The sequence below is a fragment of the Paenibacillus massiliensis 2301065 = DSM 16942 genome, from assembly GCF_000377505.1.
Taxonomy (GTDB): Bacteria; Bacillota; Bacilli; order Paenibacillales; family Paenibacillaceae; genus Paenibacillus; species Paenibacillus massiliensis.
This window is the reverse complement of sequence record NZ_KB898199.1, coordinates 1-115343: the sequence shown is the minus strand read 5'-3', so window position 1 is coordinate 115343 and position 115343 is coordinate 1. Positions and strand designations below refer to the sequence as shown.

General features: G+C 49.4%; 103 protein-coding genes, 3 tRNA genes and 3 pseudogenes. 22 read left to right on the top strand and 87 right to left on the bottom strand.

Annotated features, from left to right (window positions below):
* Positions 1–137: 137 nt before the first annotated feature.
* A complete protein-coding gene (locus D328_RS0123890; protein ID WP_018887577.1) occupies positions 138–515 on the top strand; it encodes a DUF2188 domain-containing protein in 378 nt (125 codons plus the stop codon).
* A gap of 233 nt (positions 516–748) precedes the next feature.
* Here the strand turns inward: D328_RS0123890 and D328_RS0123880 are convergent, their stop codons facing one another.
* Positions 749–1426: a YitT family protein gene (locus tag D328_RS0123880; RefSeq protein ID WP_018887575.1), complete on the bottom strand. Its 678-nt coding sequence runs from the start codon at positions 1424–1426 to the stop codon at positions 749–751.
* 799 nt (positions 1427–2225) lie between these two features.
* Between D328_RS0123880 and D328_RS0123875 the strand changes: the two genes are divergently transcribed.
* Entirely contained in the window at positions 2226–2765 is a 540-nt protein-coding gene (locus D328_RS0123875; RefSeq protein ID WP_018887574.1) for a hypothetical protein, read from the top strand.
* Between the two features lie 267 nt (positions 2766–3032).
* Here the strand turns inward: D328_RS0123875 and D328_RS0123870 are convergent, their stop codons facing one another.
* Positions 3033–4034, bottom strand: a complete 1002-nt coding sequence (locus D328_RS0123870; protein ID WP_018887573.1) for a DMT family transporter — start codon at positions 4032–4034, stop codon at positions 3033–3035.
* Positions 4035–4260: 226 nt separating this feature from the next.
* On the opposite strand from D328_RS0123870, the gene D328_RS0123865 reads away from it, so the two are divergent.
* On the top strand, positions 4261–4641 hold the full coding sequence (locus D328_RS0123865) for a hypothetical protein (RefSeq protein ID WP_018887572.1): 381 nt from the start codon (positions 4261–4263) through the stop codon (positions 4639–4641).
* A 104-nt stretch (positions 4642–4745) separates the two neighbouring features.
* On the opposite strand, the gene D328_RS0123860 is transcribed toward D328_RS0123865, so the two are convergent.
* The 4 genes from D328_RS0123860 to D328_RS0123845 form a co-directional block, all read right to left on the bottom strand.
* The gene (locus tag D328_RS0123860; RefSeq protein WP_018887571.1) at positions 4746–6062 is read right to left on the bottom strand and encodes an amidohydrolase; all 1317 of its coding nucleotides are present in this window, start codon (positions 6060–6062) and stop codon (positions 4746–4748) included.
* 90 nt (positions 6063–6152) lie between these two features.
* Complete coding sequence (locus D328_RS29690; RefSeq protein WP_018887570.1) at positions 6153–7373, bottom strand: MerR family transcriptional regulator; 1221 nt, start codon at positions 7371–7373, stop codon at positions 6153–6155.
* 108 nt (positions 7374–7481) lie between these two features.
* Positions 7482–7820, bottom strand: a complete 339-nt coding sequence (locus D328_RS29685; protein WP_018887569.1) for a YolD-like family protein — start codon at positions 7818–7820, stop codon at positions 7482–7484.
* The gene (locus D328_RS0123845) at positions 7817–9085 is read right to left on the bottom strand and encodes a DNA polymerase IV (RefSeq protein WP_018887568.1); all 1269 of its coding nucleotides are present in this window, start codon (positions 9083–9085) and stop codon (positions 7817–7819) included. The genes D328_RS29685 and D328_RS0123845 overlap by 4 nt, the downstream gene beginning before the upstream one ends.
* Before the next feature lie 172 nt (positions 9086–9257).
* On the opposite strand from D328_RS0123845, the gene D328_RS0123840 reads away from it, so the two are divergent.
* The 3 genes from D328_RS0123840 to D328_RS0123830 all read left to right on the top strand — a co-directional run bounded on the left by D328_RS0123840 (position 9258) and on the right by D328_RS0123830 (position 11539).
* The gene (locus tag D328_RS0123840; RefSeq protein WP_018887567.1) at positions 9258–9584 is read left to right on the top strand and encodes an ArsR/SmtB family transcription factor; all 327 of its coding nucleotides are present in this window, start codon (positions 9258–9260) and stop codon (positions 9582–9584) included.
* Between the two features lie 63 nt (positions 9585–9647).
* On the top strand, positions 9648–10067 hold the full coding sequence (gene arsC, locus D328_RS0123835) for an arsenate reductase (thioredoxin) (RefSeq protein WP_018887566.1): 420 nt from the start codon (positions 9648–9650) through the stop codon (positions 10065–10067).
* A gap of 176 nt (positions 10068–10243) precedes the next feature.
* The gene (locus D328_RS0123830; protein WP_018887565.1) at positions 10244–11539 is read left to right on the top strand and encodes an arsenic transporter; all 1296 of its coding nucleotides are present in this window, start codon (positions 10244–10246) and stop codon (positions 11537–11539) included.
* 189 nt (positions 11540–11728) lie between these two features.
* Here the strand turns inward: D328_RS0123830 and D328_RS0123825 are convergent, their stop codons facing one another.
* From D328_RS0123825 to D328_RS0123810, 4 genes are all read right to left on the bottom strand, one after another.
* Positions 11729–12016: a stage VI sporulation protein F gene (locus D328_RS0123825; RefSeq protein WP_018887564.1), complete on the bottom strand. Its 288-nt coding sequence runs from the start codon at positions 12014–12016 to the stop codon at positions 11729–11731.
* Positions 12017–12081: 65 nt separating this feature from the next.
* Positions 12082–14130: an ATP-dependent DNA helicase RecG gene (gene recG, locus D328_RS0123820; RefSeq protein ID WP_018887563.1), complete on the bottom strand. Its 2049-nt coding sequence runs from the start codon at positions 14128–14130 to the stop codon at positions 12082–12084.
* 3 nt (positions 14131–14133) lie between these two features.
* Complete coding sequence (locus tag D328_RS0123815; RefSeq protein WP_018887562.1) at positions 14134–15000, bottom strand: DegV family protein; 867 nt, start codon at positions 14998–15000, stop codon at positions 14134–14136.
* A gap of 32 nt (positions 15001–15032) precedes the next feature.
* Positions 15033–16832, bottom strand: a complete 1800-nt coding sequence (locus D328_RS0123810; protein WP_018887561.1) for a DAK2 domain-containing protein — start codon at positions 16830–16832, stop codon at positions 15033–15035.
* 394 nt (positions 16833–17226) lie between these two features.
* Between D328_RS0123810 and rpmB the strand changes: the two genes are divergently transcribed.
* Entirely contained in the window at positions 17227–17415 is a 189-nt protein-coding gene (gene rpmB, locus D328_RS0123805) for a 50S ribosomal protein L28 (protein WP_018887560.1), read from the top strand.
* Between the two features lie 300 nt (positions 17416–17715).
* Here the strand turns inward: rpmB and spoVM are convergent, their stop codons facing one another.
* The 20 genes from spoVM to D328_RS0123705 all read right to left on the bottom strand — a co-directional run bounded on the left by spoVM (position 17716) and on the right by D328_RS0123705 (position 41022).
* Positions 17716–17796, bottom strand: coding sequence for a stage V sporulation protein SpoVM (gene spoVM, locus D328_RS29680; protein ID WP_010345573.1), 81 nt, complete (start codon positions 17794–17796; stop codon positions 17716–17718).
* A 167-nt stretch (positions 17797–17963) separates the two neighbouring features.
* Positions 17964–18362 (bottom strand): RidA family protein, encoded by a 399-nt coding sequence (locus D328_RS0123795; RefSeq protein WP_018887559.1) that lies wholly within the window; start codon positions 18360–18362, stop codon positions 17964–17966.
* Between the two features lie 309 nt (positions 18363–18671).
* A complete protein-coding gene (gene rpe / locus D328_RS0123790) occupies positions 18672–19340 on the bottom strand; it encodes a ribulose-phosphate 3-epimerase (RefSeq protein WP_018887558.1) in 669 nt (222 codons plus the stop codon).
* A gap of 3 nt (positions 19341–19343) precedes the next feature.
* Positions 19344–20261 carry a ribosome small subunit-dependent GTPase A gene (gene rsgA / locus D328_RS0123785; protein ID WP_018887557.1) on the bottom strand — a complete coding sequence of 306 codons (918 nt, stop codon included), beginning with the start codon at positions 20259–20261 and terminating at the stop codon, positions 19344–19346.
* A 123-nt stretch (positions 20262–20384) separates the two neighbouring features.
* The gene (gene pknB, locus D328_RS0123780; protein ID WP_018887556.1) at positions 20385–22607 is read right to left on the bottom strand and encodes a Stk1 family PASTA domain-containing Ser/Thr kinase; all 2223 of its coding nucleotides are present in this window, start codon (positions 22605–22607) and stop codon (positions 20385–20387) included.
* Positions 22607–23380, bottom strand: coding sequence for a Stp1/IreP family PP2C-type Ser/Thr phosphatase (locus D328_RS0123775; protein WP_018887555.1), 774 nt, complete (start codon positions 23378–23380; stop codon positions 22607–22609). Before D328_RS0123775 ends, pknB begins: the two co-directional genes overlap by 1 nt.
* A gap of 7 nt (positions 23381–23387) precedes the next feature.
* Positions 23388–24431 (bottom strand): 23S rRNA (adenine(2503)-C(2))-methyltransferase RlmN, encoded by a 1044-nt coding sequence (gene rlmN / locus D328_RS0123770; RefSeq protein WP_018887554.1) that lies wholly within the window; start codon positions 24429–24431, stop codon positions 23388–23390.
* Positions 24432–24881: 450 nt separating this feature from the next.
* Positions 24882–26339 carry a 16S rRNA (cytosine(967)-C(5))-methyltransferase RsmB gene (rsmB, locus tag D328_RS0123765; RefSeq protein ID WP_018887553.1) on the bottom strand — a complete coding sequence of 486 codons (1458 nt, stop codon included), beginning with the start codon at positions 26337–26339 and terminating at the stop codon, positions 24882–24884.
* On the bottom strand, positions 26336–27322 hold the full coding sequence (gene fmt / locus D328_RS0123760; RefSeq protein WP_018887552.1) for a methionyl-tRNA formyltransferase: 987 nt from the start codon (positions 27320–27322) through the stop codon (positions 26336–26338). Before fmt ends, rsmB begins: the two co-directional genes overlap by 4 nt.
* 11 nt (positions 27323–27333) lie before the next feature.
* Entirely contained in the window at positions 27334–27825 is a 492-nt protein-coding gene (gene def / locus D328_RS0123755) for a peptide deformylase (protein WP_018887551.1), read from the bottom strand.
* Between the two features lie 81 nt (positions 27826–27906).
* Positions 27907–30441 (bottom strand): primosomal protein N', encoded by a 2535-nt coding sequence (priA, locus tag D328_RS0123750; protein ID WP_018887550.1) that lies wholly within the window; start codon positions 30439–30441, stop codon positions 27907–27909.
* 5 nt (positions 30442–30446) lie between these two features.
* Entirely contained in the window at positions 30447–31667 is a 1221-nt protein-coding gene (gene coaBC / locus D328_RS0123745; protein ID WP_018887549.1) for a bifunctional phosphopantothenoylcysteine decarboxylase/phosphopantothenate--cysteine ligase CoaBC, read from the bottom strand.
* 93 nt (positions 31668–31760) lie between these two features.
* Entirely contained in the window at positions 31761–31961 is a 201-nt protein-coding gene (gene rpoZ / locus D328_RS0123740; protein WP_018887548.1) for a DNA-directed RNA polymerase subunit omega, read from the bottom strand.
* A gap of 61 nt (positions 31962–32022) precedes the next feature.
* The gene (gmk, locus tag D328_RS0123735) at positions 32023–32595 is read right to left on the bottom strand and encodes a guanylate kinase (protein WP_018887547.1); all 573 of its coding nucleotides are present in this window, start codon (positions 32593–32595) and stop codon (positions 32023–32025) included.
* A 13-nt stretch (positions 32596–32608) separates the two neighbouring features.
* Positions 32609–32869 (bottom strand): extracellular matrix/biofilm regulator RemA, encoded by a 261-nt coding sequence (gene remA, locus D328_RS0123730; protein WP_005548256.1) that lies wholly within the window; start codon positions 32867–32869, stop codon positions 32609–32611.
* Between the two features lie 53 nt (positions 32870–32922).
* Complete coding sequence (locus D328_RS0123725; protein WP_018887546.1) at positions 32923–33813, bottom strand: YicC/YloC family endoribonuclease; 891 nt, start codon at positions 33811–33813, stop codon at positions 32923–32925.
* Between the two features lie 35 nt (positions 33814–33848).
* Positions 33849–35747 carry a bifunctional homocysteine S-methyltransferase/methylenetetrahydrofolate reductase gene (locus tag D328_RS0123720; RefSeq protein WP_018887545.1) on the bottom strand — a complete coding sequence of 633 codons (1899 nt, stop codon included), beginning with the start codon at positions 35745–35747 and terminating at the stop codon, positions 33849–33851.
* Positions 35748–35931: 184 nt separating this feature from the next.
* The gene (locus D328_RS0123715) at positions 35932–36960 is read right to left on the bottom strand and encodes a hypothetical protein (RefSeq protein ID WP_018887544.1); all 1029 of its coding nucleotides are present in this window, start codon (positions 36958–36960) and stop codon (positions 35932–35934) included.
* A 175-nt stretch (positions 36961–37135) separates the two neighbouring features.
* Complete coding sequence (gene dapF / locus D328_RS0123710) at positions 37136–37966, bottom strand: diaminopimelate epimerase (protein WP_018887543.1); 831 nt, start codon at positions 37964–37966, stop codon at positions 37136–37138.
* Positions 37967–38223: 257 nt separating this feature from the next.
* Entirely contained in the window at positions 38224–41022 is a 2799-nt protein-coding gene (locus tag D328_RS0123705) for a calcium-translocating P-type ATPase, SERCA-type (protein WP_018887542.1), read from the bottom strand.
* Positions 41023–41574: 552 nt separating this feature from the next.
* Here D328_RS0123705 and D328_RS0123700 point away from each other — a divergent pair.
* A complete protein-coding gene (locus D328_RS0123700) occupies positions 41575–43419 on the top strand; it encodes an Rqc2 family fibronectin-binding protein (protein WP_018887541.1) in 1845 nt (614 codons plus the stop codon).
* A 111-nt stretch (positions 43420–43530) separates the two neighbouring features.
* On the opposite strand, the gene D328_RS0123695 is transcribed toward D328_RS0123700, so the two are convergent.
* The 10 genes from D328_RS0123695 to D328_RS0123650 all read right to left on the bottom strand — a co-directional run bounded on the left by D328_RS0123695 (position 43531) and on the right by D328_RS0123650 (position 53305).
* On the bottom strand, positions 43531–44427 hold the full coding sequence (locus D328_RS0123695; protein WP_018887540.1) for a PHP domain-containing protein: 897 nt from the start codon (positions 44425–44427) through the stop codon (positions 43531–43533).
* A complete protein-coding gene (locus D328_RS29675; RefSeq protein ID WP_018887539.1) occupies positions 44417–45364 on the bottom strand; it encodes a selenium metabolism-associated LysR family transcriptional regulator in 948 nt (315 codons plus the stop codon). Before D328_RS29675 ends, D328_RS0123695 begins: the two co-directional genes overlap by 11 nt.
* 185 nt (positions 45365–45549) lie before the next feature.
* Complete coding sequence (locus D328_RS0123685) at positions 45550–45987, bottom strand: hypothetical protein (RefSeq protein ID WP_025678487.1); 438 nt, start codon at positions 45985–45987, stop codon at positions 45550–45552.
* Positions 45988–46307: 320 nt separating this feature from the next.
* Complete coding sequence (tnpA, locus tag D328_RS0123680) at positions 46308–46781, bottom strand: IS200/IS605 family transposase (RefSeq protein ID WP_018887537.1); 474 nt, start codon at positions 46779–46781, stop codon at positions 46308–46310.
* Positions 46782–46964: 183 nt separating this feature from the next.
* Complete coding sequence (locus D328_RS0123675) at positions 46965–47225, bottom strand: YlbG family protein (protein ID WP_018887536.1); 261 nt, start codon at positions 47223–47225, stop codon at positions 46965–46967.
* A 53-nt stretch (positions 47226–47278) separates the two neighbouring features.
* Entirely contained in the window at positions 47279–47719 is a 441-nt protein-coding gene (locus D328_RS0123670; protein ID WP_018887535.1) for a YlbF family regulator, read from the bottom strand.
* Between the two features lie 98 nt (positions 47720–47817).
* Positions 47818–49785 (bottom strand): helicase-associated domain-containing protein, encoded by a 1968-nt coding sequence (locus D328_RS29670; RefSeq protein ID WP_018887534.1) that lies wholly within the window; start codon positions 49783–49785, stop codon positions 47818–47820.
* Positions 49786–49787: 2 nt separating this feature from the next.
* Positions 49788–51479, bottom strand: a complete 1692-nt coding sequence (locus D328_RS0123660; RefSeq protein WP_018887533.1) for a DNA repair helicase XPB — start codon at positions 51477–51479, stop codon at positions 49788–49790.
* Positions 51480–51637: 158 nt separating this feature from the next.
* A complete protein-coding gene (locus D328_RS0123655; protein ID WP_018887532.1) occupies positions 51638–52069 on the bottom strand; it encodes a CBS domain-containing protein in 432 nt (143 codons plus the stop codon).
* A gap of 48 nt (positions 52070–52117) precedes the next feature.
* Complete coding sequence (locus D328_RS0123650; RefSeq protein ID WP_018887531.1) at positions 52118–53305, bottom strand: M20 metallopeptidase family protein; 1188 nt, start codon at positions 53303–53305, stop codon at positions 52118–52120.
* 254 nt (positions 53306–53559) lie between these two features.
* Here D328_RS0123650 and ftsW point away from each other — a divergent pair, with 254 nt between their 5' ends.
* A complete protein-coding gene (ftsW, locus tag D328_RS0123645) occupies positions 53560–54813 on the top strand; it encodes a putative lipid II flippase FtsW (RefSeq protein WP_018887530.1) in 1254 nt (417 codons plus the stop codon).
* 173 nt (positions 54814–54986) lie between these two features.
* Here ftsW and D328_RS0123640 read toward each other — a convergent pair whose 3' ends face one another.
* Positions 54987–55352 (bottom strand): Asp23/Gls24 family envelope stress response protein, encoded by a 366-nt coding sequence (locus D328_RS0123640; protein WP_018887529.1) that lies wholly within the window; start codon positions 55350–55352, stop codon positions 54987–54989.
* Positions 55353–55579: 227 nt separating this feature from the next.
* Between D328_RS0123640 and cax the strand changes: the two genes are divergently transcribed.
* Entirely contained in the window at positions 55580–56650 is a 1071-nt protein-coding gene (gene cax, locus D328_RS0123635; protein ID WP_018887528.1) for a calcium/proton exchanger, read from the top strand.
* Between the two features lie 202 nt (positions 56651–56852).
* On the opposite strand, the gene D328_RS0123630 is transcribed toward cax, so the two are convergent.
* The 5 genes from D328_RS0123630 to D328_RS0123610 form a co-directional block, all read right to left on the bottom strand.
* Complete coding sequence (locus tag D328_RS0123630; protein ID WP_018887527.1) at positions 56853–57143, bottom strand: YlaN family protein; 291 nt, start codon at positions 57141–57143, stop codon at positions 56853–56855.
* Positions 57144–57397: 254 nt separating this feature from the next.
* Positions 57398–57643 carry an HPr family phosphocarrier protein gene (locus tag D328_RS0123625; RefSeq protein WP_018887526.1) on the bottom strand — a complete coding sequence of 82 codons (246 nt, stop codon included), beginning with the start codon at positions 57641–57643 and terminating at the stop codon, positions 57398–57400.
* A gap of 99 nt (positions 57644–57742) precedes the next feature.
* Positions 57743–58858, bottom strand: a complete 1116-nt coding sequence (locus tag D328_RS0123620; protein WP_018887525.1) for an aminopeptidase — start codon at positions 58856–58858, stop codon at positions 57743–57745.
* Between the two features lie 157 nt (positions 58859–59015).
* The gene (locus D328_RS0123615; RefSeq protein ID WP_018887524.1) at positions 59016–59870 is read right to left on the bottom strand and encodes a hypothetical protein; all 855 of its coding nucleotides are present in this window, start codon (positions 59868–59870) and stop codon (positions 59016–59018) included.
* Between the two features lie 247 nt (positions 59871–60117).
* Entirely contained in the window at positions 60118–62118 is a 2001-nt protein-coding gene (locus D328_RS0123610) for a sensor domain-containing diguanylate cyclase (RefSeq protein WP_018887523.1), read from the bottom strand.
* A 492-nt stretch (positions 62119–62610) separates the two neighbouring features.
* Between D328_RS0123610 and rpsD the strand changes: the two genes are divergently transcribed.
* Complete coding sequence (gene rpsD, locus D328_RS0123605) at positions 62611–63210, top strand: 30S ribosomal protein S4 (RefSeq protein ID WP_018887522.1); 600 nt, start codon at positions 62611–62613, stop codon at positions 63208–63210.
* A 243-nt stretch (positions 63211–63453) separates the two neighbouring features.
* A complete protein-coding gene (locus tag D328_RS0123600; protein ID WP_018887521.1) occupies positions 63454–66477 on the top strand; it encodes a transglycosylase domain-containing protein in 3024 nt (1007 codons plus the stop codon).
* 125 nt (positions 66478–66602) lie between these two features.
* Here D328_RS0123600 and acsA read toward each other — a convergent pair whose 3' ends face one another.
* Positions 66603–68318: an acetate--CoA ligase gene (gene acsA / locus D328_RS0123595; protein WP_018887520.1), complete on the bottom strand. Its 1716-nt coding sequence runs from the start codon at positions 68316–68318 to the stop codon at positions 66603–66605.
* Between the two features lie 205 nt (positions 68319–68523).
* On the opposite strand from acsA, the gene D328_RS0123590 reads away from it, so the two are divergent.
* On the top strand, positions 68524–69156 hold the full coding sequence (locus D328_RS0123590; protein ID WP_018887519.1) for a GNAT family N-acetyltransferase: 633 nt from the start codon (positions 68524–68526) through the stop codon (positions 69154–69156).
* Positions 69157–69298: 142 nt separating this feature from the next.
* On the opposite strand, the gene D328_RS0123585 is transcribed toward D328_RS0123590, so the two are convergent.
* From D328_RS0123585 to D328_RS0123570, 4 genes are all read right to left on the bottom strand, one after another.
* On the bottom strand, positions 69299–70003 hold the full coding sequence (locus D328_RS0123585) for a 5'-methylthioadenosine/adenosylhomocysteine nucleosidase (RefSeq protein WP_018887518.1): 705 nt from the start codon (positions 70001–70003) through the stop codon (positions 69299–69301).
* A gap of 149 nt (positions 70004–70152) precedes the next feature.
* Positions 70153–71160, bottom strand: coding sequence for a catabolite control protein A (ccpA, locus tag D328_RS0123580; protein ID WP_018887517.1), 1008 nt, complete (start codon positions 71158–71160; stop codon positions 70153–70155).
* Between the two features lie 230 nt (positions 71161–71390).
* Positions 71391–71735, bottom strand: a complete 345-nt coding sequence (ytxJ, locus tag D328_RS0123575; RefSeq protein ID WP_018887516.1) for a bacillithiol system redox-active protein YtxJ — start codon at positions 71733–71735, stop codon at positions 71391–71393.
* 96 nt (positions 71736–71831) lie between these two features.
* Positions 71832–72272: a hypothetical protein gene (locus tag D328_RS0123570; RefSeq protein WP_025681181.1), complete on the bottom strand. Its 441-nt coding sequence runs from the start codon at positions 72270–72272 to the stop codon at positions 71832–71834.
* Positions 72273–72490: 218 nt separating this feature from the next.
* Here D328_RS0123570 and D328_RS0123565 point away from each other — a divergent pair, with 218 nt between their 5' ends.
* The gene (locus D328_RS0123565) at positions 72491–73018 is read left to right on the top strand and encodes a type 1 glutamine amidotransferase domain-containing protein (protein ID WP_018887514.1); all 528 of its coding nucleotides are present in this window, start codon (positions 72491–72493) and stop codon (positions 73016–73018) included.
* Between the two features lie 625 nt (positions 73019–73643).
* On the opposite strand, the gene ptsP is transcribed toward D328_RS0123565, so the two are convergent.
* The 4 genes from ptsP to aroA form a co-directional block, all read right to left on the bottom strand.
* Complete coding sequence (gene ptsP, locus D328_RS0123555) at positions 73644–75386, bottom strand: phosphoenolpyruvate--protein phosphotransferase (protein WP_018887512.1); 1743 nt, start codon at positions 75384–75386, stop codon at positions 73644–73646.
* Positions 75383–77266, bottom strand: coding sequence for a glucose PTS transporter subunit IIA (locus D328_RS0123550; protein WP_018887511.1), 1884 nt, complete (start codon positions 77264–77266; stop codon positions 75383–75385). The genes ptsP and D328_RS0123550 overlap by 4 nt, the downstream gene beginning before the upstream one ends.
* A gap of 139 nt (positions 77267–77405) precedes the next feature.
* Positions 77406–77837 carry a CoA-binding protein gene (locus D328_RS0123545; protein WP_018887510.1) on the bottom strand — a complete coding sequence of 144 codons (432 nt, stop codon included), beginning with the start codon at positions 77835–77837 and terminating at the stop codon, positions 77406–77408.
* Between the two features lie 121 nt (positions 77838–77958).
* The gene (gene aroA / locus D328_RS0123540) at positions 77959–79251 is read right to left on the bottom strand and encodes a 3-phosphoshikimate 1-carboxyvinyltransferase (RefSeq protein ID WP_018887509.1); all 1293 of its coding nucleotides are present in this window, start codon (positions 79249–79251) and stop codon (positions 77959–77961) included.
* A gap of 174 nt (positions 79252–79425) precedes the next feature.
* On the opposite strand from aroA, the gene D328_RS0123535 reads away from it, so the two are divergent.
* Positions 79426–79731, top strand: coding sequence for a rhodanese-like domain-containing protein (locus D328_RS0123535; RefSeq protein WP_018887508.1), 306 nt, complete (start codon positions 79426–79428; stop codon positions 79729–79731).
* A gap of 91 nt (positions 79732–79822) precedes the next feature.
* Here D328_RS0123535 and D328_RS0123530 read toward each other — a convergent pair whose 3' ends face one another.
* From D328_RS0123530 to D328_RS0123520, 3 genes are all read right to left on the bottom strand, one after another.
* Complete coding sequence (locus tag D328_RS0123530; RefSeq protein ID WP_018887507.1) at positions 79823–80341, bottom strand: shikimate kinase; 519 nt, start codon at positions 80339–80341, stop codon at positions 79823–79825.
* Positions 80342–80531: 190 nt separating this feature from the next.
* Positions 80532–81938 (bottom strand): NADP-dependent phosphogluconate dehydrogenase, encoded by a 1407-nt coding sequence (gene gndA / locus D328_RS0123525; protein WP_018887506.1) that lies wholly within the window; start codon positions 81936–81938, stop codon positions 80532–80534.
* A 329-nt stretch (positions 81939–82267) separates the two neighbouring features.
* Positions 82268–82867: a hypothetical protein gene (locus D328_RS0123520; protein WP_018887505.1), complete on the bottom strand. Its 600-nt coding sequence runs from the start codon at positions 82865–82867 to the stop codon at positions 82268–82270.
* Between the two features lie 375 nt (positions 82868–83242).
* On the opposite strand from D328_RS0123520, the gene D328_RS0123515 reads away from it, so the two are divergent.
* Positions 83243–83893, top strand: coding sequence for a YktB family protein (locus D328_RS0123515; RefSeq protein WP_018887504.1), 651 nt, complete (start codon positions 83243–83245; stop codon positions 83891–83893).
* Between the two features lie 190 nt (positions 83894–84083).
* Here the strand turns inward: D328_RS0123515 and D328_RS0123510 are convergent, their stop codons facing one another.
* The gene (locus D328_RS0123510; protein WP_018887503.1) at positions 84084–85346 is read right to left on the bottom strand and encodes an MFS transporter; all 1263 of its coding nucleotides are present in this window, start codon (positions 85344–85346) and stop codon (positions 84084–84086) included.
* A 189-nt stretch (positions 85347–85535) separates the two neighbouring features.
* Here D328_RS0123510 and D328_RS0123505 point away from each other — a divergent pair, with 189 nt between their 5' ends.
* Positions 85536–87011, top strand: a complete 1476-nt coding sequence (locus D328_RS0123505) for an aminotransferase class I/II-fold pyridoxal phosphate-dependent enzyme (protein WP_018887502.1) — start codon at positions 85536–85538, stop codon at positions 87009–87011.
* A 207-nt stretch (positions 87012–87218) separates the two neighbouring features.
* Here the strand turns inward: D328_RS0123505 and D328_RS0123500 are convergent, their stop codons facing one another.
* Complete coding sequence (locus D328_RS0123500; protein ID WP_018887501.1) at positions 87219–87530, bottom strand: DUF1292 domain-containing protein; 312 nt, start codon at positions 87528–87530, stop codon at positions 87219–87221.
* An 81-nt stretch (positions 87531–87611) separates the two neighbouring features.
* Positions 87612–88169, bottom strand: a complete 558-nt coding sequence (locus D328_RS0123495; RefSeq protein WP_018887500.1) for a copper amine oxidase — start codon at positions 88167–88169, stop codon at positions 87612–87614.
* A 265-nt stretch (positions 88170–88434) separates the two neighbouring features.
* Here D328_RS0123495 and D328_RS0123490 point away from each other — a divergent pair, with 265 nt between their 5' ends.
* Positions 88435–89181 carry an MBL fold metallo-hydrolase gene (locus D328_RS0123490; protein ID WP_018887499.1) on the top strand — a complete coding sequence of 249 codons (747 nt, stop codon included), beginning with the start codon at positions 88435–88437 and terminating at the stop codon, positions 89179–89181.
* 188 nt (positions 89182–89369) lie between these two features.
* Here D328_RS0123490 and D328_RS0123485 read toward each other — a convergent pair whose 3' ends face one another.
* The 5 genes from D328_RS0123485 to D328_RS0123465 form a co-directional block, all read right to left on the bottom strand.
* Positions 89370–89813: a GNAT family N-acetyltransferase gene (locus D328_RS0123485; protein ID WP_018887498.1), complete on the bottom strand. Its 444-nt coding sequence runs from the start codon at positions 89811–89813 to the stop codon at positions 89370–89372.
* A 170-nt stretch (positions 89814–89983) separates the two neighbouring features.
* A complete protein-coding gene (locus tag D328_RS0123480; RefSeq protein WP_018887497.1) occupies positions 89984–92044 on the bottom strand; it encodes a glycosyl hydrolase 115 family protein in 2061 nt (686 codons plus the stop codon).
* 245 nt (positions 92045–92289) lie between these two features.
* Entirely contained in the window at positions 92290–92934 is a 645-nt protein-coding gene (locus D328_RS0123475) for a class D sortase (protein ID WP_018887496.1), read from the bottom strand.
* Positions 92935–93125: 191 nt separating this feature from the next.
* Positions 93126–97052 carry an LPXTG cell wall anchor domain-containing protein gene (locus D328_RS29665; RefSeq protein WP_169445817.1) on the bottom strand — a complete coding sequence of 1309 codons (3927 nt, stop codon included), beginning with the start codon at positions 97050–97052 and terminating at the stop codon, positions 93126–93128.
* A 200-nt stretch (positions 97053–97252) separates the two neighbouring features.
* Positions 97253–98416, bottom strand: coding sequence for a response regulator (locus tag D328_RS0123465; protein ID WP_018887494.1), 1164 nt, complete (start codon positions 98414–98416; stop codon positions 97253–97255).
* Between the two features lie 147 nt (positions 98417–98563).
* Here D328_RS0123465 and D328_RS0123460 point away from each other — a divergent pair, with 147 nt between their 5' ends.
* Complete coding sequence (locus D328_RS0123460; RefSeq protein ID WP_018887493.1) at positions 98564–101767, top strand: hybrid sensor histidine kinase/response regulator; 3204 nt, start codon at positions 98564–98566, stop codon at positions 101765–101767.
* A gap of 224 nt (positions 101768–101991) precedes the next feature.
* On the opposite strand, the gene D328_RS0123455 is transcribed toward D328_RS0123460, so the two are convergent.
* The 5 genes from D328_RS0123455 to D328_RS0123435 form a co-directional block, all read right to left on the bottom strand.
* Positions 101992–102408: a cupredoxin domain-containing protein gene (locus tag D328_RS0123455; protein ID WP_018887492.1), complete on the bottom strand. Its 417-nt coding sequence runs from the start codon at positions 102406–102408 to the stop codon at positions 101992–101994.
* Positions 102409–102519: 111 nt separating this feature from the next.
* A complete protein-coding gene (locus tag D328_RS0123450; protein ID WP_018887491.1) occupies positions 102520–102762 on the bottom strand; it encodes a hypothetical protein in 243 nt (80 codons plus the stop codon).
* A gap of 50 nt (positions 102763–102812) precedes the next feature.
* On the bottom strand, positions 102813–102956 hold the full coding sequence (locus tag D328_RS31300; RefSeq protein WP_018887490.1) for a hypothetical protein: 144 nt from the start codon (positions 102954–102956) through the stop codon (positions 102813–102815).
* Between the two features lie 29 nt (positions 102957–102985).
* Positions 102986–103363 carry a hypothetical protein gene (locus D328_RS0123440; protein WP_018887489.1) on the bottom strand — a complete coding sequence of 126 codons (378 nt, stop codon included), beginning with the start codon at positions 103361–103363 and terminating at the stop codon, positions 102986–102988.
* 276 nt (positions 103364–103639) lie between these two features.
* Entirely contained in the window at positions 103640–104053 is a 414-nt protein-coding gene (locus D328_RS0123435) for a phage lytic cycle repressor MrpR family protein (RefSeq protein WP_407667812.1), read from the bottom strand.
* Positions 104054–104430: 377 nt separating this feature from the next.
* On the opposite strand from D328_RS0123435, the pseudogene D328_RS31670 reads away from it, so the two are divergent.
* A pseudogene (locus tag D328_RS31670) lies at positions 104431–105452 on the top strand (IS3 family transposase); the annotation flags it as partial.
* On the opposite strand, the gene D328_RS31930 reads toward D328_RS31670, so the two are convergent.
* The 11 genes and pseudogenes from D328_RS31930 to D328_RS0123360 all read right to left on the bottom strand — a co-directional run bounded on the left by D328_RS31930 (position 105409) and on the right by D328_RS0123360 (position 110322).
* Positions 105409–105603, bottom strand: a complete 195-nt coding sequence (locus D328_RS31930) for a hypothetical protein (RefSeq protein ID WP_018887486.1) — start codon at positions 105601–105603, stop codon at positions 105409–105411. The pseudogene D328_RS31670 and the gene D328_RS31930 overlap by 44 nt on opposite strands.
* Before the next feature lie 15 nt (positions 105604–105618).
* Positions 105619–106023, bottom strand: a complete 405-nt coding sequence (locus D328_RS31665) for a terminase large subunit (RefSeq protein ID WP_233426239.1) — start codon at positions 106021–106023, stop codon at positions 105619–105621.
* Positions 106004–106843 (bottom strand): annotated as a pseudogene (locus D328_RS30455) (PBSX family phage terminase large subunit). Before D328_RS30455 ends, D328_RS31665 begins: the two are co-directional and overlap by 20 nt.
* On the bottom strand, positions 106840–107343 hold the full coding sequence (locus D328_RS0123400; protein ID WP_018887485.1) for a terminase small subunit: 504 nt from the start codon (positions 107341–107343) through the stop codon (positions 106840–106842). Before D328_RS0123400 ends, D328_RS30455 begins: the two are co-directional and overlap by 4 nt.
* Positions 107344–107435: 92 nt before the next feature.
* Positions 107436–107693: a hypothetical protein gene (locus tag D328_RS0123395; protein ID WP_018887484.1), complete on the bottom strand. Its 258-nt coding sequence runs from the start codon at positions 107691–107693 to the stop codon at positions 107436–107438.
* A gap of 101 nt (positions 107694–107794) precedes the next feature.
* Positions 107795–107870, bottom strand: a tRNA-Pro gene (locus D328_RS0123390).
* Positions 107871–107922: 52 nt separating this feature from the next.
* Positions 107923–108408, bottom strand: coding sequence for a hypothetical protein (locus D328_RS30450; RefSeq protein ID WP_018887483.1), 486 nt, complete (start codon positions 108406–108408; stop codon positions 107923–107925).
* Positions 108409–108791: 383 nt separating this feature from the next.
* Entirely contained in the window at positions 108792–109424 is a 633-nt protein-coding gene (locus D328_RS0123375) for a copper amine oxidase N-terminal domain-containing protein (RefSeq protein ID WP_018887482.1), read from the bottom strand.
* A gap of 113 nt (positions 109425–109537) precedes the next feature.
* A tRNA-OTHER gene (locus D328_RS0123370) sits at positions 109538–109619 on the bottom strand.
* 162 nt (positions 109620–109781) lie between these two features.
* Positions 109782–110054: an antiterminator Q family protein gene (locus D328_RS29645; RefSeq protein ID WP_018887481.1), complete on the bottom strand. Its 273-nt coding sequence runs from the start codon at positions 110052–110054 to the stop codon at positions 109782–109784.
* 195 nt (positions 110055–110249) lie between these two features.
* Positions 110250–110322 (bottom strand) — tRNA-Val (locus tag D328_RS0123360).
* A 264-nt stretch (positions 110323–110586) separates the two neighbouring features.
* Between D328_RS0123360 and D328_RS0123355 the strand changes: the two genes are divergently transcribed.
* On the top strand, positions 110587–111489 hold the full coding sequence (locus D328_RS0123355) for a dihydrodipicolinate synthase family protein (protein ID WP_018887480.1): 903 nt from the start codon (positions 110587–110589) through the stop codon (positions 111487–111489).
* A gap of 157 nt (positions 111490–111646) precedes the next feature.
* On the opposite strand, the gene D328_RS0123350 is transcribed toward D328_RS0123355, so the two are convergent.
* From D328_RS0123350 to D328_RS0123340, 3 genes are all read right to left on the bottom strand, one after another.
* Entirely contained in the window at positions 111647–111922 is a 276-nt protein-coding gene (locus D328_RS0123350; protein ID WP_018887479.1) for an HPr family phosphocarrier protein, read from the bottom strand.
* A 189-nt stretch (positions 111923–112111) separates the two neighbouring features.
* Positions 112112–113311: an MFS transporter gene (locus D328_RS0123345; RefSeq protein ID WP_051091200.1), complete on the bottom strand. Its 1200-nt coding sequence runs from the start codon at positions 113309–113311 to the stop codon at positions 112112–112114.
* 73 nt (positions 113312–113384) lie between these two features.
* A complete protein-coding gene (locus D328_RS0123340) occupies positions 113385–114419 on the bottom strand; it encodes an ROK family protein (RefSeq protein WP_018887477.1) in 1035 nt (344 codons plus the stop codon).
* A 133-nt stretch (positions 114420–114552) separates the two neighbouring features.
* Here D328_RS0123340 and D328_RS31125 point away from each other — a divergent pair, with 133 nt between their 5' ends.
* Positions 114553–114771, top strand: coding sequence for a hypothetical protein (locus D328_RS31125; protein WP_154659301.1), 219 nt, complete (start codon positions 114553–114555; stop codon positions 114769–114771).
* Positions 114772–114803: 32 nt separating this feature from the next.
* Here the strand turns inward: D328_RS31125 and D328_RS31375 are convergent, their stop codons facing one another.
* Positions 114804–114911: a hypothetical protein gene (locus tag D328_RS31375; protein ID WP_018887476.1), complete on the bottom strand. Its 108-nt coding sequence runs from the start codon at positions 114909–114911 to the stop codon at positions 114804–114806.
* Between the two features lie 312 nt (positions 114912–115223).
* Positions 115224–115343 (bottom strand): annotated as a pseudogene (locus tag D328_RS29640) (IS200/IS605 family transposase); the annotation flags it as partial.

Sequence of the window (115343 nt, the reverse complement as noted above, 5' to 3'; positions counted from 1 at the left end):
GATACAATTACGGCGATCCGCGTTTGCCCACGAATGGGAAGGGTAATATATATCTAAGCTCCATATCTACCGTCCCTTAGGGGCATTGATTCAATCTCATTTTTCGTAATCTGAAGGAAGAGACAGGAGGAATGATTATGCCGTGGAACAAGCAGGATTACCCCCCATCCATGAAAAATCTGGAGGAACGTGTGCGCAACAAGGCGATCGAGATCGCCAATGCCCTCCTATCGAACGGCTATGAGGAAGGGAGAGCAATTGCGATTGCAACGGCTCAGGCTGAGGAATGGAATCGCAACCATCCCGCACACGAGACGGATGAGCCCATTCATGTCGTTCCCCACGAGGAAGGCTGGGCGATTAAGGAGCAGGGACGAGATCATCCCTCTTCTGTGCACCATACCAAGACGGAGGCCGTTCAAGCAGCCAAGTGCTGGTCTGCAGACCAGAGCATACGGGTGATTATTCATGATCAGCATGGTCGCATTCAGGAGTCACGCCATTTCAGTAAATGATGTATACACATACAAATAGAGGTGCTCCTGATCCATGGTCATGGCATCAAGAACACCTCTATGCTTGATCTGCTCTATTATTCGTTCATGTTTATCGTCTGTCTGCGTACCCTTCTCATTCTCATCAGTCCAGAGCATTCGCCTGAAGTCCCAAACAATGCTCTTCGGAACATAGGGCACTGCTGTTACTATGCGGTTAATTCGAACCGCGTATAGCTCCCCACAATCCACGCCTAGCTGTGCGCTTGCTGCTTCAGAGTTACTTTAGGAGCAACAGTTGGCTTCGGTAGACGGAAGGTGACGGTGATGGTGATAATCTTTCCTGCCACCCATACTGCAAGAATCGTATACAGTGTCTCCTTCATCGGTAAATATAACAGAGAGAGAAGAAGTACGATACAGTCACTGGCAAAAAATACATTCCCCAGCTTCCAGCCTCTCCACTGACTAATGAGGAGGGATAAAATATCATCGCCCCCAGTAGCACCGCCAAATCGCATAACCAGACCCGCACCAACGCCTGTCAGTAAGCCTGATAACAAGGCAGCTACCGCCAGATTGCCTGCCAGATCGATATGCAGAGGCGAGTATAATTCAAAGGCAGCATAGAATCCAGAGAACATCAAAGCTCCGACCAATGCTGAGGCCATGAACTTCCAGCCCTTCCACAGCCAAGCGACAAGCAGCACCGGAATGTCCAGCAACAATGCCGTCCAGGCAGGTGACCAACCGAAGGCGTATTTGCCCAAAAGAGCCAGGCCAACGAAGCCTCCTTCAGTTAAGTGATTCGCAAAATTAATATGATAGTACGCAAATGCAAGAATAAGCGTGCCCAGCATCATAGCCAGCATACGTCGAGCTAGCGGGGCGAGTTGACTAACAGTAATTGAACTTTGGTAGGGTATCCTCATACAGGCTTCCTCGGTTTCTCGTAAGTTTGGTGTAACTACCGCTCTTACGGAAGCCGAAATGGATGCTTAGCCTGGAGGACTTGGTCCTTCGCATTTCACAATCCCCTCTTCCGTAAAGTCGGTCAGAATGGCTGACGTCATCCACGAGAAGAAGCTAAGTATAAGAGAGATCATACCGTTTCCAGATCGTCCTTTGGGGAAGTATCCTTCGGGGACACATGGTATCCTGATCCTTTCTGCATGTTATTTCGTCACAACTGGTCGGTTAGCCGAACCAGTCCCTGTAACAATTCTACCACAGACGAGCACCTGTGAAACAGCCCTGTTATGTCAAACCTACGTAAAATGGACGATATGCATAGTCGACGATATACATATCCATGGTGACGAATGTTGCAGAGCCCTTAGACGTCAGAACATTCTACACCACCACAAAATCCACACGAAGTAAGACTGAAATCCGCTGGCATTAACAATATATGATTAAAAGCTTTGGTTATGCGTCTGGCAGCAGATGCACGGAAAATATGCAACAATTCCGAAGATGCGGAAGATACAATGCAGAATATAAATACTGTTATGCAAAACTGGACTTAGGTTGGGAATACAACTGGACTAGGGCACGTTCTTCCTCAACTTCACTTTTGTTAAAATTCTGGATATCTAGCATGTATCACACGCTTCAAACCATATAGCACGAGCTTATATAACATATAGGGAAGGATGTGTGGAATCAATTAGCGGAGACAATAGATTGCTCTCTTAGGAGCAGATATTTCACAGAGAAGGAGCGATAATAATGATCAAAAATAAGAAGCAGTTGGTACTAACCTGTGCTACCTTAACCCTGATGACGATCCTGAGCGCTTGTAGCACCCAGGCGGCTCAGGAGTCCGGAGATAGTAATAATACTGTATCTAACGGTAGCAACGTGCCCGCTGCAGAGAGCATAGCAGATACGAGCAAGGCCTCCACATCTGCAGCGAAGCCTGCGGAGGCAGAAGTGAACCAGAATAAGCAGCTGCCTGAAAATATGCCTGCTGACTTTCCCTTACCGGCTGATGCCAAGATTGAATTAGCTCAGTCCGGCGAACAAGGAGGCAAGAAGTCAGTGATGATTATCTTTACAACCCCTGAAGATCTGAAGGCCGTCTCCGATATGTACAAAGATTATTTTGCCACCAAAGCCATGACAGATGCTGTGGAGACCATCGATGAAAAAAATATCATCATTCAAGGAACCGATACAGAAGCCCATGAAAAATGGTCCTTAATTGGAGGAGTAATGGCCAGCAAGGACGGATCTGTAGAACTGACAATGACCTGGAGTGAAATCTGATCCCTACCCACCCTGAGTTCGACAATCCATGTCTCATCGCCCCGTTGGCACTGCCTCCTCTCTGATTTCGGTTAGGAGTGAAAGATGAGATAGATAGCAGTTCCTCGATATATACGTATGTATTTCAATAGTGTAGCATCTGAAGCGTAGAATCGGACGAGTAAAATGATGGCGGGTAACGCTCGAAGCGCACCCGCCTTATTCTGTATATCAGTTTGTGAAATTCGACTAATGCATCATAACGATTAGTGTCTGTCCTCCGTTATTCTATGCTCGATAAGAGCTACCTTCTGTCTCGTTGGCTTTTTTCTTTCTTCTCTGCTCCATATGAACCGTCGTTTGCTTTGCTCGATCAAGCCCTTCCTTTGCCCTTCTGCCTGATGAACCTACACTTCCCCGACGATTAGCGATGAAGACTCCACCGAGGATCAGCACCAGTCCACCCAGCAGATTCCAACCGATATGCTCACCTAACAAGGCATAGCCCCATACCATCGCTGTGGCAGGCACCAGATACGTTACGGAGGTCGCGAACTCTGGGCTACCCTTCATCAGCATGTAATTAAACAGGATGTACGCTACACCCGAGCCAAGGACGCCGAGTCCCAATAGCGAAACCATGACCTGAGGTGACCCTAGCGATGCTAATGAAGCTATTGACGGGCTCTCCAGCACCAGCGCAGCCAGCGTACTGCTGATCCACGCGCCTGCCAGAGTAGCCACCGAAATCTGGTACATATCCATACCTCCCAGAAGCTTGCGCGCAAGCTGGGAGCCGATAGCGTAACACAATGTCGCCAAGAGCATCACCGCAAAGCCTATTGGATCTGCGGCAATGATCGTATCCGAATTAATGCCGAGCAGTACTAGGATGCCTGCAAATGCAATGCCCATCCCCAGCCATTGCTTTCTGCCGAACACCGCTCCAAAGAACACCAGACCTACAAGCATCGTCCAGATCGGAGTCGTCGCATTCAGCACAGAAGCCATACTGCTCGTGAGTCTCGTCTCGCTGAAAGCAATGAGTGCCCAAGGCAACGCCATATTGATAATTCCCACCAGCAGAGACCCGCCCCAGTTCAGCTTTTTCAAATCAAATGGCCTACGTAGCAGCACCATCATCAGCACGATGAACAGCATGCCCAGCAAGGAGCGGAGGCTGGCTATCGTCCACGGGCCCATCTGATGTGCCAATAGCACCTTGATGAGCATGAAGGACGCTCCCCACACAAGACTTAGCAAAATAAGCGCAGTATACAGCCGGCGCATCTGATCATTCCTTCTTTCGTTAACAATTGTGAACTCCAATAGACATGACCAACCATACCTTATTTTGCTGTCCATGGGAAGCATGTGCCTTCAAGTGTCTGTGTGCACTGCATTTTCCATGAATTCCTCGTTGCTGGAATGTATGAACTCCATTATGATGGTTATATTAAGAACATACGTTCTCATACATCTAAGATAGTACCCCATGAAGGAAGTGAACGATGTTATGAAGCCATCATCAGCACCTCCCATCCCTACACATGAGGATGACCGTCTGGTGAAATTCTATGTCTTGTATACCTTGATGCTCGATATGCTGGCAAAGGATATTGCCGTCTTGAAGCATTCCTCCTCTACACTGTACCTCTCTGATCTCTACACTCGCGGACTGGATCGCCTGCAGCAGCATATCACCCATGAGCTGACCTCTACCCGACGGGATATGCGGGCAAGAGGGATTAAGGTTCTGGAGGAGCAGCGAGGTCCTGATGGCATTGAAGTGCATTACCTGTGCCGGGGATATCGGAGATTCTTCTCCATGCTCCCCCGCTTCGCCAGAAGTGAGGTACGACGCGAGCTAAGTCGCCTGTTCCAGATTGTACATTAATCGAACCTTTGCAGATGCAAGGGCTAGGTGGGTACGCTCTGCTCGACTCTCTAGACAATCCCTCTAGTCCAGCCCCTCAAGCCGAGTGCCAGTGCATCATCCGCTCATAACCCGGCTGTGATTCGTTTCGCACGGACAGCTGCCTGTTGCAGCAGCTCTGGCTCGTCTATCGTCAACAGCTGGCGTTCTCTCATCAGCACACGACCATTTACAATAGTGGTGTGCACATCCGAACCACAGGCCGCATAGGCCAGTAGGGAGAATGGATCATGAAGGGGCTGCAGGTGCGGCTGCTGCAAGTCCAGCAGGATGATGTCAGCCAGTCTCCCAGGCTCCAACTGACCTCCCCTTGTTCCAAGCCTGAGCAATTCTGCTCCTTCGGTTGTAGCCATGGCTAGTGCTTGTCTGGCACGGAATCGGGCGGGGTCTCCACTAGCCAGCTTCTGCAGCCATGCCCCCGCACGTACCTCGGCAAACATATCGAGCGTTGTAGCACTGCCTGCTCCGTCTGTCCCTAGACCGACGCTAACCCCTTGCTCTAGCAGCTCGGTTATAGGGGCAATTCCGCAAGCCAGCTTCAGATTGCTCACCGGATTATGAGCTATTCCACCACCACGAATAGAGCGAAGCAGGTGGATATCCTCCTGCTGCAGATGCACTCCATGGGCCAGCAAAATATGATCATGATCCAGTAGACCACAATCGTGCAAATACTGTGTTGGTGTACAATGATACCGCTCCTGAATGATCGCGCTCTCCTCCAGAGTCTCAGCTAGATGAATATGGATCGGTACGCGCTTGGATTCAGCAAGCTTCAATACCTCCTTCAGCATATCCGGAGGGCAAGTATAGGGCGCATGGGGTCCCATCATGGTCGTGATTCGTCCCTCTGCTTTGCCGGACCAGCGATCGATCAGATCAATCGCCTCATGTATTCTGCGGCCCCCGTCGTCCTCCAGACCAATTACTCCCCTGGTAAGCGATGCACGGATACCACTCTCCTGTACAGCCTCGGCAATTTCATTCATATGAATGTACATATCAGCAAAAGCTGTCGTACCCGACTTGATCATTTCAGCAATCGCCAGCTTGGCTCCCCAATAGATATCCTCAGGCGTCATCCGCGCCTCGGCTGGCAGCATCTTGCGATCAAGCCAGTCCATCAGCTTCAGATCATCGGAGAAGCCCCGCAGCAGGCTCATCGGTGAATGCTGATGGGCATTGATCAGCCCTGGCATAGCGATCATGCCACGTGCATGAATGCACTCCCCCGGCTGCTTCGAAAGCTCTGGCCCCATCGCCTCTATTCGCGTGCCCTTGATTGCAATATCTCCTTCATATGGCTCTTCTCCAGGTACCATGCTCACAATGAGAGCACCCTTGATCATGATCGTATCGCTTGCCTCTGTCATCATTTTCATTTTCTTCATCCTCCTGGCTTATCACATGAGTACTACTTCACCAGAAGACTACAAGTTTCCCTTACGTCAAGGTCAAGAGACTTTCACTCATCAGGAGAAAAGAGCTCCGCTGCGCGCCTGACCATAATGAACAGGAACGGCATATACCATGTAGACAGGACCAGCGACACGCCGGGTAATCGTTACATATCCATGCTGCTCAAGCCATTCTGTCAGAAACGAAGGCGTCACATAGTAGGCTGGCTGCTTGTCCAGATGATTCGCCAGTGGATCTGACATAGAGCTAGACAGAGGATCTGTCATAAAATTGGGCTGAAGGCTTGGCTGAGGGTTGGGCCAATCATTCGATAGATAATCCACCGGACGATCCTCCAGACGCCCTGCTTGATCAGCGACTACGATATCATCTGAAAGCGCTGCGCTCACCCAACGTTCTGGCTCCTGCATCACATCTGCAATGCAGATGCGGCCATGCGGCTGGAGCACACGGCATATTTCCCCTAAAGCAATGTATTTCTGTTCATCAGCCAGATGATGCATAGCATAACTGCTCACCGCAAAATCAAAGCTCCCGTCTACGAACGGGATCCGCATCAGATTCCCCGGACGGACATCAATATGTGGAAATTTACGACGACACTGCTTCAGCATCTCTGTAGACTGGTCAATACCGGCCATCATTGCCCCTTCTGCTGCAAAAAGCCCGGCCAGATTGCCGGTCCCCGTCCCCATATCAATTCCCTTTTCCCCGGGCTGTGGCTGAACGCGCTCCACCATGAACCGCAGGGTATCCGAGTAAGCCGGATGACCGCCACTCTGCAGCTCCTCTTGCTTCACCAGTTCATCATGTATGGCTGCGCGGCTATCAAAATCCCAATTGTCCTGCCATGAATTCCTCAGCTGGCGTTGTCGCTTCAAGCCACCAGCCTTCGCGAACCAGCTTCCCCACTCAGGGTCTTCGCCCGTCCGCAGGCAATCAATCATATAATCAGCGGCCTCCAGCTGCTGCTTGCTCTCCATCCAGCTATCGAACATCGCTGAACGCTGAAGCTCCAGTGTATGCAGCGCCTCCTCCCGCCGCCCTTGCTCTAGGCTGCCCAGCAGCTGCTTGACCTGCTCCACCGACATCCCAAATTCGCGAAGCGAGATAATCATCCTTAGCCGGGTCACATCACGCTCACCAAACACCCGATAGCCGTTATCCGGGTCCTTCTCAGGAGTGATCAGCCCCTTCTCCTCGTAGAACCGGATCGTTCGTGTAGATACGTGCAGCTCTGAGGCCAGCTCCTTGATTTTCCATCTCTGACTCATTCCTACGCTCCTTTCGCCAGACTGCCCTGTCCTTAGTTCTCAAGCACAAGGCTCTCTATCCAGCGTCTGTCCTGAGTCTCATTATAGAACATTAACGCTACGTAAAGGCTATAACAGGCGAGCTGTCATCAGCTCGGCAAAATCAATCCACTCAAAGCCATCCTGCGTATCGACTCTGAATTTTCGCTGATGCTGGCTAATGGCTGTAACCGTGCCTTCTGCGCGATGAGCAGGACCACGTTCGGTGAATAGCTCAATCTGTATCGGCAGCCCATCATGCTCCGAGATCAGGATATAGCGAAGCATCTCCTCCAGTTCATCCTCATGCAGAAGTGGACGAGACCTCTTGTCTGCCCTCCCTGCCTCCTCCAGAATACGCGCCCGATGCTCAGGCAGCATCATCCGGCTAGATTCCCATAGCCCGTTATTTTGCAGCTTTTTGCTCATTTGTAATGCCCCCCAATCTTCAGCGATCTTTCCAATGCCTGACCCGCATAGGTCAGAGAGGATGCCCGAACGATAGCAGCACTGCCATACCGCTCCTTGATGCGATCGGTCGCTTCCTCAAGGGAGCGCACCCGCTCCTGATCCTCGAAGAAGGAGATCTGATAGACCCCATCCTCGACGAGATCACTCAGGCTGACACCCAGACGACGTACAGGCATATGATCCCAGAACTTATAGAACAGCTCCTTCACGGACGCAAATACTTTATTAGTGCTATTCGTCGGATCAAGCAGCTTCCTTTGCCGGGAAAATCCCGTAGGTGCCTCATAAGGGCTGCACATGCAGCTGACATTCACCACCTGCCCCATATAGCCTTTACGCCGACTGTCCCGGCATACTTCCTCCGTCAGCTCCAGCAGAATGGTCTCAATTTCCTTCGGCTCCAGATAATCCTTGGGCAATGTCATCATATGACCGATGGACTTCTGAGGGGTACGAAATGTGTACGGGGCGACTGGACTGTCATCCAGCCCATGAGCACTCCGCCACAGCACCTCTGCCTGAATGTCTGACTGCTTGCCAAAATGAGCCCGTAAGCGGGACTTCAGCACAGGAAGCGGCGTACGGGCGATATCTCCAATCGTATGCATACCCAGTCTGGCCAGATGCTTCGTCATGCGCGAGCCAATACCGAACATCTTCTGCACGGGCTGAGGCCACAGCAGCATCTCAAGCCCCGACTTCGGTAAGCGATACAAGCCGCTCTCGTTCTTCTTCGCCCATATATCCGTGGCCATTTTAGCCAGAATCTTGTTGGAGCCCATTCCGATCCGTACCCACACTCCCGTCTTCAGAAGTACCCTCTGCTGAATCTCTCGGGCAATCTCTAACGGATCACCGAACAATCCAAGGCTTCCGGTCACATCTAGGAACTGCTCGTCTATACTGAACACCTCTACCAGATCTGTATACTGCCTATAGATATCAGAGATGGCCAAGGACACATCAATGTAATACTGCATCCGCGGTCGAACAACGACGAGCTCCGGGCATTTCTTCAGCGCTTCCCCAAGACGTTCTGCCGTTGTCACGCCAAAGCTCTTGGCTATCGGGCAGGCAGCAAGAATAATTCCAGATCTTCGGGCAGGATCACCTGCCACCGCAAGCGGCTTATGCTCGCAATCCAGACGTGAGGCTTTTTCTACGCTAGCGTAAAAAGACTGACAGTCTGCCAGAAAAATGATTCGTTCATTTTTTTTAGGCATGATTATGCACCCCTCTATAAAATCACAGCAATGAGAACATACATTCTTATCTAATTATAATCAGAACATCCGTTCTGTATACATTATAATTTCTGGAAGCACTTATGTATTGAGTTCACTCTTCCCATCAACTATTATATAAGCAGTCACTTATGTATGAAGGAGGGATCAGGTGAAGACCATTCAAGAGGTCGCTGAACAACTAAAGCTGTTAGCTGATAAGACACGTTTGACGATGCTAGCGCTGATGAAAGAACGAGAATGGTGTGTTTGCGAATTTGTTGATATTTTAGAGATATCTCAGCCAGGAGTTAGCCAGCATTTGCGTAAGCTCAAGGCCCAAGGAATCGTCAAGGAGGATAAACGTGGGCAATGGGTATATTATTCGTTAAATGTAGAAGACAAGCCTTATATTCAAGACGTGTTGAAGTATATGCCTGACAACAAAATGATACTTGCTGCCTTAAATAAAGAATGTGTTACATCCGTTTGTAAATAGCGGCTCCCCCTCGCCTCAAATATAAGCATATACTTATATACTAATCAAAAGGAGATATCCATTATGAAACAAAAGACAATCTACTTCTTGTGCACAGGCAACTCATGTCGTAGCCAGATGGCTGAAGGATGGGCTAAAAAATACTTGGGAGACTACTGGAATGTATATAGCGCTGGGATTGAAGCTCATGGACTTAATCCAAACGCTATTAAGGCTATGAAGGAGGTCGGTATTGATATATCTACTCAAACATCGGATATTATTGATTCCCATCTGCTGAACAGTGCTGATCTGGTTGTAACCTTGTGTGGGGACGCGGCAGATAAGTGTCCAATCACTCCTCCACAGGTAAGACGTGAGCATTGGGGTTTCGATGACCCAGCCAAGGCACAGGGAACGAATGAAGAAAAATGGGTTGTATTCCAAAGGGTTCGCGATCAGATTGGCGAGCGCATCCAAAGATTTGCTGCTACAGGCGAATAGGAATAAGCGCATACCAGTGTTATACCAGTGTATGACTACTAGGACGGCTTTTGCTCCGGGAATATTCGGTTAGGACTTATTTTCAATTGTACTTCTATTCATAGAGTTATATATTAAGATGAGCATTTAGTAGATTTGAGGTTTTCGTTGTTCGTTGAACATCTAGGAGGGTACTTGTGGTTGGTATTGTTTTGTCATGCATAATATTTCTGATTACTCTGGTGCTGGTGATCTGGCAGCCCAAAAATCTCTCGATCGGATGGTCTGCCTGTGGAGGAGCACTGCTCGCCCTTCTGGTTGGCGTCGTCGATCTACAGGACGTCTGGGATGTAACCCAGATGGTCTGGAATGCCACGCTGGCCTTCGTCGCCATTATCCTGATTTCATTGATTCTGGATAGAATCGGGTTCTTTGAATGGGCCGCCTTGCATATGGCCAGCGCAGCGAAAGGGCATGGGGTACGAATGTTCGTGTATATCTCGGTGCTAGGCGCTGTGGTAGCGGCCTTTTTTGCCAATGACGGAGCCGCTCTCATTCTGACGCCGATCGTGCTTGCCATGGTGCGAGCGCTGCGACTGGATGAGCGACAGGTGTTCCCCTTCATCATTGCCGGGGGCTTCATTGCTGATACGACATCACTGCCTCTGGTCGTCAGCAATCTCGTCAATATCGTATCAGCTGATTATTTCGGGATTACGTTCATGGAATATGCCGGGCGGATGATCGTCCCCAATCTGTTTTCGCTCGGAGCCAGCATTCTTGTGCTGTACCTGCTCTTCCGCAAGGCCATACCAAGACAATATGACCTTGCTCATCTCAAGCCGCCAAGGGAAGCGATCCAGGACATAAAGCTATTCCGAATCTCCTGGTTCGTGCTGGCAGCGCTGCTCATTGGCTATCTTGTCAGCGAATGGCTACGCATACCCGTCTCACTCATCGCTGGAGCGATTGCACTACTGTTCCTGCTCATCGCTGGCCGAAGCAAAGCTGTACCGGCACCAGAGGTGATTCGGGGAGCGCCATGGGCGATCGTATTTTTCTCCATTGGGATGTATGTTGTCGTGTACGGGCTGCGTAACGCGGGATTAACCGATGCTCTGGCGCATATGATCCAAATCGCCGCCCAGGAGGGATTGCTAGCAGCTACCATGAGCATGGGGATGATTGCTGCCGTCCTCTCCTCCGTGATGAATAATCTGCCGACGGTGCTAATTAATGCGCTTGCCATTGATAGTGCATCCGTCACCGGAACAGTCAAGGAAGCACTCATCTATGCCAATGTCATCGGTTCGGATCTGGGCCCCAAAATGACTCCGATCGGCTCCTTGGCCACGCTGCTCTGGCTCCATGTGCTCTCCTCCAAGGGCATCCGCATTTCGTGGGGTACCTATTTCAGGACAGGTATCGTACTGACGGTGCCGACCTTGTTACTGACACTACTGGGACTATATCTCTGGCTGGCATTTTTGTAAAATCAGCAATTACAATGCAAGGATTGACATGCTGCCAAGCCATGAAGGTACAAAAAGAATCAGATATGAGAATGGCTATAATCCCAAGAGAATCATGCATTCTTGGTACAAAAAAAAGATACTCTAGCAGGCTTGATTGCCTTAGAGTATCTTTTTTTGTGGGCGATTCATTAGCGCTTACCATTACACTTATCGAAACATCCCCCACAGCTTAATCAGATGAAAGGTGTTGTTCGGATCAATCCGCTGCCCAATGACAAAAGAGACAAGCTGCTCCTCTTGGGCTGGTGTCAGCTTCTCATGCAGAATGACTGCAGAGCTCTTCACCAGTCGATGTACTGTGGGTCGATTCTGGAGATCGGCCTTCGTGACCCCGTCCATCAGCTTCTTGATCCGTTCCTTCACGGCTGAATTCTTCATCTTCGTCTTCACCCGCTCTACCAGCTGCGGGCTGATGCCATATTGTTGATAGCTCACTCTGTCCACGCCTCCCGTCAAAATTCAATCATCCTCAATATATGACGGGAAGAACGTGAATTTGCCTAATCCATAACATCTCCCTGAAAAATCTGCTCCTGCTGCAAATAATCCCGCAAGGGAGCATAGGAGGAGGAGGTCCAGAAATCCTTGTCCTCTATCAATTGAACTGCATCCTCACGTGCACCCTCCAGGATCTCGAAATCAGCTACCATATCCGCTATACGAAATTCTGGCAGACCGCTCTGCTTGGTCCCGAAGAAATCTCCAGGCCCACGCAGCTCCAGATCCCGCCGGGCCACCTCAAAGCCGTCATCCGTCTCGGTCATCACCTTCATCCGTTCCTGACCTACCTCCGACTTGGGATCGGCAATGAGCACACAATAGGAGCTATGCGCTCCACGCCCGACACGTCCACGCAGCTGATGCAGCTGAGAGAGCCCAAAGCGCTCCGCATCCATAATGATCATCAGGGTCGCATTAGGCACATCCACGCCTACCTCAACTACGGTGGTAGATACGAGTAGCTGGATTTCATTCGCGTAAAAGGCCCGCATGACCTCTTCCTTCTCCGCAGCGCTCATCCGTCCATGCAGCAAGCCTACACGATAGGATGGGAAGGCCTGCTGCATCTGAATATGCAGGTCGATAGCATTTTGAACATCCAGCTTATCCGATTCCTCAATTAATGGGCAAATGAAATAAGCCTGTCGCCCTTGATCAATCTCACGCGAGATGAAGCCAAGGACCCGATCCATCATATTGTGCTTCACCCAGTAGGTGGAGATTGGAATCCGTCCCTTGGGCCGCTCGGAAATCGTCGATACATCCATATCCCCGAAGGCCGTAATAGCCAGCGTACGCGGAATCGGTGTGGCCGTCATGGTGAGCACATCCGGATTGTAGCCCTTGCGGCGTAATATACTGCGCTGATTCACACCAAAGCGATGCTGCTCATCCGTGACCACAAGACCAAGCTGGCGGAAGTAGACGTCCTCCTGAATCAGCGCATGCGTACCGACGATAATGTCCGTAAGACCCATTTGCAGGGAACCCAGCAGGTCCTTGCGCTTACGCCCATTCACACTGCCTGTCAGCAATGCTACGGTTACTCCGAACGGCTCGTACATCTTCTGTAGTGAGCGCATATGCTGCTCAGCCAAAATTTCCGTCGGCACCATCAGTGCACCCTGAAAGCCGGAACGAACGGAGGCATACAGCGCAATCGCTGCGATAACTGTCTTCCCTGAGCCAACATCCCCCTGCAGCAACCGGTTCATGCTGTAGGGCGAGCGCAGATCCGCCAGAATCTCCAGCTCTACCCGCTTCTGCGCATCCGTCAGCTCAAAGGGCAGACTGCGTACGAAGCTGCGAATCGTCGCATTATCCGCCGTATGTACCACACCGTCTGCACGGCCACGATTGAGCGCCCGGAAGGCCTGCATCTTCATCTGGAAGAGAAATAGCTCCTCATACACCATCCGGCGCCGCGCATCCTGCCCTTCCTGGTTATCCTGAGGGCGATGAATGGACGCAATAGCCTGCTTGCGTGGCATGAGCGCATACTTCGTCATGAGCTGCTGTGGCAAAATTTCAGGGATCATCTCTCCGTACTGCTCCAAAGCCTGATTCATCATCTTTCGCATCCAGGATTGAGTAATCTTGCCCCCTACCGAATAAACAGGCTGAAGCGTGCCTGAACGAGACGTGCCTTGATCAGGGAATTCAGAGTCTGATACCGTGAGCTGCATTCGCTTCATATCCCACTTTCCGGTTACAACAATCTCCCGCCCCGCCGTCAGCTGCTCCTTCAGAAAATGGCGGTTGAACCAGGTAGCACTGAACATCCAGTCCTCTGCCATCAGCTTGCATGTGAGACGGGATTTGCGTCCATAGCGCTGCAACACAGGAATCCCTATAATCTTGGCCTGTACCGTGACTTTCTCCTGATCCTTGGCCTCGGTTAATGAACCTAACCGATAGTCATCATATCGGTAAGGATAATATTCCAGCAGCTCCTTGATATTGGAGATGCCAAAGGCGTGAAGCTCCTCTTCCTTAAGAGCACTCACGCCGTGGATTTGTTTCGTACGTATTTGATCCAGATTCAGCATACCTCAGACCTCATCTCCTGCAGGCCACGCGTAGACAGCAAGTGTACCAGGACCCACATGGGTGCCAATGACAGCACCAATCTCACTGTACTGCACCTCTTCCACAGCAAAACGCTCACGCAATAGCTGAAGCAGGGTATCGGTAGAGGCTTGATTCGCGGTATGGCCTACAGCCACATTAATTTTTTGTCCCTGCAAATCAGCTTCTAGCATCTCGACAATACGCAACATCGCTTTTCTCTGTCCTCTCGCCTTCTCCATCGAGTAGATGATCCCTTCCTGGTCGATGGACAGAATGGGCTTGATGTTCAACAATGTGCCGATCATAGCAGCGGCTTTGCCGATCCGGCCGCCCTTCTGGAGATACTGCAGCGTATCTACGAGGAAAAACAAACGTCTTTGCTCTCCCATCCGCTCCAGCTCACGCAGAATAGCATCTTTGTCCGCTCCATTTGAAGCCAGCTTGGCTGCCTGGACAACCAAGGCACCATAGCCGAAGGAAGCGGATTTGGAGTCTACCGTAGTTACAGCTTCTTCACGTTCCAACATGGTAACGGCCAGCCTCGCGGATTGGTACGTGCCACTCACCCCGGAAGATAGGTGAATAGACACAATATGAGCATCAGGGTGCTGCTCCAGAATTTCGCTATAGACCTTGAGAAACTCCGCAGGAGATGGCTGGGATGTCGTAGGCAGCTCTGCCGCTTGAACGAGTCGTTCATAGAACTGTCCGGCAGACATCTCCACTCCATCGAGATAGGCTTGGTCACCGAACATGACTGTGAGCGGCACTACATGAATTCCCCACTGCTTAACCAGGTCTGCAGGTATATCAGCCGTGCTGTCCGTTACGATAAATGTCCGGCTCATCCGTCCGTCCCCTCTCTGCAATCAGATTGATATCAGGATTCTACCGAGAACAGGTATGAGTAGATCGGCTGACCTCCATCATGTACTTCAATGTCGATCCCCGGATACTCTTGCTCAATCCAGGATACGAGCTCCTCGGTCTCGGCTGGGTCGCTATCCGAGCCTGTCAGCATCATCACAAGCACCGCTTCATCCACACTGCCGAGCATCTTGGACAACAGCTCACGGCAGGTAGGAATCAATTGCTCCTCGGTAGCTACAATCTTGGAATTGTGAATCCCGATATAATGTCCGGCCTTGATCTCCATCTCATCAAGTACCGTGTCACGCACTGCATATGTCACCTGCCCGGATTGCACCCGGGTAACTGCCTCTGCCATATTTTCCAGATTTACACCGAAGCTCTCTTCCTCCTGGAAAGCAAACGCAGCCGCAATTCCCTGCGGAATGGTCTTGCTCGGAATAACGAATACCTGGCGCTCATCCTCCAATAGCTCACGTGCCTGCTCAGCAGCAAGAATAATATTAGAGTTGTTCGGCAGGATGTAGATGTACTCCGCCGCGATGGAACGGACCGCATTCACGAAGTCCTCCGTGCTCGGATTCATTGTCTGTCCTCCAGACAGCACTACATCTACGCCCATGCTCCGGAAAATGTTCGTAATGCCTTCACCCGGCGATACGGCAATGAAGCCATGCGGGGCCAGCTCATGAGCAGGCAATTCGGAAGGCTCCACCGTGCGGGCAGGCTCTGCCGGAATCTCGGCGAACCATTCTGGCGCAGGAGCCACGTCCATACCCGCTGTTAGCAGTTCACGGTGCTGCTCGCGCATGTTCAGGATACGAATCTGGGTGATCTCCCCATATTGGAGTGCCAAATTAAGGACCTCTCCTGGAGCCTTGGAGTGAACATGTACCTTGACAATATCCTCATCCGCAATGACGATAATGGAATCACCATTCACTGATAACGCTTTCTCGAATTTCTCCTCATCAAATGGCTGTCCATTCGATTCGCCCAGATGGCGATTGATGAAGAACTCCATATCGTACAGGAACTCAATATGCTCTGTCTCCAGCTTGGCTTGCGCGGATAATGGAGCATCATAGGATGGAGCCACTACCGATGTCGGTACAGAGCCTGCTACTGGCGAGACCGCTGAAGCTGACGTTGTCGATGCAGCCGTATGGCGAACCTGTCCTGTAGCTGTCGTTCCGCTGGAGAGATACTGCATGAATCCTTCATAAATATATACAAGCCCTTGTCCACCAGAATCAACGACACCCACCTGCTTGAGTACAGGCAGCATCTCCTGTGTCATGGCGAGCGCTTCCTTCGCCTTGGACAGCACCTCTGCCATGAGCTCCGGAATATCATTGGCCCGACGGGCATAATATACGGCATGCTTGGCAGCTTCCTTCGCAACGGTCAGAATGGTTCCTTCTACGGGCTTCACCACTGCCTTGTAGGCAGCATCCACACCGCTTTGCAAGGCGGCTGCGAATTGCAGAGTATTCAATTCCTCGTATGGGGCAGCGTAACGGCTAAACCCGCGAAACAACTGAGACAGAATTACCCCTGAATTTCCGCGAGCCCCCATCAGCAGGCCTTTGGAAAGAATCCCCGACATCACACCAATCGATGCAGAATCTCCTTTCGTGATCTCGGTTACGCCTGCATTCATTGTCAGATTCATATTCGTTCCCGTATCACCATCAGGCACCGGGAATACATTCAGGGAATTGACGTGCTCGGCATGCTGTTGCAATTGTTCCGCTCCGGCTAACACCATTGCGGTAAAATCTGTTCCATTCAAAGAACGCTTACTCAATGAGAATTCCCCTTCCTCGCTTTATGCATATCGTCCTCAGGTATACACCAAGTGGCCGTATCGTCGATCTGATTATTACTTAGAGCAAAATGAAGCCGCCGACATGTGGGCAGCACATGTAATAAGACCAACATCTATAGCCCGGGTCATGCCTGGCCCAGGCCGGTAAGGCTTTCCATTATTAATATGTCAATTTGTCACCTGGAGTATGATGGACTACTCAATATTGTACTATAACGTGCAATAGAAATAAATAAAGTTTTTGGATATATTGACGAAGGTTTTTTAACTATGATATGATATTCAAGTATTGTTTTGTTGAGAGTAATACAACTCACGAATAAAAAGCAACTGGCCTCTGTAAGGGTTATTTTTAGAATAGGAGGTGGAATCTATGTCTCGTAAATGTTATGTGACAGGTAAGAAACCTGGAAGTGGTAACCACGTTTCTCACGCTAACAACCGTAACCGCCGTACTTGGGGCGTTAATGTGCAAAAAGTTCGCATCCTGGTGAACGGTAAGCCAAAACGTGTATTCGTTAGCACGCGCGCGCTGAAAGCTGGCAAAGTAACACGCGTATAAGACAATTAATATGTATAAGCAAAAGGCACCTCGTCATGAACGGGTGCTTTTTTGGTTATATCAGAAAGTATGGACCCCAGCGCCCCCTGCTCCCTGATATGGTAAAGACATACTGCAGAGCACAGGCTATCACTGGAGTCATTCAGTCTCCCTTGAGGATATCCCTGATCAGCAGTAGTTTGGGATATCAGCTCAAATGGACATGAGGCATGATCCCGTGTGTTCACCCGTTCTCGGCAGCCCGCCCGCATCTGCAGCCTGTACAGGGAACATGCCTGTATGTGCCACTTTGCATGTCCTTCAGTTTTTCTGAAATGTATTCAGGATCGCCTTCACAAAACCTCCCAGGAACTTCGGCAGCTTGATTGTATAAAACTTCATGCTTCACCCTCCCCATCATCCTCATGCATCATTCATCCTAGTCTATGCACCCGATTGCAAGTTGTTGCCCCATAAAAAAAGGCTACATGAGAACACCCTCATGTAACCATATCTATGCATCAGTCTTCAGGCCTATGACTTTCTAACGGACAGTATTGCCTGTCAGCTTATACCTTGGCTGCCCAGATCTCGATCTCAATCTTGATCTCTGGCAAGCCTAGCTCCGATATGTAGCCAATGGTCATCGCCGGAAAGGTCTCGCTGAATAGCCGTCCCCACTCAGCATATAAATGCTCCCAATCAATCTTGTCAACGGCCCATATATTCACCTTGATGACATCGGAGGCAGTTAGCTGCTCAGATGCAAGCACCATCTGAATGTTGCGAAACGTATTGCTGATCTGTTCATTCATGGACTTAGGGAATTGTCCCTGTGAATCCACTCCTACTTGGCCTGAAGTCACGAACAGCTCGGCATTTCTAGGAATGCGGGTGATATGCGTGTACTGGCCGACAGGCGCTGGCGCACCCTCTGGATTCCGTCGTGTTATTGTTGTGTTGTTCATTATACATCCACCTCATCAATTTGGATTGTCCTGCTTGTCTTCTCTAATAGCCCTGAGATACATCTGTAATTGGACAGACTGATCCCATTGTCAAAATTCTAGAAAAAGACAGCAATAGAGTACCCATAGCCAACAGCTAACGAGTGTAGTGTTCTTTTCTTCATGCCTGGGCAGCTCCTCTCCGCAAATTGATAAGGTTATTAAATAAAACCCTGCCAATGATTTTAGCACACTACGAGTTGAACAGCAAACAAGCCCTTGTCTACAGAAGGTAGAATAGGGCCTGTTTGCATGCCTTCAACCAAAAGATCAGAGTACTCGACCCTCAGCATGTGCGCGGATCGAAGCAATGGCAGCGGCACGATCCTCTCGTCCGAATACAGCACTGCCAGCCACTAGAACATCAGCGCCTGCCTCCGCTACCAGAGCTGCGGTGGACTCGGCTATACCGCCATCCACTTCAATATGTACGTCTGGACGCCCCAGCTCGTTAAGCCAGGAACGTATTTGTCTGATTTTTCCGAGCGTGCCTGGAATGAAGGATTGCCCTCCAAAGCCAGGATTAACCGTCATCACCAGCACCATATCCACATCATTCAGTACTTCCTTAATGACATAAGGGGAAGTTCCTGGATTCAGAGCCACTCCACACAATGCGCCCTGCTCCTTGATCATATGCAGCACTCGATGCAGATGCGTACAGGCCTCTGCATGAACCGTCACAACATTAGCTCCAGCCTTGATGAAATCCGTAACATAGCGCTCTGGCTGCTCGATCATTAAATGAACATCAAGCGGAAGATTGGTATACGGGCGGATCGCCGCCGTAATGGCTGATCCCAAGGTTATATTAGGCACAAAATGACCATCCATAACGTCCACGTGAATCCAGTCTCCACCTCCAGCCTCAGCCGCAGCTACCTCACTGCCCAGTCGGGCAAAATCTGCTGACAAAATCGATGGCGCGATCTTTACCATACTTCAGTACCTCCGCTTCTTCTCTTTCATTTCCTCCATGAACTGCACATAGCTGCTATATCGGCTGCGAGCAATCTCTCCGCTCTCAACAGCATCTCGGACCTTACAATCCGGTTCATGGATGTGTGTACAGGCTCGGAACTTGCAATCCGCCGACCGCTCTGAGAACTCCCGGAAGCATACAGACAATTCCTCCACGCCAAGCTCAAGAAAATCTAACTGGCTGAAGCCAGGTGTATCGGCTACCAGACCACCATGATCGAGCGGAATCAGCTCCACATGTCTGGTCGTATGCCGTCCTCTGCCCAGCTTATTGCTAATTGCGCTCGTCTCCAGAGCAAGCCCGGGTACAAGTGCATTCAGCATGGAGGATTTACCAACACCGGATTGCCCGGAAAAGACACTAATCTCTCCGGCCAGCATGGCTTTTAGTTCCTGTGTACCTTCTCCTGTAATCGAACTGGTCACCAGCACCCGGTATCCAATCTGCTCATAGAGCTCTCGTACCGTATCTAGAGCAGTGTCATTCTGTACCTGTTGCTCCAACAAGTCACGCTTCGTGAGACAAATAATCGTATCCAACCCTGCATGCTCAATGTGAACCAGGAACTTGTCCATTAATGGGAGGTTGAGGTCAGGCTCACGCAGCGAGAATACCAAGACAGCGAGCGTCGTATTGGCTACAGGGGGACGAATCAGTTCTGTGCTTCTCGGATGAATCTCATCGATCATCCCTTCCCCATTCTCGGTATGAGAATACATCACGCGATCCCCCACCAGCGGCGAGACTCCTCTTTTCTTGAAAATTCCTCGCGCACGGCACTGAGTCACAGGTTCGTTCGGTAGAAGAGCTCCTTGCTCATCCACAGGAGCGGCATAATAATATCCGCTTAGCGCCTTAATAATCCGGCCTTCAGGCATATATCAGGATGTCCTCCTTTTGTTGAGTCAGTCGGCTCAGGCAGGATCTAGAAGAATCCTGCCTGAACGATGTTGTAGCCTATCAAGTATCGTTGTTGCTGGTGTTGCGTTTTTGTCATACTTTTAATTATTACCATTTCCATTTCCGTTATCATTACCGTTGCCATTTCCATTCCCGCGTCCCACATGCTGGCTTGCCTGCTTGATTGTGCTATTCGCTCCATTACCGCTATTCATGGCTGAAGGATCAGTCGTCTCGCCACCATTCTCCCCACCCGTAGCATCCGGTTGCTCTGGAGTAATTGCAGGATCTGCTTCTTCCTCTACAGGCGGTATCTCTGGCTCCGTGCCTGCAGGTGGAGCGACTTGTGGCATTTGAACGGTACCATTCTTGGCATCAACGTAAGTTACGATATAGTTATCTACAAATTTGCCATCACGTGTCACAGAGACGACCGCATCCTTGTTCGGACGCAGCAGCAGATCGACGGTGACAATCTGCGTGGTATTCAGGGTTCTTGTTCCCCAGTCCTGATTATCGCCACGGGCATCGGTAACAGTCACTTTGATCTTGGCATTCTTGCCTTCCTCTGCTGGTACTAATGGCAGCTGGAATGGCACCTTGATCGCTTCTGGCGGGTATCCTGTACTCACATAGATGGTAATCTCGGAGCCTGGGGCCACGTCCGCACCTGGTTCGAATGGCCATTGCTTCGTAACCTTGCCCTGCTCAATCTCATAGCTAGTCTCTTCCTTCACTGAGACAAGCTTAAGCTTCGCATCACTCAATTCCTTCTCCGCTTCAGCTCTGGACTTGTTCGTAAGATCAGGCATGGCTATTGTCTCAGAGCCTTTACTTACGGACAGCGTCACCTGTACCTCATCCGGATTGAATTCCTCATTTGCTGCAGGAATCTGATCCGTAACGGTTCCTTCATCTGCCGAGTCGTCAAAAACCTGCTTTTGCTTGATACGATCCTCGGTTATCCCCTTGGATACCAGCAAGCTGACTGCATCGTCATAAGATTGCCCGGTTACACTAGGCATTGGCGTGAGCGGCTTCTCCGTACCGACAGTCACCTGGATAAGCGAGCCTTCCTTCACTAGCGCCCCCTCGGGCTGGCTCTGCTTAAATATAATTCCGGGCTCAATCCCTTCCTTATACTCCTGCAGAACCGGATCTGCCAGCTCCAGGCCTTGTGCGGCCAAAGTCGCTCTCGCTTGTTCCTCGGTCTGTGTGACCAGATTAGGCACCTTGACGTCGGAGACCTCAAATGCCTTATCAACAACGATGACCAGCACGGCCATGAGCGCAAGTACTACAAGCGTTAGCGTGACCCAAAAGGCCAAGCGTTTCTTCTTCTTCGGCTGCTCAAGTGCTGTGTCCTCTTTCATTTCCTGCAATGAATCCCGTCCTCCACCGTTCCGTTGGGACATGCCCTGCTGATGCGGCTTGATTGCCGGGATAATTCGGGTCTGCTCCACGTCCTCTTCCACGTAGAACTCTGCTTTAGGTTCGTTCCTGCGCTCTGGCAGCAGACAGGTCTCCAGGTCAGCTAGCATCTCATCAGCCGACTGATAGCGTTCATCCGGATTTTTACGCATTGATTTCAGAATAACGTTCTCTACACTCTGAGGAATGAGCGGGTTCACACGGCGCGGCTCCTCGAATTCCTCCTGTAGATGCTTCAGTGCCACACTGATCGGGCTTTCACCCAAAAATGGCAGCTGGGCCGTGAGCATTTGATACAATACAATACCTAATGAGTACAAATCCGATTTCTCGCCAGTCGTAATGCCCTTTGCATGCTCAGGAGAAAAATAATGCACTGAACCGACAACAGAGCCTGTCTGTGTAATGGTCGTAGAGGTTACTGCTCTAGCGATACCAAAATCGGTTACCTTGACACGTCCATTCCGTCCAATAAGAATATTATGCGGCTTAATATCCCGGTGAATAATCTGGCTTTGGTGGGCATGCTCAAGTGCATCACAGATTTGCGAAGCGATTCGAACAGCCTCATCCACTTGTAGCGGAGCACGCTCTTTGATAATTTCATTCAAATTCTGCCCCTCTACATACTCCATTACAATGTAATGCACCTCATCCTCCTGGCCAACATCATAAATACTGACCACATTAGGATGAGATAGGGACGCAGCAGACTGGGCTTCCCTGCGGAAACGACGAATGAACTCTTCATCATGCACAAACTGCTGACGGAGCACCTTGACAGCCACATAGCGATTCAGCAGTATATCCTGGGCCTTGTAGACAAGCGCCATGCCTCCGCCGCCGACACGTTCAATGATCTCATACCTTCCGCCCAACAGATGTCCGATCATCATTCATACCCCTTTTCATCAGCAGATGCCTCGGGACGCGGCTGCTCGAACAATGCAACCGTAATATTATCGTCGCCCCCCGCAAGCAATGCCAGATGAAGAAGCCGGTCCGCACGTTCCTCCAGCGGAATATCACCAGCTCCTACCACCTTGCCAATCTGTTGTTCGTTCACCAGGTTACTCAATCCATCGCTGCACAGCAGCAAGACATCACCTTGCTCTAGGCTAACTGCATCAAGGTCAACTTTGACCTCTGCATCTGTGCCCAGGGCACGCGTCAGTACATTACGACGCGGGTGACTCCCGGCCTCTTCTTTACTAATTTGCCCATTTTTGAACAATTCGTTCACTAGTGTATGGTCTTCCGTAATCTGCCGGACCTGACCACCGGATATGATATAAGCACGACTGTCCCCGATATGCCCTATGACACCTCTAGTATCATTCAGCAGCACGGCAACTACGGTTGTGCCCATGTTGTGATATTTATCATTTTTGGCAGCTGTCTGATAGATCACTTCATTCGCATGAAGAATGGCATCACTGAGCGCAGCTGACAAAGATTGTTCCGACAAGCCCGTCTCCAGCGTGGCCAGATCCGCAGCCAGTGTCTCAACAGCGAGACGACTAGCCGTATCACCTGCAAGGTGCCCTCCCATGCCATCAGCTACGATACCCAGAATGTAGCCCTGCTCCAAATGTCTGATCCAGGCTGAATCTTCATTAACGGAACGAACGCGTCCCACATGGCTGACATGAACTGTTTTAATCAAATGAACTTCACCCCAACTCCATATGCTTAGCCCGAAGCTGGCCGCATGCCGCGGCAATATCGTGGCCCTGTTCGCGACGGATGGTCACGTTGATGCCCTTCTCTGCCAGCTTGCGCTGGAATTTGAAAATGTCATTGCGTGAGGTACGGACGTATTTGCGCTCAGGTACATGATTGACAGGAATGAGATTCACGTGGCACATCATATCCTTCAGCACATCTGCAAGCTCCTCTGCATGCTCCTCTCGATCATTCACGCCGCCGATCAAAGCATACTCGAATGTAATCCGCCGCCCTGTCTTCGCCAGGTAATAACGGAGTGAGTCCATTACGTCCTGGAACGGATAGCGACGATTCACTGGCATTAGCTTGGAGCGTAGCGCATCATTCGGCGCATGTATTGAGATCGCCAGATTAATCTGCGTATCTTCATCTGCAAATTTGTAGATATTCGGTACGATTCCGCTCGTAGACACCGTAATATGACGTTGCCCGATGTTTAGTCCTTTTTCATGAATCATCGTTCTGAGGAACGTCATGGTTGCTTCATAATTCTCGAATGGCTCGCCAGAACCCATGATAACAATGCTGCTGACACGCTCATCCCTGGTATCCAGGATTTTCTGTGCCTGGACTACCTGGGCCACAATCTCGCCAGCGGTCAGATTCCGTTTCAATCCACCCAGAGTGGACGCACAGAATGTACAGCCGATCCGGCAGCCCACCTGTGTGGTGACACAGATGCTGTTACCGTAATTGTGCTTCATAATAACCGTCTCAATCGCATGATCATCATGCAGCCCGAACAGGAACTTAACGGTTCCGTCCTTGGACTCCAGTCTTGTTATCTCCTTGAGCGTCACAAAGCTGAACTGCTCTTCAAGCTTCTCCCGCAGTGCCTTGGATAGGTTCGTCATTTCATTAAAATCATTCACACGCTTGACGTATAGCCAGTCGTAAATCTGACCTCCACGAAACGCCGACTCTCCCTGGTCCACAACCCACTGCTGCAACTCCTCATAGGAGAGATCATATATAAAAGGTTTTGTCATATGTTATTCACACCTGTTCTTCCATTCATTGAATTCCTGCCCGTCTGACTGTAATCAACCCGTGCAGTTTAATTTTTCATTCTTCCTATTTTAGCACAAATGAAAGAAGCGGTAAAAAGCTTTCAATCGAGCCGGTCTGAACAAGGCATGAATGTCCTTGGCCAGACCTGCCCTTCGTGCTGTATAGGTTCAACTAAAGAGTCTTTACACTGGCCACTCCGACGACAGAACCACATTCTGATCGCCGTTATCCCAGGTTTCTTTTGATATCCTTGTCATCATTTGTCTCTCCGTGTCATGTCCGGTCCAGCAGCACAAAAGCCGCCGGTTATAGATAGCCGACGGCTTACTAGACAATTCCACGGCAATGCAGCCCACAAGTTAACGGGAAAACGCTTGTCTGCTTTAATAGCATCTCAGCCTGTTTCAACTTCCACAGGTGACCATGGCCTACTTCATTCGTTGCAGACGGGCTATGTAGAAGCCGTCACTTCGAAAATGTTGCGGTAGTATTTGCAGGGAGCCCTCCTTACGCAGGGCTTCAGGTACATGGCTCCAGATGGAAGAGTCATCAGGCATAAGCCTGAAGTCCGGATGCTCTTGGAGGAATCGTTGAATCTGTCGCTCATTTTCGTTCGGTTCAATCGTACATGTGCTGTACACCAAAATTCCACCCGGCCTCAGCAGTACGCTCGTCTGCCGAAGCAAGTCAGCCTGTAAGGCGACGATATCCTGTACGTCCTGCTCGGATTTGCTCCAGCGCAGGTCCGGCTTGCGTCGAATAACGCCAAAGCCTGAGCAGGGAGCATCGAGCAATATTCTGTCGAAACTGGACCCGGCATATCGTACACCAAGCTCCTGGGCATCCCCGGTCACTGCCTCAATGCTGTCCAGACCCAGCCGCTCCGCCTGCTCCTGAATAAGCTGTCGCTTATGTGGGTGGAGATCATTGGCGATAATGGCGCCCCGATCCTTCATCAACTCTGCCATATGCGCTGTCTTCCCACCAGGTGCAGCACAGCAATCGAGCACATGCATGTCAGGCTCCGGCGCTACAGCCTCTGCTACCAGCATAGAACTCTCATCCTGCACAGAAAGAAGTCCGTCCTGGTACCAGGATGTAAGCGCCATATTGCCTCCGCTTCTGACTACAATCCCATAAGAGCTAAGCTCGGAGGGAACAGCATCCAATCCCGCTGCCTTCATCTCCTCCAATAGTCGCTCCCGCGATGTCATCGTCGTATTGACTCTGACACTGACCACAGGCGGCTCATTGTTCGCACGACAGATCTGTTCAGCGACCGCCTCACCATACTGGGTAATCCAGCGCTCGACCAGCCATTCGGGATGCGAGTGCTCCAGAGCAATACGACGGGCAGTCGGTAGATCCGCCGAAATCTGCAGCTTGTCCGGTTCACGCAGCATACTGCGCAAGACGCCGTTCACCATGCCAGATATACCCTGATGTCCTCGACGCTTGGCTATATTCACAGCTTCACTGACGACAGCATGAGATGGAATCCGGTCCAGATACACTAGCTGATAGACACTCATGCGTAGCAGACAGCGGACCCAAGCCTGTAGCTTGGCCGTCCCCTTCTGTACAAAACGATCCAGCAGGTAGTCCAGTGTAAGGCGCCGAGCTATCGTGCCATACACCAATTCTGTAACGAGACCGCGGTCGTTCGGCTGTAAATTAGCCTGTTGCAAACTGTTGTTCAACTCCAGATTACTGTATGCCCCTTCGTTCTCCACTCCGAGCAGAACGTCCAGCGCCACCTCACGAGCTGTGCGTTGCCGAGAAGTTTGCTTGCCTCCTGTCTGCTGTCGGTTCCCCGAGGAAGGCTTGTTCCCAGAGCGCGGTTTGCTCCCTTGCTCTGTTTGAGCCTTGCGGTTGCCCCCGCTCATGACAGGACCGTTCCCATCTTCATTTGTCCACCACGAGCAAATGAGCCTGCATTCATAACCTTCTTGCCCGCAGGCTGAACCTCGCGCAACCAGATACTTCCATCTCCAGTTCGCACCTCAATCCCATGCTCATTCACTTGCAGCACCTTGCCAGGAGCATCCGATTCCGTATACGTGTGTGAAAGGCTGGAATCAGCGTCCTGTCCATGAAGTGAAGATTGTGGCGGGGCAGCAGCCCACACCTTGAACACCTGTTCATCCCACATCGTGTAGGCACCAGAGAACGGAACGAGACCACGAATGCGATTATATATAGCCAACGAGGAGTCACTCCAGTTGATTCGCTCGTCTTCCCGTGTCAGATTGCGGGCAAATGTTGCGTCAGCATCGTTTTGCGGAGTGCGGCTGTTGGTTCCCTCTAGCACCGACGGAAGCTGCTCCAATAACAGCTTGGCGCCTGCCTCGCTCAGCTTGGAGAATATCGTACCTGAGTTATCCTCCAGCAAAATAGGTACCTCGACCTTCGCAATCATATCTCCCGTATCCAGCCCTTCCGCCATATACATCAAGGTGACTCCCGTTACCTCTTCCCCTTGAATAATGGCACGCTGGATCGGTGCTCCGCCCCGATAGCGTGGCAGAAGCGAGCCATGCACATTTAGACAGCCATGGCGTGGCATGTCCAGAACAGATTTGGGCAGAATTTGTCCATAGGCAGCCGTAACAATCAGATCCGGCTCCCATGCTGACAGCTCCTCCACAGCCTCCGGGTTACGCAAGCGTACAGGCTGCATGACAGGTAGACCATGGCGAAGAGCCGCCTCCTTCACCGGGGTTGGAGTCAACACCCGCTTGCGTCCTTGCGGCTTATCCGGCTGGGTTACAACACCCACCACTTGGTAGCCCTCAGCAAGCAGTGCCTCCAAGGAAGGCACTGCGAACTCAGGAGTCCCCATAAAGACGATCCGTGTGGAACTCTTCATCTGGATCACCCCTATTTGCGGCTATTTGGTCCCGGCTTCTCCGGAGACACCGCGTATATTTTTTCAGCAATATCCGTAAACAGTACCCCATTCAGATGGTCGATCTCATGCTGGAAGGCACGGGACAGAAGACCTGTCGCCTTCACAGTAATCGGTCTTCCTTCACGATCCAGCCCTTGTACCGTCACCTGCTCTGCACGGCGCACATCACCGTTGAAGCCTGGAATGCTCAGGCAGCCTTCAGCTCCAAATTGCTCTCCATCCTGCTCTATAATGACCGGATTGATCATTTTGATAAGGCCATGCTCGTCACCGGCATCGACGACGATCAATCTTTTGAGGATACCTACCTGCGGCGCAGCCAGTCCTACTCCCTCGGCGTCATACATCGTATCAGCCATATCATCCAGCAGCTTCTGAACGTTGCCGTTAATCTTGGTAACTTCCTTGGCAACCTTGTGCAATACATCATCAGGCTCTTTTACAATCATTCTAATCGACATAACTTAAATACACCTTCCTCTATCCTCAGCAATTTACTTAAAATATCTCTGTTCATTCATATATATATGCAGCTCATGAGCCTACATTAACATTTGTGGGTCTACATCAAGACTGATCTGAAGCTGTTGTGCCTGTGCGGCCTCTCCTAATTCATCAGCCGTTCTGCGCGCCAACTCGATGACGTCGATAGTCCCACGCCATTTTATCATACATTGGAATCGGTATCTATTCTTGATTCTCGGTATGGGCGAAGCTACGGGACCCAAAATATCCATAACATCAGCTGTAAAACGATCCATATTCCCGAACCAACCAAGTCGCCGCGCCTTCTCCTGAAGCAGTGCCGTGTAGTTCTCCGCCAGACGGACAAGCACAGGCAACTGCTCATGCGTGAAGGTAACAAGAATCAGCCGGCAGTAAGGGGGATAATGCAGATTACGACGATGCTTCAGCTCATCACGAATGAAGGAGGCATAATCGTGTCGGCTCGCATGAATGATGGAGTAATGATCCGGTGTGTAGGATTGTACAAAGACCTCACCAGGAAGCTGATGTCTGCCTGCTCGGCCAGCCACCTGTGTCAACAGCTGAAACGTCTTCTCTGCTGCACGGAAATCCGGCAAATTGAGTGCAGAATCAGCAGTGATTACTCCTACCAAGGTGACGTCAGGGAAATCAAGCCCCTTGGCAACCATCTGCGTTCCGAGCAGGACATCTGCCTTCTTCTCCCGGAAGCTCGTCAGGAGCTTTTCATGGGAGCCCTTCTCCGTGGTAGTATCCACATCCATACGAATGACGCGAATCCCGGGGAATAGCTTGGCCAGTTCCTCTTCCACCCTCTGCGTCCCTGTCCCGAAATATCGGATATGCTCACTGCCACAGTCCGGGCATACCTCGGGAGCCTGAGCGGCATATCCACAATAGTGACATCGCAGATTGTGCGAGCGCTGATGATAGGTGAGGGAGATGTCACACTCAGGACAGCCTGCCACATAACCACAGCTGCGGCACATCACGAACGTAGAGTAGCCACGGCGATTCAACAGCAGTACCGTCTGCTCCCCCCGTTCCAGACGCTGGGCAATTCCCTGATGCAAGGAACGGCTGAACATGGAGCGATTGCCTGCACGTAGCTCCTCTCTCATATCCACGATATGAACCTCAGGTAACGTATTGCCAAGCGCACGCTGATTCATTTCCAAGAGAAGCGGAGCGAATTCGTCATTGCTCTGGGAGCGGGCTGCATGGTAGCTCTCCAGCGCTGGCGTAGCCGAGCCCAGAATTACAACCGCTCCATGCTGATGTGCACGTGTCACAGCTACATCTCGCGCATGATACTTAGGCGTCTCCTCTTGCTTGTAGGAGCCCTCGTGCTCTTCATCCATAATAATGAGACCAAGCCTGTCGAACGGAGCAAATACAGCTGAGCGTGCACCGATGGCGACCTTGACACGTCCCTCTCTGATTTTACGCCATTCATCATAACGCTCCCCGCCAGACAAACGGCTGTGCATGACGGCCACCTGATCACCAAATCTTCCCTTGAAGCGCTCGACCATCTGAGGAGTCAATGAGATTTCAGGTACAAGCACAATCGCTTGCCGTCCTTGTTCAATACAGCGGCTAATGCTCTGCAGGTAGATTTCAGTCTTACCACTACCTGTCACTCCATGCAGCAGAAAAGAACCATGTTCATAGGATTCAAGTTGTCGTATCACACGGTCATAGACTGCTTGTTGCTCTGTAGTCAGTTGCAGTGGACTTGAGGGCTTGAAATGCCGACCTTTGTATGGGTCACGGAACACCTCAACATCCTCAATCTGCAGAAGTCCCTTGCTCTCCAGTGCCTTAACCGTTGCAGCCGAGGTGCTAAGCGAAGTCAGAATCTCCTTGAGCGACAGCGGCAGGAACTCACGACGCTCCAGCAGGAAGCTCAAGACCTCCTTCTGTCTCTGCGCTTTCTTCGGAAAGCTGTCCAGCGCAAGTTCTGCTTCGCCCGGGGACACGGCAAGATTGACAGCCTTCAGCGTCTTCTTACCTACCTTATCCTTGATGACCTGATTCTCCTGCAGGACTCCCCTGCGTAGCAGCGACTTGATTACTGTGGCTTCACTCGGAAAATGGCGACTGAGCTGCTGCAGCGTCAGTTCGCCCTTGTTGCGTACAAAATGTACAATGTTGCGCTCAACCGGATCACTCATCCCATCATCTGCAAGCAGCACACCTGCTTCTTCGGCATCCGGGTCTGAGTCTGGCTCTGCCCAGGTCACATAACGCTCCGCTTTACCTTTTAACGCAGTCGGAATCATGGCTTGTAAAGCTACAATGTGATTGCAGGCATAACGTTTACTCATCCAGGCCCCAAGCTCCAGCAAATCCATGGATAGCGGGGGGACAAGATCCAACAGCTCCTGAATCGGTTTCAGCTTGAAACGGGTCTGCTCCGGCTTCGGCTCAATAGATGTTACAAAGCCTTGAACTGTCCGCTTGCCAAAGGGTACAGCGACTCTGCTGCCTGGTTCAATCCAGGTGCGCAGTGTCTCTGGGATTAAGTAATCAAAGGCACGGTCAGTGGCCTTCGCAGGAACATCCACGATGACTTTAGCAATATTCATCTGACTCACTCCGATCGAAGCCGCTCCGCTGCAATAAGTAACAGACGCCGGGCAATCTCCTGTTTGGACATGAGCGTCAGTTGCTCCACCAGACCATCCCTGTCATAGATCTGCACCGCATTGGTATCCGTTCCGAAGCCAGCCCCTTCCATCGTCACATCATTCGCAACGAGAAGGTCACAATTTTTACGAGCAAGCTTTCCGCGTGCATTCTCCTCAAGCTGCTCCGTCTCGGCCGCAAAGCCTATCAAATATTGATGTTGCTTGTTCTGTCCCATGGTCTCCAGAATATCAACGGTCTTGACCAGCTCCAGAACAAGGGTATCTCCATGCTTTTTCATTTTGTGTGCAGCAGCCTCCTTCGGACGAAAATCCGCAACCGCCGCTGCCATAATAACAATATCACTGTCATCCCACTGCTTTTTAACCGCCTGATGCATCTCATCGGCCGATTGGACCCGCTCCGGTACGATCCCGACAGGCAATGGCGCGGTGGTATGGGCAGCGATCAGATGCACATCAGCTCCCAGCTGGCGTGCGGCACTGGCGATGGCGAAGCCCATTTTGCCAGATGAATCATTCGTGATGTATCGGACCGGATCAATCCGCTCCACCGTCCCCCCGGCAGTAACGACAACCTTACGACCTTCCAGCGGCTTCTGTTTCAAGTCTATGCCCTGTTGTTGCTCGAAGAAACGCTCCACTACCTGCACAATGGTCTCAGGCTCCTCCAGACGACCCTTGCCAACATAACCACAGGCCAACTGGCCTTCTCCAGGCTCAATCATCATGACGCCACGCTCTACCAGCGTCTGCATATTCTCCATGACAGCAGGATGTGTATACATATGGACATTCATGGCCGGCGCTACCATAATCGGAGCAGTCGTCGCAAGTAATGTCGTCGTCAGCATGTCATCTGCGAGCCCAAGTGCCATTTTGCCAATGGTATTAGCCGTAGCTGGTGCCACAAGCACCAAATCTGCTGAATCAGCCAAGTCGATGTGGGATATGACTGAAGCATTTCGCTCGTCGAACGTATCTGTATAGACAGGATTTCGGGTTAACGATTGGAGTGTGAGCTCGGTGATGAACTGACGGGCCGAGTCAGTCATAATGACATGTACGCTCGCGCCCTTTTGGGTTAATTTACTGCATAGCATGGCTGCCTTATATGCCGCAATCCCCCCCGTGACACCCAGTACAATGGTTTTCCCCTTGATCATTACCAATTCCCCCTGACAGAAAAAAATAACAACCTTGCGGTTGTCAAAAAAGTAGGCTGAACGCCGATTTCTTTATCTGTATTTAAAAGCCTTCTAGTCCTCGGTACGCTCTACCCGCACATGATCATTGTAGATCTCTTCAAGCGCCACACCCACGTACTTGTGGGATTTCGGTTGCTTCAGCTCTGATTTCTCTCCCTCACGCAGCAGACGCGCACGACGTGAAGCCGCTACGACCAGCGAGTATTTACTGTCAACTTTATTCATCATTTCATCAATGGACGGATACAACATGATAGTACACCTCTTCATGGTTAAAAGTATTTTGCTGCTATTTGCAGCTTGCTACAGCTTGTTACAGACGTACTTTGCAATGCTCGGCAGTGATAATGGATTCAATCCGCTTGCAGGCCAATTCAATCTCGTCATTTACCACAGCATAATCGTAATGCCGGATCAGATTCATCTCATCCACAGCTACGGACATGCGGTGATCAATGACCGCTGAGTTCTCTGTACCTCTTCCACGGATGCGGTCCTTGAGCTCATCCAGCGATGGTGGCAGCAGGAATACAAATATCCCCTCAGGGAAGCTTTCCTTCACCTGCAAGGCTCCCTGCACTTCAATCTCCAAGAAGATATCCTTGCCCTGATTCAATGTCTCTTCCACGAAAGCACGCGGTGTGCCATAACAGTTCCCAACATACTCAGCATGCTCAAGCAACTGACCATTCAAGATCATGGACTCGAACTCTTCGCGGGTCTTGAAGAAATAGTTGACTCCGTCCTCCTCACCCAAGCGTGGCGAGCGAGTCGTCGCCGATACGGAATACGTCAGCTCCGGAAGTCGCTTCCGAAGTGCGTTGCCTACCGTTCCTTTGCCAACCCCTGACGGGCCGGATAATACAATCAATAGTCCCTTAGCCATATTACACTCCATTTTATTCATCATTGTCATCATCTTTGGTGGATAAACGATGGGCAACCGTCTCCGGCTGCACCGCAGACAAAATGACATGGTCACTGTCTGTAATAATTACCGCTCTGGTACGACGTCCATAAGTCGCATCAATCAGCATATGCCGATCTCTGGCCTCCTGGATAATGCGCTTGATCGGCGCCGATTCCGGGCTTACGATCGAGATGATGCGATTAGCCGACACAATGTTACCAAAGCCGATATTGATCAATTTAATAGCCATAATCCGGATTTTCCCCCTATACAAGTGACTGTAGCCGACAAGCCTGCAGGAAGCTACTCAATATTCGCAGCTTGTTCACGAATCTTCTCAAGCTCCGCCTTTAATTCCACAACCCGGGTGACCAATTCCAGATGATTCGCCTTGGACCCGATGGTGTTCACTTCCCTGTTCATTTCTTGAATTAAGAAATCCAATTTACGGCCAGCGGGCTCGTCCGATGACAGAAGTCCCTTGCATTGACCAAAATGGCTTTGCAGCCGGGTCAGCTCTTCATCAATGTTACAGCGATCGGCAAATAACGCAATCTCCATGCCTAATCTGTGCTCATCCAGCGAAAAGGAACCATCCTGCAGCTCTGCAAGCCTCTGCCGCAGCTTGATCCTGTAGTCCGCCACCACCGTCAGAGAAAGTTCGGCAATCTCGGCATGCAGTCCCTCCAGACGCGCAATACGGGACTGCAGGTCACGTACCAGATACTCGCCTTCCCTGCGTCGCATCGCCACCAGCCCGAGACAAGCCTCTCTGAGACCCTCGAGCAGAAGTTGGCTCCAGGCTGCATCATCCTGCTCTGCGTCCTGACCTTCAGCAGAAGTGAATATATCCGGCAGAGCCAATAGATCGCTAATACCAAGTTGCCCTTCCATGCCGTAGCGGCTGGCCAGCTCTCTGGAAGCCTGCAGATAGGCCTCAACAGCCACGTGGTTCAGTCGAACAGGCCGTGTCTGTTCCTCTTCCCGCTCGCGTTGAATGAATACATCGATTCTTCCGCGCTTGACGTGCTGTTGCACCTCTTTTCTCAAGCCGTCTTCAAACCGGGTCCATTCCTTCGGAATCCGCAACGACACCTCGCAATAGCGATGATTGACGGATTTGACCTCGAAGCGTACCTTGTAGCCTCCATAATTGAGGACGGCTTGACCGTATCCGGTCATACTTAATGACATCGGCATCACATCCATTATTCTATTGTAATTGATTATTATGGACGAGACAAGGGGGCCGGACGGGCACCTGTTTTTTGCCATACATAGTCAGTCAGCTCAGCAGTCATTTCATAGAACATAAATGGTGTCATGAAGTAGATGCCGTTAAAGTGCTCCAGAGCGGTGTCCAGCAGCTCCTTGGCGATCTGAACTCCCATCGCCCTACCCTCGCTGCCCTCCAGTCCTGACATACGCTGGCGGACCTCCTCAGACAATTGAATGCCTGGTACCTCATTGTGCAAGTATTCGGCATTCCTTCCACTAGCCAGCGGCATAATGCCAAGGAAGATCGGCACCTCCAGATGCTTCGTCTCCTCTTTGATCTGGACAATCAGCTCTCTGTCATAGACAGGCTGTGTCATAATGTAATCCGCACCTGCAGTTATTTTCTTTTCAAGACGCTGCACAGCCTTATTCAAATGCTTTACGTTCGGATTAAACGCTGCTCCGACCACAAATTTGGCCTTTTGCTTAAGAGGATTACCTGAGAAGGCAACGCCGTCATTCAACTGCTTGATCATACGAATGATCTCAAAGGAAGTCATGTCATATACGGAGCTTGAACCCGGAAGATCACCGAAGCGCGCAGGGTCACCCGTAACGGCAAGCACATGGTCAATGCCTAAGGCATCGAAGCCCATCATATGCGATTGCGTACCAATCAGGTTACGATCCCTACAGGCGATGTGGATCAGGGGACGTACTCCTACTTCCGTCTGGACAAGCTGACCAAGCGCCATATTGCTCATTCGAGTCACAGCTAGTGAGTTATCTGCCATCGTCAGAGCATCCACTCCAGCTGCCTTCAGCGCCTTGGCTCCCAGCATGAATTTGCGAATATCCAGATCTCTCGGTGGATCTAGCTCTACGATTACAGTATGGCGTTCCTTCACCAGCTCAACAAGCGAAGGCCCTCCTGGGGGAATGACCTGCTCGGAATCCGTGACCTTGTTTGATTCCGGCTCAACCTGAGCGAGCTCATCCACCGTAATAGTCAGCAGCTTCGGCTCTGTTGCTAGTAGCGGAGCCGTGTAGCTCTTAAGGGCGCCTGCCACCGCGCGAATATGATCAGGTGTTGTTCCGCAGCAGCCTCCGATCATGCGTGCACCCTGCTCTGCAAATGTTATTGCACATTCTGCCATATATTCAGGTGTAGCACCGTAGATATATTGTCCGTCCACATAATCTGCCAACCCTGCATTTGGATAGACCGACATCGGGATCTCCAGTGGTCCATCCAGCGTCTCCAGAACGCTCATGATACCTTTGGGTCCGGAATGACAGTTGAAGCCGAGTACATCGGCCCCCTCCTGCTTCAGGATGGAAAAAGCCTGACGAATACTGTAGCCATCCGTAGTACGACCGATCTGATCTACACCGAATTGGCACACAACTGGCAGATTGGTATATTTACGAGCGCTCGCAAGCGCAATTCTCATTTCCTCAAGCTCGTAGAATGTCTCCATGAGCAGTCCATCCACACCCTCGGCGAGCATGGCCTCGATCTGCTGCTCATAGTTATACTGTAGCTCCTGATTCGTGATATCGGGGCGTTTCGCGCCGCGAATTGAGCCTACAGCACCTAGCACATAATTCTCCTGTCCCGCCGCCTCGCGGGCCAATCGGATTCCTGCGCGGTTAATCTCAACCACACTGCTCTCCAGACCATATCTGGCAAGCTTATATCGATTCGCTGAAAAGGTGTTGCTCTCCAGAACCTGAGCACCTGCTGCTACATAGCGGCGATGAACATCCGCTATAACCTCTGGTGAGCTGATGTTCAATTCCTCACAGGAGCTGCCTACCGGCACACCAAGCTGGTACAAGTAGGTTCCCATAGCCCCATCCCCAACTAGCGCACCGCGGTTCCAAGCTGTTCTCAAATCCCCTCTCATGCCTTCACTCCACCCTGTCACGTTGTTTCATACTAATGTATCACAAACCGACAGCAAACATAAGACATCGAAGTGAAAAAGGACCGAGATCGCTTCGGTATTGTCCGAAATATCCCTGTCCTCTTGACTGTGTTGTCCCCTATAATATTGCCTAATTCATCGACTGTCTGAGTATGTGACTCATTTATTGTAGCTTGCCATTCACCGGGCTTAGAGCCAGCTCGTAGAATACGCCTTTCTTGTTGATCTTACCAACGAGAGTTGCTTGTCCTTTGCGTGTAAATGTATACTCATTGGCCTTGACACTCACGCTGTAGCCCGAGAGATCCATATTGAAGAGCTTCTTCGCAGCTGGTGAAGCTTTCGTTATAGCCTGAGCCGGAGTGTATTTCGGTTCAGCAAAAACCTTGTCAAACTCTGAGGCATTCTGCCAATCCACCTGAAACGTAGCTGCCTCATAAAGTCTACCTGTCTTGGAGCCAATTCTGACACTGTTAATCTCGTTGGCATCCTTCAGTACCCAGTAGGAGCTACCACTGCCCTCATCTCTGAATCTGGTGGCATACTGAAAGTTCACCTTGCTTCCGCTCAGCTCCTGAACGGCCTGCTTTCCGCGATCTAGCAGCGTCTTGGCCACCTTACTCACAGGATAGTCAGCCGTCATTGTAATTCTGTTGTCACTAGCTACATCTACATACAGCGACGAGGCTCGCTCTCCTGAGCCCCAGAATACCCAGTAATCCTTCGGATTATTGTCCTGATAAGGTGACTTCACACGCCAAAAGGCTTCGAACTCCAAAGGCTCTGCAGGATTGAAGTCATGGGCGCTGCTCTTCACCTTTTGTCTTAGCGAGGCATCCAGCACCTTATCCACTGTCGAGATCTTATATCTGATAATCGTGGACTCTACCCGATTCTTGATCTTGCTATATTCAACCTGAAGCATAGCTGTTTCATTATTCAGTTGCCCTTCAACCAGCCACGTTGATCCCATATCCGAGACACTCTCAAAGGTAAAAGGCTCGTCTGTCAGCTCTGCCACAGCTTTCTTCAGGCTATTCGTGACCGTAGTCGTCAAGGAACCCAGCTTTTTCTCCGTTCCGTTATCACCAACCTCAGATGCCTGCACAACGCTTTCTGTTACCTGGCCAGGCACCGCCGCCAGCAGCATAATTGCAGCCAGGGATGCTGTAACCCATGTCCGTTTGCCCATCTCATGACCTCCCTTGCTGAATGACCCAAGGATGTACCCTTGAATCTACTTAATCTTTTCACCCACTAAATCTATGTACGAAACAACTGAACAAAATGTTGCCCGGAATTCTTCGAAGATTACAAGAAAAGAAGGCCGATTCAGCCTCCTTTTGCCTTTATACCGCTATTATCTGTTATATATTCCCATGATATACAATGGTAGCCGGGCCCGTCATATATACACGATCATTGTCCGTGCTCCATTCAATATGCAGATCACCACCAGCCAGACTGACCAGTGCTTCCCGATCAGCATAACCATTCATTACAGCAGCTACCAATGTCGCACACGCTCCTGTACCGCAAGCCAGTGTGGGCCCTGCACCACGCTCCCATACCCGCATATCCAGACGAGAACGATCTCGTACGGTGACAAATTCCACATTGGTCCGATTCGGGAACAACTCATGAGACTCCAGCAGCGGCCCCCAGCGATGCAGATCAAAGTCTGGAGCATCCTCCACAAAAATCACCGCATGCGGGTTCCCCATGGATACCCCTGTAATATGAAAGGTATGCCCCTCTACCTCGACGGGCACATTTTTGATCTGCTCCATATCCAGGGTCATCGGGATGCTTAATCCGTGGAAGACTGGAGCCCCCATGTCTACACGAACCTGATCCACCTGCCCGTCCACAACAGTAAGCTTGACATGCTGGACTCCTGCTCCGCGCGTCTCTACCGTAAGCTCTTGCTTCTCGGTATGGCCTTGATCGTACACGTACTTCGCCACACAGCGTATGGCATTGCCGCATTGCTCCGCCTCTGACCCATCGGAATTAATGATCCGCATCCTGAAGTCCGCTTGCTCGGAGGGCAGTATATATACAATACCATCCGCTCCGATCCCAAAATGGCGATGGCACAAACGTTGAGCCAGCTCTGCTGCGTGCTTAGGAAGCTCCTGCTCTCCATAGATCACTATAAAATCATTTCCTAAGCCATGCATTTTTGTAAAATTCACTTTCTTCCACTCCTTCACAACGGTGCTGTCCGACTTTAAGTACGGATGGAAGAACAACTCCCCATCGTATATATATCGCTATCATAGCACGATAGTAAGGTGTGGGGAACTGTCTGCTGCTTTCTACTTTTAGTGTCTACTATTTGCTATTCACTTTATTCTACATCATGTTCTATGTTACTGAACTCTAGACCAATACGCCATGAGCCGTCGGCCCATGGCGTATCCCATATTTGATCAATATTATAACGACTAGTTTAGATCGGGGTTCGCAGATCGCGTCCCGTATAACCGCTGGCACTACGCATTCTTTGATTGCGTCGTCCACCCCAGACACTTCCTATGCCCATAAGGAAGGTAGGAATCCCTGCAGCTACGATACACAGTGCCCATTCTCTCAAGCCAAGCGGAACCGTTTTGAAGATCGGCTGCAATGACTCGGTGTACATTACTATGAGCATCAGCACGATGGATGACAGGACAGCCAGCACGAGATATTTATTTTGGAACGGATTCCGATGAAAGATCGAGCGGGAGCTTCGGCAGTCAAAGACATGAATCAACTGTGCGAGTACTAGGGTAGCAAATGCCACGGACTGGGCAAGAGCAAGCTGTGCCGGGTTCTCGGGAGCAATTCGAAGAGTTACCCAGAATGCACCGAGCGTACACAAGCCGATGAGCAACCCGCGACTGATAATTTTCCACCCTAATCGGCGTGCAAAGATATTCTCCTTGGCCCCTCTAGGCTTGTGCTCCATCAAATCCTTCTCCGGCTGATCCACGCCCAGCGCCATTGCAGGCAAGCCATCCGTCACAAGATTGACCCACAGAATCTGGATGGGTAGCAACGGCAACGGCAGTCCCGCCATCACCGCGAAAAACATCGTCAGAATCTCTCCTACATTGGAAGCTAGCAAGTAACGAATGAATTTGCGGATATTCTCATATATATTGCGCCCTTCCTCAATGGCTGCAACGATGGTGGAGAAATTATCGTCTGACAGCACCAGTGATGCCGCCTCTTTTGTCACATCCGTTCCGGTCACACCCATCGCAATTCCGATATCCGCAGCCTTGATGGCTGGTGCGTCGTTCACACCATCACCGGTCATGGCGACAATATGATTGTTGCGCTGTAGTGACTTGACAATTCTGAGCTTGTGCTCAGGAGATACCCTTGCATAGACAGACACCTGATCCACGGCCTTATCCAACTCATCATCACTCATGCCGCTCAGCTGGTGCCCTGTCAGCACCTGCGAAGATCGTCCCATAATACCAAGCTGCTGCGCAATGGCATGTGCCGTCGTCCCGTGATCTCCAGTGATCATGACCGTACGAATGCCTGCACGCTTGCACTTCGCTATGGCATCTCTAGCCTCACGGCGCGGAGGATCAATCATACCTGTCAGACCCACGAAGATGAGCTGTGTCTCCGCTTCCTCCGCATCCGCAAGCTCCTCCTGCAATCTTACATCACGATAAGCAATGCCAAGGACACGCAGTGCCTGCGATGCCATCTCTTCATTTGCCTTCATCACCATGGAGCGCAAGGTCCCCGTAAGAGGAGTCTTCTGTCCATTCCATAAAATATAGGAGCAGCGCTCCAGCAGCACATCAGGAGCTCCCTTACAATACAAGGAGCGACTCCCACCCTCATCGCGAACCAGTACAGACATCCGCTTGCGCTCAGAATCGAAGGGGAATTCCTGCTCCCGGCTGAAGGATTCCTCAAGCGAAGAACGGGTGATGCCTCCTTTGGCAGCAACCGTAATGAGCGCTCCCTCTGTAGGATCTCCCTTCAGATCCCAGACTAGCGAATCCTGCTCCTTGTCCTTTTTCTTGCCACGTTGGGAATCCAAAGGTACCTGAACAATCTCGGCATTGTTACATAAGGCCGCTCCTTTCAGCAGGAACTGTAGGGCAGGCTCACGCTGCAGGTGCACAGGTCTGTCCTCGCGCATAATATGCCCGGCAGGATCGTAGCCTTCACCGCTTACCGTAAGCGGGTTCCCGCCAAGCCATAGCTTGGTCACCGTCATTTTATTTTGAGTAAGCGTGCCTGTTTTATCTGAACAGATGATCGAGGCGCATCCTAGTGTTTCTACCGAAGGAAGCTTGCGCACAATCGCCTTGCGCTTGATCATGCGCTGGACTCCCAGCGCAAGTGCGATGGTGACGATCGCCGGAAGTCCCTCCGGAATCGCTGCTACTGCCAGACTCACCCCGGCCAGGAACATGCCAATGGCAGGCTGTCCATGCAGAATCCCGGCTACTACCACGACTACGGTTAGAGCGAGAGCGACACCAATAAGGATTTTACCGAGCTGCTCTAGCCTGTGCTGAAGTGGTGTCTCTTGTGCCTCCGTATTTTGGATCAGATCGGCGATCTTCCCCATCTCCGTAGACATGCCTGTACGAATAACGACCCCTTTGGCTGTACCTCGCGTCACCATCGTTCCCATGAAGCTTATGTTCTTCAGATCCCCTAGTGGAACCTCCTCCGCGGCAATTAGCTGACTGCTCTTGCTTGCAGGCACCGATTCCCCGGTCAATGCAGACTCCTCTACATCAAAGCTGTTCGTCTCCAGCAGGCGCACGTCAGCAGGAACTCGGTCACCACTTTCCAAAAGGATGATATCACCCGGTACCAGCTCCCTGGCAGGAACATGATGCACTTGTCCCTCCCGCAGCACCTTCGCAGATGGGGCAGACAGCTGCTTCAACGCTCGCAAGGATCGCTCTGCTCTGAACTCCTGTACGAAGCCGAGTAGTCCATTTAACACAATAATGGCGATAATCGTAATTGCATCCAGATATTCACCTAGCAGGCCCGAGATAATGGTGGCTCCCATCAGCACCAATACCATAAAATCCTTGAACTGATTCAGCAGCAGAGTAATCGGCGAGATCTTCTTGCCCTCGCTGAGTTCGTTCCAGCCCACTTCCTTTCTTCTGAGCGCTGCTTCTTCATGCTGTATTCCACTCTTCAGATCCACTTGAAGCTGCTCTTGTAACTCCCCGACATCTAACTGATGCCACCCCGTATGATTCATCGTCTCCTGTTCCCTCCCGGTCTAATAATCCGGGCCCCGGCCCTCTGCCGGAGCCTGATGTACCAGTCGTTTCCCCATCTGACCACCTGCTGATCAGCACAAGCACTGCTCCTTCTCTAACCGTTGAAGCTACTCCTTACCTATGGCGCCATTGGTCTGGACTCCAGCCAGCGAGCCCCCAGCAAGTCCATAACTAGATAAGCCCTAGGCGCAAACTAGCTCGGTACACACTCCAACTATGCTTCGAAGGGTCGGACAGACTCCTAAAACTAATCTATTCGGACAGGATCCAAAATATCACAAGGCTGCCTTGATGATGTCGAGATGCATTTCTGCATCATGTCCACTGGTTTATGCCAAACGCCTATGTATGATAGAATCTTATGTGAGCATTTTGCATAAATCCGTCAAACGATATCCAATCCTCTATGTATAGATCGAATTGCTTCTATTCGTCTAAATATTGCCCTATATAGTGGTATTAATCGAATTATGCAAGATGCTAGTGTATGATAGTGTGAGATCTCATGATTGAAGACAGGAGAATTGACAATGGCATTAGATGGAATCGTTACACGTGCACTGGTTGCCGAGCTACAGAGCTACATAGGAGCACGTATTCATAAGATATACCAGCCCAATGAACGGGATATTGTGTTGAATTTGCGGGTGAATCGGGGCAATGATCGTTTGCTTCTCTCGGCTAATCCGACTTATCCGCGTGTGCATCTGACTGACCGCACATTTACCAATCCGCCTGAGGCACCCATGTTCTGCATGCTGCTTCGCAAGCATTGTGAGGGTGGCTTCATCGAGCAGATTCGCCAGATTGGCATGGAGCGTATTATACACATAGATATCCGGCAACGAGATGAGCTTGGGGACATGTCCTCCAAAAGGCTAATCATTGAACTTATGGGTCGACACAGTAACATTGTGTTGGTGGACCCAGCCACAGGCACCATTCTGGACGGGATTCACCATGTTACTCCAGCCATCAGCAGCTATCGTGTTATCATGCCGGGCTTTGCCTATGTAGAGCCTCCACAGCAGCATAAATTGGACCCTTTAGCTATCGGTGAAGCAGGATTTCTGCAAGCACGCCGGGAGCAGCAGGAGGAAGAGGCTGCCCGGTGGATTGTGAATGCTTTTACAGGAATTAGCCCACTTGTCGCTTCCGAGATTGTCCTTCGAGCCTCAGACTTGCCGGGTCAGCAATCAACCACTACTCCAGCTGTTACCCCGCCTGCAAGCGAGTCTTCTGCGGAGCACACGTTGGGTGAGGATCGCGGATCTTCTGCCGGTACGACCACATCTGCATTTGTAGCACCAGAGCAACTGTGGCAAGCCTTTAGTGATATGATGGAACAGGTACGTGAGCGTCACTTCACCCCTGTCTCGGGACTGCTGCATGGTTCGGACAAAATGGTCTTCTCCGCCATACGACTTACGCTGACAGAGGAGCATCCATTCGAGTCCATCAGCGCCTGCATGGAGGATTTCTATGGTGAGAAGGCGGAGCGGGATTCCGTCAAGCAGAAGGTTAGTGATCTGCTGAGATTCCTACAGAACGAGCGGAACAAAAACATCAAGAAGCTAGACCATCTGAACAAGGATCTCGAAGAGGCTGAGGATGCCGATCAGTATCGCATATATGGTGAGCTGCTATTCGCCTCCTTGCATCAGCTTAGCAAGGGAGACAAGAAGGTCACATTGATTAACTATTACGATGAGGAGCAGACTGAGCTCACCATCGATCTGGACCCGCTGCTGACGCCTTCTGATAACGCACAGCGTTATTTTAAGAAATATAACAAGTACAAAAACAGTCTTGCTGTCATTCACGAGCAGCTTGCGAAGACACATGAGGAAATTCGATATATGGATAACCTCTTGCAGCAGCTGGCTCATGCCTCCATGAGTGATATCGACGAAATCCGTGAGGAGCTGATTCAGCAGGGCTATCTGAGGGATCGCGCCAAGAAAGGCAAGAAGAAGAAAAAAACAGATCGCCCTACGCTGCATCTGTTTACCTCTTCAGAAGGCATTGACCTGTATGTCGGCAAGAACAATCTGCAAAATGAATATGTCACGAATAGGCTCGCAGGTCCAAACGACACCTGGCTGCATACGAAGGATATTCCGGGGTCCCATGTCGTCATCCGGGCGGAGCAGTATGGGGAGGCTACTCTGGAGGAAGCTGCGCAGCTCGCCGCCTACTACAGTCAAGCCAAGCAATCCAGCAGCGTTCCCGTAGACTATACACTCATTCGTCATGTCAAGAAGCCTAGTGGTGCCAAGCCCGGCTTCGTCATCTACGATAATCAGCGCACCCTGTTCATCACACCCGATGAGCAGACCATCAAGCAATTACCGGTTCGATTGAAGCAAATGTAATTCTGAACTGAGGCTACCTATGATAAAAGGGAACTCCTGAGCAATGGCTTCAGGAGTTCCTTTTTATGTGTTTCATTATTCTTATCTACTTTTGCGATAACTGAACTAACGCTAATCAGACCCAGACCGCTTATGCTGGCGCAATTGCTCGATAATATCCGCAGCCACGGTCCTACTGCCCAGATCCCCATGGAATACAACACCCTGGCGCTCCCCATGGTAGTCCGAGCCAGCTGTCGGGATCAGGCCGTACTGCTCTGCCATTCTGGCATATCGCTCCTCGGCAGCCGTGTCATGATCCGCATGATACACTTCGATACCAATAGGCCTGTGTTCTTCCAGTAATGCCTCTACCAATGCGTCATCCGCATAGAGCCCCGGGTGTGCCAACACCGGCACGCCACCAGCAGCCCGAATCCAGTCACAAGCTTGTCCCGGACTTACACGTGGTACTGACACATAGGCCGCAGCTCCTTCGGCCAAATAGCGGTCAAACGCATCGCGCATATCGCTTGCGTATCCCTTGTGAACAAGTGCATCTGCAATATGCGGCCGTCCGATGCTTTCGTCCGGCTCCAGCGGCCTGCCGAGCTGTGCAATGACTTCGTCCATCGTGAGCTCCACACCAAGCTCGCGTAGCTTCTCCACGATCCGTTGATTCCGCTGCCCTCGAGTCTCCCGTAGCTCTTGCAAGCGCTGAAGCAGCAATGGGTCCAGGTAATCTACAAAATAACCAAGCACGTGGATGTCTTTTCCTTTCGCTCGCGTACTGATCTCAACGCCCGGAATGACCGTCACCCCGTGCTCCGTTCCGGCCTCAAGTGCCTCCTGGATACCCGATACGGTATCATGATCCGTGATGGCCACCCCCTGCAGTCCCTTGACCTTCGCCCTTCTGATCTGCTCTGCTGGTGTGTTCATCCCGTCAGAAGCACGGGTGTGTGTATGCAGATCATAGCGACCACTGGAATGCAACTCATGTCCAGTATCCCCAATATTAGCTGCCATCGGTAATTACACCTCCTGTGGGCTGATGCTGCTGCTCACGCTGGATTCCGGATTGGCGCCGCAAATAAGATAGGAACGTCACTGCTGGAATCGGGAGCAGCATGGATTTGTGATGAATCACGTAGAATTGGCGCTGGAAGGAGATATTCGAGATTTCAATTACCTTGAGCAGCCCAAGTGCCACTTCATGCTTTACAGAGGAAGGAGACAAGAAAGTGACCCCTAGCCCCGCCTCAACAGCCGATTTGACCGCACCCGTACTGCCAAGCTCCATGATAATGTCCAGTCTGGTGGGTTCAATCTGATGCCGAGCCAGCTCCTCTTCCATCACCTGTCTCGTTCCTGAGCCCTGCTCACGCAATACGAACGGATACGCAAGCACCTCCTCCAGACAGACAATCTCCAGCTCAGCTAACGGATGTCGGGATGGTACAATTAGCTTCAACTCATCCTTCATAATCGGCTCTACAGCGATATCCGCATGCTGGACCGGAGCCTCAATCAATCCGAAGTTCAGCTGGTTTTTCAGGATATCATCCATGATCTGTGTTGTGTTCATAACCTTCATAACAATGCGAATATGCGGGAACTCCTGTCCGAAGGATCCAAGCAGACGAGGAAGTACATATTCGCCAATAGTCAGACTAGCTCCAAGCAGCAAACGTCCCTCCAGCATGCTTGTGAAGTTCGACATGGACTCGTCAGCCTCCCGCAAGAGGTCAATGCTTTTTCTGGCGTAGGGCAGCAGCGTTCTCCCTGCCTCGGTTAGTTCAATCCTCTTGCTGGAGCGCTCTAGCAGCTTGGTTCCGAAATGCTCCTCTAAGGACTGGATCTGCATAGTGACGGCTGGCTGGGTCATATGCAACGCCTGAGCTGCAGCCGAGAAGCTTCCTCGCTGGGCTACGGTATAGAAAATCTGAAGCTGATGAAAATTCAAAGCTACCGCTCCTTCCTGTGTGTTCTATTGTACCTGAAAAAGAGACCCTATCACAAAAAAAACAATCCTTTTCATACTGCGCGCAAAGACTTAATTGCTCATATAAGCTAAAAAAAGAACATGCATCAAGCAAGTCCACTGTGTGCTGCTAAGTAGACATGCAGAATGCTGTTCTTCGGCTCTTACTATCTGCGCTTACGATTGTTCTTGATCAAGGTCATACGCCGGGAATGACGCAGCCAGGAATAATAGGACTTCAAATCCCTCAGCTCGATCGTCTCCGACATCCGTCCCAAAAAGGTCACAATAATCATCTTGTGGAGCGGGTTACCTGCGATATCTACTTCTCCTGGCAACTCAGCAAATTCCACAACTACGACAATATCCTTATCGATTAGAAATACATCCTGCTCATTGCGGTAATAGGCAGTCATTCTGCCCTGCTTCAGACACTCCCATAACCAACGGGCAATATGATCCACATCATGCTCGCCACTGACTAAGCGATCTGAGTAACGCATCTTGGCATGGTTCGTAATCACAATATCTGCTACCTTTTTGTCGCTTACCGCGATGAAAAATGGCTCATATGTACTCCAACGTTGCATTAATTTGTCACGAATGGGTTATCCCCCCCACTAGATAGGTCTTTCTATCTAATTGTCTAACCAATATATTACATCATAAGTCCCGGTTTCACAAGCCAAAAATTCTCAATTTGCATAAAAAAACGGGACTGATCGCCTTATTTCGACGGCAAAAGGTGGTTCAAGCTTCGTGGTTATGCAGTAAATTACCCAAATCATGACCACCCGTCCAACGGGTGGTTTGCTCTTGGGGTATAACCCCCTGTTGCCAAACTGCGCCTAAAGACGCTAGCCTGACAGCAAATCTGTTCAGGCTCAGTGTTATTTGTCACTTTCACTTACCAGTTAAACTGGTTTTATTTCTTTTTGCTCCTATTACTGCCAAATGGATCTTCGTATTCTTTTACACTCAGCTTATCTACCGCTTGATCATGTGCTTCTTGCTCACGAATATACTTTCTTACGGTTGCTTCATTTAGGCCCACTGTACTCACATAGTACCCCTCGGCCCAAAATTTTCGATTTCCGTACTTATACTTCAACTGGGCATGTTTTTCAAATATCATGAGCGAACTTTTTCCCTTTAGATATCCCATGAACGTTGACACTGCAATTTTCGGCGGAATCGCTACCAACATGTGGACATGATCGGGCATCATGTGACCTTCTATAATCTCTACTCCTTTGTACTTACACAAACGTTTGAAGATTTCGATAAAATCTCTTCTCACTTGATTATAGATTTCTTTCCGTCTATACTTCGGGGTGAACACAATATGGTATTTGCACATCCACTTTGTGTGAGCTAGGCTGTAGCTCTTGGTTGCCATTGATGACCATTCCTCTCTTTTGAGCCTGAACATCTCAATTTGATTGGAATGGTCATGGTGGTCAAACCCTCAATCCCTCCACCCGCATAGCGGGTGGTTTTTTGTTTCGCGCGCTTCACGCACTCAACTGGCTAAAGCCATAATAAAAAACAGCCCGAAGGCTGTTTCTGAAAGATGCCACCATTACATTCCGTAAAAGCTGGTCTCATCCGTAGACTTGCTGTACTCGGTCTTGATCTCATTGCGGAAGGAGCGTTCGACCTTGCGTACATAGGACAGCCTGCGAATGTTTTTGAGCGTGTCCTCAGCTCGATCGGCATTCATATACATCACTACATAGTGAAGACGCTTGGATATGTAGTGCACACTTCCGTATTTCTCAAGATTTCGGGCTGCCTTGACATCGCTCACCCAGATAATATAACCTGTCCGTTCGGCAAACATGCTTGTCCTCCTCTCCTCGTGTCAGGGTGAATCCTGCGCCGTAGCGCAGGACCTTAACCACATGAGCATTTACCTCCGCTGCCGCAGCCGCCTCCCTTAGGCAAGGGGTCGTTGCCGGGAACCTTAATCGTATCCGATACCGAATAAGCAATCATCTCCGACATTTCATGCAGGAGCTTGTCTAGTGCCTTCTCGGCCTCTTTAAAGCGGGCAACCTCTTCGAACCGTTCGAGCTGCTCTTCAACCTTCTGTACTTCTTCTCTGGCAGCATGATAATTCGGATGGAAATGGCCAAAGCGCTCTGTCTCCTGAAAGAGCTCCTTCTTCTGCTCCAGCTTGCGCACCCATTCAGCAATGTCCGGGTTCATCTCCACACGTTGCTTCCAGTATAGATAATCCGCCACTTCGGTGGATTCATTAATCATATCGCCTAATTCATAGGCGTATATCAGCACGTCGGTAAGGTTCACCGAATCCAGTTCAACTACGTCCATGAATATTCATCTCGCTTCTATGCCTTATTTCTACAGCTTGGCTGTAGCCTCCTTCATCATATCACATCCGTCTAATATGCAGAAGAGCTTTTCACGGGTCAAAGAGGCAATAGCAGCTTCATTTCTTTCCAATCTGCCGGAGACAGCACAGCGAGGCTGGAAGGCATTGCGGTCATAGCTTGTTCTTCTGAACCTGGTAAGCATGAGTTGGACAATTGTTCAGATAACTCGGCTGTACGAAACATCCCTGTTACTCTCCAATCGCTCCCCCCTGTGATCGCTTCTGGCAGCCACTCCTGCCTTCCTGTAGCAGTCTCCAAGCCGACTGCGCAGTCCCAACGAATAGCCTGCTCCAGCAGCGCTCTAGCTGTGGAAGCATGATAGCTCCGCCACTCCTTATACCAGGATACGGGGACAGCCTCCAAGCCCGTATAGTCTCTCTCTAACTCTGGAAGGATGGTATCGGCCTCGTAGTAATGCAGCGTCCGCCCAGTATACACTAGCCCCGAACGCGATCCTGGCGAGAAGGCTCGAGCTTGCGTTTCGTCCGCTCCCACTTCATGAATCAACACTCCATAGTCATCATCCTCAAGCTCTGTGAGCAGCGGGATCAGCTGTGCAGAAGTATCTTCTCCCTGTAAAGCACGACGAGGAGCCAACCCGATACTAGCCAGTCTACTGCGCACTCGCTCCTGCTCTCCTGCGGGCACAATAAAGTCCAGCTCCCCAAGCCTTTGCATGACCTTGCTTAGCTCTGGATCAGCGGCAGCTCGTTCTGCATCATCTAGCGATTGACAGCGCAGTAGAGTGACGATCTCTAGTGAGGTTCGCGCTACAGCAGCTGTCCATTGCTCGATAGCCAGCTCCACGTTTTGTGGAAGTTCAGTTGCACTGTAACCCCTCAGGAATGACATCAGACCAGAAGAGGTCATGCCGCCTTCAATGGCTTCCGCTATTCGGTCTCTACTCAGTCGATAAACGCACATCGCACCATAGCTAATTGGCTCAGCACAGCATTCCAACCGCCAACGAGTATGCAGTCCAACCTCCGGTGGCACCAGCACCTCAAAATCTGGCTGAATAAAGAAGCTCCCCCGATCTGTTTTCGCGGATGAGACTTCTTCATACCTGTGACCGATTGTATGGCGCCAGCGAAACGCCAAATCGCCATCAGCTGTTATCCCCACATCCATGAAGCCAAAATCAGCTAGAGCCAGCATCCATTGCTTTGCCTTGTCTGTAAGCAACTCTGCTCCATTCTGGTGAAGGCCTACCTTGCTCATCCATTTCTCCAAAGGAGGCCAAGCATACCACTGACCATCTGTGAAGCTATCCGTCTGTAATAGCTGTCGAATATGCTCCATGATAGCGTCAGCTGCACCATAACGCTCCATCACGACAATCATGAGCTGCTTCTCTGCCTCTCCCGTCGTCAATCGAAGCCAGCTTGCCAGTCTACGCTCATCCAACTCATAAGCACCCGTCTTCTTGTCCAGCAGCCCCAGGCTGAGTAACACATCCAGAAGTACGGCAGTATGTACAGGATATAGCTCCTGATGCGCGTATTGAAGCCCCAATCCTTGCAGACCATCTGGCTTAAATGGAGACATCTCTGCCAGCTTGCCGAGCACACGCTTATGGACCGTCCCCTTGGCAGTTAAAGGCACGCCATCAGGTGTCATGCGAGCTAGCACGTGAAGCAGACGATAGACAACAGCCTCCGTCGCTTCCGCAATGACCATTTCTGGCTGAACTGTCCGTTGGATGGTAGACTCCTCCCGCTGAAGCATCGCAGCATAGAGCATTTCAAGTCGTTCAGCAGGAATATAGAGCAGTCGCTCTCCCCACGTCTTAATCACCGCCTTGAGCCATCCCTTGCGCCGCAACCCTACAATTGCCGCTCGAGTCTCGGCTCCGCTCAGTCGTCCTTTCATGTAGAGCAGCGGGTCCCGTTCATTCATAGGCTGCCCTGCAAATGCACGGAAGCATGCCATAAGTACAGCCTTTTCCCGTTCCGTACAGGCAGCTTCTGCTGCTGGCTGGGCTGCAGGGTCATTCTGTCGCATGTCTATGCCTCCTTTCGACTATCATGATGTATAGCATATTCATAGCCCTGCTCGATCAAAAAGAGCTGTCTACGAGCTGCAAATTCACTCTCCTTGCTATCTGCTGTGACAAGCGCATAGAAATAAGCACGGTTATCATCCGCCTTGGGACGCAAAATGCGCCCTAATCGCTGGGCTTCCTCTTGTCTGGAGCCATAGCTACCCGACACTTCAATCGCCAGAGCGGCGTCTGGTAAATCCACAGCAAAATTCGCCACCTTCGAGACAATAATGGTATTCAGCTCCCCTGTACGGAAGGCTTCGAACAGCCGAACACGTTCAGACTGCGCCATGGACCCGCTAATGAGAGGTGCTCCAAGCTCTCTGGACAACGCCTTAAGCTGGTCAAGGTACTGCCCAATGACGATGGCTGGTTTGCCAGCATGCTGCTTTAATAATGCCCGTACCATGTCCAGCTTGGCTGGATTCTCGGCAGCAATTCTGTAACGATCCTTACCTTCTGCCAGGATATACTGCTGGGCACATGGCTCCGTCATCGGAATACGAACTTCCACACACTCCACCTTGGCAATCCAGCCTTGTGCCTCCAGCTGCTTCCACGGCATGTCATAGCGTTTGGGACCGACAAGCGAGAAGACGTCGCGCTCGCAGCCATCCTCCCGTACGAGAGTAGCTGTCAATCCTAATCTTCTGGTGGCCTGAATGTCCGCGGTAGCACGGAATACTGGAGCTGGGAGCAAATGCACCTCATCATAAATAATCAATCCCCAATCCCGTTCACTGAGCAGCTTCATATGCTCAAATGCAGCTGCCTTGGAGCGACGGTGCGTAAGAATCTGATAAGTCGCTACAGTTACAGGGCGGACCTGCTTTCGTTGCCCAGAATACTCACCGATCTGATCACTCGGAATATCCGTCTTGTTCTTCAATTCATCCATCCACTGTCGTACCGAGGTCGTGTTCGAAGTTAATATGAGCGCTTCACATTGCAGTCGTTCTAGCACCGCCATCCCGATCACGGTCTTTCCTGCACCACAGGGAAGAACCAACACACCGTTACCTCCGGCACCACCCGTTCCAGCGAAAGCTTCTGCAGCTTGCTTCTGATAGTCTCTGAGCTCAAGTGTTCTCCCTTCTCCACCCAGTTGAAAAGAAAGACTGGTCCCCTCGTGGTACCCCACCAGATCCTGAACAGGATACCCGAGACGTGTAAGCTCTTGCTTCAGCAGCCCACGATATTGCAAGGGGACAATTGCACAGGACGGACCAGAAGGACTTGATGAATCCGAGCTAGACCACTCTAGCTGATAACACTCCAGGTCCTGACGCTCCTTGATGAAGCTGTATATCTTCGGATCATTACATTGCAGCAGTATCTCTCCCGAAACTCCCTGCTTCAATATCAACTGCCCATACCGTGATATGTAATTCCTGATGTCTTCCTGCAGCAATATGGGAATCTCCCATCTGGAGAAGGCATTTAGACTTTCAAGGACCCCGTCAGCTGTCCACCCCATAGATGCTGCATGCCATAGAGACAACGGAGTGATCCGGTAGGTATGGAACGTAACAGGGCTTTTGACAAGCTCCGCGTAGACCTGTAGCTGACTTCGTGCCTCATCTGATGTCGATAGCCCCATCTCAAGCAATACTGTGAAGTCACGCTGCACGATGCAAGGCTTATCCTCCCTCATATGTACCTCCTGTGAACAATAAAATATTGACCTATTTGTTAAGAAGCAGTACACTCAGACACCCTTGCAGTATCGCCAATCATAAACAAGAAGCCCAACCTGAGCATCAGGTTGAACTTCCGTGGCTACCGCATGTGTGATGATGGGTACATTTGTCCTTAATGGAAATGCTGTTCCGAAATTTTACTCAATGCTTCTCCTGCATTATCCGCAAAAATATCACGGACTGCCAGGTCACCAATAGAGACAATGCCAATCAGACGGTCTCCCTCTGTAACGGGAACACGGCGTATCGCTTGATCGGCCATGAGCTCCGCAGCTTCATCTACTGTCATGTCCTGAGAGGCAGTGCGAATTCCCGTAGTCATTACGCGTTCCACGCTTGCAGAGCCGGGATGCTTGTCTGCATAACCACGGATGACCAGATCTCGGTCTGTCACCACACCTACCAATCGGCGTCCTGCATCACTGTCGACGACAGGAATAAATCCGGTATCATGATCACGCATCTTCACAGCCACCTCAAAAATATCATCGTTCGGCGTCGCTGTTACACAATCCTTGGTCATTACTTCTTGAATTTTCTTCATAAGGGATACCCTCCTTTCGTTCAGTAGCGTATCCATTTGATCATGAAGTCATTCGTGCTTATGAATATACTCTCTTGCAAAGCTTGTAGCCATCGCTATGAACAGCCGGACCCCGCTCAGCATGACATCCTCATCAAAATCGAACTTGGGATGATGATGCGGAAAAGAAGCGCCCTTCTCCGGGTTACCTGCTCCAACAAACATGAAGCAGCCGGGCAGCTGCTGTAGATAATAAGCAAAATCCTCGGCAGGCATAATCTTGGGTGTCTCCTGCACCTGCTCTGCACCAAATATGGACGTGGCCTCGTGAAAGAAGCGCGCAGCTTCCTCTTTATTATTTACTACTGGCGGATAGCCCATAATATATTTAATTTCAGCCTTCGTATTATAAGCTGCTGTGATCTGCTCTGTTAGGCTATGCAGCCTTTCTTTCATCAAGGCCCGAGTATGCTCATCGAACGTCCGCACCGTTCCGCTCAGCTGACAGCGCTCAGCAATTACATTTTGCGCAGCACCGCCCTGAATCGTACCGATGGTCAGCACTCCAGGCTGCAGCGGATCAATGGAACGACTGACGATGCTTTGAAGCTGCATGACGAGTGCTGCTCCGGCAACTACCGTATCATTCGTGTGCTGAGGCATGCCGCCATGACCGCCTTTTCCATGAATATCAATATAAAAATCATCCGCCGCCGCCATCATAGCCCCTGCGCAGCTGGCCACCGTTCCCTTAGATAACGGAGTCCACAGATGAATTCCATAGATAGCATCTACACCGTCCAGCGCACCATCCTTGATGACCTGAAGTGCCCCGCCAGGAAGCAACTCCTCGGCAGGCTGGAACAGGCAGCGGATCTCGCCTGCCAGCTTATGACGATGCTGTGCGAAGTAACGAGCCGTTCCCAGCAGCATAGCTGTATGCCCATCATGTCCACATGCATGCATAGCTCCGTCTACGGTTGAACGGTACTCGCAATCCTTCTCATCCTGAATCGGCAGAGCATCCATATCGGCTCGAAGCATTACGACAGGACCTGGTCGATCCCCGCGAATAATCCCGATGACCCCATGTCCTCCAACATGCTCGCGTACTTCAATCCCCCACTCCTGCAGATGTGTTGCCACAAAGGCTGCTGTCCTGCTTTCGTGAAAAGACACCTCAGGATGTCTGTGCAAATGTCTTCGCCAACTGACCATCTGCTCCTGCAAACCCTCAAAGCCCGCTAGTTCTGTCATGCTACGTTCCTCCTTGATCCACTCTTCCTTGCACTATATGTATGTTCATGTGTCGGCTGCTCCTTGGCAGCTTTTCTTTCATCCTATTGTACCAGAACATTCAAGCTTCTGATACCTAGCACAGCACAACCTAATTACGCACAGGCTGACTACCCTTAATACGCTTGCAGAAGCCCCCCAAAAATACTATGATGGTAAAGAATACATGAGCGCTCGGCTAGTAAGGTCGAGGCGTTCACCAAGGGGTAGCTAAGATGACACAAACGAAACCGGTGCGACGTAGAGGTACGCCCGATTTCCAACTGCTAATACTGACATTACTGCTGGTCGGTTTCGGCGTAATCATGGTATTCAGTTCCAGTTCGAGCGTTGCCCTTCTGAACGAAAAATACAACAACGATGCACTCTATTTTGCAAAGCGCCAGGCAGGATTTGCTGTGTTAGGCCTTTTCGTAATGCTTGTTGCCATGAACATCCGAATGGAGAAATACAAGAAGCTATTTGTACCTTTATTCTTCGTTACTGTTCTTCTACTAATACTGGTATTGTTCATGAGCAAGCTGAATGGGGCCAAGAGCTGGTTCAACCTGGGATTGTTCGGCATACAGCCTACTGAGCTTGCCAAAATCTCAATTATTCTCTACCTATCGGCCTTAATCGCCAAGAAAGGTGAGAAATTTCGAGATTTGCGTACGGGCTACATACCTGTAATGGTTATTGTTGGCTTCGTCGCCGGTCTGATTATGCTCCAGCCGGATTTAGGGTCTTGCTTCATACTGGTCGCAACCTGTGGCCTGATTATCTATACTGGCGGAGCCAGTCTCAAGCATATTGTAGGCTCTGTACTGTTGTTCGTTCTTGGGGCAGGAATCGTGTTTGGAGCCGGGTCACTCCTTAGCTCGCTGACTCCTGATGATCAGGTGGATGGTGGCAGTAATTACAAGGTAGGACGGATCGAAGCCTTCCTTGACCCGACGAAAGACCAACAAGGATCAGGCTATAACTTGCTACAGTCGCTAAGAGCCATCGGTGAGGGTGGTGTAACAGGTTCTGGATTTGGACAAGGCATCGTGAAGCTGCATTATCTCCCGAATCCATTTAATGACTTCATCTTCTCGGTCATCGGTGAAGAGCTTGGCTTTATTGGAACTACGGTGTTTCTGCTCTTATATCTATACTTCATCTGGCGAGGTATGCTTGTGGCCTTGCGTTGCCATGATTCGTTCGGCACCCTTGTCGGCACAGGTATAATGGGACTGATTGCGATTCAAGCCTTCATTAACATCGGCGGTGTTACCCAGACCATCCCGATGACAGGTGTTACTTTGCCGTTCATCAGCTATGGGGGGTCATCATTGCTTGTCATGATGCTATCTATGGGAATCATGCTTAGCATTTCCCGGGAGAATTCCAGGCAGAGCATACAAGAACGGACGACCGGAGTTCAGATTCGAACTCAGACCCCTTCAACACCGTTCGAGCGTAAGCGCGCTAATCGTTCACGCTGAGCCGCTGAGTACACATTTCTCCACAAAAAGACTGACGGATTAATACTCCGTCAGTCTTTTTTGCAATCCAGCATGCAATGTTACATCCATTATAATGTGTTTACTTGTTGGTGCTATCATGTAGCCCTTGGAACATATACCCCGATTCACAAATCAGGAACACTGTATGCCAATTAGAGTTCATCTTCCTTGTTGAATACTACGCCCTCCACCTTGACGTTAACCTCAACAACCTTGAGGCCCGTCATGGTCTCAACCGCTTCCCGTACATTCTGCTGGAGCATGCGGCAGACCTCGTGGATCGGTGTTTCATAGAGAACCATGATGCGGAGATCAATGGCGGCTTCCAGCTGACCAACTTCAACAGTCACGCCTTTTTGAACATTTTTGCCGCTTAATCTTTTCGCCCATCCATCAGACAATCCCCCCGACATTGCAGCAATGCCAGGCGTCTCCAGCGCAGCAAGTCCTGCGATCTTGGCGACGACATCGTTGGATACTCGGATACTTCCGCTCTCTAATTGCAGTTGTTCTGCCATGCCACACATCCCCCTTCACCTTCATACTCGTATTGTAAATCCTTCCCCACTGCAAATGCAAACCCTGTTATGCATCTCTTTGTGAATATTTGGAGAGCCTATCTACGTACAGCCTTTACGAGGATACAGTGTCATACATCGTTTATCTTTTATGTCGTTCTGGTTATATTAATTGAGCAAGGATTTACATATGAAAGACTCATCTATATAAACGAGGTGTACACAACATGTCCAAGCCGTTGTATCCCATTCTTCTCATTGTATTTTTCCTGCTGAGCGCTATTGGTCATTACGCAGGATGGAGTCCCATTATCCAGTTTATCCTGTCTGCCGCATCTGTAATCCTGGTAGCGGGCTTCCTTGGCAAAGCAACCGAAAGTGTAGCCCACTATGCAGGCCAGCGGCTGGGAGGATTTCTGAATGCCACCTTCGGGAATGCTGCCGAATTGATTATTGCCATCTTCCTGATTCGTGAAGGTCTGTATGATATGGTAAAAGCAAGCCTCACAGGCTCGATCATCGGCAACCTGCTGCTCGTACTGGGTGCTAGCCTGTTCGCAGGTGGCTTGAAGCACAAGGTTCAGAATTACAACGTTTCACTGGCTGGACTAAGTGGCTCTCTGATGGTGGTGGCGGTCATTTCGCTGTTCATTCCGGCTGTATTTCTGAAGACTCACTCCATTACTGATCAAGACACCGACACCCTCAGCCTAATCGTAGCAGGTGTGTTAATTGTGGCCTATCTTGCCTGGCTGCTCTTCTCGATGATCACTCATAAGGATTATCTATCGGATGTAACGGATCAGAAGGATGAGGAGCTCCCACATGAGCACGCTCCTGCCTGGAGCAAGCGAACCTCCATTATCTATCTGGTCATTGCCACGATTATGGTTGCCTTCGTCAGTGAATGGCTGGTAGGTACACTGGAGACGTTCACCACACAATTTGGCTTGAGTGAATTATTTGTGGGGGCCTTCCTGGTGGCGATCATCGGGAATGCAGCGGAGCATAGCGCAGCCATCATGCTCGCCATGAAGAATAAGATCGGTGCATCTGTCGAGATTGCTGTCGGTAGCAGCCTGCAAATTGCTTTATTTGTGGCACCCGTCCTGATCTTCATTAGTTATTTCATGGGAAATACCATGGATATTGTGTTCACCACCATTGAGCTCGTTGCCATCGGGGTATCTGTATTCATTGCCAAATCCATCACGCAGGATGGATCGACTAACTGGTATGAGGGACTGATGCTGCTGGCTGTCTACTTCATTCTGGGTGTATCCTTTTATCTGGTATAAAGAGGAGAGCCGCCCTTCTCATAAGCTGAGGCTGGCCTGCCTGCTACGAATAAAAAAACGTCCATCGCCGTTCAATTGCATCTTAAAAAAGGCGGCTCTCTAGGAATAGAGAACCGCCTTTTTTATAGTCTGGAGCTAGGACCTCAAAAAAAGCATGCAGGTATGATCTGCATGCTCCTGTATCGCTTCAGCAGCTACAAAGCTACTCCTCTTTGTTGTTCATTGCTTCATACAGAAGAGCCAAATTGCGTTCCAGCTTGCTCACCAACTGTTTGCCCGCATGCTCTGGAAGAAGTCCTGCACGAACAGCAAAGTCTACCTCCTTGGAAAAACCATACATTTGAGTATCCAGAACTTCCTCATAGAGAGGGCAGTAACGGGTAGCCAGATTCTCCATCTGTACTTCAATAAGCTTCTGTATTTTATCCGCATCTTCCTGAAGAAGACTGATTGCTTTCAGGTGTAGCTGTTCTTGCAAATCAGATGAAGTCACATTCTTCCCCCCTCTGTCTTGGTATAACCTAAAGACATCCTGTCTTTAATATTAGACGAATTCAGGCGCCAATACAAGAACCTCTGCTTAAAAAACGTCCCACAATATCAGTACAGACAGGGAAAAGCATAAAAAGCAATATTTTCTTATGCACTGATGTCCCATTATTAAAACAGGTGCCGCCCTATAAGGACGACACCCGTAATGCACTAGTATAACTAATTCTGAAGCTACACAGATCGATTCTGATCGATCTAGTCAGTCACGACTTGAATTTCCATGCCGTGCTTGGCAAATACCTCTGCCATAGCTTGCTTAGCCTCATCTGCATCTGGTCCGTGCACATGGAGCTCGTAGCTGTGGCTATTCACCAGTGTGGTGAACAATCCCAGAATACTCTTCACATCAATGTACTTGTTGTCCGAATGAAGCACGATGGACGATGTGAACTTACCTGCGGTCTGGGCGATTTCTACTACTGCTGCATTGTTACTGGACATATGAATCCCTCCGATTTAACTGGATTACCTTGTTGTATCATATGATTTATTACTCCATTCATGATACATTGAATCCGCTTTCTCAGCAAGAAATTAATCCTATTTCAGCTGATCCGGATTCAAGCACTCCAACTCCGGCAACACGAAGATGCCATCCTTGCGAATCAGGACGTCGTCAAAGTAGATCTCTCCGCCGCCATATTCAGGACGTTGAATGAACACCAGATCCCAGTGAATGGAGGAGCGGTTGCCGTTATCAGCCTCTTCATAGGCCTGACCTGGCGTGAAGTGCAAACTGCCGGCGATCTTCTCGTCGAACAGGATGTCCTTCATTGGTGTCAAAATGTACGGGTTGAAGCCAATTGCGAATTCACCAATGTAACGTGCGCCTTCGTCTGTATCCAGAATTTCATTCAGCTTGCTGCTGTTGTTGCTCTCTGCTTCAACAATTTTTCCGTTCTCGAACCGGAATTTCACATTGTCGAAAGTCACACCATTGTACAGAGTCGGTGTATTGTAGCTGATCGTACCATTAACCGAATTACGGACAGGAGCAGAATAGACCTCTCCATCAGGAATATTGCGCTTACCTGAGCACTTGATAGCTCCAATATCTTTGATCGAGAAGGACAGGTCTGTTCCCGGTCCTGTAATACGCACCTTGTCTGTACGGCTCATCAGGTCAGCAAGCGCGTCCTGTGCTTTATCCATCTTGGCATAATCCAGCGTGCATACATCGAAATAGAAGTCCTCAAAGGCCTCTGTGCTTGTATTCGCCAGCTGAGACATACTTGCATTAGGATAACGAAGAACTACCCATTTGGTATGCTTGACACGCTGTTCACTATGTATCGGATGCGAGTACAATGAGTTGTACAGCTTCATCTTGTCCTCTGGAACATCGGACAGTTCATTTACATTTTCGCCTGCGCGAATACCAATGTATCCGTGCATTTGCTTCATACGCTCCAGGTCCAGCTTTGCCCATGTCTCAATCTGCTCACGATTGGCATTGCGCAGCATCACTCGTTGCACCCTGCGGTCCGTCAGCTCAACGAAGGCATTTCCCCCACGCTTAGCTATTTCCTCAATGATGGCGTTAAGCAAATCCCGCTCCGAACCGATCATCTCTACCAAAATATTCTCGCCTGGCTGAACATCAACAGAATAGCCGACGAGTGTCTCTGCCAATTTTAAAATTCTTGGGTCCTTCATTAAGCTCTCTCCTCTATGCTTGCTTTGTCCATTCATTCCTAGGCATTTTGCAAGCTTTTAATTTACAGCGTTAGCCGATTATGTAATCACCTGCAAATGCACATTTGAACACAGGTTAATTCTTCATTATTTATTGTATCACGTTCTTTCACACAACTTAATACCCTTCAAAAAAAACATCCGTCACCAATGCTTCTCCCTGTTCCGGATCATTCTTGTAGCTTAACTTCGTCTCGGAGGACAGACGCAATGGCAGACTGGTCGCCTTATCAATGGTCATGTGATAGACTGCACGCACCTCGGCATCCTTAAGTCTGTTCAGCATCTCGCTCTGCTCCTGCTTGCGGGTATGCTGAATCTCCTGGCGTAGCTCATCTTTATGAACGGTGGCTACTGCATCCATTTGCTGCAGTTGCTTCAAATAATGGGTCTCCATATTCTCCATCTCCGTAGTCAATTCATCACGAAGCATTTGCTTGGCATCGGCCGGAGTCAATTCAATCCGAAGCATTTTGACACCGCGGGGAGAACCGCTTTCCAATGATACAAGCTTATTGTAGCGGTCCAGCTGACTTAATTGATGAAAAGGATTGAATCGCCCCACTGTCCCATCCCACTCCCTGCTGCCCAATGAATTCAACTGCCACTTGCCTTGTTCTCGCCGCATCATTGATTTTGGCCCGCCTTTGTTTTCAATAGAAAAAGGCTTGTGCTCGCTAGACGTCTTGTGTACAGGGGAAAGCGTTGCTTCCTCCGACGGCAGTATTGTCCGAATCTCGACAACATCATGCCCACGCAAAGAACCCTCATAATGTATCTGCTGCTCAAACAAGCTGCTGTTAGATCGCCTAATCGCGGCCATTCCACGGAAGCTCATACGTTCCTTACCCGCAATCCCAGCTGAAGCCATTCTGTACAGCTCCTGCGGCGTGTGGCCCTGATCTGCATTCAAGCAGCCCTCTGCCAGAAGTGTACAGATGATGATCACTGCGTATATTCGCCATCCTCGCATATCTACCGCCTCCCCAAAATCTAGGTTCAGCACAATAGGCTTCCCTACTCACCCCGCTTATATTCAGAATTACAGTCTGCAAGCTGTGCCCTAGCAGGGGCGGGAGAGGAATAGGCCCTTAGAACAGATTTGAGCCGATGATGCGACAAATAAGCCCTCCTGCACGCAGCCATAGTGGCAACGAGCTTAGGAGAGCTTACAGTTCATGAATCTAATTCGGTTCCAATAGCTGTACATCTGCTGCATGTCATTCGATCTGGCCCATAAGCTCAGCGTCCAGATTCTCAAGCACCGTACGATTGCGCCCCTGCTTCTTGGCATCGTACAACGCCATATCAGCTCTATAGAACAGTTTCTCTATGCTGACCTGATCGTCCATCCAGCTCCATTCCGCAATACCGCAGGAGATGGTAACCGACGGATCCGTCTCTCCTGGTACCTTCTTGCGGATCGTCTCAGCCACCTGAAGAGCCTGGTAAATACCCAGCTGAGGCAAGTAGATAGCTAGCTCCTCACCACCCCAACGGGCACTGAGATCCTCACTGCGGACACTATCCTTAATAATTCCGCTGACAATTTTCAGCACATCGTCGCCCTTCTGATGTCCAAACGTATCGTTAACTCGCTTGAACTGATCAATATCAATGAGAATAAGAGATCCACAGAAATCCTTCTGCTGGTGCTCCTGAATGACCTTGTCCAGATAGTGGCGCACGTGTAATCCTGTTAGCATATCCATATTAGCCAACCTTCTCACCTGTGCATGCAAGGAAGCATTCATGAGTGCGAGTCCGATGTGCGTCGAGAACATCTGGAGCAATTTATAGTTATTATACGAGAAATAATAGGGCTGTGTATGCGTCAGCATGATCGAGCCTCGGACCTTGCCGCTCATGAGCAGCGGAACACCAATCATGGATTTCGAGCCCGTCTCGTTCATTAGCTCGGACACAATCGCAGACTCCTTGCTATAATCGGAGACGATCACCGGTTCACCAGAACTCTGGATATGGCCTGAAAATCCTGAATCTCCATATAGAACTCTATTTTCAAAAGCCCTCACGTTGCAGCCAATGATTTTTGAATGTTCTCCATTCTCTTCAAGCTGTACAATGCAGCAATTCTCGGCCTGAAAAATGGACATAAGCTCGAAGATGGCAAAATGAACGATATCGGTAAGCTGAAGACTCTGATTCAGGCGTTGGACCAGTTCGTTGATCAATCTGAGCTCCTGGATGAGCAGGTTGGACTGCTCCAGCAGGTTAGCGTTCTCAAAAGCTACTCCAGCTGTGTCCGCCATCATCGTAATCAGGCTGATATCCATTTCGCTCATTTCCTTCTGCCCTGGCGGCAATTGCAGATGCACAACACCATATGTGCCCTGCTTGCCCTTCAATGGGATGCCAAGCTCGGTGATCTCCTGACCGTCCACCTGCCCCACTGCAGGCTGGCCACTGACAAAGGCCTTCACGCTGACATTGCTGCTCTTCTGATCCAGAAGTAGCTGCTTTACTCGCAGATTGAGATTCTGCCTCTCCTGAGCCATATACAATGTAATCTCCACATCGGGGAACATGTCCGATATACTGTCGAACACCTCATCCAACACTGCATCCACTTCGATCTTGTCATGCATGCGCTTTACCAATTGAAATAGAATAGACGGCGTCTTGGACGGGCCACCCACCGTATTCTTCGAATGCAGAAGATCTGCAACGAACAGACTCTCGAATTTCTGATAGAACACGCTACGGTAATGTAATGCAGCCGTCTGAAGTGAGTCTGTGCTAGGACCCGGAGCAACGCTGGTCGCCTGCGCTGGTATCTTGAAGAGCAGAACAGCAAACAGATCATGATGAACCCGGGAAAATAAGGGAACACCGTAGACGACGTTGCGAATACCACCCGGGGATTCTTCAATCGTGTGCTCACATGCACCGGAACTCAGTACTCTTGACGCACAGGCTTGATATACCTCGGTCTCCCATGCACCAGCTATCTGTGCACTTCCGGTGTTAAATACGGCTGTGGAGAATTTCCGTAGCCACTCTAATCCTTCAGACTGCCTAATCCAGTCTGTATATGCGGTAAGCAGCAGATTATCAATGTATGGAAAATCCAAAGGCGTAATGTCCATGTTTTGCAGCCAAGAAAGAAAATCCGGGCATTGCCCGTCTAACAGCGGCTTTATTGGATTGGTCTTGTTACTCACGAGGACGTTGTCATCCGCTGATGGAAATTCTGACATATCGGGCGCTCCTTCACAGCAATGATATAACCCTCCTCCTGTACAAATTCTCAACAGAAGGCTGGATATCTTGTACAACTCCTTCTAGCGCAATTCTGAAAGGCATCTAACACGAAGACGCAATCGAGGAATGTAGACATGCTCTATTTTACTCCTTTCCCTTCGCATTTGCATCCATTTTTCAGTGAATCGGCCCAAATTTTTAGTCCATTAGACCTATCGACATTTTTTGACGTTTTCTTTTTTTAATTTTCTTGACATTACCACTACGTTTCATATAATATTTATTGTTGATGAAGACTGGGTGGTATACATTACTGCTCCGGTCTTAAATTTGGGCGAAACGGTTGTGTCACCCTCATCTGTTGTGTTGCTAACAGGACAGCGGCTGAACTTTCCTGTCAGTTGTGCATGATCTGATTTACATGCCAGACACTCTAGAGCGCAAAGAGAGCCCGACTCAAATTTAATTATGAAGGAGTTAACTCTATAATGGCACGTTACACTGGTCCTAAATTTAAATTAAGCCGTCGTCTCGGTATTTCTCTGAGCGGCACTGGTAAAGAATTGAAACGCCCTTTCCCACCGGGACAACACGGTCCTAACCAACGCAGAAAAATGAGCAACTACGGTATGCAGCTGCAAGAGAAGCAAAAGCTGCGTCACATGTACGGTCTGGGCGAGAAGCAATTCCGCACACTGTTCAACAGAGCTCAAAATATGCAAGGTATTGCCGGTGAGAACTTCATGTTCCTGCTCGAAAGCCGTCTGGACAACCTGGTATACCGTCTTGGATTCGCGAACTCCCGTGCGGGTTCCCGTCAATTGGTATCCCACGGTCACGTGACTGTGAATGGCAAAAAGGTAGACATCGCTTCTTACCAAGTATCTCCTGGTGATGTTATCGGTCTTCGTGAAAGAAGCCGCACAATGACTTCCATCAAGGAAGCATTGGAGAACCGTACACACCTGGCTTCTTACCTGGAGTACAACGATGCTGCGTTCGAAGGTAAATACATCCGTTTGCCAGAGCGTGCTGAGCTGTCCCAAGACATCGATGAGAAGCAAATCGTCGAATTCTACAACCGTTAATTTGTAACTAGAATTACCGAAAGGAGAGTCTCAAGAGCAAATCAGCTCTTTGAGGTTCTCCTTTTTTTCGTATTTATGAATGATACACTACATTGCTTGCATCAAATATTGTATTTCCCCTGCCTTTTTTTACAAATATAAGCGTTCTTGAATCGTCAGTTTTCAAAAGACAGGCTTATGTGCTTATGGGTCGAACCCATATTTTTGTGCTATAATAGTGCCTGTTAAAAGGAGGAAGACTTGATGACTGATGAGAACAAAAAAGTCCCTAAACGTCAAGTATCCCGTTGGAGGAAATTTTTCCGCGGACTGGGCATAACCATGAAATGGCTATTCGTTATAGCCTTTATGGGCATCCTGTTTGTCGGTGGAGCCGTATCAGGCTACGTCGCTTCCATCGTTAAGGATGACCCCGTGCGTTCTAGGGCTATGATCGAACAGCAGATAGGCGAAAATGCGATTACTGGCTTCGCATATTTCAATGACGGCTCACCGATCGGACAGCTTCGTACGGATGAGGACAGACGCCCTGTCAGTCTGGACCAGATTCCTCAGATCGTCATTGATTCTGTCATTGCCATCGAGGACAATCGTTTTTATGAACATAAAGGTGTAGATATCTCTGGAACACTTCGCGCTGTCAAGCAAAGGGTGCTGAATGAATCCGTTCAGACAGGCGGCAGTACACTGACCCAACAGTTGGCACGTCGAGTCTTCCTGAGTCTCGATCAGACCGAGGATCGCAAGGTGAAGGAAATCCTCCTGTCCCTGCGCCTGGAACGATTCATGACGAAGGATCAAATTATGAGTGCATATCTGAATAAAGTCCCCTTCGGCAAAGGCTCCAACGGATATAATGTATTCGGTATCAAGGCTGCCTCCAAAGGTATTTTCAATATTAATGATCTGAAGGAGCTTAACATCGCTCAATCTGCTTATCTGGCAGGTCTGCCTCAGCTTCCGACTAGATATTCTGCTTATAACAGCAAGGGTGAATTCGTTGAAGAGAACTTCAATAGGGCGATGAATCGGCAGAAGCTCGTGCTGAGCCGGATGCTGCAGGAGAACAAGATTACACAAGCTCAGTATCAGGAAGCACTGGCCTTTGACGTCAAAGGATCGCTAGCCAAACGCACCGTCAAGGCATATAACACCTATCCTTATCTAATGCTGGAAACGGAACGCCAGGCAGCACAGGTGCTAATGTCTGTTATGAACAATTCCGAGCAGACAGCGAATGCAGACACGCAAGGCAATAGCAGTGAGCGCCTGCAGGAAGCTATGGACCAACTCCGTACAGGTGGTTATCGCGTCTACACTACAATCGACAAGACGGTGTATAAGGCGATGCATACGATCTCGGAGAACGCTAACAACTTCTCTCCTACAAGCAAGACCAAGGGAATGGAACAGACGGCAGCTATCCTTATTGATCATAAAACAGGCGCCATCCTGGGAATGATCGAGGGACGGGATTTCAACGAGGAACAGATGAACTACGCTACGCAGATGGTTAGGCAGCCCGGTTCAGCAATGAAGCCCATTGCAGCCTTTCTGCCAGCTCTGGATAGTGGAGCAGTTCAGCCAGGAAGTGTCCTTGATGATTCCCCTATTATTCTGAAGAACAGCTCGAACAGCTATCATATTCCCAAGAACTCGAACAATCGTTATGAAGGACTGGTCACAGCGCGCTATGCGCTGAATAAGTCGATGAATACCGTAGCGCTCAAGATCTTCAACGAGAAGGTTGGCATCAAGGATGCTTGGGATTTTGCCAAGAAGCTAGGGATCACCACCATCGAGGATAGTGATTATCAGGCACAGACTGGGGTACTGGGTGGCATGAAATATGGCGTGACCGTTGAAGAGCTGACAAATGCTTATGGTGCGATTGCCAACGGCGGACAATTCAATGATGCCTACATGATTGCCAAGATTGTCGACTCTAACGGTAATGTTGTGTACAAGAAGGACCACGAGCCTGTTCGCGTCTTCTCACCACAGACAGCCTATCTGATGACCGATATGCTGAGAACTGTCGTGACTGAGGGTACAGGTGGACTAGTAAAGCGCAACTTCAAGCATAGCAATATTCCGATTGTAGGCAAGACCGGAACGACGCAATCCTATACGGATGTGTGGTTCGAGGGCTTTACACCAGATGTTACTCTAGGCGTCTGGGTTGGCTACAAGTATCAGGAGCATAAGCTGGAGACAACAGCTCAGAAGGAACGTGCACGCCGGCTGTGGGCCCAGATTATGAATGAAGTCGTCGAGCAGCGTCCTGAACTGTTCACTACCAAGTCATTCCCTGTCCCAGACGGGATCGTAAGCAGAACTGTATCGGCTTACAGCGGTAAGATTCCGACTGCTATGACAGATCGCTTTGTGACTGACAAATTCAACAGCAAATTCGTTCCTAAGGAACGTGACGATGGTATTTCAAGAGCAAAATATATTACCTTCAATGGTGTCAATTACATCCCTAAAGATGGCACTCCTGACGATATGCTGAAGGAACGTACAGTAATCAAGCGTGAGAAACCTATCTCGGAGCTGATTAAGGAGCTGCAGAAGGCCTTGCCTTATGTCAAAGGACGCCGAGATATCTCCTATTATCTGCCGCAGGATGCTACGGCGGATATGCCGACGGATGTCGACCCGAGATCTGATGACGGCAGTGATCCATCTCCTCCATCCAATGTAAGTGCAGGGACGAAGGACGGGAACGCCATCATTACGTTTAGCGCAAGTCCAAATAAGGATGTCGTCGGCTATAGACTCTACCGGTCTACAGGTGGAGATTTCAGACGCCAAGGCAAAGTCGTTATGGCAGATGCCAGCAAGGTGTTCACGGCAGGCACAGGCAGCTATTATGTTACAGCTGTAGACGTCGCTGGTCGAGAATCTGCGCCTAGCGCTACCGTTACTGCGGGTGCTGCTCCACCGCCTGACAGCACACCACCTGACCAGGCTGGTGAGCCTGTAGTACCTGCTGGACCTCCTTCAGCTCCAGCCGCTCCTCATGTGCAAGCAACGGCTAATGGAATCTCCCTGTCCTGGCAGGGAAATGCCTCTGCTGAAGGGATTCAAGGGTATAACGTTTACTATAGTGAGGACGGCAAAGATGCCTTTAATTTCTTAGGGACTGCTCAGAGTACCCATTTCAATTACAACTCACACAGTCTGAATAAAGGCTCATTCCGAATCAGCGCCATCAACGCAGCGGGTGAATCAGGACTTTCTCCTGCCACAAAGACTCCTTGATTTTTGAGGCCTAGATAAATAATAAAAAAAGAAACCGATCCTATGATTCGAAATGGTTGTGATCTCCATTTCATCATAAGGATGGTTTCTTTTTTTGTAGAGGATAGAATTAATAAGTGTTCATGTCAGTCCTCGATCGTCGATAGATCTCCTGTAGGCAGGTTTAGCTCCCAAGCCTTGAGTACACGTCGCATAATCTTGCCAGAGCGTGTCTTGGGCAGCTTTTCCCTGAATTCAATCTCACGGGGAGCCGCATGCGCCGAGAGACCCTCTTTTACAAATTGATATATCTCAGCCTTCAGCTCTTCTGTCGCTGCATAGCCCTCACGCAAAGCTACAAACGCCTTGATTAATTCCCCCCGGACAGGGTCAGGCTTGCCGATGACCCCAGCCTCTGCAACCGCAGGATGCTCTACCAGCTTGCTCTCTACCTCAAAGGGGCCGATCCGTTCCCCAGAGGAATTGATCACATCATCAATCCGCCCCTGGAACCAGAAATATCCATCCTCGTCCATATAGGCAGAGTCTCCAGATACGTACCAGCCCTCAAAGCGAAAATACTCCTGATACTTATCCGGGTTATTCCAGATCGCTTTCATCATGGAGGGCCATGGGGTTCGAATCGCCAGATGTCCCATATGATTCGGTGGGAGCCTGTGCCCCTGTTCATCCAGAATAGCAGCCTCAATCCCTGGTAATGGCTTACCCATAGAGCCAGGCCTGATCGCCATCTTAGGGTAGTTGCAGATGAGCTGGCCGCCCGTCTCCGTCATCCACCATGTGTCATGTATGCGCTGGCCATAAGCCTTCCAGCCCCAACGAACGACCTCCGGATTCAGTGGCTCTCCGACGGACATGACATGCCGTAGACTGGTCAGATCATATTTATCCAGAATATCCGCACTCGCACCCATCAGCATGCGAAAAGCGGTCGGTGCACTGTACCATACCGTAACCTGATAGCGCTCAATCGTGCGGTACCATTGCTGAGGGTTAAAGCGCCCTCCTCGAATGACATTGGTTGCTCCATTCAGCCAGGGTGCGAAGATTCCGTAAGAGGTTCCTGTCACCCACCCTGGGTCTGCTGTGCACCAATAGATATCATCCTCACGCAGATCAAGCACCTGTCTACCCGTATAGTAGTACTGAATCATGGCATTTTGGACATGGTACACTCCCTTCGGTTTGCCTGTCGAGCCAGAGGTGTAATGAATGATCAATCCGTCCTCCCGATCCAGCCACTCCGGCTCCAGCTCATAGGAAGCCTCATCCATCTCGTGCTTCCAGTCAATGAGTCCATCCTCTATATTCACATTGTCTCCTACTACAAAAATATGCTTCAGGTGTGGCAGCTCCTCACGCCGAATACGCGGTAACAGCTCAGGTGTCGTTATGATCGCCACTGCGGAGCTATCCTCCAGCCGATCCTTGACAGCTGTCTCCATGAACGCTTCGAATAACGGTCCGGCGATGGCCCCTACCTTCAAAATTCCTAGCAAGCCAATAATCAGCTCCGGTGAACGTGGCATGAACACAAATACACGATCCCCGCGGCCAATCTGAAATTTACGCAGTACATTACCTGAGCGGTTGGATTCCATACATAGCTGCATAAAGGTGTAGGATTCCTCACGGACATCATCAGCATAGAGCAGCGCCGTCCTGTGCCCCCGCCCCTCATATACGTGCCGATCAATGGCTTCATGTGCCATATTCACCTTGCCTGTCTTATACCAGGTGAAGTGGCGTTCTATCTCCTCCCACTGAAAACGCTTGCAGGCTTGTTCATAATTGCCCATATTGGAACCGTATACAACACTTTCCATTGATTCATTATGCATGAATTCTCGCCTCCTCACGACTGATAAATGAGATTCCTCATCTTGCTCGTTTATTTTGGCTATTGGAAAAATGTGAACTTTTTATGTCTAAATCAGTATAGCATAGCACACTTGTGACCGCTATTCTTTTCAAAGAATTGTTTTTTTGCTATAAAAAGGGGAAGACAGGTAAATCCGACATCATTTCGAGGAAAGGAGCCTGTTCATGCAGCATACGAAAATATACCAGCAGCAGCAGCTTTCGCATGCCGAAATACCATTGGTGGTGGAGGGACCGATAACGGCCGAATATTTGGAGGGACTTGAGCTCCATGAGCAGCTTGATGCCTTCCGTAGACCACGGGAGCAGCATGAGGCTTTGATGGAGATTGCCGCTCTGCCAGAAGGAAGAGTCATTATCGCCAGAACGGATTCAACCATTGTCGGATATGTCACCTTCCATTATCCTGACGAGCTGGAGCGCTGGTCGGAGGCAAATATGGATGACCTGCTGGAACTGGGAGCCATAGAAGTAGCTTCTGATTATCGCTCCACCGGGATCGGTCGTGCACTCATCCAGGCAGGCTTTCGTGAAGGACAGCTCGATGATTATATCGTATATACGACAGAGTATTATTGGCATTGGGATTTACAAGGCTCGAAGCTATCCGTGTGGGACTATCGAAGGATGATGGAGCAGCTCATGAAATGTGTGGGGATGGTCTGGTACGCGACCGATGACCCTGAGATTTGTTCACATCCTGCGAACTGCCTTATGGTCCGTGTGGGGCCGAATGTCTCATTATCCTCCGAGGAAGCCTTTGATCGGGTTCGTTTTCAGCGACGTAAAATGTATTAGCCATACATCCGCTTACAGCAAAGGTTGGTGGTGAAGTGACCTAGTGAACCTGCACATCCACCACCAACCTATTACCTTCGCTTGAAGCAGGAGTACGCTTTTGTTTCAGTATGTAGCTTCCGCGGTCAGCACGCATAGCAGCTTAGTGGATCGGGAGATGCTTGAGCATGTAATCTACGATGGCATGTGAGCGCCGGGATGCCTCTACTGTGAACTCTGCAAAGCTGGTATGGGCTGAGCCATCCGCCTTATCCGACATGGATCGGAGAACGACGAATGGGATGCGGTGCATATGGCATACCTGTGCCACTGCTGCTCCCTCCATTTCTGTACAGGCCCCTTGCATCTCCTCATATAAAGATGCTACCTTTTCCACATTGGCAATGAACTGATCTCCCGACAGCACCTTCCCAATTCGGTAATTGGCTCCGAGAACCGAACATGCTTGCTCTGCCAATTGAATCAGCGCGGGGGCGGCTGCAAATTCCGAGACTTCCTGATAAGGGATAATCCCTTTCGCGTATCCAAGCGGCGTGACATCCATGTCATGCTGCATACAGGTCGATGAAATGACCATGTCACCCACATTCAGCTCTGGGTCGACTGCACCAGCCACTCCTGTAAAGAGAATGGTCGTCGTCTGAAAGCGGTCTATGAGAATCTGTGTAGTCACCGCCGCGTTCACCTTGCCAACACCTGATTTGCAGACGACCACTCGCCGCCCCTCAATCTCTCCCTCGACATAGATAATTCCTGCCCGCTCAACTCGATTCTGTTGTTCCATTGAGGACAGCAGCAATTCAATCTCCTCATCCATCGCTCCAATAATTCCTATCACTTCACTCATTATTACGTTCTCTCCTTTTGCCTGCTGCATCTATTGAGGACTCTTCCAAGGTCTGATTTCGAAAAAAAAGCTCCCGTAAAGGAGCTTTCTTCCTGCTTGATCCCCTGCACGCAAAAGATCAAGTCATATATTGTATCTATAGGACTAATCTAGTCCACAGAGCTTACAGACAGACGCAGAATCGTCTCATGTGGCAAAATCACGCGTGGATTTTCCACATTTTCCTTCTTCATCAGCTTAGTCAACAGACGCATTGCTACCGCGCCAAGATCATACATCGGCTGCGCGACTGTCGTAAGCTGCGGCCGCACCATGGAGGCCATACGAATGTTATCCACACTAATGATGGAGAAATCATCCGGCACCTTTAAGCCTTCATCCTGAATGCTGTGAATGGCACCAATAGCCATTTCGTCTGTAGCTGCGAAAATAGCGGACGGTTTTTTCTTCAATCCAAGAAAATATTTCATCGCTTCCACGCCAGATTCATAACGATAGTTGCCAATACGCACCAGGTCCTCCTGGTACTCAATTCCAGCTGCTTCAAGCGCCTTCTTATAACCTTGGAAACGTGCATAGCCGTTAGCAGGATCTTGAAGGGTTCCACTGATCATCGCGATCTGACGGTGTCCGTGACGAATCAGTGTGCTGACTGCGTCAAATGCTGCAGCTTCGTGATCGATATCCACGGATGGATAAGAGCCCTTCTCGTCGCTCGTTGCACACAATACAATAGGTACAGCGGACGTCTGAAACGCTTGAATATGCTCGTCCGTCACCGTCCCCCCCATGAAGAGCAGTCCATCCACCTGCTTCTCTAGTAGCGTATTGATGACGCGGATTTCCTTCTCTTTACGTTTATCAGCGTTACACAAGATAATATTGTAGTGGTACATGTTAGCTATATCCTCGATACCACGCGCAATCTCCGCAAAAATCGAATTAGATATATCCGGAATCACGACACCAACGGTCGTGGTCTTCTTACTTGCGAGTCCCCTTGCGACAGCATTTGGACGATAGCCGAGGCGCTCAATAGCTTCGTACACCTTCTTGCGGGTCTGGGGCTTTACGTTAGGGTTATTGTTGACTACGCGGGATACGGTCGCCATCGACACGCCTGCTTCGCGAGCAACATCATAGATCGTTACCGTCACATTCCTTCTCTCCATTGCCGATAAATTTTCGTTGCAGTTCTCCAGGTACCGTTATGTATTTCGCATCTACCATCCGAATCGGTACTGACAGTATAATCATATCCCGGAGTTGCCTATGTACCATACTGCATAGAATAATGAGATTCAGTGGGATTTTGAAGCAATGTGTGCAAAATACTATTTTAAAACATGATACGACAAAAACCTCAATTGCGCAATGACAGGCCTTCTCAGACCTGACTCAGGGTGTCTTGAAGCGTTCCAGCTGTAATATCCGAATGAGAGGTATGCCAGACGACTGAGCCATCCTTCACAAGGATAACCTGAGGTGATTCATGCTTCACTTGAAGTACCTCAGCAGCCTCCAGAGACACTGGACGATCCTCAACCACAAGGATGATACCGTATTCAAAATTGTCGTTGGCGGAACGCAGATAATTCTCTACCTCTTGATGCGCACGGGCACTGATTGGACAGCGTGTGCTGTGCTTGAACACAAGCACAGGCTTGTCCGAAGATGCGTCCAGTACCGCGTGTAATTGCTCCGAAGTGTGGATCGGGTTCAAAGTAGCCATTGGACATGCATTCCTTTCACTGATAGTCATATTTACATGGTAACAAAAAGTGCATGCAAAATCCAATGATGGCCATGAAAATTTTCATGAAAAGTATCAAGCGTCAGTTAACAACGGATCATTGGTGCAATCCGGGAGCTGAGCCAGCCTCTCTTGAAGCTGTGACTTCCACGCCTCGTCCCCACTTTGGGAAGCAACACGATAAAGATCCAGCAAGAGATTAATCCTGTCCTGCCTTGCGGTTTCAAAGCGCTGTTCCCAATGCTCACCAGGGGCATCGGTCTCATCTGCAATGAACAGACGGATGACATCCGCCAGCTCATTCCGCTGAGCAAACGATATGCTTTGCCGGGAGGGAGACTTTCCAAGCTCCGCAATCAAGGCTTTCATACGTCCAGCAACCTGTGGCATGATCTCGTAACCACAGCATTCCTCACATACATATACAGGAACATGTCTGATTCTGACCTTGCGGGCATAGATAATCACTCGTAACTCCAGACCCATCGCCCGCCCGCAACTACAATGCTTGCGCATTTTCCAATACACCCCATTATCTAATTCTACGCCAATACATTTGAGATTCGACCTCTGGCCTTCATTTCCCTGCCTTTGTACAGAAGTTGAACAAATTGCCATACTTCGCGAAAAAAACGGATAAATTATCGAATTCCAGCACGGAGCCCTGTCCGTTTGGTGTATTACACGTCGAATGTTATATTAAAAGCATAAAGCAGAAGAAGGGATGTGTACACATGAGATTGGCTGGAAAAAAAGTAATTGCACTGGTAGATGAAGAATTCGAAGATTTGGAGCTGTGGTATCCCGTCCATCGAGTTCGCGAAGAGGGAGCAGAGGTGCATCTCGCAGGTGAGAAGAAGGGCAAGACTTACATCGGTAAATACGGGGTCCCTGCGGAGGCAGAATATGCATTCGATGAGCTGGATAGCCGTGATTATGATGGCATTCTGGTACCTGGCGGCTGGGCGCCTGATAAGCTAAGACGCTATCCGAAGGTGATCAGCCTTGTTCAGGAAATGCACGCTGATCGCAAGATCATCGGCCAGATTTGCCACGCTGGCTGGGTGCTAATCTCTGCCAAAATTCTGAACGGCGTCACTGTGACCTCGACACCGGGCATCCGCGACGATATGGAGAACGCAGGTGCCATCTGGAAAGATGAGGCTGTCGTCACTGACGGACATATCGTCTCTGCGCGCCGACCACCGGACCTTCCGCCCTATGGCAAGGCATTTTGCGACCTGCTCGCGGCCAAAGGGTAATCAATACGTTGACCGGGTCGAATATATGTGTGGAATCTCGCAAGTGGGGAGCCCTGTCGACCACCGCTAAGCTCACTGTTGGCTCGAACGAAGTTGATAAGCACATAAAAGGCTAGATCAAAGGCAGAACTTTGTTCTTCAGAGCTCCGTTGAGGCATTTGTAGCAATCTGGGGCCATGTAGGCTCATCTGTTGCATTCAGAGGCATTCTAAGCTCAGTGAGGCTCCGTTGTGGTGCGTTGAGACTCCGTGTAAGCTTTCCAGAGGCTTTGTTAAGCTTTTGTCTAGATGCGTTGAAGTTTGCTACTACCGTCCCCTGCAAAGACCTCTGCGTCACTCTGACAGGCTCCTGTAGGGCCGGATAAACTTCACCACAACTCACCTACTTGTATGCACTTCACATTCAGCTCCAAATGATAAAGGGACGTCCGCAATTCATTCTAGCGGGCGTCCCTTTCCTATTAAGAAGCTATATCTACAAAGCTATAGCTACATTGTGATCACACTCAGTCATGTTCAGCTCTGCCGAGTCAATCAACCATTGCTATTCGTTATAGTACCCATTGCCTTCACAACTAGCCGAGTGATCACCCAAGTAATGCTGTGTTGACCCGCGGCTGGTCTCGTCAGCTCTTGACCTGGTCGACTACAACCAAGCCTGCTGCAACGGTTAATTTCTCCTCAATCTGCGCTGCATATGAGATGCCTAAGCATTCTTGAGCAATCACCTTCGCCTTGGAGGCCGTAGTATTCAGCACCCGATGCTTCACACGAAGTAGAGACTGTGGCGACATACTGAGATTATGAATCCCAAGCTCCAGCCAGAGCGGAACAGAGCGCTCGTCCCCAGCCATCTCCCCGCATACACTTACCTTGATGCCAGCCCTATGCGCTGCCTGCGCTATCATTTTGAGCATCCGCAGCACAGCAGGGTGATAGGGATGATACATGTGGGCAATTTGCTCATTCATGCGGTCTACAGCGAGTACATATTGTACCAGATCATTAGTGCCGATGCTGAAAAAGTCCGCTTCCTCCGCAAGCAAATCCGCTATCAAGGCTGCCCCCGGCACCTCAATCATGATGCCCTTTTCCATACGCGGGTTGAAAGGAACACCTCGTTCCTCAAGCTCCTGCATCGCCTCCGCAAGTACCTGATTGGCTTCACGAAACTCCTCTACAGAAGAAATCATCGGGTACATCAGGCGTACATTACCAGCCGCACTCGCTCGCAAAATAGCCTTCAGCTGCGTCTTGAATATATCACGTTGATCCAGGCTGATTCGAATAGCGCGGTAGCCCAGGAACGGGTTCTCTTCCTCTTGAAGCGGTAAGTAATCCAATTGCTTGTCCGCTCCGATGTCCAGCGTGCGGATGACAACTGGGTGAGAGCCAGCCTTCTCCGCCACACGTCTGTACACCTCGAATTGCTCATCCTCATTCGGAAAAGCAGGCCGATCCATATAGAGAAACTCGGTTCTAAACAATCCAACACCCTCGGCTCCATTCTTCAGGGCCATCTCCAAATCCTTAACCGAACTTATATTCGCAGCCAGATGAATTCGCTCGCCATCCTTCGTTACAGAATCGACTGTTGCGAGCAGTTCAAGCTGTTGCTTCTTACGAAGCTGCTCTGTACGAAGCTTCGTATAGCGACGAAGTGCCGTCTCTCCAGGATTGACATATACCTTGCCGTTGTCCCCGTCCACAATCATCATATCCCCGGTCTGAACCGGCAGATTGTTGTTGCTTTCCAGCCCTGACACGAGTGGGATACCGAGGGCACGCGCCATGATAGCGGAATGGGAGGTCTTCCCGCCGATCAGCGTAACAATCCCTAGGACGTGCCCCGGATTCAGATGGGCGAGTTGAGACGGCGACAGCTCCTTAGCTACCAGAATATATGGCTGCGTGTCCTTCGGCAAGGTCACCTCAGGGGCCCCCAACAGATGCTTAAGCAAACGATTCCCGACATCCTTGATATCGAGCGCCCGCTCCTTCATATATTCATCGTCCAACAGATCGAACATCGTAACAAAATGATCAATGGCTTCCTTGACGGCTACCTCAGCAGCCTTATATTGTCGTTCAATGATGCCGCGAATTTCATTCATGAATGCAGGATCATCGAGGATGGCTAGATGAGCATCAAATATGCTTGATTCCTCCGGCCCCACGATCTCACGGAACTCATCCTTTATGGAATTAATCTCATCCTTGGAGGTCCGTATCCCTTCATACAATCGTTCAAATTCTTTGGCAAGGTCCACCGGGTCCATTCTTTGATCGGTTAAGTCCCACTCCCAGCTTGGTAGAACGAAAGCATTGCCGATGGCAATCCCCGAGGCAGCTCCTATGCCGTATATCATGTTTCAACCCCTCCAACATTCCTATCATACAGTACAACAGACATGACCGACGCTTGCCCCTTCTTCACCGTCTTGAACGGAGCGAAGCTCCATGACTTGATTCTGTCCGGATTCGTTATCACCATCGGTGTCACTAGCGAAGGCGCTAGCTGACGTAAAGCCTGCAGATCGAACTTGATCAGCAGTTGTCCTGGCTCTACCTGATCACCAGCAGCCACCAGGGCCGTAAAATGACCCTTGAGCTGTGATGTATCAATTCCGATATGCAGTAGCACTTCGATGCCGTCGAGTGTCTCGATCCCAATGGCGTGCATGGTCGGATACAGATGCATGACCGTGCCGTGCACAGGCGAGACCAGCTCTCCCTTCTCCGGAATGAAAGCTACACCGTCACCCACGAGCTTGGCAGCAAAAATCTGATCAGGAACTTCATGGATCGGAAGCATTTTTCCTTGCACCGGAGCGTTAAACAGCACCTGAGTGAGATCACGCTGCAGTAGCTTAGCAATCTCCTCCCGAATGAGCTCTGAATACGTTCCGAAGACGACCTGCACATTGCCGCCTCCCAGCTTGATCAGACCTGCCGAGCCCAGTGCTTTCATAGCTGTCGTATCAATAAGCCTGTCATTATGTACAGTCAGCCGTAGCCTTGTGATACAGGACTCCACCTGCACGATATTCTCCTTGCCTCCAAGCGCCTCCAGAATCAGCGGTGCACGGTAAGGAATGCTCCCCGCCCAGTCCTCCAGTACAGATCCTTCCTCCCGACCTGGCGTCGGAATTCGGAACGTACGGATGGCCCAGCGAAACAACACATAGTAGATTAGTCCGTAAGCGATGCCCACAGGAATGAGCAACCAGGCATTTTCTGACAAGTGGAAATTAAGCACATAATCGATAAAGCCTGCCGAGTAGGAGAAGCCATGCCTTATATCCAGCTCGTAGGTCAGCCACATGGCCAGCCCTGACAATACAGCATGCACCAGAAATAAATAAGGAGCTGCGAACAAAAAGGCAAACTCAATCTGCTCGGATACCCCTGTCAAAAAGCATACGAACGCTGCTGTGAGGAACGTCTTGCGAATCTTCGGCTTCAAATCCTCACGAGCTTCCTGAATGATCGCAATGGCTATCGCCGGAAGCGCAAACATCATAATAGGGAATAATCCTGACATGAAGTAGCCTGCTGTCGGGTCTCCACTGAAGAAGCGAGGCAGGTCACCCTGCACGATATGTCCAGAAGGCGTCTCATAGGTCCCAACCTGGAACCAGAATACATTATTCAGCAGATGATGAAGCCCAAATGCCACAAGCACCCGATACAAAATGCCATACAGGAACAGGCCAAAGCCCCCCATATGCTGCTCCAGATCAGCCAACTGTCCCAAAAGCCCCTGAAGTACCGGGGCAATGCCCAGCATCAGAAAGGCAAACAGGGCAGAGAAAAGCCCGATGACCAGTAGCACGAAGCGTGAACCGCCAAAAAACTGCAGTACTTCAGGCAGCTTGATGCTCTTGAACCTATTATGCGTGACCGCAGAAATAACGCCCAAGATAATGCCTATAAGGGTGGCTGGATGTACCAGTCCTTGCCCGAAATATTTAGTAACCTGGTCATAGATGGCCATTCCGGCCAAAGCAGCAAGCCCCGCTTGCCCTGCCTGATTCGACATGCCGAGAGCTACACCTACGGCAAAAAAATAAGGCAGAAAGTAAAAAATGCCGTTCCCGGCCGCCTGAGCCACCTCTGCAATCAGTGGCATTCCCCATTGGTTCCAAGGCAGACTCGCCAGACTAAGGAGTATGGCAGCCGCAGGAAGCACCATGGTTGGCAGCATAACCGCGCGGCCCAACCGCTGTAAGGATCCTAGCCAATTCATGGCTATCCTCTCCTTTCTATCCTGATGGTAAGCGGTCGGCTGTCATTTGTCAAAAATTTTCAAAGCAAAACGAACCCGATGAGACATCGGATTCGTTCTGCTAACACCCAAGGCGACTCGATCGTCCGAGTAACAGAGTCTAGGGTCGATTCGGGCGGGTGATCGCCTCCTCGACTTTGATGCAACGGTCCATTATGACCTGCATTCCATGGCCCGCTGCAATCTCGGCTGCCTCTTCACTTATGATTCCCTGTTGAAGCCATAATGTAGAAGCCTTCACCTCGACGGCTTCACGAGCGACATCCGCACAGAATTCACTACGGCGGAAGACATTCACCATATCAATGGGTTCTGGAACCTCTTTCAATGATGCATAGCAGGTCTCCCCGAGAATCGTCTGCCCTGCCGCAGTGGGGTTCACCGGGATGATGCGGTAGCCTCTGCTCTGCATGGCCGCAGCCACCATATAAGATGTGCGGTCCGTCTTGTCCGACAAGCCGACTACAGCAATATTACCTACTTGCTCAAGAATCTGGCGAATGGTATCACGATCAGGATTTGCATATGTCATCCTTCATCACCTCCATAGCTTGGCGCTGGGACTCTAGCTATCGCTTGACGCCCTGTGCCTGTTACATCCTCTCTATTATCTCACAAGGAAAGGCTTGTCACTATGAATTATTGTGCCCGAATTATTGTACCCACTCAACATCAGCTCCAAGCGCACGCAAATGATCAAAATATTGCGGGTAGGATTTGGCCACATGATGTGCATCCTTAATTCGTAGCGGTTGTGCCGCTCTCAGACCGACCACAGTCAAAGCCATAATGACACGATGATCGAAATGCGCATTAATCTCCACCCCACCTGAAACACCTTCCGGGGTACCGTGGACAATAATTTCGGCCTGACGCTCTTCTACATGTGCCCCTGCTTTCTTCAGCTCGTTCAGATAGTCCGTAATCCGGTCACATTCCTTGTAGCGCAAATTCTCTACATTGTAGAAGCGGGAGGTGCCTTCAGCAAAGACAGCCGCCGCAACCATTGCCAGCACAGCATCCGTCGCCGCATCTCCATCGAACTCTACCGCCTTCAGCCTACCATTCCCCTGAATACGCACCACGTCGTTCTCATGTGTCAAAGGAACCTCCATCATCCGCAGTACATCAACAATAGCACGCTCACCTTGCTTGCTGTGCTCCATGAGCCGCTCTACAGTTACGTCAGAATGAGTAACCGCTGCTGCTGCCAAAATGGCTGCGCTGCCCGGATAATCCCCTTGCACAGTGTATTCACGAGCCTTATAGGACTGACGGCCAGGGACGTCGAAGGACATGTAGTCCTCACTGGCATGGACTGTGATTCCTGCCTGCTCCAGCACCTCCAGCGTCTGGCCAATGACCACTTTGGATTTGAGATCATGCAGCACTTCAATGTGACTGTCCTCCTCCAATAGCGGCGTCAAGAACAGGAGTGCACTTAAGTACTGCGAGCTGACGGAACCCGATACACGGATATGACCGCCCTTAGGCTGACCTCCCCGAATACGAATAGGCAAGCGTCCTGCCTGATGCTCCACCTCTACCCCCATCTGCTCCAAGGCCTCAATCAGGTCCAGATGAGGACGTTTGCCGAGCGATTCAGGGTATGTGTTCACGAAGGTCACATCCGGCAGCAGCGCTGCTGTCCCCATCAGAAAGCGTAATACAGCCCCTGCGTTGCCCACATTCAGTTCCGTCGCAGGATGGGGATTACGTCCAAAGCCTGTAATGACGATCTTCTCGTCATCCTCTTCCAGCAGAGCTCCCAGGTCCGCAATACAGCGGCGCATAGCGTCACTATCCTCACTGTGTGCAGGGAAATGAATCGTGCTCGTGCCTTCTGCAAGAGCAGCTGCGAGTAAATAACGAGTCGTATAGTTCTTGGAGGACAGCGCTCCGAATTGACCCTTCAAGGAGGGAGTAGGTTTTACGATAACATCCATATACAATGCGCCCCTTATTTATAGTTTGGTAAGCCGTGGAATGAAGTGCTCCGTTGACAGCACAGACATGGCTTGGATATCATAAATGCCATGAGATATATCACAGCCATTTGCGAAAAATAGCAGTGAAATTATCTCAAATGACATGAAATCAAACGAAATGAGGTCCGAACGATGACACAGATTGCCGAAATCGAGCCCTCTGTATTACGCAAGCGTCTCCAGGCCGGCGAGCGTCTGCAAATGATTGACGTCCGCGAGGATGAGGAAGTAGCAGCAGGCATGATTGAAGGAGCGAAGCATATCCCCCTCGGGCAAATTCCGGATCGTATCACGGAGATTGAGAACACGGGTGAAATTATCTTCATCTGTCGCAGTGGCTACCGTAGCGAGCGTGCCTGTGAGTACCTGCAGCAGCATGGTTATAATGGCTGTACCAATATGGTAGGCGGCATGCTGCAATGGAATCAAGAGCAATAGGTTAGATACAGCCTTCTATAGTCTCACAAAAAGAAGAGCGGTTAAGCCGCCCTTCTTTTTCATGGGACGCTCCACTTACTCCCCTAAAAGCTTAGACGCGGTACTGTGTTAAAATGTCAGAAGCTACTTCAGCAGCGCTACGACCTTCTGTGTCGATCGTGACATGAGCGAATCGATAAGCATCTTTGCGCTCCTCCATCATCCGTCTAACCTTCTCCTCAACATTACCAGCTAGTAAAGGTCGCTCTGTGTTTCCTTGAATCCGTGCGACAATCGACTCCAACGATGCGGTCAAGGCCACTACCAACCCTCCTGCAAGCATAGCCTCACAGTTGTCTGGACGGAGTACGGCTCCCGCCCCTGTAGCGATAATCTGATGCTGGTTCTTCACGACCCGGCACAAGCAATCGCATTCGGCCTGTCTGAAGTAAGCCTCACCCTCATCGGCGAAGATGTCCACGATCGGTCGCTGCTCAGTACGCACGATCTCAGCATCAATGTCGACCAGCCTGTAATTCAGCCTCTGAGCCAGCAATTCAGATACCGTGGATTTCCCGGTGCCGGACAGCCCGACTAGAATAATATTCGAAAATTGCTCTTTATGACTCACTGTGACACCTCTTTTGGCTCTAAACTTTTCATATCATACCACAGGCCCGAAAGATTAGACAATCCACCGACAGGATACCATGAAAAACCCTGCCGCCAAAAAAGCAGCAGGGCCTAGTTTTAGTAAGTCTGAAGTCGGGAGCTATTCGCCCCTGGCACACTACAGCTATCATAGCTGTAAAGCAGCCGTATTAGAACCATTGATGGTGGAATACGCCTTCCTTGTCCACACGCTTGAAAGTATGGGCTCCGAAATAATCACGTTGAGCCTGAAGCAGGTTCGCAGGCAGACGCTCTGTACGGTAGCTGTCATAGTAAGCAAGTGCGCTGGAGAAGCCAGGTACAGGAACACCATTAGCAACGGCAACAGAAATCACTTGACGCCAAGCGTCCTGATAGGATTCTACAACATTTTTGAAGAACGGATCCAGCAACAGGTTTCTGAGTGCAGGGTCCTGATCGTAGGCATCCATGATGTTTTGCAGGAAGCGGGAACGGATAATGCAGCCGCCACGGAAAATCATTGCGATTTTGCCGTATTTAAGATCCCAGCCGTATTCATCGGAAGCTGCACGCATTTGAGCAAAGCCTTGAGCGTAGGATACAATCTTGCTGGCGAACAGCGCCTTGCGCACATTCTCGATGAACTCCTTCTTATCTCCGGTGAACGCTGGTGCGGTAGGTCCGCTCAGTACCTTGCTTGCCGCCACGCGCTCTTCCTTCATAGCCGACAGGAAGCGAGAGAACACGGACTCTGTAATCATGGACAGCGGAACGCCGAGATCCAGCGCGTTTTGGCTTGTCCATTTACCAGTACCCTTCTGTCCAGCAGCATCCAGAATGACATCTACCATAGGCTTGCCTGTCTCTGGATCATACTTGGAGAAGATGTCAGCGGTAATCTCAATCAGATAGCTGTCCAACTCGCCCTTATTCCATTCGGAGAAGATTTCATGCAGCTCTTCTGCACCTACGTTAAGTACAGATTTCATCAAATGATAAGCTTCGCCGATCAATTGCATATCACCGTACTCGATTCCGTTATGAACCATCTTCACATAATGGCCTGCGCCATCCGTACCGATATATGTACAGCAAGGATCACCGTTTACTTTGGCCGAGATCGCTGTCAGGATCGGCTCTACCAGCTTGTAGGCACTTTCCAGACCGCCTGGCATGATGGAAGGTCCGTTCAGTGCCCCCTCTTCACCACCGGATACGCCGGTACCGATGAAGCGAATGCCTTTGGCCTCCAGCTCTGCGCTGCGGCGTTGAGTGTCAGGGAAGTAGGCGTTACCGCCATCTATAATAATATCTCCTTCGTCCAGATGTGGCAGAAGTTGTTCAATCGTAGCATCTGTTGCCTTGCCAGCCTGAACCATGATCAGAATCTTGCGCGGGGATTCCAGGGAATTCACGAATTCTTCAATAGTGAACGTGCCTGTCAGGTTCTTGCCCTCCGCTTCCTTGAGCAGATCATGTGTCTTCTCGGAGGAACGATTATATACCGAGACCGTGAAGCCTTTGCTTTCAATGTTAAGAGCCAGGTTTTTGCCCATTACGGCCAGACCAATAACACCAATTTGCTGTTTTGCCATCTGGTTTCTCATCCTTTGCACATATATTTTTTTATTCAAGCATTTGCATATGCGCATGCTATTACATTACATTTTAACGTTTTTGCGTGTAGAAGTGAACCCCTGCCTGTTACAGGACTGCTTGTACAACTTACAATGCCTCTTCGAGACCGGACTCAGTCGTATTTTGTATTTCAAAGACTACTTATACTCGCTTACGCTAACCAGCGCCTAAGTAAAGCTTACTCGTACTGATCCCTCGCCAAGCAAAAGAATAGCTGTCGGTCATCCCGACAGCTCTCCAGTTGAGTTCATGTGCTTGTGCCTTTACCTGCTAAAGCGTTCCTTGCTCATCCTTCCAGCATCATAAGCTGTCTGGCTAACGGAACCAGCTCTGTGCGGCATCGTTCTGCCTTGAGATCATCGCCTTCCCGAAGCGCAACCGACAATCGTTCCAGATGATCGTCAATTTCCATCGTCAGTAGCTGCAGCCGCTCTTCCCCCTCGCACGAGTTGAACATTTCCTCCATTTCCTCGGCAGACAGAACGGGTCCCTTCTGGAACAGAATGCGCTGCTTGAAGCCTGTGACCTCAACGAGACGAATCACTTCTCCGAACAGAATGTTCTCCACCAGAATATGATGATCCTTGAACCGTTTGACGACAGCATGTCCGCGTGTCACCTCGATCAGCTTTTCCAGCCATTCTGCCAATTTTGTATCCCGAATCATGTAATCCCCCGCCAGCTTATAATCGCCTGTCCGAAGCTGTTGGAAACGGAGCTTGACGAGCTTGCGTCCTGTTCTGACCGAGAGCACGAGATAGGATTCGTCCTCGCTCCAGTACAGAGAGTACCCCTCCTGAATAAGGTCCTTGATTAAATTGTGGATGTGCCGGCGGCTAAACCGGAGCTCCAAATTGCAGTATTCCACTTCGCAGCCCTTATTCACGGCAATCCCTCCTTCTTAAGGTTCGGATCAGCCTCGGCTGCGCAATGGCTGCTCAGTCTGATCGTATCCTTGCTCTATTTTATACTTCATCATATGTAAGGGTACTTGGTTATTTGACTAAATTTCAGCAGCTTGCTGCTCATATGGCTATATATTCTATGACTAAGCTGCCTCTTGTTCTGAATTCCAATGATTCATGAAGATAGATCCAGCGCTGAGCCTTGAACTTCATCATATCTTCAGGCACGGAGCGTCAATAAAAACTATCGCATATGCTATACTTATCGTTATGAGCTGCTACCAAAACACTGAACAGACACTGAATGATCATCACGCGAATTGCTTGATGTGACAGGAATATACAGGAGGTACAGGATGACATTTCGTGGATTTGAAGAGAAGGATTTTGATGTATTTGAAATTCCCGGGCTTGAAGCCAGAATGGAGGTACTCATCGAACAGGTCAGACCTAAGCTTGAGCTACTTGGTCAGGAATTGACTGCCTACATGACCGAGCTGACTGGCGAGCAGATGTATCCGCACGTCGCCAAGCACGCACGTCGTACGGTGAATCCGCCGAAGGATACCTGGGTTGCCTGGGCTGCTAATAAGCGCGGCTACAAGGCCTATCCGCATTTTGAAGTAGGTATGTTCTCTACTCATGTCTTCATTGTCTTTGCCATTATCTATGAAAGTCCCAACAAAGTAGTGTTCGGCGAGCAGTTGAAGTCTCACATCGATGACATTCCTGATATCGTTCCGGGGGATTATTACTGGTCCATGAACCACATGTCTCCTGAAGGAACTCCTCAATCAGACACAGGACTAGAGACGCTGCTCGAAATCGCCGACAAGCTGAGCCGAGTCAAAAAATCCGAGGTCGTCTGCGGCATTCGTCTAGAGCGGGATGATGCACGCCTGCGTGACGGACAAGGACTATTGTCTCTCATTCAGTCCACCTTCAAGCAGCTACTGCCCCTCTACAAGATGGCATTCACTTCGGCAGATGACCTCGCCATTAGCTGATAAATACAAGAGCTCCTATAGCTACAGCTATGCAGTATCAAAGGCACATCGACATGATCAGCACCTCGGCATGAAATGAAGCTTCCGATTGTGGGCTCCAACGAATACAGCCCCTGAAATCGCACTCTAGCGACTCAGGGGCTGTTCGTAATGAGACTACCATGAAGTAGTCGTGATGTGGGGACACGGTCTAGGATGGATCACTGCGCCCTGGCTTGCGAAGAGGATTTCGGGCTAATGCGAAATGACAGCAGAACAAGAGCAGCATCCCTGCACCTGCGAGCAGAAACGGTGAGGCATGGCCTGCCCGATCCCACATCAGACCAGAAATGATGGGACCTACGACCAGACCAGAACCCTGTAACGTCAAAAAGAAGCCCCAGATCGTGCCACGCTCGCTCTTGGGAATCAAGCTGGCAATGAAAGCATTCCAAGCTGGCAGGATGAGTGCGTAGCTGAACCCGATAACGCCGACCGCTATAAAAATATGCGGAAGAGCTCTAACCTGAAAGAACACCAGCAGGGTAAGACCTGCCAGCATGAATCCAACATGCAAAAATACCCTCGGGCCAAAACGATCCACTAGCCGCCCACACGGAATAAGCGTGATGGCCGTTACCGCCCCACCAGCTACGAGCAGCACGCTATACATGTTGGGAGATAGACCGAGATCCGTACGCGCGTACAGCGTCAGCACAGGGCTCAGCACACCGATGACAAAGGATTGCAGAAACAGCGCCGGATAGATCAACCGATTCACGTGGAGATGATGCCGCACGAAATCCAGCGTTTCTCTAATACTGTCCATGAGCTGATCCACTCGCCCACCGCCGTCCGAATCTGATACTGTCAATACAGGCTTCCTGCCAGGCAGCAGCATGGAGACCAGCAAGGCTAGAATGACGCTTCCAGTCAATACCATGAACACGACTCCGTATTCGTGGCCCGAATGAGAGGAAATATAGTTCATAATGATGGGGCCAAGGCCTGTGCCGCTCAGGAGAGCGATCTCAAGCGTACCCATCGCACGCCCGTTGCTATTGGTCGGCCCAGATATTTCAGTCGTACCTGTCATGGCACAGGGCCACAGCGGAGAGGTTCCCATGCCCAGCAACAAGCAGGCCAGCACCAGCATGAGTGGTGAGGTGAAGAAGGCTAGCATCAGGACCGACAGCAAGGTCACAATAAAGGCCGCGATCATCGTGCCTCTGTAGCCGATACGCTCTGCAATCCAGCCTGCAGGCGCCCGGAACAGATTGTCACCCAAGTACTGAAGCGAGAAGGCGATGCCAATGACACCTGCAGATAGCCCCAAGGAGTCTCCCATATATATAGGTAGGATCGATACCAGCAAGGACCCTTTCAGAAATTCGACCAGAAATACCAGTATCCACAAAGACACAAAAAATGGAGACCAGAGCCTTCTGGCATTTGCCGTATGCACAGCACTCATCCACTTCACATCCTAAGCAGTTTAATTTCACAATTGTTTGCTTGCATTCCGTTCTCATTTTGCTATACTCAATTTTGTTTAATAATTAGGTATTGTATCAGGAAGCACCTTATCATTTCAAAACTATAACTCACACGCGAAGCCGGCGGAGTGTCGGCAGCGTCAACAAGAAAGGTTGTGACAGCACTAATGGATCATCGCCAGACCCCGCTTTTCTCGGCTCTAAAACAACATGCGGAGCGTAATCCGGTACAATTTCACATTCCAGGTCATAAGAAGGGACTAGGCACAGACCCGGAATTTCGAGAGTTTATTGGAGATAATGCTCTTTCCATAGATTTAATTAACATTGCCCCGCTTGATGACCTCCATCAGCCAACCGGGGTTATTGAGCAGGCCCAAAAGCTTGCAGCCGATGCGTTCGGAGCCGACCATACTTTCTTTAGCGTCCAAGGGACAAGCGGAGCGATCATGACGATGATTCTGTCCGTGTGCTCACCGGGTGACAAGATTATTGTTCCGCGTAATGTACACAAATCAGTAATGTCTGCGGTTATTTTCTCGGGTGCTAAGCCAATCTTTGTGTCTCCTGCACAAGACGAGAATCTCGGTATCGACCACGGCATTACAACAAGCTCGGTCCGCCGCGCTCTGGAGCGTCATCCAGATGCCAAAGGCGTATTGGTCATCAACCCAACCTACTTTGGCGTATGTGCCAACCTGAAGGAGATCGTCGATCTGGCCCACAGCTATGACGTTCCCGTGCTGGTGGACGAGGCACACGGAGTGCTTATTCATTTCCATCCCGAGCTTCCGATGTCGGCCATGCAGGCCGGTGCGGATATGGCAGCTACAAGCGTGCACAAGCTAGGCGGCTCCATGACACAGAGCTCTGTACTGAATCTGAATACCAAGAACGGCTATATCAATCCTTACCGGGTACAGACGATTATCAGTATGCTGACAACGACATCCACTTCATACATCCTGCTGGCATCTCTGGACACCTCGCGTCGTAATCTCGCATTGAACGGCTTTGAGATGGCGCAGCAGACCATTGAGCTTGCAGAGCAGGCTAGACGGGCTATCAACGAAATTCCTGGCCTCTACTGCTTCGGCAACGATATTCTAGGCTCGGAGGCAGCGTATGATCATGACCCGACCAAGGTCACCATCCACGTACGTCATCTTGGCGTAACTGGCTATGAGACGGAGAACTGGCTGCGTGAGCACTACAATATCGAGGTTGAGCTCAGCGATATGTATAACATTCTGTGCCTGGTTACACCTGGTGATACACAGGATTCTATAAATATATTGCTGGAGGCACTGCAGGCGCTGTCTGATAAATTCTATCCAGATGGCCAAGTCAATGAAATGATTGTGAAGATTCCGGAAATCCCACAACTATCCCTCATTCCGCGTGATGCTTTTTATGCAGATACTGAGGTGATTCCATTCAAGGAATCGGCTGGCCGAATCATTGCTGAATTCATTTATGTGTACCCTCCTGGTATTCCAATTCTGCTTCCAGGTGAAGTCATTACTCAGGAGAATATCGACTATATCGTCGACCATGTTGAGGTTGGCCTCCCTGTGAAGGGTCCCGAGGACCGCTACATCAATCAGGTCAAGGTCATTGTCGAGGCTGATCCGATTTTCTAACTGTAAGATGATCATTCTGCAAGCAAGACATAGCACCAAAGATTAGAGCAGCCGAGAGCTGCTCTTTTTCTCGTAAAGGGTTAGGGCCGCAGTTAATTGGTTCCATTCGAACTGTTGAATGTGCCTGCAATTGAATATTTACACTTAAATAAAAAGCCCCCGCTAAGCGGGGACCCTAATATCCGGCCTCTGTAGCCGGTCATGGGATTATTCGTACTGAGCAACGAGCTCGTTGTACGCTTCTTCCACACGTTTCCATTCTTCTTCATCTTCAATATTATAAAGCATCATCTCTTCGTTCTCTTCCTGTAAACGAAGAATAATGCCGTCTGCTTCCGGATTGCCGCGTTCGAGTAGCAGTGCATAGACCTTGTCTTCAACATCAAAAGTCTCTACCAATACCATCTCAACATCGTTACCATCTTCATCCGTCAGAGTGAGCACCATTTCTTCATGCTCGTGATCATGATCATGGTCGTGTCCACAGGATTCGCCGTGTTCATGCTTGTGGTCAGTCATGGATATACCTACCTTCGGTTAATATTGTCCTTCATGTGTATGGTAACATGTCAGCCAAGTAAGGTCAATTTTTGCCAAGCATCAAGATTCAAGCGCTGTAATCACCTTTTCAGAGATCAGCACGAACGGTCCATCCTTGGACTCCTGAATATAGAACCCTACCCGATACTTCCCTGCTTTCTTGAAATCATAGGTGAAATCAGCCGTCCTGAACCAGAAGTTATCCTTCTGCTGGTCCTTGATCTCCTGGCTCTGTATGTCCTTCACATTCCCGTCCGGATCAGCAATCGCGATCTTCACAGCATATGCATTGGTCTGCAGACTGTCTACCTGCGAGAACACATTGAACTTCAGCTTACCTTTATTGACATTGCCAAAAGGGGTGTCCCCTTTGAACAAAAAGATATGCACATTCGGCTGTTCAAATATCACTTTGCCGGTAGCCGGATCAAAGCTGACGATACCATTAAAGTCACGAAGCGGTACGTAGGTCTTGCCCTCAATGACGACCCCACCGTCCTTCGCCTCTTCCCCGTTGATTATTAAACGCACCTGATCCTTGCTAGGCTCAGCCGCGAGCGTAGTTCCACCGAAGAGTGAAAACAACATCGCCATGCACAGTACTTTTCTCCATTTCATCCCGTTATGTCCCTCCACTCAACATCTGTTGTTGTACATTTATACTGCAAAACAGGCCACAAGTTGCGCTAGCTGTCCACAAAAATGACACTTTTGACATCTTCACTTGGGAACAGCAGAACAGTCATGCTACACTGTCAATATAGACCGCTGACTAGCTGGTCCAAGGATCAGTTTGCAGCTTGTACTCCAAGGTTATTTTAATGGAGATTGATGGTGCAGAACCATATAATGAACCTATCCATTTGAGGGAGGATATCGACGAATGAAACTGCAAATGCTGGGAACAGGCGGAGCCTTCGCCAAGACCTACTTCAACAACAATGCACTGCTGGACAGTGGAAACGGCAAGCTGTTAATAGATTTTGGAATTACAGCTCCCCAGGCCTTGCATCAGCTCCAGATACCACTAACCGAGCCGGACGCAGTCCTCATTACACATATTCACGGCGATCATGTAGGCGGGCTTGAGGAGCTTGGCTTCCGCATGAATATTGTACATGGACGCAAGCCGATTCTGTACATAGCAGAGAGCCTTGTCCAGCCACTCTGGGATCATACGCTGCGGGGCGGCATGCATCAGGACGGGTATATCGAGCGCATTACGGATGTATTCGATGTGAGGCCACTCACCCCCGGATCTCCGGCCGAGCTTGTTCCTGGTATTAGCGTCGAGCTAATATCTACTCGCCATATTCCAGGCAAGGATAGCTATTCCTTGCTCATCAATGAAGAGATCTTCTACAGTGCAGATATGACATTCCATCCCGAGCTGTTAGAGAGACTCGTTCGCCAGCAGGGATATCGTCTGATCCTGCATGAGGTGCAGCTCATCGGCCACGGTGCGGTGCATACGACGTTGGATGAACTCCGCTCTCTTCCTGAGGATATTCAGGAGAAAATCTATCTGATGCACTATGATGATAGCATGGAGCAGTTCCGTAACCAGGCGGGTGTCATGAGGTTCCTTGAGCAACACCGGATGTATGATACAGATGACATGATACGCTAGACCGTCTTTACAGACTGGTCGTACGTGAGCACCAAAAGCCGCAGCTCCCATTCAGGAGACTGCGGCTATTTTTTTGTATCGCTAAATGTACTGACACAGCACACGTAGTACTCAATCAATCATCTTGAATTTTTGCGGCTAGCTCGCTCTATCACTTAAATCCGTGCTCAAACTGATTTCGTCGTGCTCTAAAGCTCCTTTCGCATCCGTACATGCGGAATACCCGCATCATCGAAGGGCTCATCCGATATCGTAACATAGCCCAGCTTCTCATAGAAGCCGAGAGCCTGACATTGAGCATCCAGCAAGGCAAATTGAAGCCCCAGCTCTCTGGCTCGCTGCTCCAGCGCCAACAGGATCACGCGCCCATAACCCTTGCTCCGGTGCTCCTGCAATACAGCTACCCGCTGCAATTTCGCTGTAGCGTCATCATAGTAGATAAGACGGGCTGTTGCAACAGCTGTACCACCCTCTAACACGAGTAAATGGTGGACCTGATCCCCTAACTGGTCGTACCCATCAATCTCTTCCTCCAGTGGAACGTGCTGCTCCTCCACGAAGACCTCCTTGCGGATCTTCAATGCCTCTTCCAGTTGCTCTTGTGTAGTAATGCTTACAATCTCTGCTGCCACTTCTGATCCTCCCAGCCATAATCAGTAAATTCAATAAGTTATTTGTACTATGATCAATTACTTTTACTTTGATCAGCTACTTTGACTCCTAAAGAAACTGTATATCCGGCATTATAAATGGCTGGGGCCGAAGATGCAAAACATCCATCATAGAAGGACAACAAAGTAGCCTATAGAACCTCCTCAAGTCTTCGTGCAAGCTCATCATCTGGAAGTGGATTTCGATGCGTATTTTCGAGATAAATATATTTCTCGGTCTCCGGCATCAAAAAATCCTTGTACCAGCGAAACATATCCGGGCTATCCCCCTGAATCCGCACAAAGCGGCGGGCCGTATCCGCATGGCCAATTGTATTGTCGATATTCGTCAACCAATCAGCACGATAGAAATGCTCCCAGCGTCCCTGTGCAGCATGCTCCAGTGCCTGCTTGCCCTCGCTGTAGCTCCACACTGCATGAGAAGCTTGTATGAAGGAGCGCGGGTTATCTCCCGCCTCAAAGTATTCGTAGGCCTGGCACAGGTATGCCAGCCCTTGACAGCCGCTCCGATGCAGCTGCAGCTGAACCAGAAGCTGTGTTTCCAGCCTCCATCGCTCATCTGGGGGTAGCTGCTCCAGAATCTCAGCACATTGCCGTTCCAGCCGCTCCCAGCGTGGAATGGCCTCATCTGCCTTGCTGCGGAACCAACGCACCTGCTCCAGCAAGGAGGGAGCTTCGACTGCCCAATTCAGGCTGTCCTTGCCCTGCTGTTGTCCGCGAAGCCAGTGCCCTATGATCTCCCTCGCCGCATGATGATAGAATTCATCTCCTGCCCGATCATCCGCATGCGGTCCATACTTGATCGTGCTGGAAGCATACTGCTCATATAACGCTGCGATCTCATGCTGACACACCGTATAATTGCGAGCAATAAAGGCCTCCAGATGCTCTCGCTCACTTGCCTTCCCACGCTGCCACAGCTCAGCGACCAGGTCCAGCGTATATAAATGAGGTAAAATATTACCCGAATTCACCAGCAGATAATCGCTGGCTCCTACTGCAAAGGCTTGTCCCAGCTCATCTGCAATAAGTGATGATGGTGCAGGGAACATGGTCAGATGATTGGAGGCCTGCAGATCATGAAAGGTCACATGATAGTAGACACCATGATGCCCCTTATCATCGGGCGCAGGCAAGGCGGGTACACGATGATTGGTAGAGCCGTGTCGTCTGGACACCATTTTGCCATACCCATTGTCCGCCCATATTTTGATCACGCGATGAGGAACCTCAATATGCCCTTGCTTATACAGCTCCGCAATCTCTCCATACATCGCCATACAGCAGACCGGATGCTCTACATATTCATGCAGCATGTCATACTGCTTGCGAACAACACTGGAGATCAAGGCCCCTCGTGCGGCAGGTGTGTCGAAGCTGGGATCATCCTCCCAGAACGGCTTGTCCCCCTGTCCCCGGAATGACAGCACCCAGAGGATCTTGTCATGCCTTTGCCGCTCGATCGCTTCCCGCCAGAGCTGCTCGAACAGCTCCGGATGCTCCCTATAACTCGGTGCCTTGCCAGGGAACGCACGCAGGAACATTTCTGCCCCAAGTGGTTCGGCGTGATGATGCGTCACCCACAAGCCCATATCGACCGCCAATTGATGATGAATACCCGTTCGTGGTAAATCGGTACCTGGAATGACCATGTTTCCTCCACAGCGCAGTAATGCCTCGAAGACTGGCAGCCATACCTCCTCGCCCGGCGGGTATTCTTCCTTCCAGCCGATCAGGCAGACCTCGTCGTTCACGAACCAGCCGCGATACCGTACACGAGGCTGCCCGGATTCATAATCCTCCGCAGCCACTTCAATCAGCTCCCTAGAGAGCGGCTCCAGCTCGGACCAGAACCAGAAAGGATCTACACCAAGCACTTTGTGGCTATAGCGAAGTAGCCCGTAGATTAGTCCCAACTCGTCTCTTCCTACGATCTCCAGTACCGTTCCATGCGCCTCTTCTCGATAGTGAAAGCTGTACGACTCCGGCCACGAAGGGCAATCGTCCTCACCCTCTGCATAGCGGACAATAACGACTGGCGCTCCTGCCGCTTGAGTCAAAGGTGGTGCTCCAAATACCGCTTGATGATCCCTCTGAATCATCCGCCAGACATGCTCAATGGGCTTGGTGTGCTCTACCTGTATATCATATACACTCGCTGCTGAAATTCGCAGATTTGAAACCCCTTTCAAATCTAGTCATCTCCTCTCCTCTTAGGGACCATAGACATCTTGTATGTCATTCTGGAATGCCTGACTCAGAAGCCATATTATGTAGTAATCTATCTACTCTGGAAGCGCTCTACACAAAAATGATATCACAATGTACTACGCAGCAGCAAAGGTTAACATGCTTAAATGCAAACAAGCCTGCAGCTCATACCACAAGCTGATGTCGCAGCATGGCATGGTGCAGGCGAAGCTATTTACATTCATAATTACGTCTTGTGAATACTTGCCTGGACGATCACTCGTTGCTTACCGTTTGGAGTGCATGTGATCAGTGTCAACATGGCCTCATTCTCCCGATCCGCCAGAACAGATAGATCACTTGGCTCGACGATCGTAACCCGATCAACGATGTACTCGAACTTCTCTGTAGCTGTAGAGGCCAGGATGGAATCACCCACACGGACCTCATCCAGCCGATTGAATAGCCTTCCCTCCGCTCTGGCGCGATGAGCCGCAATCGCTGCATTACCACCAGTACCGACCGGTGCCGTCTCGCTCATGTGAGCGGCGGCGTAACGCATATTCGACTGGGTCGCTCCTTCCAGCACGGGCAGCTTCAGTTCGATCACCGGGATCTCCAGAACAGCTACCGGGATATCTCCATTAACAGCATTGAATGCCTCAGAATCCACAAGTGGAGCCTCAGCTACTGCATCTCCCTCCAGCATGGCGGAGACGTTCGCAAATTCATTTACGAGGGATGGCTTGAGCTTGTGCTGCCCAGCCTCCCATTGCTCTGCCTTCAGCATCAGTTCATTCTGCTTGTGATCGTTGAACCAGCGCATCAGGGAAGGACTTAGCATGATGAGCACTCCTAGTACAATCAAGCCATATGGCAGCAACCGCCGCATTGATCTCCATCCTTTCATGAGTACATCACAATTACAGGTGGTATCGTATATAGATTGGACTTAGGATCAGGTTCAATCTACATAGGCTAGATACCTCTATTATACTGTCTGTTGTCTAATTGCTCAAAAAAGCACCTCCTGCGGGTGTAGCTCCCCAGGAGGTGCATGCTGTACGGATTATCTGCTACCCGTCAGCGTCTGTTAACTCTTGTACGCCAGGTCATCCAGACTCCTAGTAGAATCACTAGCAGTCCCATCAGTTGCAGTGGCAATGAGCTACCTTCACCCGTTTGTGGCAGCATGCCCTTGACTGAAGCATTTTGATGTGGGGCCATATTCGCGTTATCCTCGTCCGTGGACTGGTTAGCAAGGGTATCCCCCGCTTCGCCCAGTTGACCATCCTGATCCACAAGACTAAGGTCGCCTTCGCTATCCTCCGCATCTGCTGCCGGCTGCGTGCTAGTCGTATCTGTCTCACCTGCTGCAGAGCCTGGATTCGTGCCCCCATCTTGATTTGACGTGCCACCAGGCGTGGTAGGCGCCTCCTCAGAGGTGTCGTTCACTGGAGTTTCTGTAGGAACTGTGGAGTTCCCAGGAAGCTCATCACGATCCCGATCCTTATCTCCCTTGGATCCCCCACCACCTGGCCGACTTGGCTCTTCTGGCTTCGGCGTTTCAGGAGTTGGCTGCTCGGGAGTTACCGGCGTGGCTGACTCTTTGTGGTTCGTGACCACGAGCTGCTGTACCAGTAATCCATCCACCCTAACTCCTTCTGTCGTGATATTCACATGTCTGACTGCATTCGCTTCCAGGACATAACCTTGCGGAGCTTTGATCTCCTCCAGTGTGTACTGCCCAGCCTGCAGCTTCGTGAATACCGCCTTCCCGAAGGCATCTGTAGTTACAGTCTGCGATTCCAGCTGTTGTAATGAATCCTTAAGGAGGAACGTAGCTCCTTCGAGAACCAGATCCGATTGTGCATCATCGACCTTCAGAATTTGAAGCTCGTATTCAGGTGTCTGTGGCACTCCTGGTCCACCTGGACCCGGCCCCGGATTGACGGGAATCTCTGGCTCAGGCGTCTTCTTGTTCGTCATCGTAACTCGCTTCACACCGCCCGTCTGCAGCACAGTGCTATCAATGACGATTGCATGCGAACGAGTATCCAGCTCATACCCTTCTGGAGCGGTTGTCTCGGTCAATGTATACGTACCATAGAGAAGCTTGGTAAAGCTCAGCTGCCCCAGGTTATCCGTTACCTTCTGTCCGATCAGGCGGCCTAAGCTATCATGTAATTCATAGGTGGCATCAGCCAGTACGAGGGATGCATTATCCTCGTCCACCTTGGTGAGCGTGATAGCCCCCCGCGCAATGGACCCGGTACCTGAACCATCCGAGAAGCGAATGACAACGCTATACTCCGTCTCCTTCACACCCGACGTGACACCGTCTCCTACGAAGCTTACTTCATTAGTGACGGGCTCCCGGTCTGCAGTGACAGCAATTTCGGAGGAATAACGAAGTACATAAGCCGTATCAATGCTTCCATTGAATATCAGCTCGAAGCTCTCCTCATCCAAGGCTCCTTTATGGAATACTACGTCGTAATCCGTTCCTGGAGTGAGTAATGCTCCAGAGGTGACTGTTCCGTTAGCTGCTACATCTCCCTTGTAGAGCTTGAACGAGTCACGCACCAGTACCTGATTGGCGCTTGGTGTATCAATAATACGAGCGTTCTCAACGAGAGACTGTCCTTCATTAATCTTGATCTCCCAGTCCACCAGATCTCCATTTCTGGCCCCTGTCTTGCTGACATAGACTTCACCACGTGGAATCGTAACCTTCCGCTCCCAGCTCCACTCAGCTCCATCAGTGCCAGTAACGCCCGCAGTATTAGGAATCTCATCCGCTACCAACGTGTTGTCCAATCTGGTATTCAGTGTAATCCAATACGGAGTGGAAATATCACCCAGATCAATGGTAAGCAGATTCGCATTATAGCTAATCTTATCTGGACTCAGAGTAATTTCCGCTCCTTGAAGCACCTCACCATTGGCCTGCACCTGAGCATGATAGACTTTGACTGAATCCAGATCCAGCTTTTGTCCTTCCTTGAGCTCATCCTTGAATAGAGCACCCGGAATAGCAAAGCTGTTATAGTTGACGATTACATCCCAGGTCAGTCTCTTCTCACGCGCATTGTACTGACCATTTTTGTAGCCATTATTTATTGTATAGGCATTAGGACGGAAAGATGCTTGCAATCGTACCGGATCCGTTGATTGCGATGTTTTTTCTGTCCAATCCAGCAATGCAGTATTACCGTAGACGGATTCTTTTGCATCAAATGCAGTCTTGTAAGTAATCGTATACGTATCTTCAAAAGTTCCGGTGAAGCTAAGCTTAAATCCCTTGTCCGGTTCACTGTCATCCAGTGTATAAGGAAGAACCGGATCGCCCGTGGAAGTAATGCTCAAGGACCCTGGCAGATACGTCAGACCTCCGCCTGTAAAAGCATCATCAATGACCAGATTGGACATCGACCACTGATCCCGATTCACTACGATTCTCCACGTTACTTCCTTAGCACTATAATCCGTTGCTGCAATGGATTTCACCCCGATGGAGCTACGGAAGGTATGAGTTGCTGTAGCCGTTGTTTCCTTGCCAGACAGCTCCGTTACCACATCATTAGTTACTGTGTGGTTCTGGAACACACGATCTGTTGCCTTCGTCTGGTACTGAATGTTATATGCAGCCTGCACATCGGACGTGAACTGCAGGTCGAATCCATTCTTCCCATTAACTCCGACGACAGGAGTCACCTGATACAGGCTGGCCAGCAATTCATCCCCTGTCAGGGCATCTGTCACCTTGAACGAACCCGGAACGAGCTCCATATCTTCCTCAAAACGATCTTCAAGGAAAGCATCGGACTGTGGAATGTCCTTCTCGCCGTAGTTGTATTTCAGAGTCCAGGTCACCGTCTGCTTGGCATCATCATACGCCCCTGCTTCTTTGGTCACCAGCTTCTCGCGTTTGATATTGACCGTGTCATTCTTGCGCGCAACATTGCCTTGCTGACTGTTCAGTTCGGCCGCATTAGTGAAGCTAGTCTCTTCTTCATCTGTAATCCAGGTAGAATACACAACCCGGTAAGCAGAATTCAGACTGGTGTCGTTAAATGCAATCCGGAAGGCCGAGCCGTCAGTCTCTGTCGTCAAGGTGTAAACATTCGCTCCCGAAGCTACCTCTGCGCCAAGATCCGGTGCACGATCCACATTAGGTAACAGCTTGTACACGCGAATGGAAGCAGGATCAAGCTCAAGACCTGCTGGAAGCTGGTCCGAGATCTCTGCATGCTGGATCGTATCCAGAGAGGTGTTCACATCCAAGGTCCAGTCGATCTTGATGTCCTTGTCTGCGACTCCATCCTTCTCCAGCGGTGTGCCTCTCCATGGCTGGAAATTCACGAGGGCCACATGATCTCCGCCCCGTATAGGGAAGTAGATCGGCACCTCCACGCTACCTCTGATCGTCTGGGTGCTGAATTCTGTGTTGATCTGCAGCATGCCGCCAACTTCCGAATAGTTCTCCACCATACTGTTGAACGTCATCGTCACATGACCTGCAGTATCCACTGTAAAATCACCAACGCTCAGGCCACCGTCCATCATCAGCTGACCGTTAATGTTGCTGTAAATGACGAATTCCTGCGGAATATCAAATTCAAACGTGTCTCCACTCTTATAGGAGTGGCCATTCTCTAACGCCCATTCGTATTCGAGCCTTACGGCATCGCCGAGCTGTGAGCGTTCGATCCGGTCTGGATTGTATACAGCATCAATCACAGTCCCGCTGGAATCCTTCACCGTCACCTTGGTGAGCAGACTGTCAACCTGTGCCATTGTAGTCTGCAAGGCACTTACTCTCGCCAAAGTGTTCGAGTCACTTGCGCTCTCTTGCGATTCAGTTGCTCCATAAGTATCACCTGTTACAGATGCAGTTCCTGACGGGATTGCTGCTTCGTCCGCACGGACTGATACCGCTCCATTACCGACGATCATCTGGAGAAGCAGCATCCAGGTCAGGAGCATGGCTATAATTTTTCTGTTCATGCTATGAAACATGTCACCCTCTTTTCTTTTTGCTTGTGCTAGTATGGTATAATCTATGGATTTTGTCCGACTTCCCCCTCTCTAGGCTAACAATGGACATTATACTTAACATACCTTTACAAATTCTGGACAGGTCCCTGTTTTTAGTTCATTTCATTGCGAAATACAAAAAAAGCCAGCCTCTAATCCGGCGTGCCGGATCAGGGCTGACTCATGGATAAAGCTATGTCTTTTTGCCATTTCTCGTACCAATGTGTAATATGAGGACTAGGCTCCAGCCCCAGTTCCTCGTACATGCTGTTCTTAAGTCTGCTATAACACTGTATAACCCGTGTGTTCAATCCCTGGGTTGCATAGATGAGCATGAGTGCAAAACCAGCTCTTTCCTCGTGCGGAATAATCTCCACAATCTTCCAGTAGCATTGTTCCTCTTCCTTGATCAGACCCTGCTCCCGATACCAGTTTGCAAGCGCAAACGATACATCAAGCCAGACTTCCTTTAGTCGCTCTCGCTCGGCTTCCAGCCACCAATAATCATACATAGCCAGATAATGTCCAGTGTATCCGTTCATAACCGCAACATAATCGTGTACTACACTGGCTGAGGGCTCAGTCAGTAGAGCCTGCAGCTTCTTCCATTCATCTACGTCCAGCAGGACATTCTGGAGCTGCAAAATATAACCCTCGGATACGGTCTCCAGCCGTACATGATCCTGATAAGGCCTCAAGGCTTGGCGCACATGATACACTGTGTTATACAACTGCCCTAATATTTTGTCCAGCTCGTGCTCTGGCCACAGAACTTCAATGAGCATCGACTTTTGAACGGGACGCCCCCGATGCTGCAGGAGGTACATGAATAATTCCTGTGCCTTGTTGGTCCGCCACTGCAGCAACCGGAGCTCGCCACCTGCCTCCTCGATCATCACCTGCCGGAATAGCTTCATCTCGATGATGCGGGGACCACTGAGCTGCTTGGGAGGCTCGACCATGATCTGCTGACTTCTCATTCGATTCTGTATCCGCTCAATCGTCTTGGTCAGCCGTTCTACGCTAACTGGCTTAACCACGTAATCTAATGCTTCCAATTCATAGGCCTGTACAGCATAATCATTATAGGCCGTAACGAACACGATTGAGATATTGGGCTTATGTGTAGCAATTTGCTCTGCTAGCTCCAGACCATTGATCTCTGGCAGACTAATATCGAGAAAAAGTACGTCTACATCCGATTGTAAGACGTGCTCCTTTCCCATATGAACATCAGTATACTTGCCAGCAATCTCAATGCCCGGAATATGCAGCAGTTGTCGTTCAAGGAAGTCAATTGCCAGCTTTTCATCATCAATAATTAGTATCTTCATTCGCTCGACAGCTCCCTAATACAAGAAAAATATCCTTTCATGAATATGTATTATGCTATTCGTGAATAAGAAATGCCTTAAATCTAACTATACTCTTCGGAGTTATACTTGCCAATAGATAATAATATAAAGGGGAACGGTTGCTGAATGTCGAGTTTCAATCCCATGATTCACCAGCAGAAAAAGTTTACTGGAATCTATCTCAAATCTGTAACGGTCATTATTGTTACCTTTGCTCTGCTCCTCGGAATGCGCTGGGCATGGTCACAGCTGTTCCCAATATCCGAGGATTATCATCCCGTGAATGGTGTTCTGGACCTGCGGCATGTGAATCTGGGGGAAGCCCCTGCTCTCTATTTAAATGGAGAGTGGGATTTCTATCCTGGAGAACTGCTCACGCTAAGCGATATCCAATCTCAGGCATATACCCCAAGTGCCATTAAGGTGCCGGGTGATTGGGGAAATATCATGAACCTGGACAAGGAGCGATCCTACGGCTACGGAACCTATCATTTACGCATTCTCACGGGCCCTTTGGATCAGCCCGTTGCCTTCTGGTTCAGGGAGCTGCAGGCAGCAGCCGAGGTGGAGATTAACGGGGAGACGACCGGAATTATGGGTAAGGTGGCTACGACAGCTGAGGAGTATATCCCGCACAAGCTATCCTTTAGTCCTTCCTATTCGATGAAAAAAGATTCGACCAATACGGTTGAACTCGTCATTCGTATGTCGAATTTCGATAGTCCTGGCAAGGGTGGAATCGCTGCTCCTGTAAGGTTTGGATCACAGGCCGCTATAGATTATGTTCGCTGGTATTCGATCGGGCTGCAAATCTTCATTTTCCTCGTGCTGGCACTTCACGGATTGTATGCTTTGATTCTCTACTTAATCAGTGCTGGAGAGCGAAGTTTGATCTATACCTTCATGCTAACGCTATGCACAGGAATTGCCATTCTGATCGGACATGATAACATCCTGCTGTTATGGTTGCCCATTGATTACTCCTGGGCCTACAAGCTGAGAGTAATTCTGCTATTATGGCAAAATGTATTTATTCTATTGCTCTTCAGCAGGTTCACCAGCAGACCGACCTCGACAGTGGCCTTGCGAATATTTATTACAGTATGTGCTGTAGTTACTGCGGTATTGTTGGTCACACCTGTATCCTTCAGCTACGGGATTGTACAGTATTATATCTTCGATGCGCTGTTTTACATAGCATTTATATGGCTCGTCATGATCACCTGGAACATGCTGAGCAAGCAGCACATGGATCGCGACATTGTATTTCTCATCATCAGCATATGCGGCATGGTGTCTAATCTGATGTGGAGTGGAGAAGAGTCCGCCCGGAATATAACGACCGTATATTATCCAGTCGATCTGATTGTTGCGATTACGGGCTTCTCTACATACTGGTTCAATAAATATTTCCGGCATGCAAGAGCCAATGCGAGGCTGAATGAGCAGCTCCAGATCGCAGATCGGCTCAAGGACCAGTTCTTGGCGAACACCTCCCATGAGCTCAAGACTCCTCTACATGGCATTATGAACATTGCCCATAATCTTGCAGAGCAAGAGAAGCACAGACTGAGCACAAACAGTATGAAGGATATGAAGCTGCTCATTACGATTAGTCGCCGGATGTCGCAATTGATTGACGACCTGCTCGATGTCGTGCGCCTGAAGGAGCAACGCATTGTGCTGGAGAGGCAGCCCCTTAAGGTACAATCCATTGTGACTGGAGTTGCGGCCATGCTCAACTTCATCACGGAACGCAAGCCCATTGAATTACAGATTCAAATCCCAGATACGCTGCCAAGTGTTATGGCCGACGAGAAAAGGCTCGTGCAAATCGTGCACAATCTATTGCACAATGCTTTGAAGTACACAGAGCAAGGGACCATTATTGTCTCAGCCGAGTTACAGGCTGGTCACCAGGGCGATCAGATCCTGGTCTCTGTCCGTGACACGGGCATCGGAATGAATGAAGAGCTTCAGCGTCGGATCTTCCTGCCTTACGAGCAAGGTGGCTCTGGAAGCGAGGGGGAACAGGGAATGGGACTGGGGCTCAGTATTTGCAAGCAACTAATCGAGCTTCACGGAGGGACACTCTACGTCGAGTCAGAGCCTGATAAGGGCTCCGTATTTATCTTTAATCTGCCCGTAGCTACTACCCGTGATATGACACCTGATAATGCTGCATTGTCCGAGCATGTGGAGGCTGAAGCAGCCTATCGACAGGAAGAGCTTGCAGCAGCAGGACTGACAGATACTGATGTTCCCTTGTTTGCCGATGCTGCCTCGCAGCAGGAGATCCTAGACGGCAAGGTGCAACCCCTATTGCCTGCAGGTCATACTCTTATTTTAGCTGTAGATGATAATCCCATTAATCTAAAGGTGCTGGAGAGCATGCTGTCCTCCGAGCCTTATAGCATCACATCAGTAGCTTCGGCACGAGAGGCCCTTGAAATATTGGACACCAGACCATGGGATTTACTCATAGCGGATGTCATGATGCCGCAGATGTCAGGGTATGAGCTGACTCAACAGATACGAGAGCGTTATTCCATGTCAGAGCTGCCTGTCTTGCTGCTCACAGCCCGGACCCAGCCATCAGATATTTATGCAGGCTTCTCTTCCGGCGCAAATGATTATGTTACCAAACCGGTGGATGCTATGGAGCTGAAGTATCGAATCCGGGCGTTAATCTCGCTGAAGCAATCGATCAATGAACGCCTGCGCCTTGAAGCAGCCTATCTTCAGGCACAGATACAGCCCCACTTTCTGTTCAATGCATTTAACTCTGTCATGGCGCTGAGCTATATTGACACGGACAGAATGCGCAAGCTGGGAGATGTATTTGCCTCCTTCCTGCGCATTAGCTTCAATTATCTCAATACGGGCGAGCTTGTGAAGCTGTCCCATGAGCTGGAACTAATCAAATCCTACCTCTATATTGAGAAGGAGCGCTTCGGAGAACGGCTGTCTGTCGTATGGAATGTGGGGCAAGCCATTGAGCTGATGCTACCGCCGCTCTCCATACAGCCTCTTGTCGAAAATGCAGTCAGACACGGACTATTAAGCAGATCCGCAGGTGGGACACTGACGCTTACCATTGCCCGTGTGCAGGGAGGCATTAAGGTGGAGGTACAGGATAATGGCAAGGGCATGACAGAGGAGCAGGTACAGCAACTACTGACTACATCGATGCATGAGAAGAACGGCATCGGCATAGCCAATACGAACCGGCGTCTCATTCATTTGTACGGTCAGGGCTTGTCCATCCTGAGCGAACCGGATGTAGGCACGACGGTGTCCTTTGTTATTCCACAAGGAGCTCGCGTCTAGCTCAGGGAAGCGAGCTAAACTCTAAGCATAGCCACGCATCCATTGTAGGTTAGATACTTTTGTATTTTAGATACTTTGACCGAATCTGAAATTAGGTTTAGTGATCGGCAGGGCTCCCCACTTGCAGTGGTTGTATAACCTAGGTCAAGGTACTAGTAACACCAATAAGCATCCCCATCCAGATCAGGTCACTCCCAGATCATGGTTGGAGATGCTTATTGGTGTTAGATCACGGTAATTGTACCGAAGCACATGTACATCCCACAATTGTAGTTGTAGGTGCCTGGCTGCAAATCCTCCACCGTGAAATAATTGTCCTTGCCCTCTAGATAGAGCAGCATCGACATATCCGGGGAGGTAACATCTGTAATGCAGGTAGATGACGTCGTTTTCTTGAAATTAATCTTGGTAGGAACACCCGCCTCGACTTCAATATTGCGAGGATAGAAGCCATCTGATTTGACCTCTACGGTCACGATATTGTAATTCTCATGATCTGCATCCGTAAGGGCAGGCTGTACTTGACTAGCCGACGTGGGCAGACTATTTCCTTGAAAATACACCAGTGTAATGCCACCCGCAATCAAGGCCACGCAGACAAGCGTCAGGATAGGCCATGTGTTGGACAGGAACTTTTTCATATGGAGTACCATACCTTTCATGGTTGTAGTAGTTAAATCTTGAGATCTATCAAAACTCTCTCATATATAAGCATAGACAATTTATATCATATTTAAAATGACTCGTTAGGGCTAGTCCCTCTTCTTATAGAACTCTTTTTTGCAACATAACGCAAAGGAAAAATTATCTGCACCGTTATCGTCAATAATATACCGCTCACTTCTGACGACTGAAGCCGCTCCATAGTGGATTATTTTCAACTCATACATCGCTCCGATCGTAACCGGCACATGAAATCGATTCTCCATAATTCTGACATGGGTGGCCTCTTCTTCCTCGCTGCTTAACGCAATCCACTGCTCTTGCTGATTCATAGCTGTCCCCCCTTAAGATGCCTCGCACTCGCCTAGTCCCAAATCTCGCATCAGAATGCCTCCATTTTATCCAGCACAACGTTCAGGAGGTCATGAATCTTGTCGCGCAGCTCCTGCAATTCACCGTAATCACAATCATCCATCGTCAAATAAAGGTACAGCTCATTAAACCGCTCAATATTAAAATCTCGCATCCTGCCCATCTCCCCATTCCATAAATCAGTCACATAAAATACATAGCGAATCGATTGAAACGAATGTCGATATTCTTGCTATGTCGATAATAGATGTCCTCAGGATCATCACAATGAAACCGCGCAAGCTTGGCCGGACTAATATACTCCTGAAAAAGCCGTTCCAGTGCTGGTACTTGGTCTACCGTGTATGCCTTCACGAACTCCTCGCAAGATGCATAGCGGGTGAATCGGATCTTTTGTTGTCGATAATGAATGAGGTACTGATGAATCTGATCCTCGCTTGCCCCGATGCAATCCATCAGCAACTGTTCGATCTCATGCTCAGTCGTGAACAAAAACTCCACAGTAGCTATCAGCTCCAACGATTTATTGTCAATATCCAGTAATTGAATTACATTCTCCATATTTTCTAGCCCCCTTGATTAGCCTTGCGGTACAAGCGAATAATCAGCTCTATTGAAGGGAATTTCCAGTCAAAAAGTCGTCCCTTCGTCTTCATGTCAGAAGCCAAGCTATATGTTAAATAGTTGATGTGAAAATAAAAAAAACAGGAACACCTGTTCCTGTTTATCGTAACATAATCCCCTTCCATAATCGCCGATGTTTTGGTAGATAAAAGACTAACTTTCAGCTTGTCTATTTCACACCACAAAAAAGAGAATAAAGCCTGTGCTTTATCCTCAAAGGTTCAACGAATAGATCTGGTTCAACGTGTCATGATTGAGAAAATCAATCTTGAAGCGGTTCAGGTTGTAGCCAGCAGCTGTAATGCCAGTATTGTAATGAACGCAGATCAGTTTAAACTCAATATCTCCCAATTTCCCCTTCTCCGCATACAGATCTCTGGCCATCTTGAGCATGCCACTATTACGAATATTAGTGGGAGTAAGCCCCTTCCGGCCGTAATACTCGGCCAACGTTGCAATTCTACGGTTAATCAGGGCAGGGTGCGCAGCAGCATTGGCATCCCTCGTTCGTACATTTCTAGCGGGCCGCACCACATAGCTGTTCGTGACAAGTTCGTTATAGTCCTTCTTGATCGAAGGGCTGACGATACCATTGTTCTTCTTGTATTCCTTCTCCTGGTCGGCTATACGAATGATGTCAGGAATTGCTTAATGTGCTCCAGCTTGAAATCATAAAGATCCATGCCCAGCTCTTCTTGAGCAATTAATCAAGAAAAGAGCCCTTGCAATGCAAGGGCTCTTGGCTATGATCTGTAGTGGGCTCGAACCACTGACCCCCTACCCTGTCAAAGGGGATGGGTCATGTATCTCAATTGGAACAACTTCTAAAAACCCATTGATATCAAGGGTTTACGGCGTTTGCATTTTGTTCTCATGTGGACTGAAGTATATCATTTGGCCTATAGTCTGTCCCCAATTCGTCCCCAAAACAAAGAGCAGTGAGGCCAAGCCTGAACTGCACCCCAATTGTTAGACACCATCTAACAGTTGGAGGTGCAGTTTTTTTGTCCAAATTTAATTTAGAATTAAAAAAAGAAGCGATCAATCAATATCTTTCGGGGTCTGCTGGGGCAAAGAGCATTGCCAAGGCTTTAGGCGTGAATCATGAAGTTTTGCGTATGTGGATCAAGCAATACGAATATCACGGTTTAAAAGCCTTTGAAAAAAGCTATACAGCCTACTCCATGCCATTTAAACTAGACGTACTCAACTATATGAATGAGAACGGGACGTCTCCAAATGAAGCTGCTGTGATCTTCAATATCTCTTCACCAGGGGTTATTCGAAGGTGGCGCAGTGAATATAATGAATATGGTAGCGACGCCCTAATACCAAAGAAAAAGGGGCGTCGTATCATGGCAGATAAACAGAATAACGGATCTAATCAGAATAAGCCTGCGCAAGGATCAATTGAAGCATTACAGGCCGAACTAGAACGTTTGCGGATGGAAAACGCATATCTAAAAAAGTTGAATGCCTTAGTTCAAAACAAGGAAAAATCACCAAACAAGACAAAGCGCAAGTAGTCTATGAATTAAGGCTTGAATTTCCGGTGATGGCATTACTACGACTGGCAGACATCCCTCGAAGCACGTTTTATTACTGGTTGAAGCAATTGGACAAGCCTGACCCAGATGCAGAACTGAAGTCAATGATTCAAGACATCTATGAGGAACATAAGGGCCTTTACGGCTATCGTCGAATACGTGATGAGCTCTTAAATCGCGACTATCGGGTTAATCATAAAAAAGTGCAGCGTATCATGAAGGAGTTAGGTTTGAAATGCGTAGTTCGAATGAAGAAATACCGTTCATACAAAGGAACTGTAGGTAAAATAGCCCCAAACCTGCTTGACCGCCATTTTCAGGCGCAAAAGCCAAATGAGAAGTGGGTTACCGACATTACGGAGTTTAAGTTGTTGGGTCAGAAGCTGTACCTATCTCCCGTATTGGACTTGTTTAACGGTGAAATTATCACCTACACTATCGGATCTCGTCCCATCTACTCCTTGGTCTCGGATATTGTGATTCGGTATTTTGCCCCAGCGCGGAGCCCTCTAGCATCCGCTTACGTTCCTCGGATGCCATCCATGTGCTGACTTCCTCCCGGATGATCTCCTGCAATGACATCGGTGCATTGGCATCCAGATTCTCTAGGATCTCCTGTAGTGTGCTCATGTGCTTCCTCCTCTCTTATTTCCTGAAGGACACGCCGCCTCTTGACATATTATCTTCCAGCTCATAACGCGTCATGTCGATACTGTGATTATCCTTGTCTGGGTAGCCTGCCTTGAAGCCACCATTACTGTCAGGCTCCAACTCGTACCCGTAGAATTCCCGCTTGGTGTTCGGGCAGCGTACCAGGTCAATGATAATCTCAATCAGATCCTGCAGGAACTTAATGCCGTACTCCACGGAATCGGGACCCTTCTTGGCCCCTTTAATCCGAACGCCGTATCCCTTGATTTCAGCGATAGACTTCGGCTCAGCGGAATCGGCAGTTACCATTCCATTATTCGGGTTCTCTGCCTTGATGTGATCGGCACTGCATCTTATGCAGTTCGTGGAAGATATACAGTCACTGACGGGTCTTGTCATAATGCATTGTCCCGTAATGTGCTGGGTCCTTCGCAAAGCCAAAGTCAACGCCACGGCGAATCTGGTCAAAGATGCGGATTTCGTCGTCGGTAATCTCCCGGAATGTGAGATTCGTGAATATCTCCCCTCCGGTCCCCGTCACTTTGCCCAGATATTCATGCTCATATTTGCCGAACTTAGTACTCTTCAGATGCTCAGCCTCAACAAAAAACTGTTCACCCGGCCATTGCCGAGGTACAGTCTCATAGGTGCTATGGTGTACCAGCCGATCCGAACGCTGTTCTGTCACTTCAGCATTCACCCAGTTTCGCTGACTCTGTGGCGGGTTATAGCTGTAGAATACGGTGAACGTCTCGCCGCCGCGTAGAAACGTCTGGTTGATAGTCCGAACAGCTTCCATTCCGTCAAACTCGTCAAACTCTTCATACCAAACATACTTGTTGTACCCGTGCCGCAGCTTACTTGACTTTACCTTTTTTGGCTTATCGGCACCACGGAATAAGATCTTTTATCCCGTAGGTGTATATGTTAGACTCATAGGGCTTACACTGTCATGCCAAAGATGGGATACCCCTAGCGCCTCAATGGCCCATAGTAGCTGCTCATACACACTCTCACGTAGGTTCTCTTTGACCTTACGCAAGGCTACGCCATTCGCGTTCGGATCCCTCATGATTCCGAGTATGATCTCCAGACTGATAAAGGACGATTTCGTACTACCACGTCCACCCTTAAGCCAGTAGTGAGTATACCGGTCCTCCTTCAGTGCATGGTGCACACTGTAGAAGCTCGGCGCTATCAGCGAACTGAGTGCAGTCATGAGCTGTCAGGCCCCTTCGGAATATCATCCACGATCTGGACGGCGCCCTGAACGTCTATCTGCTGCTTATCAATCCACATGCCGAAGCGCTTGCCAAGTAGCTCCAGCGCCTTCAGCTTATCGGCGAATTTCACCTCGCGCTCGACCATATCAACGTCGCCCTTCATGGTCTTAACCTTGACTGAAGCTATAGCTGCACGGTCATCATCGCTGGTATCTTCCTTGAGTGCTGCACTGTCCATATCAACCAACTTCGTAGGATCCAAAAAGGCTACACGGGCCAATTCCCTCATAATCCGTTCCTGGTTAACCCCTGTTCTTCGGGATAATATGGCCATACGCTCATCAATGTACGCGCGAATGTTAGGTTTTGTTAGATTCTCGCAACCTATCTCTTTTGCCGTTTTACTGCTATAGTCTGCCCTGATAGCTGCCTGCGTGGCATTGAGGTCTATCAGGTATTCATCTGCAAATTTCTGTTGTTTGGCTGTCAATGCCACACAGATCAGCTCCTCTCTCAAACTGTATGTAAAAGAAAAAACATCCCGAAGGATGCCTTAATTCTCTTCAATTTTTATTTGGAATTCTTCAGTTAGGATTCGATGAAATGCTGCTTGTAACAAATCCTCTTTTTTCTTTGAGGGATCAAAAAATTAAATAGAATATATCGCTCAGCATCCTCAATTCCCTCATATGTTATTATTTTAGTCAAATTATTAGCAGTTAATTCGATAACTATTGGGGTTACGATTATAACCTTTAACTCCCATTCGATTTTATCACCGCATAGTTTCCCAATAGCGGTCGGAATCCCTTTAACTTTCTCATTGTCATTAGCCCAGTTATCCATTTGCTCTCCTCCTTTGCACCATAATTCGACGTAAGGAAGCATTTTCCTCTAAAAGAGAAACTGTCCCCTGAGAAGCGGCAAGGGAGAAGGTTATGAAATAATATAGGCGGCAGGATTCGAACCTGCGGTCTCTGCCTTCCAAGGGCAGCGGGAACGGCCCAGCTTTCCTACACCTGTGCAATATAAAAAACATCCCGAAGGATGCTAATGAATTATAGAGCAAGCTGGTTTAGAGTGTTACCTCATAGACAAGCGCAACATGTCTAAACTCATTCTTTTTATCAATTCCAAGTTCAATAGTCTTCTGATGTACAACAGAGACTGGATTACTTATGGCAGCCTGTGGTTGCGAATTAATATGGTATTCATGCGTTATTTCTTCAACCCGATCCATGTATTCATCATCAATCACTTGTCCTACTGGGATAGAGTCTGTGTAAATAAATAACTTTTCTAACTTAGAAGAAACACCCTGTCCTGCCTCAAGCATCTCCAATGCTCTAAGAACTGCCGCTTTGTCAGGTGTATTATCTGGGAATGTTGGACTGAGGCGACCTCCAACACGACCGTTATAAACCATTTGCACTTTTGTCCCTCTAACTATTTGGTCACTCCAATTCTCTTCTCCCCATGCTACTCGATATTCTGTTCTTGGTGGGTGAGGGTTTGAAGCGAGAACGTGAATAGTTTTATGAGCAGTGAATACTTGTGACATAATATCAAATCCCTTCTCATGTTAAAACCCATAAAAACTCCCATGGGATATACCAATAAAACAGGACATAGGATTAAAAATGTCAATAGGAGAAGATAATAAATATTTCCGAACGCAAAAAGAGCCCTTCACAATGAAGGACTCCTGTAATCCAGTAAGATAAAGGCGTATCCGCTCTAACACCAGAAAGAGTTATCGGCTATGACTGAGTTACTGTTTGCGTGGCGTTCAGGTCAACCAGGTATTCTCTAGAAAGGAGCTTCTGTTTGGCTGTCAACGCCATTTCGGTCAGCTCCTTTCTAGAGAATATAAAGAGCCACTCAATTGAGTGGCTCGAATTTAGATCATTTTCTGTCTTTATCTTTGACTCTCATAGCACCTCTTTAATCCGCTAATTCAAATACCGCGTCTGGTGTCAATGTTACTTTATAGTCACTGGCATTCCCATTTGAGATATCTTTTTCAAAAACTATCTCTTCTTCCTTTGAGAAATTGAGAAAATCTATCAGTACTAAATAATTAGTTTTAGCTAATTCCCCTTCTTTGGTGATCACTAACGATCCACTTTGAGAGCTAAAGTTCGTCCCCTCAAAAGATGGGCTGTTTACCAGCACAACGTCTATGTCCTTTAGATATACAACTGTACTGTCTGTCGCTTCCGATACGACACGTAAGGGTACATAAACCTTTCCGTTTGAACTGAATGGCGCAACTTGAAGTATTTTATCTACTCCGTTTATGTTTGTTTTTTTGCTCCCTATAGTGAAAGTTACATGAAGTCCCCCCTTAGTGCCTGTTACTTTTTTGCTCTTCGAATCATACCCTACTGTTAGCCCTAATTCAGTAAATAATTCTCGAAACGGGACAAAAGTAGTACTATTCTTATTAATTGCCCCTCCAGATAAAGCGAAACCGTCTACCACAACATCTCTTTTCCCCATAAATGCAGATGCCGACACAGGCATTATGGCAAACACCATTATTACAATAAGCGTTACAAATGATATTTTCTTCATCTCAGATATCCCCCTTAGACAAGTATTGATTATATTCTATATGAGGGATAATCTTCCTGCAAATAAAATAACCGCCTCACTAGGAAGCGGCTAAGACTTAAGGTTATGAATAATACCGGCATCAGGATTTGAACCTGAATCTCTGCTATCTGTTTTACAGGGCCCAGCACGCTCTGCCAATTGAGCTACACCGATACGTAAAGAGGTAGCCGCCTAACAGCACGTTTGGTCTATTGACGACTGCCTCTTACAACTTTCTCACAATATCATTTTATCATGGGTTGACACGGCAAACAAGAACATATGTTTGTCATTTTTCAGTCAATTTAGAATCAATTTCGTGCTAATATTATTCCATTATCGTGCCAACATCGCGTATTCCCCTTCTGCTACGCGGATTCTACGCCTTACGGTACTCTCAGAAAGCTCTAATTTTTCTGTAATCTCCTTCAGCTCCATGCCCTCGACATACACCCATCTCAGCAACGTAGCAGCATAGGGCTTGTACTCTTCAAGCTTATCCAGTATGAAGTCCAGCCTCTGGATGTCTGCCTGCAGGTCCTGAAGCTCAGTCAGTCTGTCAATGATCTCGTCTATGTCACTGCGCTGGCCTACACGCGCTTCGACCACTTTGCTAATCTTGGTGTGTTTTTTTATTGAAAAGAAGAGAGAACAGCGTTAGAAATAAGTCCACTTTAGGCATAGGCATAGGCTTATGCTTAAAATCAGGTTTCGTCCCCAAAATGTCCCCACAGTAGATTTTCAAGGGAGTTTAATCTTCAGACAAAAAAGAAAAAACCCTTGCAATGCAAGGGCTCCTGGCTATGATCTGTAGTGGGCTCGAACCACTGACCCCTACCCTGTCAAGATAGTGCTCTCCCAGCTGAGCTAACAGATCAGATATATAACGGTAAATAGTATAATATCGTATATTCTCAATTATGTCAACTACTCCCCCATAATCATCGTCCAGATCACATGACTTCAGCATGACTGACCCTTACTATTCATCTTGCTCTGCCTACCAGCGCTCCTTCTTCTATCAGCGGCCAGATTAAACTGGACCAGCTTTTTATTACCGAATTGGCTCTTTAAGTACATCCAATTTTTTTTTATAATTTGCTTGTATTTTGATAGTTAACATTCAAAGGAGCTGTGCCAGATGTTCAATGGTCTATCCGCTTTTCCTCTGACCCCAATGAACGAGGATGGCATTAAAGAAAAAGAATATGTGAACCTGATTCACCGACTGGTTGATGCGGGTGTAGATTCCATTGGTGCCTTAGGCTCGACCGGAAACTACGCTTATCTGAACCGTGAAGAGCGTTTTCGTACTTTGAAGCTAGCTGTTGACTCAGCCAATGGTATTCCTGTGATGGGAAGTATAAGTGCAATTCGTACACTTGATGTACTTCGGCTCGCAGAAGACGCCCAACAAGCAGGAGTAAGTGCTGTGTTGCTAGCCCCGGTTTCTTATCATGCACTATCACACGATGAAGTATATGCACTCTATGAGGACGTGACGCGCACTCTCTCCGTTCCGCTTTGCGTATATGATAATCCAAGTACTACTCATGTTCATTTTAGTGATGAGTTGCATGGTCGCATTGCTAGGCTTCCTCACGTCCACTCCATTAAAATCCCTGGAGTTCCTCCTGAACCAGAAGCAGCCAAAGCCCGAGTTGACACATTGCGATCGCTCATTCCGTCCCATGTTACGATCGGTGTGAGCAGTGACCCGTCTGCATTCACCGGCTTACTCGCAGGCTGCGAGGTGTGGTATTCCGTTCTAGGTGGATTATTCCCGAAGACATGCCGCAGAATGACCCGATTAGCCTTGGAGGGGTATGCTGAAGAGTCACATCAAATCGCCGCATGCTTTGAACCGCTGTGGTCTTTATTCCGCCAATTTGGCAGCCTTCGTGTTGTTGCCGCAGCAGCAGAGATCAGTGGGTTGATCTCGAGCCCTAGCCTCCCTCTGCCCTTACAACCCCTAAACCAATCCAGCAGGGATGTTCTTAAGCCTATAGTTAAAGTTATACATTCTATAGAAAAAAGTAGTTAATGAGCGGTTCGTCTCTATAAGTTGACTATCTAAGCAGAATGATGGTGAAAAAAGCCAGTCCCATGCACGCCCTCCGGTATCACAACATTCTCCAACGAATATCGTGACCTCCAGAGTACGTAGCCTGTGACTGGCCCTTCTTCTCAAGTCCTACAATCTACACATACATCTCAGCATGACCTTCGAACTCTGGCAGCAAATACTCCAGTGCTTCCAGATCATCCATGCCGACCGTGATGAGACGTGCCGACGTACCAGCAGGGATTGCAATCAGCATCATTCCGAGCAGACTTTTCACATCTACAATTCGTTCACCGTTCTCATCTCTATATTGAAGTGTAATCCTTGCTGCAAAGCGGGAAGCGTCCGTACAAATACGGATCATGTCCTCTCTGTCCAGATCACCTTGAATGATAAACTCATGTACCCTCATAACTCATGTCTCCTTAGCTCTTTATGCGCTTCTTCAATGTGACTAATATTATATCGTCAGATAGGCGTTATAACATTAGTAACATATCACGATGGTACATCAGATGCAATCATTCAAGAAAGGAAATGATCCTTCATTTGTCCAATATCGTATGCGTCCAGAAGCACGAGGGTTATGTGGAGCATTATACTAGATCAATTGCTGTCTGCGCTTCAAATACACATACAATATCACACCAGACACAGAGCAGATCGCCGCACACAAGCCAATGAAGCCGTATCCTGCCTGCAGTCCCCGCAGCAAGCCAAGCTCCGTTGTCTCACCATACGCAGCTTTGAAGGCATCAATGACCCAACCAATCACATAGTTGCCGATGACACTGCCGATTCCCATGAGCGTAACCGTGAATGTAATTGCTGTATCGCTGCCATGAGGATATCTTTTGGCAATCAGCGCCATGACTGTCGGGTAGATTATAGCAATACCTGCGCCGGATACCGCAAATAGGAAGGCCATCCCTTCTCCACCAGCAATCGCCACGAATGTGCAGATCGCCGAGAAAGCGGAAAACAGAATAAGCGAGAGGACGAATCCGATCCGGTCAGTCAGTGGCCCAAGCAATAATCTTCCTAGTGAAAAGGTCAGAAAGAAAGCTGACAGCATACCCGAGGCTTTGACCGTATCCCAAGCGTAGGCCTTCTCCAGAAAGTTGACGAGCCAGCCTCCCACCGCCATTTCGGATACGACACCGAACGATAGGATCATAACTACAAGCCACAGAACAGGATCACGAGTAAGCTGCTTGAGTGATACCCGATCCTCATGTGGCAGATCATCACCAGGAAATGTACTTCGTAGTGCCGCAATAATCGGCAACAGACACAGTGACAGCGTAACCAGATACATGCCACGCCAGTCCAGCACATGTCCGAACACGGTCAAGGACATGACCCCGGTCGCCAGTAGCGGTGCGACGGTTGAACTAAGACCGTAGAAGAAATGAGAGAGATTCATCATCATCCCCGTATTCTTCACGAAAATTCGCGCGCCAAGGATGGCCAGTGCGATCTCCAGCATGCCGTTCCCGATATACATAAAGAAATATGAAGAAGCAAAGAGCGGATATGTATGAGATAAGTAAATAAATACTCCTGACAAAATCATGGACGCAAAAGCAAGCACGCTCACTGCCTTGATCCCCCATTTGCGGACCAATATAGCTGTGAACGAGCAAGCAATCAGATATCCCAACGCATTCAGGGACAGTAACGTTCCCAGTTGCTTCTCATCAAGATGGAAGTCGAACTGAATACGCGGAATTGCAGGCCCTTTTACATTTTCCGAGATCCCAAAAACTATGAATCCCAAAAAGATGGTAGCCAGTTGCATGGCGTATAGCTTATTGAACTTTCGTGCCTGTGGTTCGGAATTCAAAATAAGTCCCTCCAGTTGTCCTTAGATATTACCATCTCTTCTCAATTCGCTCCATACGATACGTCAGACTTTCCAAGGCCACAGCAATGAGTCCGGCGACATATTCACTTGCAGTATCTTTGCGAATGATGAGGTTCGGCATATGCTCTTGCGGGATCATAGTCAAGCAGTCTTGCGTGAGTTCATCCAACATAGACTCGTCGATCGTGTCGCCAGTAATTACGATTGCAGCCGGATTGATAATCGCGATAATAGATACCAGCGTCTTTCCGACCAGCATGCGCAAGCCCTCTCTTGTATTAAGCAGACGTAGCTGCTCCTCCCTCGACACACCAAAGGGCAGAAATGACACCTCACCTCCAAAATGGGTGCTACCCGAGAGTGGATGCCCCTCAATCATGAAGCCTGCCCCTGGAAAATGAGATTTTGGAAAAGTTACGACTGCAAAATTCGTCTCCTCTGCAAATTGCTGCTGATTGTACAGACCATACACGGTCAGGTTCATATCGTTGCCAATGATCACTTCCACATCTGCGTACTGCTCCCTGAGCCGTGGACCTAGCGGCTGATCAACCAGCTCAGGGACATCACAAAGACCAATAACACCGTTATGCGCTACACCTGGAATGCCGATACCGATGGCCTGCACATGTTGATATTGATCCATTAGCTTATTGATTAGAGCTTCTACGATAGCTAGCGTAATGCTCTCCATAATGACACTCTGCTCATCTATAATCTCTCCATTCAGATTGGCCAAGGTATGCGAGATCGAGTGTATGCCACCTTCTGTACGGATGATTAGACAGAGGACACTACCGTAGTCTGCGTTGAATTGATAACGACTTGCAGGTCTTCCTCCGCTAGATTCATCTGGGCCAAGATCAATAATCTCTCCTGTCTGGAGCAATTCGTTCAGAATTGTGCCGCAGGTAGCGATACTGAGCTTCGTCAGGCTGGCAACCGACGCTTTGGTACCCACACCAATGGAGCGCAGCGTATTTTTGACCAGCTCCACATTAAGCCGCTTCACCTGCTGCGTATTATGCGAGATGGGATTCATATTGCTGGGCAGCCTCCTTTCTTGGACTATTTCAGACATTCTCTATTCCATTTAGTTTTTAAAAGTATTTTAATAAATGAAGTGTAGATGGTACCTTCAGAAAAGTCAATGCTTAATGATAATTAACGCCAACATGAAAAAAGCAGACCTCGCCTTTGAGGCGCTGCCTGCTTCAACAGATGCATTCAATCGTGCTGCCCGCTCCGATCCGGGATGCGCAGCCATTTCCCTAGATATCCTGAAGACACTCACTGGAGGCTCCATTCCATCTGCTGGGACTACACATCCCCTAAGCTGCCGATTACTGCGTGTATATTGCTACTCTGAAATTCGCTCAGCCATAGAACCATGACTGGCTATTCATCTAGCCCTCTCTGACAGTCCTTACACACAGAAAGCCTTAGTGATGATAACAAGCAAAATGAACAGAACCAGAATGGCACCAACCGATGTCCATCCGCCATATCCACAGCCTTGGTTAACTTCTCCCACGTTAATTCCCCTCCCTTCTCTAGGGGCTTGATATACATTATGTAGGATGCAGAGCCAAGGACAGGGCACTATGACAAAAAACAGCCTAATCAGGCATTTGCTCACGTGACCCGTAGTCACATAGTCCAAAGGCCGTACTCCTTGAGCTGGGCATTTGCTATCGCTGACCAATCAGGACCACCCGTCCAACGGGTGGTTTGCTCTTAGGGTATAACCCCCTGTTGCCAAACTGCGCCTAAAGACGCTAGCCTGACAGCAGGGCTGTTCAGGCTCATTGTTATTTGTCTCTTTCACTTACCAGTTAAACTGGTTTTACTTCTTTTTGCTCCGATTACTGCTGAATGGATCTTCGTATTCTTTTACACTCAGCTTATCTACTGCCTGATCGTGTGCTTCTTGCTCTCGAATATACTTTCTTACTGTTGCTTCATT

What these genes read in the sequence shown, in the direction of transcription:
- D328_RS0123610 (WP_018887523.1), bottom strand. Translation starts at nt 62,118, where the DNA reads ATGTCAGAATTTCCATCAGCGGATGACAACGTCCTCGTGAGTAACAAG.
- D328_RS0123475 (WP_018887496.1), bottom strand. Translation starts at nt 92,934, where the DNA reads ATGCGGCGGTTGCTGCCATATGGCTTGATTGTACTAGGAGTGCTCATC.
- D328_RS29690 (WP_018887570.1), bottom strand. Translation starts at nt 7,373, where the DNA reads ATGAGTCAGAGATGGAAAATCAAGGAGCTGGCCTCAGAGCTGCACGTA.
- D328_RS0123590 (WP_018887519.1), top strand. Translation starts at nt 68,524, where the DNA reads ATGCAGCATACGAAAATATACCAGCAGCAGCAGCTTTCGCATGCCGAA.
- D328_RS0123600 (WP_018887521.1), top strand. Translation starts at nt 63,454, where the DNA reads ATGACTGATGAGAACAAAAAAGTCCCTAAACGTCAAGTATCCCGTTGG.
- D328_RS0123565 (WP_018887514.1), top strand. Translation starts at nt 72,491, where the DNA reads ATGAGATTGGCTGGAAAAAAAGTAATTGCACTGGTAGATGAAGAATTC.
- D328_RS0123870 (WP_018887573.1), bottom strand. Translation starts at nt 4,034, where the DNA reads ATGCGCCGGCTGTATACTGCGCTTATTTTGCTAAGTCTTGTGTGGGGA.
- D328_RS0123795 (WP_018887559.1), bottom strand. Translation starts at nt 18,362, where the DNA reads ATGAACAACACAACAATAACACGACGGAATCCAGAGGGTGCGCCAGCG.
- D328_RS31300 (WP_018887490.1), bottom strand. Translation starts at nt 102,956, where the DNA reads ATGCGAGATTTTAATATTGAGCGGTTTAATGAGCTGTACCTTTATTTG.
- rsmB (WP_018887553.1), bottom strand. Translation starts at nt 26,339, where the DNA reads ATGAGCGGGGGCAACCGCAAGGCTCAAACAGAGCAAGGGAGCAAACCG.
- D328_RS0123465 (WP_018887494.1), bottom strand. Translation starts at nt 98,416, where the DNA reads ATGAAGATACTAATTATTGATGATGAAAAGCTGGCAATTGACTTCCTT.
- D328_RS30450 (WP_018887483.1), bottom strand. Translation starts at nt 108,408, where the DNA reads ATGTCACAAGTATTCACTGCTCATAAAACTATTCACGTTCTCGCTTCA.
- D328_RS0123725 (WP_018887546.1), bottom strand. Translation starts at nt 33,813, where the DNA reads ATGTCATTAAGTATGACCGGATACGGTCAAGCCGTCCTCAATTATGGA.
- D328_RS0123695 (WP_018887540.1), bottom strand. Translation starts at nt 44,427, where the DNA reads ATGGCAGCTAATATTGGGGATACTGGACATGAGTTGCATTCCAGTGGT.
- D328_RS0123865 (WP_018887572.1), top strand. Translation starts at nt 4,261, where the DNA reads ATGAAGCCATCATCAGCACCTCCCATCCCTACACATGAGGATGACCGT.
- D328_RS0123720 (WP_018887545.1), bottom strand. Translation starts at nt 35,747, where the DNA reads ATGAGAGGGGATTTGAGAACAGCTTGGAACCGCGGTGCGCTAGTTGGG.
- D328_RS0123845 (WP_018887568.1), bottom strand. Translation starts at nt 9,085, where the DNA reads ATGCCTAAAAAAAATGAACGAATCATTTTTCTGGCAGACTGTCAGTCT.
- D328_RS31930 (WP_018887486.1), bottom strand. Translation starts at nt 105,603, where the DNA reads ATGAGCACACTACAGGAGATCCTAGAGAATCTGGATGCCAATGCACCG.
- D328_RS0123545 (WP_018887510.1), bottom strand. Translation starts at nt 77,837, where the DNA reads ATGACATATGCAAATCCTGATCGTGATACCATTCGCCAGATTCTTGAG.
- gndA (WP_018887506.1), bottom strand. Translation starts at nt 81,938, where the DNA reads ATGGCAAAACAGCAAATTGGTGTTATTGGTCTGGCCGTAATGGGCAAA.
- D328_RS0123675 (WP_018887536.1), bottom strand. Translation starts at nt 47,225, where the DNA reads ATGTTTGCCGAACGGACAGGTTATATTATCTGGGTGAGCGATGTCAAG.
- D328_RS0123620 (WP_018887525.1), bottom strand. Translation starts at nt 58,858, where the DNA reads ATGAAGGACCCAAGAATTTTAAAATTGGCAGAGACACTCGTCGGCTAT.
- D328_RS0123660 (WP_018887533.1), bottom strand. Translation starts at nt 51,479, where the DNA reads ATGAGGGAGGATAAGCCTTGCATCGTGCAGCGTGACTTCACAGTATTG.
- D328_RS29685 (WP_018887569.1), bottom strand. Translation starts at nt 7,820, where the DNA reads ATGAGCAAAAAGCTGCAAAATAACGGGCTATGGGAATCTAGCCGGATG.
- D328_RS0123715 (WP_018887544.1), bottom strand. Translation starts at nt 36,960, where the DNA reads ATGGGCAAACGGACATGGGTTACAGCATCCCTGGCTGCAATTATGCTG.
- D328_RS0123890 (WP_018887577.1), top strand. Translation starts at nt 138, where the DNA reads ATGCCGTGGAACAAGCAGGATTACCCCCCATCCATGAAAAATCTGGAG.
- acsA (WP_018887520.1), bottom strand. Translation starts at nt 68,318, where the DNA reads ATGCATAATGAATCAATGGAAAGTGTTGTATACGGTTCCAATATGGGC.
- rpoZ (WP_018887548.1), bottom strand. Translation starts at nt 31,961, where the DNA reads ATGTTGTATCCGTCCATTGATGAAATGATGAATAAAGTTGACAGTAAA.
- D328_RS0123815 (WP_018887562.1), bottom strand. Translation starts at nt 15,000, where the DNA reads ATGAGCCGGACATTTATCGTAACGGACAGCACGGCTGATATACCTGCA.
- D328_RS0123490 (WP_018887499.1), top strand. Translation starts at nt 88,435, where the DNA reads ATGAAACTGCAAATGCTGGGAACAGGCGGAGCCTTCGCCAAGACCTAC.
- rsgA (WP_018887557.1), bottom strand. Translation starts at nt 20,261, where the DNA reads ATGCCTGAAGGCCGGATTATTAAGGCGCTAAGCGGATATTATTATGCC.
- D328_RS0123615 (WP_018887524.1), bottom strand. Translation starts at nt 59,870, where the DNA reads ATGCGAGGATGGCGAATATACGCAGTGATCATCATCTGTACACTTCTG.
- cax (WP_018887528.1), top strand. Translation starts at nt 55,580, where the DNA reads ATGTCCAAGCCGTTGTATCCCATTCTTCTCATTGTATTTTTCCTGCTG.
- D328_RS0123495 (WP_018887500.1), bottom strand. Translation starts at nt 88,169, where the DNA reads ATGAAATGGAGAAAAGTACTGTGCATGGCGATGTTGTTTTCACTCTTC.
- D328_RS0123880 (WP_018887575.1), bottom strand. Translation starts at nt 1,426, where the DNA reads ATGAGGATACCCTACCAAAGTTCAATTACTGTTAGTCAACTCGCCCCG.
- D328_RS0123375 (WP_018887482.1), bottom strand. Translation starts at nt 109,424, where the DNA reads ATGAAGAAAATATCATTTGTAACGCTTATTGTAATAATGGTGTTTGCC.
- def (WP_018887551.1), bottom strand. Translation starts at nt 27,825, where the DNA reads ATGTCGATTAGAATGATTGTAAAAGAGCCTGATGATGTATTGCACAAG.
- aroA (WP_018887509.1), bottom strand. Translation starts at nt 79,251, where the DNA reads ATGGATGTTATCGTAAAACCTACTCCCTCCTTGAAGGGTCAATTCGGA.
- rlmN (WP_018887554.1), bottom strand. Translation starts at nt 24,431, where the DNA reads ATGACAAAACCTTTTATATATGATCTCTCCTATGAGGAGTTGCAGCAG.
- ftsW (WP_018887530.1), top strand. Translation starts at nt 53,560, where the DNA reads ATGACACAAACGAAACCGGTGCGACGTAGAGGTACGCCCGATTTCCAA.
- D328_RS0123460 (WP_018887493.1), top strand. Translation starts at nt 98,564, where the DNA reads ATGTCGAGTTTCAATCCCATGATTCACCAGCAGAAAAAGTTTACTGGA.
- priA (WP_018887550.1), bottom strand. Translation starts at nt 30,441, where the DNA reads ATGAATATTGCTAAAGTCATCGTGGATGTTCCTGCGAAGGCCACTGAC.
- rpsD (WP_018887522.1), top strand. Translation starts at nt 62,611, where the DNA reads ATGGCACGTTACACTGGTCCTAAATTTAAATTAAGCCGTCGTCTCGGT.
- D328_RS31125 (WP_154659301.1), top strand. Translation starts at nt 114,553, where the DNA reads ATGAAAAAAGCAGACCTCGCCTTTGAGGCGCTGCCTGCTTCAACAGAT.
- D328_RS29670 (WP_018887534.1), bottom strand. Translation starts at nt 49,785, where the DNA reads ATGCGACAGAATGACCCTGCAGCCCAGCCAGCAGCAGAAGCTGCCTGT.
- D328_RS0123510 (WP_018887503.1), bottom strand. Translation starts at nt 85,346, where the DNA reads ATGAGTGCTGTGCATACGGCAAATGCCAGAAGGCTCTGGTCTCCATTT.
- gmk (WP_018887547.1), bottom strand. Translation starts at nt 32,595, where the DNA reads ATGGCTAAGGGACTATTGATTGTATTATCCGGCCCGTCAGGGGTTGGC.
- D328_RS0123535 (WP_018887508.1), top strand. Translation starts at nt 79,426, where the DNA reads ATGACACAGATTGCCGAAATCGAGCCCTCTGTATTACGCAAGCGTCTC.
- arsC (WP_018887566.1), top strand. Translation starts at nt 9,648, where the DNA reads ATGAAACAAAAGACAATCTACTTCTTGTGCACAGGCAACTCATGTCGT.
- D328_RS0123655 (WP_018887532.1), bottom strand. Translation starts at nt 52,069, where the DNA reads ATGAAGAAAATTCAAGAAGTAATGACCAAGGATTGTGTAACAGCGACG.
- D328_RS0123650 (WP_018887531.1), bottom strand. Translation starts at nt 53,305, where the DNA reads ATGACAGAACTAGCGGGCTTTGAGGGTTTGCAGGAGCAGATGGTCAGT.
- tnpA (WP_018887537.1), bottom strand. Translation starts at nt 46,781, where the DNA reads ATGGCAACCAAGAGCTACAGCCTAGCTCACACAAAGTGGATGTGCAAA.
- pknB (WP_018887556.1), bottom strand. Translation starts at nt 22,607, where the DNA reads ATGATCGGACATCTGTTGGGCGGAAGGTATGAGATCATTGAACGTGTC.
- coaBC (WP_018887549.1), bottom strand. Translation starts at nt 31,667, where the DNA reads ATGATCAAGGGGAAAACCATTGTACTGGGTGTCACGGGGGGGATTGCG.
- D328_RS0123640 (WP_018887529.1), bottom strand. Translation starts at nt 55,352, where the DNA reads ATGGCAGAACAACTGCAATTAGAGAGCGGAAGTATCCGAGTATCCAAC.
- D328_RS0123450 (WP_018887491.1), bottom strand. Translation starts at nt 102,762, where the DNA reads ATGAATCAGCAAGAGCAGTGGATTGCGTTAAGCAGCGAGGAAGAAGAG.
- D328_RS0123700 (WP_018887541.1), top strand. Translation starts at nt 41,575, where the DNA reads ATGGCATTAGATGGAATCGTTACACGTGCACTGGTTGCCGAGCTACAG.
- D328_RS31665 (WP_233426239.1), bottom strand. Translation starts at nt 106,023, where the DNA reads ATGACAAGACCCGTCAGTGACTGTATATCTTCCACGAACTGCATAAGA.
- D328_RS0123625 (WP_018887526.1), bottom strand. Translation starts at nt 57,643, where the DNA reads ATGTCCAGTAACAATGCAGCAGTAGTAGAAATCGCCCAGACCGCAGGT.
- D328_RS0123500 (WP_018887501.1), bottom strand. Translation starts at nt 87,530, where the DNA reads ATGACTGACCACAAGCATGAACACGGCGAATCCTGTGGACACGACCAT.
- D328_RS0123505 (WP_018887502.1), top strand. Translation starts at nt 85,536, where the DNA reads ATGGATCATCGCCAGACCCCGCTTTTCTCGGCTCTAAAACAACATGCG.
- D328_RS0123395 (WP_018887484.1), bottom strand. Translation starts at nt 107,693, where the DNA reads ATGGATAACTGGGCTAATGACAATGAGAAAGTTAAAGGGATTCCGACC.
- D328_RS0123860 (WP_018887571.1), bottom strand. Translation starts at nt 6,062, where the DNA reads ATGAAAATGATGACAGAGGCAAGCGATACGATCATGATCAAGGGTGCT.
- D328_RS0123570 (WP_025681181.1), bottom strand. Translation starts at nt 72,272, where the DNA reads ATGCGCAAGCATTGTAGTTGCGGGCGGGCGATGGGTCTGGAGTTACGA.
- D328_RS29665 (WP_169445817.1), bottom strand. Translation starts at nt 97,052, where the DNA reads ATGAACAGAAAAATTATAGCCATGCTCCTGACCTGGATGCTGCTTCTC.
- D328_RS0123550 (WP_018887511.1), bottom strand. Translation starts at nt 77,266, where the DNA reads ATGAATTGGCTAGGATCCTTACAGCGGTTGGGCCGCGCGGTTATGCTG.
- D328_RS0123340 (WP_018887477.1), bottom strand. Translation starts at nt 114,419, where the DNA reads ATGAATCCCATCTCGCATAATACGCAGCAGGTGAAGCGGCTTAATGTG.
- D328_RS0123875 (WP_018887574.1), top strand. Translation starts at nt 2,226, where the DNA reads ATGATCAAAAATAAGAAGCAGTTGGTACTAACCTGTGCTACCTTAACC.
- D328_RS0123515 (WP_018887504.1), top strand. Translation starts at nt 83,243, where the DNA reads ATGACATTTCGTGGATTTGAAGAGAAGGATTTTGATGTATTTGAAATT.
- ytxJ (WP_018887516.1), bottom strand. Translation starts at nt 71,735, where the DNA reads ATGGCTACTTTGAACCCGATCCACACTTCGGAGCAATTACACGCGGTA.
- D328_RS0123345 (WP_051091200.1), bottom strand. Translation starts at nt 113,311, where the DNA reads ATGCAACTGGCTACCATCTTTTTGGGATTCATAGTTTTTGGGATCTCG.
- D328_RS0123440 (WP_018887489.1), bottom strand. Translation starts at nt 103,363, where the DNA reads ATGGAGAATGTAATTCAATTACTGGATATTGACAATAAATCGTTGGAG.
- D328_RS0123455 (WP_018887492.1), bottom strand. Translation starts at nt 102,408, where the DNA reads ATGAAAAAGTTCCTGTCCAACACATGGCCTATCCTGACGCTTGTCTGC.
- recG (WP_018887563.1), bottom strand. Translation starts at nt 14,130, where the DNA reads ATGCTGAATCTGGATCAAATACGTACGAAACAAATCCACGGCGTGAGT.
- D328_RS0123355 (WP_018887480.1), top strand. Translation starts at nt 110,587, where the DNA reads ATGTTCAATGGTCTATCCGCTTTTCCTCTGACCCCAATGAACGAGGAT.
- remA (WP_005548256.1), bottom strand. Translation starts at nt 32,869, where the DNA reads ATGGCTATTAAATTGATCAATATCGGCTTTGGTAACATTGTGTCGGCT.
- rpmB (WP_018887560.1), top strand. Translation starts at nt 17,227, where the DNA reads ATGTCTCGTAAATGTTATGTGACAGGTAAGAAACCTGGAAGTGGTAAC.
- D328_RS0123350 (WP_018887479.1), bottom strand. Translation starts at nt 111,922, where the DNA reads ATGAGGGTACATGAGTTTATCATTCAAGGTGATCTGGACAGAGAGGAC.
- rpe (WP_018887558.1), bottom strand. Translation starts at nt 19,340, where the DNA reads ATGGTAAAGATCGCGCCATCGATTTTGTCAGCAGATTTTGCCCGACTG.
- D328_RS0123705 (WP_018887542.1), bottom strand. Translation starts at nt 41,022, where the DNA reads ATGAATCATACGGGGTGGCATCAGTTAGATGTCGGGGAGTTACAAGAG.
- D328_RS0123585 (WP_018887518.1), bottom strand. Translation starts at nt 70,003, where the DNA reads ATGAGTGAAGTGATAGGAATTATTGGAGCGATGGATGAGGAGATTGAA.
- ptsP (WP_018887512.1), bottom strand. Translation starts at nt 75,386, where the DNA reads ATGATATACGGCATAGGAGCTGCCTCGGGGATTGCCATCGGCAATGCT.
- D328_RS0123670 (WP_018887535.1), bottom strand. Translation starts at nt 47,719, where the DNA reads ATGGACGTAGTTGAACTGGATTCGGTGAACCTTACCGACGTGCTGATA.
- spoVM (WP_010345573.1), bottom strand. Translation starts at nt 17,796, where the DNA reads ATGAAGTTTTATACAATCAAGCTGCCGAAGTTCCTGGGAGGTTTTGTG.
- fmt (WP_018887552.1), bottom strand. Translation starts at nt 27,322, where the DNA reads ATGAAGAGTTCCACACGGATCGTCTTTATGGGGACTCCTGAGTTCGCA.